Below are 111344 nucleotides of genomic sequence, written 5' to 3' on the forward strand. Positions count from 1 at the left end.
CGCTGCTGGCGCTGGTCGACGGCGCGCCTGCGCCATCGCAGCAATTGCCAACCGAGCTGATCGTACGCGCCTCGGGCCGCTGAAGCGCGTCTTGCCTCTGATTGCAAACGATTGCAATAAATTCCAATTTATCCGTATATTTTCATGCTGCGCCGCAGCATGAAAATTGTCGTATTCGCCTCATATCCCGCATGTTTAGCTCTGTGTCACCCGTAAAATTCTCTTGAAAACAACATAAAATCCATGTTGCAGCGCTCTATTGCAATCGATTGCAATAAATTCTTATTCGTTGAATAATGGCGTACCGGCTCAGCCAGCGCGCCACGGCATGCGGCGGCCAGGACTCATAACAAGCGGATACCTCGATGTATCGGCATACAACACTGGAGACAAGATGAAGACACGTACTGCTCAACGCGGCTGCATGGCCGCCGCCGTCGCCCTGGCCATGCTGCAATGGGGCGCCGCCCAGGCGCAATCGGTCGCCGATACCACCAGCGCCGCCCCCGCCGATGGCCTGAACCTGGAACGCATCGTCGTCACGGGCACCACCGGCGGCACATCCAAAATGAAGTCGAGCAATTCCGTCAGCAGCATGGAGCTCGACACCATCCTGCATAACGCACCGACCAGCGCCGCCGAAGTCCTGCGCTCGGTGCCGGGCTTGCGCGCCGAATCCTCGGGCGGCGAAGGCAATGCCAACATCACCGTGCGCGGCCTGCCCATTTCCGCCGGCGGCGCGCGTTATGTGCAGATCCAGGAAGACGGCTTGCCGGTGCTGCAGTTCGGCGACTTCAACTTCACCACGCCCGACAGCTTCGTCAAAATCGATTCCACGCTCGACCATCTGGAAGTGGTGCGCGGCGGTTCGGCCTCGACCCTGGCCACCAATTCGCCGGGCGGCATCATCAATTTCATCAGCAAGAATGGCAAGGAGAAGGGCGGCAGCGTGGCGCTCAGTCGTGGCCTGGGCTACGACCAGACGCGCGTGGATTTCGATTACGGCGCGCCGGTTTCCGAGCGCACGCGCTTCTTCATCGGCGGCTCCTGGCGCACGGGCGAAGGCATCCGCCACAGTGGCGTCAACAGCGAAAAGGGCGGCCAGATCCGCGGCAATGTCACGCATGAATTCGACAGCGGCTTCGTGCGCCTGTCGTTCAAGCACCTCGACGACCAGTCGCCCACGGCCTTGCCCGTGCCGGTCAGCGTGCGCAATGGCCGCATCACGGAAATCGCCGGCATCGACCCGCGCAAGGCCAGTTTTTATTCGCCCTACTGGGTGCCCGACATGGTGCTGAACAAGGATAACCAGCGCGTGGCCACCCGCGTCAACGACGGCTTGCACGTCAAGAGTGACACCGTGGGCCTGGAAGCGTCGTTCAAGCTGGGGCAGGGCTGGAGCGTGAGCGAAAACTTCCGCTACGCCGACAATTCGGGCCGCTTCACGGGCGTGTTCCCGTCGAATAACGGCAGCGACGGCAGCTACGTGTTTGCCAGCGGCCCGAATCAGGGCCAGCCCTACACGGGCCGCGCGTTTTCCGCCGTGGTGTTCAACACCTCGATCGACGACGCCAGCAATACCCTGAGCGACACCAAGCTGGCCAAGACGTTTGTGCTCGACAGCGGCAAGCTGACCACCACGGCCGGCCTGTATTTGTCGCAGCAAAAGCTGGGCCTGACCTGGAACTTCAATGAATACCTGATGCAGGCCACGGGCGACCAGCCGGCGCTGCTGCAAACGGCCAGCAGCACGCCCGGCTACATCGGACCGGCCTTCGGCGCCTGCTGCTCGCGCGCCGTCGACATGGAGTACCGCACGACCTCGCCGTATCTGAACCTCGCCTGGGAAAGCGGCGCGCTGAATCTCGACGGCGGCCTGCGGCGCGACCGCCAGCACGCGAGCGGCACGGCCAACCAGGCGACTGGTGCGCAAGCCTACCGGCCATCGACGGTACAGCAGGTCGACTACACCCTGGGCCACACCTCGTACTCGCTGGGCGCGAACTACAAGTTGCAAGCGAATCTGGCCGTGTTTGCCCGCGTCAGCGAAGGCGTGGCCTTCAATGCGGACCGCATCCTGTTCGGCACGCCGTTGGATGGCAGCGTGCCCGTGGCGATCAACACCGTGCGCCAGCTTGAAGGCGGCGTGAAATGGCGGCGCGGTCCCCTGAGCACTTTTGTGACCGTGTTCCAGGCCAAGACCAAGGAAAGCAATTACGAAGCGACCACCCAGCTGCGCACGGCCAACAGCTATGAAGCAAAGGGCGTGGAACTGGAAGCGGCCTGGAGCGCCGGCGACTTCCGCATCAATGGCGGCCTGACGTTCACGGATGCCGAGATCACGGGCACGGCGGCGGCCGACGTGGCGCTGATCGGCAATACGCCGCGGCGCCAGGCGCGTGTCGTGTACCAGATCGCACCGACCTATGAGTGGGGGCAGGCTACCCTGGGCGCGAGTCTGGTCGGCACGGGCAAGTCGTGGGGCGACGATGCGCACACGATCACCTTGCCCGCCTACCAGGTACTCAATGCCTTCGTCAATTACCAGCTCACGCCGCAGATGCAGGTGGCGCTGACGGCAAACAATCTGTTCAACAAGATCGGCTACACGGAAGTCGAGGGCGATGGCCATGCGGCCCGCTCGATCACGGGGCGCGCCGTCAAGGTCAGTCTGAAATACGCATTTTAAGCAAGGATAGATTCATGATGTCGATACGCAGCCCCCTGGCGCGCCTGCTGGCGCCGCTCCCCACGCACTTGCGCGACGATGCGGCGCGCCGCTATGCGCGCCAGGAGGCGGTCTTGCTCGACCGCCTGGGCAGCCTGTATGGCCAGCGGCCGGACTTCCTGCCCTGGCTGGGCGACCTGATGGAAAGCGTGGGGCGGCTGTACGCGGCGCGCGCCCCCGAGCTGCTGCGCCAGGATGCGCAGCGCGCAGCGCAGCCGGACTGGTTGGCCAGCCAGTCCATGCTCGGTTACAGCGCCTATGTGCAGCGCTTCGGCGGCAACCTGCAGGGCGTGGCGGCGCGCATTGCCCACCTGCGCGAACTGGGCGTGACGTATCTGCATTTGCTGCCGTTTTTGCGTGCGCGCGCCGGCGAAAGCGATGGCGGCTTTGCCGTCGCCAGCTTCGAGGAAGTCGATCCCGCGCTGGGCAGCAATGCCGACTTGCTGGCATTGACGGCGCAGCTGCGCGCGGCCGGTATCAGCCTGTGCTCGGACCTGATCCTCAACCACGTGGCCGACGACCATGCGTGGGCGCTGGGCGCCAAGGCGGGCGATCCGCTGCTGCGCGATTTTTTCCATACCTATCCCGACCGCGTGCAGCCGGACCGCTACGAGCAAACGGTAGGCCAGGTTTTTCCGCAGGCGGCACCGGGCAATTTCACCTTCGTGCCGGAGCTTGATCGCTGGGTCTGGACCACGTTTTACCCGTACCAGTGGGATTTGAATTACGCCAATCCGGCCGTCTTCGCGGCCATGGCCGGCGCCATGCTGGGCCTGGCCAACAAGGGCATCGAGGTGTTCCGCCTCGATTCGACGGCCTTCCTGTGGAAGCGCGAAGGCACGGATTGCATGAACCAGCCCGAAGCCCACAGCCTGCTGCAAGCGTTGCGCGCGATTGCCGCCATCGTCGCGCCGGGCGTGCTGCTCAAGGCCGAAGCCATCGTGCCCACGCCCAAGCTGCCCGCCTACTTTGGCAGCGATGCGGCGCCCGAATGCCATATCGCCTATCACAGCAGCCTGATGGCCGCCGGCTGGGGTGCGCTGGCCGAGGAAAGTACGGACTTGCTGCAGCAGGTGATCGCCGCCACGCCGCCGTTGCCGCCGGCCGCCAGCTGGCTCAGTTATGTGCGCTGCCACGACGACATCGGCTGGAACGTGCTGCTCAATGAAGCGGGTGAGGACGGGCCGGCGCGCCTGGCGCGTATCGCGCGGTTCTTTGCGGGGGCACCGGGCAGCTATGCGCGCGGCGCCGCCTTCCAGAGCAGCAGCGCCGACAAGGCGCATGGCAGCAACGGCATGGCCGCCTCGCTGGCCGGCCTGCAAAGCGCCGCCACGGTGCAGGAGCAGGAATACGCGTTGCGGCGCCTGCTGCTGCTGCATGGCCTGGCCTTGAGCTTTGGCGCCTTGCCGGTGCTGTACATGGGCGATGAACTGGGCATGACCAACGATGACAGCTACACTCAGCACGCCGACCGGGCCATGGACAGCCGCTGGCTGCAGCGTCCCGTGTTCGACGACAGCCTGCTGGCATGGCGCCACGATGGCGTGAGCGCCAGCGGCCGGCTGTACCTGGCGCTGCGCCAGCTGGTCGATGTGCGCAGGTGCTTGCCGGCCCTGGCCGCCGCCGCGCCGCGCAGCGTGCTGCCCGCCGGCACGCCGGCCGTGCTGGCGCTGCTGCGCGGCGACGCGTTTCTCAACCTGAGCAACTTCAGCGGCGCCAGCCAGCGTTTCACCTTGCCTGCGGGCGAATGGCGCAACAGCCTCGATGGCAGCGTGCTGGCCGGCACGGTGGGCTTGCAGCCATGGCATATGCTGTGGCTGGAAAGGGAACAGTCATGAGCGACGCCACTGCGCAGCGTCCGCATTTGTCGTTCTGGCAGATCGTCAACATGAATGTCGGCTTTTTCGGCATCCAGTTCAGCTTTGGCCTGCAGCAAAGCAGCATGAGCCCCATCTACACATACCTGGGCGCCGACGAGGCGAGCCTGCCGTACCTGTGGCTGGCCGGTCCCATGACGGGGCTGCTCGTGCAACCGCTGATCGGCGCCATGAGCGACCGCACGGTGACGCGCTGGGGCCGCCGCACGCCATATTTTCTGATCGGCGCCATCCTGTGCAGCCTGGGCCTGCTGGCCATGCCGTTCAGTCCGACTTTATGGATGGCGGCCAGCCTGCTGTGGATACTCGACGCGGCCAACAATGTGACGATGGAACCGTACCGCGCCTTTGTCAGCGACAAGCTCGACAAGAAGCAGCATTCGCTGGGTTTTCTCACGCAAAGCGCGTTTACGGGGCTGGGGCAAACGCTGGCCTACCTGACGCCGTCATTGTTGGTCATGCTGGGCATGAACAAGGATGCCGTCAACGGCAGCCATATCCCGCACATCGTCATCGCCGCCTTCCTGATCGGCGCCGTGTTCTCGCTGGCCTCGGTGCTGTGGACCCTGAAGACGACGCCGGAAAACCCGCTCACGGCGGCCGAGCTGGCGGCCATCCGCAGCCGTCCGCCCGGCTGGCGCCACACGCTGGCCGACATCGGCGCGGCCCTGCGCGACATGCCGCCGACGATGAAGCAGCTGGCCCTCGTCAACCTGTTCCAGTGGTATGCCCTGTTCTGCTACTGGCAGTACATCGCGCTGTCGCTGGCGGCCACGCTGTTTCACACGACGGACCCCGCGTCGCAAGGCTTTCGCGACGCGGGCCTCTTGAACGGGCAGGTGGGCGCCTTCTACAATTTCGTCGCCTTTGTCGCCGCCTTCGCGCTGGTGCCGTTCACGCGCCGCTTCGGCCCCAAGCGCATGCACAGTGTGTGCCTGTGCGCGGCAGGTGTCGGCATGCTGAGCATCCCGCTGATCCACAGCCCGGCGCTGCTGTTGCTGCCCATGCTGGGTATCGGCCTGGCCTGGGCCAGCATCATGGGCAATCCCTATATCATGCTGGCCGGCTGCATCCCGCCCGAGCGCACGGGTGTCTACATGGGCATTTTCAACATGTTCATCGTCATCCCGATGATCATCCAGATATTTACTCTGCCGCTGTATTACCGCAGCTGGCTGGGCGGCAATCCGGAGAACGTCATCCGGCTGGCCGGCGCTCTGCTGCTGTGCGCGGCGGTGGCGGTGCTGTTCGTCAAGCTGCGCCCATCGCAGACCGGCAAGGCTTGACGACAGGCGTAAAAAAAACCGGCTCTGCCGGTTTTTTTACGATGCTGCGAAAGATTACTCTTCAATCGCCATCTGGCTTTGCAGGTAGTTCTGGATGCCGACTTTGGCGATCAGGTCGATCTGCGTTTCCAGCCAGTCGATATGCTCTTCCGTGTCTTCCAGGATCATCAGGAACAGGTCGCGCGAGACGTAGTCGCCGGCTTTTTCGCTGATGGCGATGCCTTCCTTGACGGTGGCGTGCGCGGCGCGTTCCAGCTTCAAGTCGCATTCCAGCATTTCCGGCGTGTTCTCGCCGATCAGCAGCTTGTGCAGCGCTTGCAGGTTAGGCAGGCCGTCGAGCATCAGGATGCGGTCGATCAGCTTGTCGGCGTGTTTCATTTCGCCGATCGATTCTTCGTATTCCTTCTTGCCCAGCTTTTCCAGGCCCCAGTGCTTGTACATGCGCGCATGCAGGAAGTACTGGTTGATGGCCGACAGTTCGTTGGTGAGCTGTGCGTTGAGCATGCGGATGACTTCTTTATCGCCCTTCATGGGATTTCCTTTGTTCTGTGTCGCGTTCGATGATGAAACCGCAGGCTGCTGGCGTTCACTGCCGGGTGGCGTTGGCTGCCTGGTGGCGCGCAGGTTGCCGGTTTCGCTATGCCCGCATGATAGCGCAAAATGTCGGCGATTTCCGGTGCTAAACGGCATTTTTCCGTCTTTTTAACGTAAATATCGTGCGAATAAAACCCATTCTCAAGTGGATTGCCCACTTGCGCCGTTTTTTATTTGTTAAGGAAAATGAAGGCCATTCTCATTCGCGTTTCCGCTGCTGTTTGGCCGCCGCTGGCGCGACTGCATGGCCGCGCTGAAAAGGCGGGAAATGTTGGTTCGTTCTTGCTTTTGTGTCTTCTTGGCCGCTGCCGGCGATGCGATAATCAGGCAGCGATATTTACTGAAAAAAGGATAGCAAGATGATGCTGCATATACCCGGTGTGCTGACGCCGGAACAGGTGACGCAGTTTCGCCAGCGCCTGGCGCAGACGGACTGGGTCGACGGACGCGCCAGCGTCGGGGCGCAAGGCGCGCAAGTCAAGCGCAACCGCCAGCTGGCCGAAGGTTCGCCGCTGGCGCTGGAACTGGGCGAGATCGTCAGCCGCGCGCTGATGGCCAATCCGCTGTTCTTTGCCGCCGTGCTGCCGCTGCGCATCCTGCCGCCCTTCTTCAACAGCTATGCGGGCGGCGAACACTATGGCCTGCATATCGACGGCGCCATCCGCACGCCGAAAAACGGCATGCAATCGATGCGCGCCGACGTCTCGTCGACGGTCTTCCTGAGCGAGCCGGATGAATACGAAGGCGGCGAGCTGGTGGTGGTCGATTCTTACGGCACGCATGAAGTGAAACTGCCGGCCGGCGACGTGATCGTGTATCCGTCGAGCAGCGTGCACCAGGTGCTGCCCGTCACCAGCGGCGAGCGTATCTGCTCCTTCCTGTGGACGCAAAGCATGGTGCGCGAAGACTGGAAACGCAGCATGCTGTTCGAGCTCGATCAGAACATCCAGAGCGTGCGCGCGGAGCATGGCGATTCACCGGCGACGGTGGGGCTGACGGGGCATTATCACAACCTGCTGCGGATGTGGGCGGAGATGTAAGGCTGGGGTCAGACCCCCGGCGACGTTGGCGCTGAACTGGGCGTTGGCGGTGTTGAGGGTCTGACCCCATAGCAGGAAAAAAAAAGTCTGCCTGGCCCGGGGATGTAGGCTGGCAGACTGAAACAAGCAAATCGCTTGACGAAAACAGGCGCAAAAAAGCAAGCAGGGCACAGGGTGCGGTGCTTGCGGGCTGGCAGCGGCGCCGTGGCCGCCGGAAGGCTAGCTCAGTTGGAAGGTCAGTGGTACTAAAACGTACACGGGAACAGGCTTGCCGTTTTCGATCATCGGCTTGAACAGCGCGCGCTGGGCGGCCTGGCGGCCCGCTTCATCGAGGTTGTTGTAGCCGGTCGATTTCTGGATCAGGATTTGCTCGGGCAAGCCTTTTTCGTTGATCAGGATGCGCAACACCACGGTGCCGCTTTCGCCCAGGCGGCGCGACAAATTCGGGTAGATCAGTTGCGGCGCCTTGATGTATTCGACGCTGCTGACGGTGCGCGGCATCGATGGTGCCGGCGGCGTCGGCGATGGTGCCGATGGCGCCGTCGGCGCGGCGGTGGCAACAGCCGGTGCCGCTTCGGCGCGCGTCGGTTGCGGCGGCGTGATCGTCGGTTCGCTTGGCGCCACGGCGATCAGCGGCAGCGGCGGGATCACGGCGCGCGGCACGGGGGCGCTCAATTCCACGGTTTTCGGTACGGACGGTGCCGGCGGTTTCGGCGGCGCCGGCGGGGCGATGATGCTGATGGTGGTGATGGTCGGCATGGCCGCCGTGACGACGCGGCTCAGCAGGCCGCTCTGGATGGCGTAAAAGCCGGCGATATGCAGGACAACGATGGCCATTAGCGGCGCGAATTTGTTGCGCTTCTTGTCGAAGTCGGCAAATTGCTGCACGGCCTGCACCGTTACGGGCGGGGGCATCATCGTCATGGCGTTCATCGCTTTCTTTAGTTTGTCAGTACAGCTCGCATCAATACGGTTTCTTGCAGCGCCACGGTGGCGTTCAGGTGATCGTTCAGCACTTCCCGCGCGCAGGTGTGGCATTTGCCGCAGCAGGTGGCCACGCCCAGGTCACGGCGCAGTTCGGCCATGCTGGACAGGCCAAGATCGACGGCTTGACGGATTTCACGATCAGATATGTTGTTGCAGACACATACAATCATTGATACACCTTCTGGCTGGAGGATGAACAGACACTAGTGCTGGAAAGCATTGTTGCTAGTGTTTTAATGAGAATCATTATCATTACGTTTCATTGTCGCGCAAAGTGCGGGACAATGCAAGCGATTTTGATCAAGTGTGCGGCAGTTGGCGGCCTGGCGCGGCGCATCGATATGCCATTTTTTCGGATGGTGCAGCCCTTGGTGGGGGCGGCTCTCCGGGCTAAATAAAAACTATTCGCATTCATGTTTATAATGCTGGTATTGTCTCGGACGGTTGCCGTCTGGACAGATGGAATGGCCGCTTGTCGGTAATGCGCAACAGTTGCGTTTTACCTCACAAACCTGGAACCGGCGCAAGGCGCCCGCGCCGCAGCCGGTATCAGGTGTTCTTAATTTGAACGGAATTTGCTCATGACTCTAGTTCCACCCATGATGACGCTCGATGCGCTGGCAGTCGGCCAGAGCGGCACGGTGTTGCATATCACGCCCCACACGGCAGGACAGACGGAGGACGGCGTCGACCTGGCCCGCCGCCTGATGGAGCTGGGATTCGTTCCCGGTGAACGCATCCGCATGCTCAAGCGCGGCATTCCCGGCGGCGATCCGCTGGCCATCAAGGTGGGCAATGCCACATTCGCACTGCGCCGCTTCGAAGCGGCGCTGATCACGATTCAACCGCTGCTTCAACCGGAATGACCATGGGTGCTGTCGAAACGATCGTCGATGCGGGCGTGCACAAGCCGCCGCATCAGCCACAAATTGCCTTGCTGGGCAATCCCAACTGCGGCAAGACCGCCCTGTTCAACCGTTTGACGGGCGCGCGCCAGAAAGTGGCGAACTACGCCGGCGTGACCATCGAGCGCAAGGAAGGCCATTTCACCTCGCCCGCCGGCAAGCCCGTGCGCCTGCTCGACCTGCCGGGCGCCTACAGCCTGTCGGCCACCACGCCTGATGAAGCCATCACGCGCGACGTGGTGGGCGGGCTGCGCCGCGGCGACCCGCGTCCGGACGCCATCGTCTGCGTCGTCGACGCCACCAATCTGCGCCTGAATCTGCGCCTGGTGCTGGAAGTCAAGCGCCTGGGCCTGCCCATGCTGCTGGCGCTGAACATGACGGACGTGGCGCGCAAGCGCGGCATGCTGATCGACACGGCCAAGCTGTCGGCCGAACTGGGCATGCCCGTGGTGGAAACCGTGGCGGTGCAGCACGACGGCGAAAAAGCCTTGCTGAACGCCATCGACGCCATGCTGCCGCTGCCGGCCGTGGAAGCGAAACCGCTGGCGGCCATCGATGCCGTCAGTGTCGAGGAAACCCAGCGCGAAGTGCGCCGCATCCTGGCCGCCGTCAGCAATGACACGAGCGACAAGGGCAACCTGACGGAAAAGATCGACGACGTGGTGCTGCACCCCGTGTTCGGCCCCATCATCCTGGCCGTGCTGATGTTCCTGATCTTCCAGGCCGTGTTTGCCTGGGCCGCCACGCCGATGGAAATGATCACCGATGGCGTGGGCCACCTGGGTGCCGTGCTGACGGCGAACATGCCCGACGGTCACCTGAAAAGCTTGCTGGTGGAAGGCATCATCGGCGGCGTCGGCAGCGTGCTGGTGTTCCTGCCGCAGATCCTGATTTTGTTCTTCTTCATCCTGAGCCTGGAAGACTGCGGCTACCTGCCGCGCGCGGCCTTTTTGCTGGACCGCCTGATGGGCGGCGTGGGCCTGTCCGGCCGCGCCTTCATTCCGCTGCTGTCGAGCTTTGCCTGCGCCATTCCCGGCGTGATGGCGGCGCGCACGATCCAGAATCCGCGCGACCGCCTGGTCACCATCATGATCGCGCCGCTGATGACGTGTTCGGCGCGCCTGCCCGTGTACGCGCTGATCATCGCCGCCTTCATCCCGGAACGCCAGGTGTGGGGCTATCTGAGCCTGCAAGGCCTGGTGCTGTTCGTGCTGTACTTCGCCGGCATCATCTCGGCCATGGCCGTGGCCTGGGTCATGAAGCGCGGCATGGGCGTGCGCGGCAACCAGCCGCTGATGCTGGAACTGCCGGCGTATCACTGGCCGCACCTGCGCAACCTGGCCGTCAGCCTGTGGGAGCGCGCGAAGATCTTCCTCACGCGCGTCGGTACCATCATCCTGAGCCTGATGATCATCTTGTGGTTCCTCAGCACCTTCCCCGGCCCGCCGGACAACGCGATCCACCCGCCGATCTACTACAGCCTGGCCGGTATCCTGGGCCGCGGCCTGGAAGTGATCTTCGCGCCGATCGGTTTCAACTGGCAGATCTGCATCGCGCTGGTGCCGGGCATGGCGGCGCGCGAAGTGGCCGTCGGCGCCCTGGGCACCGTGTACGCGCTGTCGCAAACGGGCGACGCGCTGGCCACCACGCTGGAGCCGCTGATCGCCCATTCGTGGTCGATGGCCACCGCGCTGTCCCTGCTGGCCTGGTATGTATTCGCGCCGCAGTGCCTGTCGACCCTCTCCGTGGTGAAGCGCGAGACGGGCGGCTGGCGCTATCCGCTGCTGATGGCCGGCTATATGTTCGCCCTGGCCTATGCCGCCTCGTTCATCACGTACCGCATCGCCCTGATGCTGGGCGCTTAGGAGAAAAGCATGTGGCAAACCCTGATCGTCGCCCTGATCGTCGCAGCCGCGCTGCTGCATTTTTCGACCAAGTACCTGCCGGCGGGCGTGCGCCGCGCCATCGTGCGCGGCCTCGTGCGCTGCGGCCTCGATGAGGCGAAGCTGTCGACCTTCTTCAAGGTGGCGCCCGGTTGCGGCAGCGGCTGCGGTTCCTGCGGCTCCTGCGACAGCCCGCCGCCACCGTCCGCCACGCCGCCGGCCGACGGCAGCAGCAAGCGCGTGATCCTGATGCAGGTGCAGCGCCAGGATTGATGTACATGTAGCCACGGGCGCGCCCGTGGGCTACACTGGGTTTTCCGCATGGCAAGGAGTGGCAATGGCGATACTGTTGATCTTCATGTTTTTGTTTGCGGTCGCCACCTGGCTGCTGGCCAGCCGGCGCGGCCGCCACGGGGGACTCTGGTTCGGCATCGGCCTGTTCCTCGGGCCGTTTGCCCTGCTGGCGGTGGCGGCGCTGCCGCCCGTTGCGCCAACCTGAATGAAAAAAACCCGCGCATGCGGGTTTTTTTACGTCTGCAGTACGGCGCTTACGCTTTGCCGGCCAGTTTGTCGACCACCGGCACCAGCGCGGCCGGGCGGCAGCCGAAGGCGGCCAGGCGGCCTTGCGCGTGGGGCGCCAGGTCCAGGTCATACGGCAAGCGGCCCGCCACCAGCCACAGTTTATCCTGCGGCAGCGCCTCGACCAGACGGCGCTGGCCATCGACGAACATGGCGTTATACGTTTGCAGCACGATCTGCTGCGCGCTTTGCGCAAAGGCGATGGCCTCGTTAACTTCGTCGTCCAGCGCCTCGGCCGACAAGGCGTACTCGCGCACGTCCAGGCCCGCTTCGAGCAGCGCCGGCAGCATCGAGCTGCGCGCTTCCTTGTTGCGGCCCAGCGCCACTTCGTCGATTTCGCTGCGCGAGCGCACTTCCACCGTCAGCAGGGTCACGGGCAGGCTGGCGTCGAGCGGGCGGTAGTCGCCCTGCACGCGCAAGGCGGCTTTTTGCAGCAGCTGCGACAGGGCCATGGCGGCCGGTTGCATCAGCGCCGGCGGGGCGACGGGGCGGGCGCGCCAGTCGCGCACGGCGCGCTTGCGTTTGAGTTCAGCCACGCGCGCGCAAGCGGCGTCGATGCGGTCGATGGCGATGTCACCGCGCTCCACGGCCGCGATGACGGCCTCGATGGCGGCCGTCTGCTGCGCTTCGCGGTGCGAGATGAGGACGATGTCGGCGCCCGCCTGCAAGGTGGCGATGGCGCCCTGGGCGATGCCGATGCCGTCGGCAATCGCCGCCATTTCCAGGCAGTCGGTGATGACCACGCCCTGATATTTCAACTCGCCGCGCAGCAGGTCCGTCAGCACGCCTTTCGACAGGGTCGCCGGCACCTTGGTATCGGCCTCGAAAGCGGGGAAGACCACGTGCGCCGTCATGATGGCGTCGACGCCGCCGGCAATGGCCGCGCGGAACGGCGCCAGTTCCACGGCGTGCAGGCGATCCTTGTCGTGCGGGACCAGGGCCATGGCGTAATGCGTGTCGGTGGCCGTGTCGCCGTGGCCGGGGAAATGCTTGGCGGTGACGGCCATGCCGCTGGCGCGCTGGCCGCGCATGGCCGCCATGCCGTAGGCGATGACGGTGGCGGCATCCTCGCCATACGCGCGCACGCCGATGACGGGATTGTTGCGGTTGTTGTTCACATCGAGCACGGGCGCGAGCAGCAGGTTGATGCCCAGCTGGCGCATTTCATCGCCGCTGATCTGGTTCATGCGTTCGCAGTCGTCGATGGAGCCGGCAGCCTGGAAGGCCATCGCGGCGGGAATTGGCGTGACGCCCTGCTCGATGCGCATCACCATGCCGCCTTCCTGGTCGATGGAGATCAGCAGCGGAATGTCGGACACTTCCGCGTTGATCTCCTGCAGTTCGCGGCACAGGGCGGACACTTGCGCGGGCGTGTGCACGTTGCGGCGGAACAGGATCACGCCGCCCACCTTTTTTTCGCGTATCAAGGTCTTGATATGCTCGTCCGCCTGCAGGGCGTCGAAGCCCACCATGAATAGCTGTCCTACTTTCTCGCGCAAACCCTGCTCCATGCTGCAACTCCTCCGGTATGTATTTTGACGACGGCATACGTATTCTGGCACCGTGGTGGCGCATCGTGGCGGTCACCGGAAAGCTGCCTTGGTTTTGTACTCGTTTTGGTATTGTATTGGATTTGGGTTTTTGCGCAAGTGGTTATTAAGTGGTATTGCTCCACTTGCGTAGTGCCGGCATCAATCGAGGCGCTGGAACGAAGCCGCTTGCGCCTTGGGCCAGTACAGGCCGAACACGGGCGGCAGTTGCGGCAGCTGGCTCGGGTCGAGCAGCTGGCCCGCTTCCAGGAAGGGCAGCAGGGCCGACGCCAGTTTCACCTGATTCGGCGAGATGCGGCGCACCAGGTGATGCGGACGCAGTTCCTGCGGGTGCGCCAGGCCGGCGGCGGCGATCAGTTCGGCCAGCGCCTTCATGGTGTTTTGATGGAAGTGCGCCACGCGGGCGATCTTGTCGGATACCACCAGCGCGCGCTGGCGTTGCGGGTCTTGCGTGGCCACGCCCGTCGGGCAGCGGTCCGTGTGGCAGCTTTGCGACTGGATGCAGCCCAGCGCGAACATGAAGCCGCGCGCCGAATTGCACCAGTCGGCGCCCAGCGCCAGCAGGCGGGCGATGTCGAAGGCCGTGATGATCTTGCCCGAGCAGCCGATCTTGATCTTCGCGCGCAGGTTGGCGCCCACCAACGTGTTATGCACGAGCACCAGCGCTTCCTGCAGCGGCGTGCCCACGTGGTCCGTGAATTCCAGGGGCGCGGCGCCCGTGCCCCCTTCGCTGCCGTCGACGACGATGAAGTCGGGCGTGATGCCCGTTTCCAGCATGGCTTTCACGATGGCGAAAAATTCCCACGGGTGGCCGATGGCCAGCTTGAAGCCCGTCGGCTTGCCGCCGGAGAGCGTGCGCAGGCGGTCGATAAAGTGCAGCATTTCCAGTGGCGTGGAAAAGGCGCTGTGCGCGGCCGGCGAGACGCAATCCTCGCCCACCATCACGCCGCGCGTGGTGGCGATCTCGATCGTCACTTTCGGCCCGGGCAGCACGCCGCCGTGGCCCGGCTTGGCGCCCTGTGACATTTTCAGCTCGATCATTTTCACCTGTTCCGAGCTGGCGTTGGCGATGAAGCGCTCTTCCGAAAACGTGCCGTCCTGGTTGCGGCAGCCGAAGTAGCCGGAGCCGATTTCCCATACCAGGTCGCCACCGTTTTCGCGGTGATAAGGACTGATGCTGCCTTCGCCCGTATCGTGCATGAAGCCGCCGCTGCGCGCGCCGCCGTTCAGGGCCAGGATGGCGTTGGCCGACAGGGCGCCAAAGCTCATCGCCGAGATATTGAAGACGCTGGCCGAATACGGTTTGGCGCGCGGGCAGTCCGGGTGGTTGCCGATCTCGATGCGGAAATCGTGCCCGGTGACCTTGGCGGGAGCGATGGAGTGGTTGATCCATTCATAGCCCGCTTCATACACGTCGAGCTGGGTGCCGAACGGGCGCTTGTCCGTCTGCTCCTTGGCGCGCTGGTAGACGATGCTGCGCTGGCTGCGCGAGAACGGCGTCGCCTCGCTGTCGCTTTCCAGGAAATACTGGCGGATTTCGGGGCGGATGCTCTCGAAGAAAAAACGGAAATGCGCGAGGATGGGGTAGTTGCGGCGCAGGGCGCGCTTCGTTTGCAGCAGGTCGCTGATGCCGACCAGGGTCAACCCACCGGCCAGCACGGGCAGCCAGTAATGGTCATAGTAAAACAGGGACAGGACAAAGATGGCGGCCGTCGCAATGAAGGTCAGGTAGCGAAATGGTACTAGGTGCATGGGCACTCCGGTGAAGTCAGACTGGTAACTGTCGAGTCTACCTTCGATTCGCGGAACGTGCTGGAGGGAAAGAACGCGGCGCCCGGTGGACGCCGCGTGAAGACTTAGCGCTGTGCCGCGCGGATGCGGGCCACTCTTTCGGCGCTGGCAGGATGGCTCGACAAGTAGGGTGTGCCATGGTCCAGCTTGCCCAGGGCGACAAACACTTGCGCCAGGTGTTCCAGCGCGATGCCGTTCTGGCGCAGCATGGCGATCGCATAGTCGTCCGCGTCGCGTTCGACATCGCGCGAATACTTCAAGTCCAGCAGCAGCGGCGGCACGGTGGCCACCACGGTCGACACGTCGCCGAACAGCAGCGCCGCGCCGGCGCCCACGGCCGAGGTCTGGATCAGCCGGCGCGTCAGGTGGCGCTGCTGCAGATGCCCCAGCTCATGCGCCAGCACGCCCATGATGGCCTGGTCATCGGGCAGCAGCTCGATCATTTCATCGGTCAGCACGATGTCGCCCGACGGCAGGGCAAACGCGTTCGGACCGATCTTGCTCTTGCGGAAAACGATGCGGTGCTCGGGCGTGCCGTCGCCGGGCGTGGCCAGGCGGGCGAACTGATTGCGCAAGGCTTGCTGGCGCGCATCAGCGAGCTTGCTCGCCTCAAACACGTGCTGGTCGAGGAAATCGAGCACGCCCTGGCCCAGTTGCCGCTCGACGGACTGGGGAATCGCATACGCGACCCCCTTCGCCACCACGGGCAGCAGGTACTGATAGCTGAGCCACAGGACCAGCACGGTGGCGACCGTGGCCAGCAGGGCGCCGCGCCAGCTTTGCTGCAGCCGCACCACCCAGCCGTCGCGGTGGCCCGTGGCGTGCAGCAGGCTGTTGAAGGCCGCCTGGTCGGCGATCTCCAGGTAGGCGCCGTCGGGGAAGCTGACCTTGCGCACGGCGTGGCTGCTGCGTTCGGACACGTGCAGCTCGCCCAGCGGGCAGCTGCGCGCGATGTCGCCCGCCAGCACGGCCACGCCATCGCGCACGGACAGTGTCACGTGGTACAGGCGCGAACTCTGGCCGTCGAAATAGCGGGCGGCCAGCGCGGCGTGGTCTTCTTGCGTGTCGGCGTTCATTGCTTACATCGACAGGTCGAAGTCCAGCAGGTCGGCCATGCCTTCGCCGGTGGCCGACACTTGCTGGCCCGTGGCGGCGACAAACTCATCCAGGCTGCCGTGCACCAGCATCGACGTCGCTTCCAGGCGGTACTTCAGCCAGCGCACATGGGCGAATGGCGCGAACAGGCCCAGTGTGACGACGACGCCCAGCAGGTTGGTCAGCATGATGAAGGTGGTGCGGCCCCAGGTCAGCTGCGACTGGAACTGGTGCTGCTGCAAGCGCGTATGGTTCCAGATCAGGTTCTGGATCATGGTCATGAACAGCGGCAGCACGGTGAACGCCCACAGGTACAAGGCGCCGATGGCAAACAGCAGGCTGCCAACCTTGGCCTTGTCATTCATATTGGCCGCAAACGAGGCGAACACGCTGCCGAAGACGACGAAAATCAGGACCAGCAGGCCGCCCAGCAGCAGCGCGAAGAACAGCAGATAGGTCTTGTAGAAGCTGCCGACCGTGGCGTCAAAGCTGAAATGGGTGGCGCCGAAACGGCTTTGCGTGTGCTGAAAGCGCTTCAGGCGCTGGTGCAGGAATGGCGTCATCAAGCCCAGGGTGAAGGTATTGAGGATGGGCAGCCACAGGAAATACTTGTAGGCTTCCCGGGCGCTGCCGCCGAAACCGAAGCGGATGCCCCGGTAGCTGGTGTTGTACAGCTTGAATTGCAGGCTTTTCCATATCAGCCAGGGCAAAATGGCGGCCAGCAGCACGAACATCAGCAGGCCCACGATGGGCGAAACCTTCAGGGCGATGTTGTAGCCGCCGATCAGCACGACGGCCGCGATGCGGCCCTTCAGGATGGCCACGGCATTGCCATGGTATTCGAAGCTGCTGCCAGCCAGGTGGGTGCTCGAATAGAAATAGCGGTTGCGGCGCACCTTGGCCCAGGCGGAGTAAATGCCCAGGGTGACGATGCTCAGCAGCAGGTTGACGATCCAGATACGGAAGTATTCGCTGCCGGTGGCGCTGAAGGTGATGGCTTCTTGTCTGGGGGTAGTGTTGTTTGCGTCGAAATCCACAGGGGTTTCCTTACTGATGGGAAACAAAACAAGATAAGGGATTATTGAAAAGTTATCAATTGAAAATACTGTTTTTCGCAATTTTTTCGTCGATTCGCTTGCGCCGCCCCGATCCGGCCGTCCCCGGCTATACTGGAACTCAACCATCGTTACCGGGAAAACCATGATCGTCGTCCACCATCTGAACAACTCGCGCTCGCAGCGCGTGCTCTGGCTGCTCGAGGAACTGGGCCTCGACTACGAGGTCAAGCGCTACCAGCGCGACCCGAAAACCATGCTGGCGCCCGCTTCCTTGAAAGCCGTGCATCCGCTGGGCAAGTCGCCCGTGATCACCGATGGCGCCAACACCATCGCCGAATCGGGCGCCATCATCGAGTACTTGGTCGAGCGCTACGGCAATGGCCGTTTGATCCCGGCGGCCGGCACGCCGGACAAGCTGCGCTGGACTTACTGGCTGCATTTCGCGGAAGGCTCGGCCATGCCGCCGCTGCTGATGAAGCTGGTGTTCGACAAGGTCGAATCGTCGCCGATGCCGTTTTTCGTCAAGCCGATCGCGCGCGGCATTGCCAGCAAGGTCAAGAGCAGCTTCATCCTGCCCAATATTAATAGCCAGCTGGCCTACATGGAAGCGGAGCTGGAGAACAGCAAATGGTTTGCCGGCAATGAATTCACGGCGGCCGACATCCAGATGAGTTTTCCGCTGGAAGCGGCGGCCATGCGCGGCGGACTCGACGAACGCCTGCCGAAGCTGACGGCGTTCCTGCAGCGCATCCATGCGCGCCCGGCCTACCAGCGTGCGCTCGAACGTGGCGGACCCTACGATTTCGCCAAATAAGCGGCATTCAGGCCCGATGTGCGGGGAACCATACGGTAAAATGCCCGATTCAACCAGTATCCACTTACCGCATGGCCAGACTCCTCGCTATCGACGGCTTGAATATCGTACGCCGCGTCTACGAAGCCAGTCCTGAACCCGATTCCGACCTGAAGGCGGAAATCGCGCTGCGCCACGCGCTGTCGTCATTCCGCACCCTCATCAACGACCACGAGCCGACGCACATCCTGCCGGCCTTCGACTTTGGTGGCCCGACCTGGCGCCACGCCCTGTATGCCGGTTACCGCGAGGGGCGCCAGCCCATGCCGCAGGTGCTGCGCGACGCCTTGCCCGGCTTTTACGACACCCTGGCCAGCTTCGGCATGCATGTGGTCAGCATTCCCGAGGTCGAGGCCGACGACGTGATCGGCACGGCCGTCATGCGCTGGCTGCACGAGGGGCGCGGCGCGGCCGTCATCGCCACCACCGACAAGGACTTGCATGGCCTGATCGCGCACGGCGCGCTCGTCTGGGATCATTTCAAGGGCATCTGGCACGACCACGCCTGGGTCGAGAAAAAGTTCGGCGTGCCGCCGGAACTGCTGCCCGACCTGCTGGCGCTGATGGGCGACGTCACCGACAGCATCCCCGGCGTGTCGAAAATCGGCCTGAAGACGGGCGCAAAACTGTTGCGCGCCTACGGCAATATCGACGCCGTGATGGCCGGCGCGGGCATTTTGCCCGGTGCACTCGGTGAAAGCCTGCGAAAAGAGCGGGAAATACTGTATCTTTCAAGAAAGTTAGTGGAACTCAAGACCGACGTGACCTTGGGTGTCACCTGGAACAAGCTGGCGTGGGAAAAGTAGAGCGCCAGGCAAGAACAATCAAGCAAGGGAAGTAAATCATGATGTTAAAGACAGTCCTGATCGATAGCAGCGCCGTGGCGCGCGGCCTGCTGAACACGGTCCTGACCGATGGCGGCTACGATGTCTGCGGGCAGACGCATACGAGCGCGCTGGGGCTGGCGCTGCTGGTCAAGCACCACCCGCATTTCGTGTGCATCGCGCGCGAGCAGGTGGAAGATGGGACGAATGTGGTGCAAACCATCCGCGCCCAGTATCCGAAGACGCTCATTTTCATGGTCTCGGGCGGCATCGATGCCGCCTCGCTGCAGGCCGCCCACGCCATGGGCGTGTCGGGCTTCATCGTGAAACCGTTCATGGCAGACACGGTGCTGAAAACCGTGCGCAATACGGTGATTGCCATGGTGCGCAAGCAGCAGCAGGCCTTGGCTGCCGCCGCGCAAGGCAATAGTTAGACGCCTTCCAGGCCGCTCGCGCTGGCGATAATGCCGCCGCCGAGGCACACGTCGCCGTCGTACAGCACGGCCGACTGGCCTGGCGTGACGGCCCATTGCGCCTGGTCGAAGGCCAGGCTGAAGTGTTCATTCCCGTCCGGCAGCAGCTGGCAAGCCACGTCGGCCTGGCGGTAGCGCGTCTTGGCGCTCAATGCACCTGCTTGCGGCGCCACGCCGGCAACCCAGCTGGCCTGGTCGGCCGTCAAGGCCGGCGACAGCAGCCACGGATGGTCATGGCCCTGCACCACCCACAGGGTATTGTTGGCGATATCCTTGCGCGCCACATACCAGGCGTCGCTGCTGCCGTCCGCATTCTGGTACGACTTCACGCCGCCGATGCCGATGCCCTTGCGCTGGCCCAGGGTATAAAAACTCAGCCCCACGTGTTCGCCCACGGTCTTGCCGTCGGCCGTTTTCATTGGGCCCGGCTTGTACGACAGGTAGCGGTTCAAAAATTCGCGGAACGGGCGTTCGCCGATAAAACAGATGCCCGTCGAATCCTTCTTTTGTGCGTTCGGCAGCGCCAGTTTCTCGGCGATCTGGCGCACTTGCGTCTTCGGGATTTCACCGAGCGGGAACAAAGTCTTGGACAACTGCGCCTGGTTCAACCGGTGCAGGAAGTAGCTTTGGTCCTTGCTGGCGTCGACGGCTTTCAGCAGTTCATAGCGGCCCGCATCTAGAGGCGCCTGGCGCACACGCGCGTAGTGGCCGGTGGCGATCAGGTCGGCGCCCAGCGTCATGGCGTGGTCGAGGAAGGCCTTGAACTTGATTTCGGCGTTGCACAGCACGTCCGGGTTCGGCGTGCGGCCGGCCTGGTATTCGCGCAAAAAATCGGCGAACACGCGGTCCTTGTATTCGGAGGCGAAATTGACGGCTTCGATATCGACGCCGATGACGTCGGCCACGCTGGCCGCGTCGATCCAGTCCTGGCGCGTGGAGCAGTATTCCGAATCGTCGTCATCTTCCCAGTTTTTCATGAACAGGCCGATGACTTCATAGCCTTGTTCCTTCAGCATCCATGCCGCGACCGAGGAATCGACCCCGCCCGACATGCCGATAACGACTTTCTTCTTGCTCATCTTGCTTTCCAGTTACTTTAATAATATGGCAATGCGTATTGCTATGCGCTATTGAAAACGGACGCATGCGTGTGCAGCAGGGCCAGCGGCGCGCGCCGGCCAGCCAGGTATTCGTCCACGCACTGCAGCACCAGCGGGCTGCGGTGGCGTTCCTGGCAAGCGGCCAGCTCGTCGCGCGTCATCCACAGGGTGCGGATGATGCCTTCGTCCAGCGGGCGGTCATGCTCGGCGCCGGCCGTGCCGCAAAAAGTGAAGCGCAAATAGGTCACGTCCTCGCCCGTGCGCAGTGACTGATAGCGCGACATGTACATGCCGACCAGTGCCGTGGGGATGAAATCGTAGGCCGCTTCTTCCAGCGTTTCGCGGATCACCGCCTGCTCCAGCGACTCGAACGGGTCGAGGTGACCGGCCGGTTGATTGATCTTGATGCCTTCGCTGGTCTCTTCTTCAATCAGTAAAAACAGGCCGTCGCGCTCGACGATGGCGGCAACGGTGACAGAGGGTTTCCAGATTCTCGGCATGATTCCATCCTTGAAAGAGCCGACATTTTATCTTGTTCTGCGCGCGCGGTTTGAACCCGGCCTTCTGTTGCGCGGACATATTGATAAATGACAACGTTTTAGCAAATAGCGGTGGGAGGTACTTACGTCTTTCCCGGGGAGCGCACTAGCATGGGGGCTTAGGCGGCAAGATGGCAGGAAACGCCCGCTAATATAGGCTTTACCGGTGGTCAAAACAAGCGCGCACACGTGCTCGACTGTGGTGAGATTGACACACCTTTCCCACAATACGGGCGCCATACCGCATGGCGGAACAAGGATTGGTATTACGGGTAAATTAGTGTCGTACGACTAAAAGTTGCTGCTTCACAAACGTTTAACGCGCTGCTTTCCGTGTTAGATTCTAGTCAGTTTATCAATTAGCGGAGGCATCATGAGGATAGGCATACCGGCCGAAACACGGCCTGGTGAAACGCGGGTGGCGGCAACGCCCGAGACAGTCAAGAAGCTGGCAGCCAAGCATCAGATCGTCGTGCAGTCGGGAGCGGGCTTGCAAGCCTCGATTCCCGACGACGCGTATGCCGCCGCCGGCGCGCAGATCGGCACGGCCCAGGAAGCCTATGGCTGCGCCATCGTGCTCAAGGTGCGCGCGCCCGATGCCGAAGAACGGGCCCTGATGGCCAGCGGCACGGTGCTGATCGGCATGCTGAACCCGTTTGACGCGGACAATATCGCCGCCATGGCCACGGCCGGGCTGTCCGCCTTCGCGCTGGAAGCCGTGCCGCGCATCACGCGCGCGCAGTCGATGGACGTGCTGTCGTCGCAGGCGAACATCGCCGGCTACAAGGCCGTGCTGGTGGCTGCGAATACCTATCAGCGCTTCATGCCGATGCTGATGACGGCGGCTGGCACCGTCAAGGCGGCCCGCGTGCTGATCATGGGCGTGGGCGTGGCAGGGCTGCAGGCGATCGCCACGGCCAAGCGCCTGGGCGCCGTCATCGAGGCGTCCGACGTGCGCCCGCCCGTCAAGGAACAGGTGGAGTCCCTGGGCGCCAAGTTCCTCGACGTGCCTTTCCTCACGGATGAAGAAAAGGAAATCGCCAAGGGTTCGGGCGGCTATGCGCGCGCCATGCCGGCCGACTGGATGCGCCGCCAGGCCGAACTCGTGCACGAACGGGCGAAACTGGCCGACATCATCATCACCACCGCGCTGATTCCCGGCCGCGCCGCGCCCGTGCTCATTTCCGAGGAAACGGTGAAAGCCATGAAACCCGGTTCCGTCATCGTCGACCTGGCCGTCGAGCAGGGCGGCAATTGTCCGCTCTCGGAACTGGGCAAGACCGTGGTCAAGCACGGTGTCTATATCGTGGGCGAACCGAACCTGGCGACCCTGGTGGCGGCCGACGCCTCGGCCCTGTATGCGCGCAACGTGCTGGACTTCTTAAAGCTCATCATCGACAAGGACGATCAATTGCTGATCGACCGCGAGGATGAAATCATCAAGGCCAGCCTGGTTTGCGCGGGCAATGACATCCTCAGAAAATAACGCGGCGCCGGAGAGAACAACATCATGGAAATCAGTCACACCATCATTAACCTGATCATCTTCGTGCTGGCCATTTATGTCGGCTACCACGTCGTCTGGACCGTCACGCCGGCGCTGCATACGCCGCTGATGGCCGTCACCAATGCCATTTCCGCCATCATCATCGTCGGCGCCATGCTGGCGGCCGGCCTGACGCAAGGCCCGCTGGCGCAGGCGGCCGGCACCCTGGCCGTGGCGCTGGCCGCCGTCAACGTGTTCGGCGGCTTCCTCGTCACGCAGCGCATGCTCGAGATGTTCCGTAAAAAAGAACCGAAAGCCAAGCAAGGAGCAAAAGAATGAGTCACGCCATGAGCTTCGTCACCATGAACCTGGTGACGATGATGTACCTGATCGCCTCGGTGTGCTTCATCCAGGCCTTGAAAGGCCTGTCGTCGCCCTCGACGGCGCGCCGCGGCAATGCCTTCGGCATGAGCGGCATGGCCATTGCCGCCGTCACCACCGTGGCGCTGATCCTGAAACTGAAGGAACAGCAAACGGGCGGCATGGGCCTGACCCTCGTCATCATCGGCATCGTCACGGGCGGCGCCATCGGCGCCTACCTGGCGAAAACCGTGGAAATGACGAAGATGCCGGAACTGGTGGCGGCCATGCACTCGCTGATAGGCCTGGCGGCCGTGTGCATCGCCGTGGCGGCCGTGTCGGAACCGTGGGCCTTCAATATCGCCAAACACGGCGAGGCGCTGCCCATCGGTAACCGCTTCGAGCTGTTCATTGGCACCTTTGTCGGCGCCATCACGTTCTCCGGTTCCGTGATTGCCTTCGGCAAGCTGTCGGGCAAATACAAGTTCCGCCTGTTCCAGGGCGCGCCCGTCAGCTTCAAGGGCCAGCACATGCTCAACCTGGTGCTGGCGCTGGTGATGATCGCGCTGGGCCTGGTGTTCTGCTTCGCCGACGGGGTGGAGCCGGCCTGGACGCCGTTCATCGTCATGGCCGTCATCGCCTTTGCGCTGGGCGTGCTGATCATCATCCCCATCGGCGGCGCCGACATGCCGGTGGTGGTATCGATGCTCAACAGTTATTCGGGCTGGGCCGCGGCCGGCATCGGTTTTTCGCTGAATAACTCGATGCTGATCATCGCCGGTTCGCTCGTGGGATCCTCGGGCGCGATCCTGTCGTACATCATGTGCAAGGCCATGAACCGTTCGTTCTTCAACGTCATCCTCGGCGGCTTCGGCGGCGATGCGCCGGCCGCTGGCGCGGCGGGCGCGCAGGAACAGCGTCCCGTGAAATCGGGTTCGGCCGACGACGCCGCCTTCATCATGGGCAATGCGGAAACCGTCATCATCGTGCCCGGCTACGGCTTGGCCGTGGCGCGCGCGCAGCACTCGCTGAAGGAACTGGTGGAAAAACTCACGCACAAGGGCATCACCGTCAAGTACGCGATCCACCCCGTGGCGGGGCGCATGCCAGGCCACATGAACGTGCTGCTGGCCGAGGCGGAAGTGCCGTACGACCAGGTCTTCGAGATGGAAGACATCAATGGCGAATTCGGCCAGACGGATGTGGTGCTGGTGCTGGGCGCGAACGACGTCGTCAACCCGGCCGCGAAAGACCCGAAATCGCCGATCGCCGGCATGCCGATCCTGGAAGCCTATAAAGCCAAGAGCATCATCGTCAACAAGCGTTCGATGGCGTCCGGCTATGCGGGCCTGGACAACGATTTGTTCTATCAGCCGAACACGATGATGGTGTTTGGCGACGCCAAGAAGGTGATCGAGGATATGTTGAAAGCCATCGAATAACGCCGCTTGCGGCGACCGGACGGCCCGCCTTGCGCGGGCCGTTTTTATTGGCCGGCCGCTGCCGCGACGACCTGGTTGCGTCCCTGGTGCTTGGCGACATACAGGGCCTTGTCGGCATCCGACATGGCCGCGTCCAGGCTGGCGCCCTGCACCAGCGGCGCCACGCCGATGCTGATGGTGACGTGCAGCGCGCCGCCGTCGGGCAGTTCGGTGACGGCGGCCGCCACGGCCGCGCGGATGCGCTCGGCCACCTGGTGCGCCTGCTGCAGGCTGGCGTCGGGGAAGAGCAGGCCGAATTCCTCGCCACCGAGGCGCGCCGCCACGTCGGTGATGCGTCCCGTGTCGCGCAGCGCCTGCGACACCGTGCGCAGCACGGCGTCGCCCACGGCATGGCCATAGCGGTCGTTGATCTTCTTGAAATGGTCGAGGTCGGCCACGCCCACGCTCAGGGCGGCGCCGCTGCGCGCCGCGCGCGCCATCGCCTGCTCGGCCTGCGCTTCATAGGCGCGCCGGTTGGGCAGCGACGTCAGCGCATCGTGCAGCGCCTGCTGTTCCAGTTGGGCCAGCAGGCTGGCGTTCTTTGCCGCCAGTTCGCGCCGTTCGCGCACGTCGAGCAAAAAGGCGCCGAAATAGCGCATGCCGTCGACCACGCCCAGATCCATCGCCTTCATTTCGATGGGGATCATCTGCGTGTCGCGGTGGCGGATGGCGAATTCGCGTATCTTGCCCAGCACGCTGGAGGTGCGCGAGCTGCGGATGTAGTTGATCACGTGGTTGTCGTGCTGCGCGCCGACGGCGTCGGGCAGCAGGCCGTTCAGGGTCTGGCCCAGCAATTCTCCGCTGGCATAGCCGGACAATGCCTGCATGGCGCCATTGATATAGCGGATGCGGCACTGCTCGTCGATGATGATGACGGCGTCGAGGGCGTCTTCCAGCAGGCGGGAAAACAGCACTTCGGGAAGAGCGGCAGGCGGTGCTGCGGGCAATGCATCTGTCATGGAACGGTCGCCAGAAACCAGGTGACAGCCATTGTCGCATCCGCAGGCCGTTTACTCCATGCCGGATATGTTCCCTGTTTCTTTTTTGCCCCAGCTCTTTCTTTATTGCTAAGCCTTAGCGGCGGCCGTACATCATCAGCCCAGCCAATGCCTTGCGTGCAGGGGGAAATGCGTCCAGCAGGCCCAGCGACAGGCCCAGCAAGCCTTGCGTGGGCGCGCTGCCCGTGAAGATGCGCGCCATGGTGTCGGTCACGCGCACGGTCAGCCCCCGGTCGGCCTGGCGCAGGCTGGCGTAGCGTTCCAGCCCGGCCGGACTGCCGTCCTGCGCCAGCACGCGGGCCAGCACGGCGGCGTCGCGCAAGCCCAGGTTCAAGCCCTGTCCCGCCACCGGGTGCAGGGTTTGCGCCGCATTGCCGATGGCGACCGTGCGCGGCGTGCCGCCCCCCTGGGCGTTCAGGCCCAATGGATAGGCCAGGCGCGCCGTCGTATGCGTAAAGCGTCCCAGGCGGCTGCCGAAGGCGGCGCCCAGGCGCGCCAGGAAGGCCGCGTCGTCCAGGGCCAGCAATTGTTCGGCGCGCGTGGGCGGCACGCACCACACGAGCGCGTAGCCATCGTCCTGAGGCAGCAGGGCCAGCGGGCCTTCGTCGGTGAAGCGTTCATACGCGCGGTGGGCGATGGGGCTACTTGTGCGCACATGGGCGATGATGGCGCTCTGGCCATAATCGCGGCTGACGGCGCGTTCCGGCTGCTGGCCGAACAGGCCGCCCTCGGCTTGCACCAGCAGGCTGGCGCGCAAGCTCGAGGCGGCGCCCGCCTGCTCGATCTGCACGCTGACGCCGTCGGCGTCTTCCACGCTGCCCGTGACCAGGGCCGGGCGCAGGCTGGCCACGCCCAGGCGCTCGCACACGTCGGCCAGCGCGCTGACGACGGCGCCGTAACGGGCGACATAACCGAGCGCTTCGACGCCATGCTCGCCGCGGTCCATCAGGCTGCGCCCGAACTGGCCGCGGCGCGAGACGTGAATCTGGTGGATCTGTGTCGCCTCCACAGGCCAGGCGCCCGCTTCCTCGAGAATCTGGCGGCTGCCGTGCGACAGGGCGATGGTGCGCGGGTCGCGCCTCGCTTGTTCGATGGATTTGGCGTCGAGCAGGGCGATGCCGGCGGCGCGGCCGCCGCGCTGCACCAGCAGGGCGGCCAGCGCCATGCCGACGGGGCCGGCGCCGCAGATGGCGAGATCGAAAGTGGACGGTGTATGCATGCGGCGGCGTTAATCCTGTGACATCAGTTGTTCGATTTCAGCGACGCTCTTGGGCGCCGAACTGAAGACTTCATGGCCTTGCGGCGTGACCAGCACATCGTCTTCGATGCGGATGCCCGTATGCCAGAACTGCTCCGGCACGCCCGCGCCCGGGCGCACATAGATGCCCGGCTCCACCGTCAGCACCATGCCCGGTGCCAAAGCGCGCCACGGCTTGCCGGGGGTATCCGTGTCGCGGTAGGCGCCCACGTCGTGCACGTCCATGCCCAGCCAGTGGCTGGTGCCGTGCATGTAGAAGGGCATATACGCCTTGTCGGCGATGACGTCCTGCACGCCGCCGCTTTTCTGCCGGTCCAGCAAACCGAGGTCCAGCATGCCCTGCGCCAGCACCTGCACGGTCGCCTCGTGGATGGCGCTGTGCGGCAAGCCGGGACGCAGCATGTCCAGCGACGCCTGCTGCGCCGCCAGCACCAGTTCATACAGCGCCCGCTGCGGGCCGCTGAAACGGCCGTTGACGGGCCAGGTGCGCGTGATGTCGGAGGCATAGCCATCGAGTTCGCAGCCGGCGTCGATCAGTACCAGTTCGCCGTCTTGTAAGAGCGCGTTGTTGGCGCTGTAATGCAGGATGCAGGCGTTGCCGCCGCCGGCCACGATGGAGGAGTACGCGGGGAATTGCGCGCCGCTGCGGCGAAATTCGTACAGCAGCTCCGCTTCCAGCGCGTATTCGTGCATGCCGGGCCGCGTGGCGCGCATGGCGCGCACGTGGGCGGCGCTGGAAATGGCGGCCGCGCGGCGCATCAGGCCCTGTTCTTCCGTGTCTTTCAGCAGGCGCATGGCGTCGAGCATGTCATTGACGTCATGCGCGATGGCGGGCGCCGTGACGCCGCTGCGGGCCTTTTGCCGCACGTTGTGCCGCCAGACTTTTACTTGCGCATCGAGGCTGCCGCCCAGCGCATAGTAAATGGCGGGGCAGTCGGCCAGCAGGCGCGTCATTTCCACGTCGAGTTCCTCGATGGGGAAGGCGCTATCGAAACCAAATGTGGCGCGCGCCGCTTCGGGGCCGTGGCGGAAACCGTCCCAGATTTCGCGCTCCGTGTTCTTGGCGCGGCAAAACAGGATGGCGCGTGCGGGCGCCGTGGCGCTGGCGGCCACGAGGGCCACGGCGCTGTCGGGTTCCGTAAAGCCGCTCAGGTAATAGAAATAGCTGTCGTGGCGATACGGATAATCGCAATCGCTGTTGCGCGGCACCTCGGGCGCCGTGGCAATGACAGCCACGCTGCCCGGCAGCATCTGCGACAGCAGCGCCGCGCGCCGGGCCGCGTAGTTGGCCATCATGCGGCGGGCGCCTTGGCTGTCACGCCATTGAGCGCGTCGAGCTGTGCCGGCGTACCCACATTCGTCCACTCGCCGGGATAGACTTCACCGCCCACGCGGCCCTGGTCCGCATACCGGCGCAACAAATCGCCGAGCTTGGCGTGGCTGCCGGGCGCGATGCCGTCGAACATTTCAGGGCGGTACACGCCGATGTTGGCGAAGGTCCACTTGGTGTCGTCCGTATTGTTGATCGCGAACAAGGTCAGACCGAAGTCGCCCTGTGGGTGGAAGTCGGGATTGGGCACCAGGTAAGTCCAGGCGATGTCGCGCTGGTCGGCCGGATACGGCGTGCCCAGCACGTCCTTGTCGGCCAGCACGTCGAGTACCTGCTTGAAGTCGAAATACGGGCAATAGATGTCGCCGGAAATGGCGAGAAAGGGTTCATCGCCCAGCAGGTGGCGCGCCTGGGCGATGCCGCCTGCCGTTTCCAGCGGCGTGGTCTCGGGCGAATACGCGATGCGCGCGCCGTACGCGCTGCCGTCGCCCAGGGTTTCCTCGATCAGATGGCCTAGGTGCGAATGGTTGATGACGATGTCGGTGATGCCGGCGCGCACCAGGTTCAGCACATGCCAGACGATCAGCGGACGGCCGCGCACTTTCAGCAGCGGTTTGGGACAGGTATCGGTAAGCGGACGCATCCGTTCACCGCGGCCTGCGGCAAAGATCATGGCTTTCATGGAATACTCGTTTTCTGATTCATTGTAAATTGCTCTGACGTGATCAGAAGGTGTAACCGACCTGCGGCGTTTTGTTCTCGAGGGCATCGAGCAAACGCACCAGCGGCTTGAGTTCCGTGTAGCGGTTGGCGGTCTTGCGCACGTAGTCGAGCACGGTTGGCAGGTCGCCCATGTACAGATCCTTGCCGTCGCGGTAATTCAGGCGCGCGAACAGGCCGAGAATTTTCAAATGGCGTTGCAGGGCCGTGAATTCGAAATCGCGGTAGAAGGCGTCGATGTCGGGATTGACTGGCAAGCCCAGCTGCTTGGCGCGCTGCCAGTAGCGGATCACCCAGTCGAGTACCAGTTCCTCATCCCACTGGATATACGCGTCGCGCAGCAGCGAGGCGATGTCGTAGGTGACGGGGCCGAAGACGGCGTCCTGGAAGTCGAGGATGCCGGGATTGGGGATGGAACCATCGTTGATGTGCATCAAATTGCGCGAATGGTAGTCGCGGTGCATGAATACTTGTTGCTGCGACAAGATATTCGCCGTGATGGCCTCGAAAACCTTGTCCAGCTGGGTTTGTTGCACATCCGTCAAGGTGGCGCCCAGGTGCTTGCCGATAAACCATTCCGGGAACAGATTCATTTCGCGTAGGATGAAGGCGCGGTCGAATTCAGGCAAGACGTCGGGCTGGCTGGCCAGCTGGATTTTCATCAGCGATTCCAGCGCTTCGGCGTACAGCACGCTGGCATTGTCGTGGTTCAGGGCGTCGAGATAGGTGGTCGTGCCCAGGTCGGACAGCAGCAGGAAGCCCTGTTCCAGGTCTTGCGCGATGATCTCGGGCACGGACACGCCGGCGCCTTTCAGCAAGCCGGCCACCTTGATATAGGCGGGCACGTTTTCGCGCTCGGGCGGCGCATCCATGGCGATGAGTGTACTTCCTGGCAAGGTTGCATTGCCTGGCAGCACGTCGAGACGGTAGTAGCGGCGGAAGCTCGCATCGCTGGAAGCGGGGCGGGCGGATTCGGGCGCGACGAGGTTAAGCGAGGTCAACCAGGCTTTCAACAGGGTCAGGCGAGCGTCGGCGGAGGCCGGTGCGGTGGAGGAATTGGGGGAGAATGACATTAAGCGGCCTGTGGAATCGGGTTGATGGTGCGTATTCCCATATAATAAGGGATTCAAATCAAAAAATCGCCTGTCATGGTGCTTGCCCCTTCCAATTCATGAGCTGGTTTTCGGCCTCCCCCCCTTCGCAGCGCTGGGCTTTCGCCATCAGCGCGCTCGTCGCCGCCACGACGGTGCCTGTCCACGCCCAGAAAGCGCCGCGCCCGGTTCACGTGGAAGATCCCGACGCGCCCACCGTCATGACGGCGAACAGCATGAACGGACGCCCCGAAAGGGAGATCAATCTCGACAAAAATGTCGTGATTGAGCGCGGAAAAACCACAAAAATGACGGCCGATACAGCTTGTTACAAACAAGTTGAAGATCAGTTCGACGCCGAGGGCCATATCAAGATGTGGCGTTTCGGCGATTACTACACGGGTGACGTCCTGAAGCTGAACATGGAGACCGGCAAGGGTTTCCTGCTCAACCCGACGTACCGCTTCGAAGTGGGCGGCGGCCAGGGCAAGGCCGAGCGCGTCGACTTCATCAACCCCGACGAAGCCACTGTCATCGACGGCACCTACAGTACCTGCGAAGGGCCGAATCCGGACTGGTACCTGAAATCGAGCACCTTGAACCTCGATACGGGCCGCGACGTGGGCACCGGCAGCAAGACCATCATCTATTTCAAGGATGTGCCGATCCTGGGCACGCCGGGCATTTCGTTTTCGCTGTCCGGTGCGCGCCGCTCGGGCTGGCTGGCGCCCACGCCGGGCTTTGCCTCGAAGAACGGTTTCGAGCTGCTGATGCCGTATTACGTGAACATCGCGCCGAACCGCGACCTGACCCTGTTCCCGCGCTACATCCAGCGGCGCGGCATCCAGCTCGGCGCGACGGGCCGCTACATGGGCGAGACGGATGCCGGCCTGTACCAGGGCGAGACGTCGTTCGAGTTCTTGCCTAACGACAAGCAAACCAAGACCAACCGCTACATGATCAAGTCCAGGCACGAGCAGGCGCTGGCCAAGGGCTGGAGTTACAGCTGGGATCTGCGCGAGGCGTCCGACAATAATTACCCGAACGATTTTTCGAAAACCGTCGCCACCGCCACCGAGCGCCAGTTGCTGCGCGAATTGCGCACCGATTACCGCACCGAGGACTGGAGCCTGACGGCGCGCGTGCAGAATTACCAGGTGCTGCAGGATCCCGATCCCAACGTGACCGTGCCGCGCCCGTATGACCGCTTGCCGGCGGTGAACTTCCACGCTGGCAAATATGACGTCTGGGGCGGCTTCGACTGGACCTTTGACGCGGAAGCGACGCGCTTCGCCCACCCGACCCTGGTGCAAGGTTCGCGCCTCGTGGCCGTGCCGCAAGTGAGTTTCCCCATCATGCGCCCTGGCTACTTCATCACGCCCAAGCTGATGCTCAATGCCAGCGCGTATCAGCTCGACAATGACGCCAGGACCAAGGCGCTGTTTCCGGATACGTCGTTTACGCGTGCCGTGCCGACTTTCTCGGTCGACAGCGGCCTGGTGTTTGAACGCGACACGAATCTGTTTGGCGCCAAGGGCGGCACGCAAACCCTGGAGCCGCGCCTGTTCTACGTCTACACGCCGTACCGCGACCAGTCGCAGTTTCCGAATTTCGATACGGCCGACGGCACGTTCAACCTGACGCAGATCTTCACGGAAAACCGTTTTGTCGGTAGCGACCGCATCGGCGACGCCAACCAGGTCACGGCCGCCGTCGTCTCGCGCTTCCTGCAGTCGGACGGCACCGAGCGCATGCGCCTGACCTTCGGCCAGCGTTTCTATTTTGCCGACCAGCGCGTGCAGCTCAATTCGACCACGCCCGTCAACCAGTCGCGTTCCGATATCCTGCTGGCAGCAACGGGCCGGGTGTCCGAGACTTGGACCGCCGACAGCCTGGTGCAGTACAATCCCAGCGATCGCCGCCTGATGAGCTACAACTACAGCTTGCAATATCAGCCAGGTCCCAAGAAAGTATTGAATTTCAGCAATCGTTTCCAGCGTGACAGTTTGCGCAATGCGGAAATATCGACGCAATGGCCGTTGACGGACCGCCTGTATGGCGTGGGACGCATCAGTTACTCCATCAAGGATCGCAGCATGCTGGAAAGCCTGGTCGGTCTGGAATACAAGGGCGACTGCTGGGTGTTCCGCATGGGCGCGCAGCGTTTCGTGACGACGGCCAAGACTGTTTCGACGCCGATCTTCTTCCAGCTGGAATTGACGGGCTTGTCGAATGGCCTGGGTCTGGGCGCGAATGGCCTGGAAACTTTTACAAAAACCATCCCTGGTTACCAGACACTGAGCCAGCCACTCCGTTAAGATAGGCACCGTTGCCGCCGCCGGTGTCCCCGGCGCTGGCACAAACCGGTTTTTTTATTCACCTGAACTCATGAGCGCTCTACACATTATGCGTAATGCCAGTATGCACCAACTCAAAATTGCAACGGTTTTGTTGTGCGCCATTTCCGGCGCCGCGACCAGTAGTGTCTGGGCGCAACAGGCTGCGCCAGCGCCTGCGGCCAAGCCCGCTGCCGCTGCCCCAGCGCCGGTCAAGGGCTTCACGCCCCCCGCGTCGAGCAGTGGCCAGACCATCGACTCCATCGCCGTCGTCGTCAATGATGAAGTGATTACGCGCAATGAAGTAGTTGCCCGCATCAAGAGCGTGGAACAGCGCATGAAGGCGCAGAACGTGCCCTTGCCCGATCCTGCCGACCTGCGTCGTCAATTGCTGGAGCGCATGATTGTTGAGCGCGCACAAATGCAGCTGGCCAAGGAAATGGGCGTCCGCGTGGATGACCTGACCCTGGACCGTGCGATTGGCCGTATTGCTGAACAGCAAAAAATGACGGTGCAGGAATTGCGCAACCAGATGGAAAAAGAAGGCACGCCGTTTGCGACCTTCCGCGAAGAAATCCGCGATGAAATCATCATGCAGCGCCTGCGCGAACATGAAGTCGACGCCAAGATCCAGATTTCCGATTCCGAAGTGGATAACTTCCTGGAAGCGGAAAAAGCGGCCGCCAGCGAACAGGTGGAGCTGAACCTGGCGCAGATTCTCGTGCGCATTCCGGAAAACTCCAGCCCCGAACAGATCGCCGCGCGCCGCGCGCGTGCCGAAGAAGTCAGCCGCCAGCTGCGCACGGGCGCCGATTTCGCCAAGATGGCCGCCACCTATTCCGACGCCAGCGATGCGCTGAGCGGCGGCGATATCGGCTGGCGCCATAGCGACCGCGTGCCGCCCCTGTTCACGGAACAACTGCTGAAACTGAAACCGGGCCAGATCACGCCTATCATCAAGAGCAACACCGGTTTCCACATCCTCAAGCTGGTGGACCGCCGCAGCGCGGCCGAAGCGCAAGCCGTCGCTGCCGTGCAGCAGACGCATGCCCGCCATATCCTGCTGAAAGTAACACCGACCCTGTCGGCTGCCGAAGCCAAGCGCAAGCTGGCCGAATTGAAGGAGCGTCTCGACAACAAGGCCGCCAAGTTCGAAGACCTGGCCCGCTTGTTCTCGAATGACGGTTCGGCGGCCAAGGGCGGCGACCTGGGCTGGCTGTATCCAGGCGACACCGTGCCGGAATTCGAAACGGCGATGAATGCGCTGAAACCGGGCGAGGTGAGCGAGCCGATCGAATCGAGCTTCGGCTTCCACCTGATCGAAGTGCTGGAACGCAAGAGCGACGACGTCTCGAAAGAGAAACAGCGCGCCGCCGCACGCAATGCCTTGCGCGAACGCAAGCTGGAAGAAGCGACGGAAAACTGGGCGCGCGAAGTGCGCGACCGTGCCTACGTCGAATTCCGCGCGGACGACCAGTAATGCCGCTGATTCATTGCGCATGAGTAACTTGCCCCCTGCACGCCGCCCGGCCATCGCCATCACTTGTGGCGAACCTGCCGGTGTCGGCCCGGAAATCTCCATACGCGCGGCCTGGGCCATGCGCAATGAGGTCAACTGCATCCTGCTGGGCGACGCCGCCTTCCTGGCGCTGACGGCCAGCCTGATCGATCCGGACATCCGCCTGGCGGCGCTGTCGCTGCAAGCCGTGCGCAACAGCGGCTTGCCTCAGTTCGGACCGGGCCGCCTGGCCGTGATCGATATTCCCACCGTCAACAATGTCATTCCCGGCGTGCTGGACAAGGAAAACGGGCGTTCCGTGCTCGCGACCCTGGACGCGGCCGTGGAAGGCATAGCAGCCGGCTGGTTCGGCGCCATGGTCACGGCGCCCTTGCAAAAAAGCACGATCAACGACGCCGGCGTGGCCTTTTCCGGCCACACGGAATACCTGGCAGAAAAAACCAATACAGCGCAAGTGGTGATGATGCTGGCTGGCGAACCGGGACATGGCGAACCGACCCTGCGCGTGGCGCTGGCCACCACGCACCTGCCATTGAAGGACGTGTCCGCCGCCATCACCATGGACAGCCTGGCCGTCACCTTGGATATTCTCCAGACGGACCTGCAACGGAAATTCGGCATCGCCGCGCCGCGCATCCTCGTTACCGGCCTGAACCCGCACGCGGGCGAGGGCGGGTATCTGGGACGCGAGGAAATCGACGTCATCGCCCCGGCGATTGCCGCGGCGCAAGCGCGCGGCATCGATGCGCGCGGACCGTATCCGGCCGACACCCTGTTCCAGCAAAAATATCTGGCCGATGCCGACTGCGTGCTGGCCATGTACCACGACCAGGGCTTGCCCGTGCTGAAATACGCGACCTTCGGGCGCGGCATCAATATCACCCTGGGCTTGCCGCTGATACGCACCTCGGTCGACCACGGCACGGCGCTGGACCTGGCCGCGCAAGGGCTGGGGCTGGCCGATTGCCACAGCATGGAGCAGGCGCTGCAAACGGCGCTCGACATGCTGCGCGCCAGCACCCCGACCAGAGCGTAGGTCGGGTTAGCCGCAAGGCGTAACCCGACGCTGCCTGCTCAACGATCCCGCCGGCCTGTGCCGGCTTTACCGCATTGATAGAAAAAATTATGAAACACGTTGCCCGCAAACGCTTTGGCCAGAACTTCCTGCATGACCGCTTCGTCCTCGACGACATCACGGCCGCCATCGGGCCGCAGGCGGACGATGCCATGGTCGAGATCGGTCCCGGCCTGGGCGCCATGACGGAGCAGTTGCTGCGTCATTTGAAACAGATGCATGTGGTCGAGCTGGACCGCGACCTGATCGTGCGTCTGGAAAAAACGTTTAATCCGGCCAAGCTGACGATCCATTCGGGCGACGCGCTGAAGTTTGATTTCGCGCAAATCCCCGTGCCGGCCGGCCAGAAGCTGCGCATCGTGGGCAACTTGCCGTACAACATCTCCAGCCCGCTGCTGTTCCACCTGGCGGATTTCGCGCCGCTGGTGCAGGACCAGCATTTCATGCTGCAAAAGGAAGTCGTCGAACGCATGGTGGCCGAACCGGGCAGCAAGGCCTATGGCCGCCTGTCCGTGATGCTGCAATGGCGCTACAAGATGTCGCTGCTGTTCATCGTGCCGCCGACAGCGTTTGACCCGCCGCCGAAGGTGGAATCGGCCATCGTGCGCATGATCCCCGTGGCCGAGCGTCTGGCGTGCGACCAGGCGACGCTGGAAGCGGTGGTCATGAAGGCCTTCTCGCAGCGCCGCAAGGTGATCCGCAACTGCCTGGCCGGCATGTTTACGGAAGAGCAGATCAAGGCGGCCGGCATCGACCCGACCAAGCGTCCGGAGACTGTCGGGCTGGAGCAATACGTGGCGCTGGCGAATCTGCTCAAGGCACCCCAGTAATCGCAAGGACTGGGGTCAGACCCTCTCCACCACCGGCGTCTGAGCAGGCGCCGACGTGAGCGGGGGTCTGACCCCGGCAGTGCTGGCTTAACTTAAAACCACTGGTCGACCTGCTGCAAATCCTGCCGCAGCGCTGAAAAGCAGTCGTCCACATGGTGGTTGCGGCTGATTTCATTGCGCCGCATCAGGGCGATCTTGCGCTTGCAGGTGGGCTGGCGCAGCGGTGCCACGTGCAAGTCCTCGTCGTTGAGGAAGGTCGTGTACAGGCTGGGCATGATGCCCACGGCGATGCCGGCGCGCACCACGCCATACAGCGATTCGCTGTGTATCATCTGGTACAGGCTCGACGGGCTCAAGCCATGCTGGCGCAGCGCGCTCGAGGCGAATTCCCAGATGCTGCCCTTGGTGAACACGACGATTTCCTGGCCCGCCAGTTGCTCCCAGCGCACTTCCTTCAGTGGCGCCAGCGCATGGCGTCCCGCCGTCACCAGCACCAGCTCGTCTTCAAACAGGCCCACGCTTTCCAGCGACACGGAGCCGGGCACCTCGATGCCCACGCAAAAGTCCAGTTGGCCCGAATGCAGCGCGTGCAGCAAGCCGTCGTTGGGCATGTCCGACAGGACGATTTCCACTTCGTCGCCATGCTGCTCGCAGTAGCGTGCCACCACCACAGCCGTCATCGCCATGGCGGACGGTATCGCGCCGATGCGGATGCGGTGCCGGCCGCTGCCGATGGCGCGCTGGATATCGGCAAACGTGTTGCTCGCCGTATTCAATAAATGCGTGGCGTAATCGAGCGCCAGCTTGCCTTCGCGCGTCAGTTCCAGCTGGTGGGTTGTGCGGTTAAACAACTTTTTTCCCAGTTGATTTTCCAGCAGCTTGATCGACGCGCTGAGGGCTGGCTGGGTCACGCACAATTCCTGTGCAGCCTTGCTGAAGCTGTTTACCCGGGCTAGGGTGGCAAACGCTTGCAAATGTCGTAAGGAAATCTTCTTGCTCAACTCATGCATGGGTTTTGCTTATTAGAAAAAGTAATGGATTTATAAAAATAAACAAATTTTCTTATCCCGCAATTTACCATATTCTGGACTGGTCTTTACTTGTCTTGAAGGCAACAATCTTCAGGGAAGCGCTTGCCAGGCGGCGCCGGTACTCGCGGTGGCACGCCATGCAGGGGACGCATCAATACAATAATTCCAAAAAAACTCAGGGTTTATTCTTTTTAGGGTGGCGGCGATGAACAAATGGATGACGGGAACGATGGTAGTGGGTGGCTTGCTGGCGGCGCAGGGTGCGGCGCAGGCGCAAAGCAGCGTGCAAGTGTATGGCTTGCTGTCGGCCGGTATCGGCTATGTGTCGGATGAGGGTAACGGCAGCCGCACGCATGCGCTGAGCGGCACCAATCAGAATCCCCGCATCGGTTTCCGCGGCCAGGAAGACCTGGGCAACGGCACCAAGGCCATCTTCGTGCTGGAAAACGGTTTTAACGTGATGACGGGCGCGGCCTCGCAAAGCGGTCGCCTGTTCGGCCGCCAGTCGTATGTGGGTTTGTCGAGCAACGACAAGGGCACCCTGACTCTGGGGCGCCAGTACGAAGCCGTCAAGGATCTGCTGGGCCCGGTGGTCATCGCCAGTAACGGCGTGCATATCGGCGACAACGACAATGGCTACAACAACTTGCGCGTGCAAAACGCCGTCAAGTACGTCAGCCCGAACATCAGCAACGTGTCGTTCACGGGCTTGTATGGTGTCAGCGAAAATCCCCAGGATTCCAACCGCAACCGCGTCTACAGCATGGGCGCCGGCTACAAGGTCGATGCCTTCAGCTGGGCCGTCGCCTATACCAAGATGGATCATCCGAATGCCCCGGACGCGCCGAATGGCGCCATCGGCAATGATTATGGCAGCCCCTTGTTGATCTTCAACAAGAGCGCCGTCAGCGGCGCCGGCGTGAATGACCAGGCCATCGCCGGCACGGGAGGCTTTTATAATGTGGGCAAGACCAAGTTTGGCGCGCTGTACACCAACGTGCGCTACCACTACCTCGATCAAAGCAATCTGACCTTGCAAAACGTGGACTTGAACGTGAACCACAAGCTGACGGAAGCGCTGAACCTGGGCGCCTCGTATTTCTTTACCACCGGTAAATATGACGTGATCAACAAGACGCCGAAATGGCATCAGGTCAACTTCCAGGCAGATTACTTCCTGTCCAAGCGCACCGATGTGGCCATCACCTGGAGCTACCAGAAAGCGGCGGGCGACGCGACGTTCGCGCGCGTGTTCGGCTTTGGCGCCTCGGGCGGCAAGACGCAAAGCGTTCTGATCGTCGGCATGCGACATTATTTCTGAGTCTGATACATCTTTACAGGCGCTGTCCCGCAGCGCCGTCCCCTGAAAGGAAGCATCTTGAAAAAGCACCTCATGTTGGCGTTGAGCCTAGGCTTGCTGGCTAACGCCGCCCACGCGGAAAAACGCGAGCTGGTCATTTCGGCCTATCCGATTGCCCAGCCCTTGTTCATGAAGTATGTGTACGAGCCGTTCAAGGCCAAATGCGGTTGCGATATCAAGGTGGAAACGGGGAATAACGCGGACCGCATCGCCAAGCTGGTGGTGCACAGCAAAAATCCGGTGATCGACCTGGTGCTGCTGTCCGATTCCGGCATGCTCGAAGCGGCGCAAAAAGGCGTCATCCAGCCCATGGATTATGCCAAGCTGAGCAATTACAAAGCCCTGTACGACGTGGCGAAAAACCCCATCGGCGGCAACTTTGCCGTCGGCTATACCTTGTACTCGGTCGGCCTGGTGTACCGCAGCGACAAGATCGCCCCGCTGACGTCGTGGAAGGATCTGTGGCGCCCTGAACTGAAGGGCCGCGTGGCCTTCCCCGACGTGAGCACCACGCAGGGCCCCTTGATGCTGCGCATGGCTGATGCGGCCTGGGGCGGCAAGACGGACGACTACGCCACCGGCTTTGCGAAGATCGTCGGCATGAAGGGCAACGTCGTCACGTTCTCGAAAAATAGCGCGCAGCTGGCCGCGCTGTTCGCCCAGGATGAAATCTGGGCCGCGCCCGTGGCGCGCTTTACGTGGTCGCAAATGCTCAAGACGGGCCTGCCCCTGAAATGGAGCATCCCGGCCGAAGGCCAGGCGGCCGGCATGAATGTGATGGGCATCGTGGCCGGCTCGAAGAATGCGGACCTGGCGTACCAGCTGATGGATTTCTGGCTGTCCAAGGAAGTGCAGACGCAGCTGGCGACCAACCTGGTCGACTCGCCCGTCAACAAGGACGTGCGCCTGTCCGTGGCTGCCGCGCAATTCAATACCTACGGTGCCGATCAGATCAATTCGCTCAAATTCGTCAAGCCGGAAACCATCATCAAGCAGCGCAGCAACTGGATGACGCAGTGGAACAAGGCCATGAGCAAATAGTGGTGACGAGGAGAAAACACCATGTTTGCTGATCCAAAAAAGCGCCTGGGACTGCTGCTGGTCCTGCCGGCGCTGATCTTTATCGTCGTCTGCTTCCTGCTGCCCGTGCTGGCCTTGCTGGTCGACGCCTTCCGCGTCGGCGACGGCATGCAGTGGGGCGTTGACCGCTTCATTGACTTCTTCTCGCAGGAATTCAACCGCACCATCTTCTGGCGCACCCTGCGCATCGCCGCGCTGGTGACCCTGGCCTCGATCATCCTCGGCTATCCTGCCGCGCAAGCCGTGGCGCGCGTGTCGCCGAAGTGGCGCGGGCTGGTGGTGGGCATGATGATCCTGCCGCTGATGGTCTCGCCGATTGCGCGTACCTACGCCTGGATCGTGTTGCTGGGCCGTAACGGAGCCGTCAACGCGGCACTGGTCAACATGGGCTTGACGGAAGAGCCCCTGCGTTTGCTGTTCAGCGAATTTGCCGTGTTTGTCGGCCTGCTGCAATTGCTGCTGCCGCTGATGCTGATGTCCTTGGCGGGCGCGCTGGAAAACCTGCCGCGCGACGTCGAGCCGGCCGCCGCTACCCTGGGCGCCAATCCATGGCAAGTGTTCTGCAAGGTCACCCTGCCGCTGACGCAGGAAGGCCTGGTGGTCGGCGGCACGCTGGTGTTTACAGGCTGCGTGACGGCCTACGTGACGCCGGCCCTCCTGGGCGGCACCAAGGTGCTGATGCTGGAAACCCTGCTGTACCAGAAGGTCAGCGTGGAGAGTGATTTCGGCGCGGCGAATGTCATCGCCGTCATCCTCGTCTGCATGACCCTGCTGGTGAATGCCGGCCTTAAACGTATTTCCTCGAGCCGGAGCTCCGTATGAAAGAAAGCTTATTCTCGCGCGCCGTCCTGTGGCTGGTGTTTTTGTTCCTGCTGGGGCCTTTCGCCATTGTGGTGCTGGCCGGTTTTTCCGGCGGCGAGACGCTGGCCTTCCCGCCCGAGTCGTATTCGCTGCGCTGGATTCTGGAAGTATGGTCGGCGCCCGAGTTCCGCCGCGCTTTCCAGACCAGCCTGGAGATCGGCCTGATCGCCACCGTCATCGCGCTGCTGCTGGGCATACCCGTCGCGTATGCGTTTTCGCGCATGCCGCCACCCGGTATCGGTGCCATCCGCCAGATCCTGACGTCGCCGCTGATCATTCCCGCCATCCTCGTCGGCCTGGGCTTGCTGCACCACCTGGTGCTGACGATTAACGCGCCCGTCTACGTGGGCCTGCTGATCGGCCACATCGCGCTGCTGATTCCGTATTCGGTGCGCGTCGTGTACGCCAGCCTGGTCAACCTGCGCGTGGATATCGAAGATGCCGCCATCACCCTGGGCGCGTCGCGCCTGCGGGCCTTCTTCATGATCGTGCTGCCGAATATCCGCAACGCCGTGATCGCCGCCTTCTTCCTCGCCTTCGTCACCTCGTTCAACCAGGTGCCCGTGTCGCTGTTCCTCACGGGCCCCGGCATCAGCACCTTGCCGATCGAGATGCTGGGCCATATGGAAAACAGCTTCGACCCGTCGATCGCTGCCCTGTCGACCTTGCTGGTCTTGTTCACCATGGCCTTCGTGATGGTGACCGAGAAGGTGCTGGGCATTTCTAAATACATGTAAGAGGCTACACACCATGAGTTATCTGGAACTGCACAAGCTGAACCTCGGCTACGCGAAGAACACGACGTCCGTGAAAGACCTGGACCTGCACGTCGAGCAGGGCGAACTGATTTCCCTGCTGGGCCCCAGCGGCTGCGGCAAGACCACCACCATGCGCGCCATCGCCGGCCTGATGCCGCTGCAGTCGGGCCGCATCATTTTGGATGGCCGCGAAATCGGCAAGCTGGCGCCGAACAAGCGCAATATCGGCATGGTGTTCCAGTCGTACGCGCTGTTCCCGCACCTGAACGTGTACGACAACATCGCTTTTGGCCTGCGCCTGCGCAAGGTCGCGCCGGCCCTGCTGAAAACCAAGGTGGAAGCCGTGATCGCCGCCGTCGGCCTGACGGGGTTCGAGACGCGTTTACCGGCGCAGATGTCCGGCGGCCAGCAGCAGCGCGTGGCGCTGGCGCGCGCTATCGTCGTCGAACCTGCCTTGCTGCTGCTCGATGAACCGCTGTCGAACCTGGACGCCAAGCTGCGCGTGCAGATGCGCGCCGAACTGCGCCGCATCCAGCGCGAACTGGGCATCACCATGCTGTACGTGACGCACGACCAGGAAGAAGCGCTGGCCCTGTCCGACCGCATCGTCGTCATGAACGGCGGGCGCATCGAGCAGCTGGCCGCGCCGGAAGCCGTCTTCAATACGCCGTCGACGCGCTTTGTCGCCAACTTCATGGGCTTTGAAAACCTGTTCGACTACCGCGACGGCGCGCTGCACCACGCGGGCGCCAGCCTGCCGTACACGTCGCCCGTCGCCGCCGGCACCACGGTGCTGGGCTGGCGTCCGGACAAGGTGCGCGTGTGCGCGGCCGATGACGCGGCGGGCCAGTATCCGGGCACCGTGCTGGCGCGCGGCTTCCTCGGCGACACCGTCGAATACCTGCTGCAAACGCCGCTGGGCCAGGTCAAGGGCATTTGCGCGGCCGGTGGCGCCGCCTGGCGCGAAGGCACGGCCGTGTCGTTCGTGCTGCCTGCGGACAGCGCCCTGTGGCTGGGTGCCTAACTTCGACTGGAAACCATCATGGACAAACCCTTGAAAAAGATCTGGCTCGATACCGATCCCGGTTTCGACGACTGGCTAACGATGCTGCTCCTGGGCAGCAATCCCGCTATCGAGTGGCTGGGCGTGAGCGTGGTGGCGGGCAATGCGCCCGTCGCCATCACCTACGACAACGCCTTGCGCATCAAGGCCCATGACGGCTTGACGGTGCCGATCTACTGCGGCTGCGAAGAGCCGCTGGCGGGCGTCATCGAAACGGCGCAGCGCATCCTCGGCGACAGCGGCATGCCGACGACGGGAGAAATCCTGCCGCCGGGCGCGGCCACGGACGCTCCCGGCCACGCCGTCGACGCGCTGATCGCCGCCGTGCGCAAGTATCCTGGCCAGATCACCATCATGGCGATTGCGCCGATGACCAATATCGCAACCGCGCTGGCCAAGGCGCCCGATATCGCGGACAAAATCGTCGAAATCATTTTGATGGGCGGCTCGACCGACCAGGGCAACCATACGGCGGCGGCCGAATTCAATATCTATGCGGACCCGGAAGCGGCCGCGCAAGTTTTCCAGGCAGGCATCCCACTGCGCATGTTCGGCTTGAACCTGTGCCGCCAGCTCTTGGTGACGAATGCGGAAGTGCGGCAGCTGCGCGCCATCGGCACGCCGCGCGCGCAGTGCCTGGCCGGCTACCTGGAAGCGTATGTGCGCATCCGCAGCAGCGACGGTTCCGTGCCCATGCCCATGTACGACCCGGTGGTGGCCCTGTACCTGGAAGCGCCGCAGCTGTTCCAGTTCCAGAGCGCCCACGTGGCCATCGAGTTGACGGGCGAACTGACGCGCGGCATGACGGTGTGCGAGTTCCGCGTGCCGCGCCGCGCGCCCATCAATACGCAAGTGGCGATGCTGGCCGACGGCCCGGCCGCCATCGAGCGTTTGATGCGTCGCCTTACCGGCATCCTCGCCTGATCCACTCCATTACGAAACGAGCTTCATGTCTAATTCACCCCTGAGCATCGAACAGTTTTTACGCGCCATGCCGAAAGTGGAGCTGCATTGCCATTTGTTTGGCACGGTGCGCCAGGCTACTTTCCGCGCGCTGGCCGCCAAGACGGGCAATGTCGTGACCCCCGAGGAAATCGACTCTTTCTACACGCGCGGCGACAAGCCCGTCGGCGTGCTGCGCGTGCTGCGCGCGCTCGATGCGCACCTTATCGTCTCGCCGACGGACCTGTATTGCCTGGCCTACGAATACCTGGAAGACGTGCATGGCCACGGCGTGCGCTATGCGGAGTTCTTCTGGAACCCGACCGGCACCGTGCGCGTCTCGGGCATCCGCTATGACGCGGCGCAAGACGCCATCGTGGCCGCCATCCGCGACGCGCAGCGCGACTTTGGCGTGATCGGCCGTTTGATCCCCAGCATCGACCGCGAAGCGGCCCCTGCGGAAGCCGTGCAAATGGTGGAATGGATGAAGGCGCACCGCGCGCCGGAAGTCATCGGCATCGGCATCGACTACCGCGAAAACGACCGTCCGCCAGAGTTGTTCATCGAAGCTTACCGCGCCGCGCGCGCAGCCGGATTCAAATGCACGGCGCATGCGGGCGAATTCGGCATGCCGTGGATGAACGTGGCGACGGCCATCGAGCAACTGCAGGTGGACCGGGTCGACCATGGCTACACCATCGTCGACAACCCGGAGCTGGCGCAGCGCTGTGTGGAGCGCGGTCTCGTATTTACGGTCGTGCCGACCAATTCGTATTACTTGCGCACCCTGGCGCCCGAGCGCTGGGCGCTCGACCACCCGATCCGCGCCATGGCCAAGCTGGGCCTGAAACTGCATCCGAACACGGACGATCCGACCCTGCACCACGTGACGCCGACGGGCGCCTGGATGATGATGCGCGAATTCGGTTTCGGCCTCGATGACATGCGCGGCTTCATGTTGAATGGCCTCGACGCGGCCTGGATAGACGACAGCACGCGGCGCGACTGGCGCGCGGAATTTACGCGCGAGTTCGATACGCTGCGCGCAAGAGTCGTCGAATAAATCAGGCCGATGCCGGTGGTGGCGCCAGCAGCGACGGAAACGCCCGCTGCGGGCAGCTTTGGCGCTCGCACACCTTGCAGCCCGTGCCGATCGGCGTGGCGCTGCTCGGATCGTGCAAATCGAGTCCCTTTGAATAGATCAAGCGGTGCGCCTGCGAGATGTCGCAGCCCAGCGCCACGGCAAAGGTCTTGCCCGGCGCGCGGAAACCTGGCGACGCCGTGCTGACCTGGCGCGCGATCCACAGATAGGTGCAGCCGTCCGGCATGCTGGCCACTTGCGTGAGTACCTGGCCCGGATGGCTGAAGGCGTCATAGACGATCCACAGCGGGCACGTGCCACCCACCCTTGAAAAGTGGAAGTCCGTGGCCGACTGGCGCTTCGAGACATTGCCCGCGCGGTCGACGCGCACGAAGAAAAACGGCAGCCCCGCCGCCTCGGGGCGCTGCATGGTGCTCAGGCGGTGGCACACGGCTTCAAAACCCACGCCGAACTGGTGCGCCAGGCGCTCGATATCGTAGGCGCGCGTTTCTGCCGCCTGCAGGAAGCGCTGGTAGGGCATCAGCAGGGCGCCCGCGAAATAATTGGAAAACGCCAGGCGCGCGCCCGTTTGCGCGGCTGCGCCGGACAATCCCGCCGCCAGCACGAGAGCGTCGATCAGCTCGCTGTGTTCGAGCAGGCTGATTTGCGCCGCCATCTGGAAGGCGCGCTGGCCGCCCGTCAGGGTGTCGGGCAGCCACAATATCTGTTGCTGGGCGTCGTAGCGGTGCTTGCGCACCATGCCCGCGTCGCCATCGGACAAGCGCACTGCGATGCCGTGGCGCTCCAGCAAGCGGCCTTGCAGTGCGTCGAGCGCACGCAGCTGCGGATCGAGTTCACCGGCCACCAGTTCCGCCGCCCGGTCCAGCTCATCGATGTAGTTTTGCCGCCGGTTCAGGTATTCGCGCACTTCCTCGTCCGTGGACGGAGCCGCCGAGCTGGCGCCGCGGCTGCCGTCGTCGAGACGCGCGGCCAGCGTGTCGGCCCGTTCCGCCATCACCCGGTAGCGCCGCTGCAAGAGCAAAATCGAGCGCGCCAGTTCCGGCATGTTTTCCACCAGCATTTTCAATTCCGCCATCGAGGTGGGCGGCGCGTCCGGCAATTCGCCGAACACGTCGCGCACGTCGGCCACGAGGCTGGCGCTGTCGTGTTCGGAAAAGATTTGCGGATCGACCCCCAGCACGGTGCCGATGCGCAGCAAAATCGGCACCGTCAGCGGGCGCTGGTTGCGCTCCATCTGGTTCAGGTAGCTGGGTGAAATGCCCAGGGACTTGGCCAGCGCCACCTGCGTCATGCGCCGTTCCTCGCGCAGCCGCTGCAGGCGCACGCCCATGAAAACCTTTGCCATTGCGTTTCCTCTTCCCCGGTTTGTGGAATCTGCAAATTTACAACATTTGCAGATTAACAGATTCAGCTTTGCATTATCTCGCATTTTCACGCCTTGTTCGCGGCGGCGATTGTGCGAATAATGCAAACAGACTGATACCCACACAAGGAGACACCGAGTGACCACGCAAACTGCAATTCCGACCGTTCCACTGTTGATCAACGGCGAGTGGGTTGAATCCCAGACCACCGTTTGGCGCGACGTCGTCAACCCGGCCACGCAGGAAGTATTGGCCAAGGTGCCGTTCGCCACGCCGGACGAAGTCAATGCGGCCATCGCCTCGGCCCAGCGCGCCTTCAAAACCTGGCGCAAGACGCCGATTGGCGCGCGCGCCCGCATTTTCCTCAAATTGCAGCAGCTGATCCGTGAAAACATGGCCGACCTGGCCGCGACGCTCACCATGGAACAGGGCAAGACCCTGCTCGACGCGGAAGGCGACGTCTTCCGTGGCCTGGAAGTGGTCGAGCATGCGGCCAATATCGGCACCCTGCAAATGGGTGAATATGCGCAAAACGTGGCCGGCGGCGTCGATACCTACAGCGTGATGCAACCGCTGGGCGTGTGCGCCGGCATTACCCCGTTCAATTTCCCCGCCATGATCCCCCTGTGGATGTTCCCGATGGCGATTGCCTGCGGCAACACTTTCGTGCTGAAACCATCGGAGCAAGACCCGCTCGTGACGGAAAAACTCGTGCGCCTGGCCTTGCAGGCGGGTATTCCGGCCGGCGTGCTGAACGTGATACACGGCGGCGAAGACGTCGTCAATGCCCTGTGCGACCACCCGGACATCAAGGCGATTTCGTTCGTGGGATCGAGCAAGGTGGGCACGCATGTGTACCAGCGCGCCAGCCTGAACGGCAAACGCGCGCAATGCATGATGGGCGCCAAGAATCACGCCGTCGTCTTGCCGGATGCCAATAAAGAACAGACCCTGAACCAGCTGCTGGGCGCAGGCTTCGGCGCCGCCGGCCAGCGCTGCATGGCCGCATCCGTCGCCGTGCTGGTGGGCGAAGCGCGCGCATGGCTACCGGAACTGTCCGCCAAGGCGCAGACCTTGACGGTGGGCGCGGGCAAGGACAATCCGGACCTGGGTCCCGTGATTTCCTGCGCCGCAAAAGAGCGCGTGTTCAGCCTGGTCGCCAAGGGCATCGAACAGGGCGCCGTACTGACCCTCGATGGCCGCGACGTCAAGGTCGATGGCTACCCGAATGGCAACTTCGTCGGACCGACGATTCTGTCTGGCGTGAAACCTGGCATGGTCGTGTATGACCAGGAAATCTTTGGCCCCGTGCTGATCGTCGTCGAAGTCGACACGCTCGATGAAGCGATTGCCTTGGTCAACGCGAATCCGAACGGCAATGGCACGGCGCTGTTTACGCAAAGCGGCGCGGCCGCGCGTTATTTCCAGGAAGAAATCGACGTGGGACAAGTTGGCATCAACGTGCCCATCCCTGTGCCCGTTCCCCTGTTCAGCTTTACGGGTTCGCGCGGCTCCAAGCTGGGCGATTTGGGTCCGTTCGGCAAGCAAGTCGTGCTGTTCTACACGCAGACGCAAACGATTACCCAGCGCTGGTTCACGGACGCTGCCTCGGTGGGCAAGGTCAACACCACCATCAGCCTGAAATAAGGAGCTGGCATGGACTTTGAACTGAGCGACGAGCAGCGCGAGTTCCAGCAGGCGGCGCGCGCGTTTGCCGAAGGCGAACTGGCGCCGCACGCGGCCCATTGGGACGCGGAATCGATTTTTCCTGTGGAAACGATAGCCAAGGCGGGCGAGATGGGCTTTTGCGGCCTGTACACGCCGCAACGCTGGGGCGGCCTGGGCCTCTCCCGCCAGGATGCAGCCATCGTGTTTGAAGAGCTGGCTGGTGGTTGCACCTCGACCACGGCCTACATCACCATCCACAACATGGCCACCTGGATGCTGTCGCGCTGGGGCCAGGAAGCCCTGTGCGATGAGTGGGTGCCGGCCCTGGCCGCCGGCCAGAAGCTGGCCAGCTATTGCCTGACGGAACCGCAATCGGGTTCCGACGCGGCATCCTTGCGCACGAAAGCCGTCAGGGATGGCGACTTTTATGTACTCGACGGTACGAAAGCCTTCATTTCCGGCGCGGGCCAGACGGACATGCTGATCGTCATGGCACGCACGGGCGGCGAGGGCGCGGCCGGCATTTCCGCGTTTGCCGTGCCGGCGAATTTGCCCGGCATCGTGTATGGCAAGAAAGAAGAAAAGATGGGCTGGAACAGCCAGCCCACGCGCATCATCAGCTTCGACCAGGTGAAAGTTCCTGTCGGTAACTTGCTGGGCGCGGAAGGCGAAGGCTTTGCCATTGCCATGAAGGGCATCGATGGCGGGCGCATCAATATCGCCGTGTGCTCGGTGGGTACGGCGCAGGCGGCCCTCACGCGGGCGCAGGTGTACATGAAGGAGCGCACGCAGTTCGGCCGCGAACTGGCGCAATTCCAGGCTCTGCAATTCAAGCTGGCCGACATGCTGACGGAACTGGTGGCGGCGCGCCAGATGGTGCGCCTGGCGGCCTGGAAACTCGACCAGGAAAGCCCGGACGCGACAGCCTATTGCGCCATGGCAAAACGTTTCGCCACGGATGTCGGTTTTAATGTTGCCAACGATGCGCTGCAATTGCATGGCGGCTACGGCTACATCCGCGAGTATCCGCTCGAGCGCCACGTGCGCGACACGCGGGTGCATCAAATCCTGGAAGGGACGAATGAAATCATGCGCCTGATCGTCGCGCGAGCGATTTTGAAAGACGGCGCCACGGAGACCTTACGATGAGCAAAGTGTATACAAATTTACTGCTGGAACGCCGTGGCCATACGGCCCTGGTGACCCTCGACAACCCGCCAGCCCATACGTGGACCCTGGCCAGCCTGAACGCGCTGACGCAGCTGGTGGCCGACCTGAATGCGGATCCGGACGTGTATGCGCTGGTGATCACGGGTGGCGGCGCCAAGTTCTTCTCGGCCGGTGCGGATCTGAAAGTGTTTGCCGACGGCAATAAGGACACGGCGTTCGCCATGGCCGCCGCCTTTGGCGAGGCCTTCGAGGCGCTGTCCGCGTTTCGCGGCGTCAGCATCGCCGCCATCAATGGCTATGCCATGGGTGGCGGGCTCGAGTGCGCGCTCGCTTGCGACATCCGCATCGCCGAAGAACACGCGCAGATGGCCTTGCCGGAAGCATCGGTCGGTTTGCTGCCGTGCGCGGGCGGCACGCAGCATTTGCCGTGGCTGGTGGGCGAAGGCTGGGCCAAGCGCATGATTTTATGTGGCGAGAGAGTCGATGCGGCCAAGGCCCTGGCCATCGGCCTCGTCGAGGAAGTCGTGCCAACCGGCAAGGCTGCCGCCACGGCGCTGGCCCTGGCCGCCAAGGTGGCGCACCAGAGCCCCAGCAGCGTGACGGCCTGCAAGACCCTGATCCAGGGCGCGCGCAGCCATCCGCTGGTCAATTCCTTGCCCGACGAGCGCACCCTGTTCCTCGGTCTGTTCGATACGCAAGACCAGAAAGAGGGCGTGCAAGCGTTCCTGGAAAAACGTCCGGCGGAGTGGAAGAATGGTTGAGACCGTCAAGATAGAAGAACGCGACTGTCCCGGCGGCATGAAGCTGGGCGTCATCACCCTCGACGCGCCAAAGTCGCTGCACGCCCTGACCCTGGACATGATACGTGCCATCGATGGCGCCCTCGTGCGCTGGGCCAGTGACGCTGCCATTGCCTGCGTGGTGCTGCAATCGTCGACCGACAAGGCCTTCTGTGCCGGCGGCGACGTGCGCAGCCTGCGCACGGCCGTGGTCGAGCAGCCGGATGTCGTGCCGAACCCGCAGGCGCTGGCCTTCTTTGCCGAGGAATACCGGCTCGACCACCGCATCCATACGTACGTGAAACCGCTGCTGGTGTGGGGCGGCGGCATCGTCATGGGCGGCGGGCTGGGCCTGATGGCGGGCGCCAGCCATCGCGTGGTGACGGAAAGCACGCGCATCGCCATGCCGGAAATCACGATCGGCCTGTTCCCCGACGTGGGCGGCAGCTGGTTCCTGGGCCGTATGCCGGGGCGCAGCGGACTGTTCCTGGGGCTGACGGGGGCGCCGATGAACGCGGCCGACGCCCTGTTCACCGGTCTGGGCGACTATTTCCTGCGCCAGGAAGAGCGCGCCATGGTGCTCGACTCGCTGGCGCTGGCGCAATGGCAAGCCAGCCCGCAGGCGAACAGCGAGCAGCTGAACCGCTTGCTGCGCGGCTTCTCGGCGCCGGCGTCCATGCTGCCCGTCTCGGAAGTGCGCGCCAACTTCGACGCCATCGCCGTGCTGACGCAAGCGCCCACCTTGCCTGAAGTGGTGGCCGCCATTGCCGCGTATGACGGCGATTCGGCCTGGCTGCAAAAGGCGGCCCACTCGCTGGACAAGGGCGCGCCCAGTTCCGCCGCTTTGGTCTGGGCCATGCGCGACCGCACACGCCACATGAGTCTGGCGCAAGTGTTCCAGCTGGAACTGACCGTGGCCGTGCAGTGCTGCGCCCATGCGGATTTCCGCGAAGGCGTGCGCGCCTTGCTGATCGACAAGGACAACGCGCCGCAGTGGCAGCCGGCCAGCCTGGCCGAGGTCAGCGAGACGTATCTCAATGAATATTTCGCGGCACCATGGGATAGCCATCCTTTGCGCGACCTGCATTAAAAGAACAACAGGAGATTTTTACCATGCAACATATCGCTTTCATCGGCCTGGGCAACATGGGTGCACCGATGGCCCGCAACCTGGTGGCCGCCGGCTTCCACGTGTCCGTGTTCGACCTGGCGCCGGCGGTAGTGGCGTCCTTGGTCGAGGCGGGCGCCACGGCGGCTGCGTCCGCCAGCGCTGCCGTGCAGACGGCCGACGCCGTCATCACCATGTTGCCAGCCAATAAGCACGTGCAGGAACTGTACCTGGCGGCAGGCGGCGTGCTGGACTCGGCCAAGCCTGGCGCCTTGTTCATCGATTGCAGCACCATCGCCGCCGATGTGGCGCGGCAAGTGGCGCAGGCGGCCAGCGAGCGCGGCTTTGCCATGATCGATGCGCCCGTCTCGGGCGGCACGGCGGGCGCGGCGGCTGGCACCCTGACTTTTATCGTCGGCGGTAGTGTAGCGGCCTTGCAGCAGGCGCGGCCTTTGTTGGAAAAGATGGGCAAGAATATCTTCCATGCGGGCGAGGCGGGCGCGGGCCAGGTGGCGAAGATTTGCAACAACATGCTGCTGGGTATCTTGATGGCGGGGACGGCCGAGGCGCTGAACCTGGGCGTGGCGCATGGCCTGGACCCGAAAGTATTGTCCGATATCATGGCCAAGAGTTCGGGCCGCAACTGGACCCTGGAAGTGTACAACCCGTGGCCCGGTGTCATGGACGGCACGCCCGCGTCGCGCGATTACACGGGCGGCTTCGGCACGGCGCTGATGCTGAAAGACCTGGGCCTGGCGCAGCAGTCGGCCCTGTCGGCGAACGCGCCCACGCCCTTGGGCGGGCTGGTGCGGCAGTTGTACCAGATGCATGCGCAAGCCGGTTATGCGCAGCAGGATTTCTCCAGCATCGTGCAAATGTTGCAGCCGGGCTTGAATAAACCCGTTTGAGGAATTTTGGGCAAAAAAAAGCCCGCTGGTAAAAGCGGGCTAAATCCAATTCTTGGAAGAGTTGGAGGAGACAGATGCATTATGCTGCGTCGCCACATATAACTCCAATTTATCTTTGGAATATCAACTATAGATTTCCGTGATATCTCTTCCCGGTAGCCGCGCAGCGGCTACCGTTGCCGCCACTCAGGCCGGATTGCAAACGACCTGCACCGTCGTCACATTCGCTTCACCCATGGTGCCGCCGCCTGTACCTGGCTGTACCGTGCACTTCAGCCCCTTTGGCTGGGTTTCGGAGACGCTGATGCCATAGGTGTCGCCATAGGCGACCGAGCCGGACATGGTAAAGGTCGTGGCATCCTTGGCCACCGTTGTTGTCGTACTGCCGTTAATCAGCACCAGGCCGTCCACCGTCAGGCCGGAAACCGTGCCGCCCACGGTATATTTGTTTTGCGAGCAAGTAACCGCGGCGCTGATATTGATGTAATGGCCAGCCGAACCGGAACCACCGCTGATGCCGCAAGTCATGTGGGCTGGTTGTTTATTGACGGTGATGTTGTAGTCGGTGCCATAGTCGATGCGCTTGATAAAGGTAAACTCTGTTTTCCCCGCAGGAACCGGCAGGGTGTCGCTGCCATTGGCCAGGATCAGTCCTTCATTGTTCAAGCCTGTGATGGTGCCGCTGACGTCATACGAGGCCTTGCCGCCGCAAGCGGCCAGTCCCAGGGTCAGCAGCAGTGCGGCGAGTGGGCGCAAGCAGGATAACTTCATGTATTTCTCCAAAAAATAGGTGACGGATCGCAAGGATTACTGCGGCGTGCAGTCAAGTGTGGCCGCAGTCGTGGCGGCGGAGCCCATCGTGCCGACCGTATCGCTGCCGTCCGCACTGCTGGAACCCTGGAAGCGGCACTTCAGGCCCGTTGGCTGAGCCAGTATGGAAATACCGTACGCGGCGCCGTCATCAACGCTGAATTCGTAGGCGGTGGCGCCAGCCAGCAGGGTGGTGCCGTTGGAGCCCATCACCAGACGCAAGCCATCGGCGCTCAGGCCCGTGACCGTGCCGCGAAGCAGGTAGGTGTTGGTCTTGCAGTTCACCTGGGCCGTGCTCACGGAGTAGCTCGATGCCTTGCCGACGCCATTGATAATCGTGCAAACGGCGCCCTTGGGCTGTTGCGCGATGGTGATGTCGTAGCGGTCATCGTTCTTGACCAGCTTGGTGAAAACAGCGGTGGACAGGCCAGCAGTAACCGGCAAGCGTTCCCCGTCATTCTGGAGAATCAGGCCATCCTTGGCCAGGCCGAAGACTTGGACTTGCAGATACAGGTTGCCGCCGCTGCCGCCGCAGGCTGCCAGTGTGGCGGCGCAAGCCGCCGCCAGCATCGAGCGCAGGTACAAATTTTTCATACAGTCTCCAAAACGAATTAGGTTGGGTAGCGCAACGCGGACGCTGGCGCCGCATTGGAATGGCGCCTATTTTAGTCTATCTGGCAAGCTGAATGATCTTGCCTTGTATCACCCTGTAACAATTTTTCGCCGGGAAGCGCTGGCCCGGCCCCATTTCACGGGGGCGCAGCCATGCCGGCGGCGGCGATCGGTGCGACAATAGCTATACCCTGCGCACTGTGACGCAGCATCCCATTGTGAGTCCCATGTCCCTTGCTCCTGTAAAACCCGCCGTGCCGCCCAAGGCCATCCTCTTCGACCTCGACGATACCTTGTGGCCCATCGCGCCCGTGATTGCCGCCGCCGAAACCCTGCTGCACGACTGGCTGGCCACGCATGCACCCAAGGTGGCGCAGCAGTTTTCCATCGAGCTGCTGCGCCAGCACCGTCTGGCCATGCTCAATGAACAACCGCATTTCCATGGCAACCTGATCGAGTTGCGCCGCGCGGGCCTGCTGGCCGCCTTCGAGGCGGCCGGCGAGGATCCCGCCCTGGTCGACGGCGCCATCGCGCAGTTCCTTGCGGCCCGTCATCGCGTCCAGCCATATGACGACGTCTTGCCGGGCCTGGCCTGGATGGGTCAACGCATGCTGGTCGGCTCCATCTCGAATGGCAATGCGGACCTTGAAATTATCGGCCTGGCGCAGCATTTCAAGGTATCGATCGCCGCCAGCGACTTTGGCGTGGCCAAGCCCGACGCCAGCATCTTCCTGGCCGCTTGCGCCGCGCTGGACGTGTCGCCCCATGAAGCCGTGTATGTCGGCGACGATCTGTATTTCGATGTGACGGGAGCGCAGGGGGCGGGCATGCGTGCCGTGTGGATGAACCGCAAGGGCAGCGATGCCCACCTGGCCGCCGGCGTGCAGCCCGACGCCATCTGCGCCAACTTTGATGAATTGCTGTTGTGGCTGCAGGGGCAACTGGAAGATTGATCGCCGCGGGACGGGCGAACGTGCATAATAGGCGCTGTTGCTGCACGTTCGGCCGCTTTCGTTGCCGCTTTTCTAAAAAATACTTGCTAAGAAATACTTGCCTAAATAAAACACCATGCAACTCGATACACGTGCCCAAACACTGCTGAAAGCCCTGGTCGAGCGATATATCGCCGACGGCCTGCCGGTTGGTTCGCGCGCCTTGTCGAAAATTTCCGGCCTCGACCTGTCGCCAGCCACGATCCGCAACATCATGGCTGACCTGGAAGAGCTTGGTTATGTGTCCAGTCCGCACACCTCGGCCGGACGCATCCCCACGCCGCGCGGCTACCGCATTTTTGTCGACACCTTGCTGACCGTGCGGCACCTGGACGAGCACATGGTGGAGTCGCGCATGCGCCTGCAGACGCCGCAGCCGCAAAAAACCATCGCCAACGCGGCGCAGATGCTGTCGTCGCTGTCGCAGTTTGCCGGCGTCGTGCTCAGTCCGCGCCGCGAATCCGTGTTCCAGCAAATCGAATTCTTGCGCCTGTCCGAAAAGCGCATCCTGCTCGTCATCGTCGCTCCCGGCGGCGACGTGCAGAACCGTTTATTGCTGACGGAAGCCGACTATACGCCGGCGCAACTGGTGCAATCGGCCAACTATATCAATCAGAATTATGGCGGCCTGTCCTTCGACGCCGTGCGCGTGCGCCTGCAGGGCGAGCTGCGCCAGCTGCGCGACGATATGGGCAGCCTGATGCAGGCGGCCGTGGAAGCGGGCAGCGAAGCGATGGCCGACCATAGCGACGACATGGTGATTTCCGGCGAGCGCAACTTGCTCAGCGTGAGCGATCTGTCCTCGAATATGCATTCGCTGCGCCAGATGTTCGACATGTTCGAGCAAAAAACGGGTTTGATGCAGCTGCTCGACGTGTCGAGCAAGGCGACGGGCGTGCAGATTTTCATCGGCGGCGAATCGAACCTGGTGCCAATGGATGAGATGAGCGTGGTGACGGCGCCGTATGAAGTCAACGGCAAGATCGTGGGAACGCTGGGAGTGATCGGACCGACGCGCATGGCTTACGAGCGCGTCATCCCGATTGTCGATATCACGGCCAAGTTGCTGTCAAGCGCACTCAGCCATCATTGATCGTACTGCCTGACGCTTGCCGCTCCGGTGGGAGCGGCAAGCGTGGATCAGGCGGTTTTGTGCGGGCAAGCTGTCTTGGTGCAGTTGCCGTAGATGGCCAGGGCGTGTTCGGCGATCTTGAAGCCGCGCTCCTCGGCCACTTTTTGCTGGCGGATTTCGATTTCTTCGTCGAAGAATTCTTCGACCCGGCCACAGTCGAGGCACACCAGGTGGTCGTGGTGGGAGCCTTCGTTGAGTTCGAAAATCGCCTTGCCGGTTTCAAAATGGTTGCGGTTGAGCAAGCCAGCCTGTTCGAACTGCGTCAGGACGCGGTAGACAGTTGCCAAACCGACATCCATATTGTCGGCCAGCAGAATTTTATATACGTCTTCCGCGGTCAGGTGGCGTACCGGGCTACTCTGGAAGATATCGAGTATCTTCAGCCGTGGCAGGGTGGCTTTCAGGCCGCTTGCCTTGAGATCACTAGGATTGTTACTCATGTTTGTTGCTCGTATGTGGGTCAGGTGCTTTATCATATAGCGTTTTGTCGGGGAGTGCCAAAATATGCTTTTTTTTGGCGGGCCGGTCACTCCTGGCGTTTTGTTCATCCAATTGAGGTCATTTATGCGCGTAACACCGGCTGTATTGCCATCTCTCTGGCACCGTATTTCATTTCGAGCACCAGTCGTGGCAGGCATGGTCTGTGTCGCGCTGGCCATGTCCGGCTGCGCCAGCCGTGGCATTCTGGGCGAAAAGCCGGCAGCTGCTCAAAAAGAAGGCAAGGAACTGGTCCCCGAACAGGGCGCACAAACGACCACCATCACGCCGCTGCAAAAATTCATGTGGTTTTTCTCGCCCTACCGTCCTGACATTCAACAAGGCAACTTTGTCTCCGAAGAGATGCTGGCCCAGTTGAAAGTGGGCATGACGCGCGACCAGGTGCGTTTCGTCCTCGGCACCTCGTTGCTGACCGATATCTTCCATGCCGACCGCTGGGATTATCCGTTCCGCCTGGCCCGGGGCAGTGGCGAAACCACCAGCAGCCGCGTGGTCGTGTACTTCGGCAAGGATGGCAAAGTGGAACGTTTCGAAGGCGGCAACTTGCCGACAGAGAAAGAATACATCGACCGCATCGCCGGTCCGTCGCCATTCGCCAAGGTTGCCAAGGCCGACGCGCCTGCCGCCGCCGTGCCATCGCCCGTGGCGCCAAGCGCCGTGCCGGTGCCGGCCGACGCCGCCCCTGCCATTCCTGTGAGCAAGCCTGAAGTTGCACCCGCACCCGCACCCGCACCCGCAACGGCGCCTGCCGCCGAGCCTGCACCTGCACCTGCTGCCGAACCCACCAAATAAGTTGCTGTAAGAGAATAAAATGACTGAACTGAAAATTGCCATCGCTGGCGCCAGCGGCCGTATGGGCCATATCCTGATCGAAGCCGTCAGCAACGCGCCTGACGCTGTTCTCGCCGGCGCGCTCGACCGTGCTGGTTCACCATCCGTCGGCCAGGATGCCGCCGCCTTTCTCGGTAAACCTGCCGGCGTGCTGATCGAGTCAAGCCTGGCCACCGGCCTGGCCGGCGCCGATTACCTGATCGACTTCACGCGTCCCGAAGGCACTTTGCAGCACCTGGCGTATTGCGCCGAGCACGGCATCAAGATGATCATCGGCACCACCGGTTTCGATGACGCTGGCAAGGCCGCCATTGCCGCCGCCGCCGAAAAGACGGCCATCATGTTCGCGCCGAACATGAGCGTGGGCGTGAACGTCACCATGAAGCTGCTGGAACTGGCCGCGAAAAGCCTGTCCGAAGGCTACGACATCGAGATCATCGAAGCCCATCACCGCCACAAGGTCGATGCGCCGTCGGGCACGGCCCTGCAAATGGGTGAAGTGGTGGCCGGCGCCCTGGGCCGCGACCTGAAGGAATGCGCCGTGTACGGCCGCGAAGGCGTGACGGGCGAACGCGACCCGTCGACCATCGGCTTTGCCACCATCCGCGGCGGCGATATCGTCGGCGACCATACGGTGCTGTTTGCCGGCATCGGCGAGCGCATCGAGATCAGCCACAAGTCGAGCAGCCGCGTCACCTACGCCCACGGCGCCTTGCGCGCCGCGCGTTTCCTGGCCGACAAGCCGACCGGCCTGTTCGACATGCAGGACGTGCTGTCGCTGAAGAACTGAGGAAGATATGGCCACTGCCATCCTGAATGGAAAAGACATCACCGACGCAGCGAGCTTTCACGCGCAATGCGTGCCAGCCTTCGGTTTCCCCGCGTTCTACGGCAACAGCATGGATGCCTGGGTCGATTGCCTCAGCTATCTGCGCGACGACGAAAACATGACGCAGTTCCGTTTGAAACCAAACGAAGTGCTCGACATCGTTGTGCAGGATGCGGAAGCGATGAAGGCGCAAGTGCCGGACTTGCTGGAAGAAATCACGTTCTGTATCGCTGGCATCAATGAGCGCTATGAAGACTACGGTGAAAAGCCGGCGTTGAAGCTGGTGCTGCGCTAATCCTGTACCGAGCCGCGTTTTTCGCCTTGCTGCCTTGCCGGCAGTGTGATGCCATTACAACGCGTGCAGCGTTTTGCCTGTGACGCCAGGCGCTTTTGCACCCATCCATTTCCCCCTGCGCTCATTCGCGCCGCCGCCCGCCATGGCTGGTTGGCGCGGTGCCATGACGCATTGCCGCATGGCGCCCGCCGCGCAAGCGGCTCCCCGTTTTTCTTGACATCGCTTTCCTGATCGTATTAAATGTCCGGACATATTATATGTCCGGACAAATTTCAGCGTCGATACAAACCAGGGGAAAGAAATGTTTTTGAATAAACGATTTTCACCATTGCTGGTGGCCACACTGGCCATTCAGTCGCAAGTCCATGTGCATGCGCAAGAGCGAGTGGCAAGCACCACCGCCGAAGCGCCGTCAGCGCTGCAGGAAGTGATCGTCACGGCACGCAAGGTGGGCGAACGCCTGCAAGACGTGCCCTTGTCGATCCGCGCCATGACCGACAAGGACCTGACGGAGCGCGGCATCACCTCGCTCAGCGACCTGTCCTTGTTCACCCCTGGTTTGAGCTATTCGGCCGACTACGGCCGCACGTCCGAGCGTCCCGTGATCCGCGGCGTATCCGCCTTGCGCCCGGAAGCGCCGCAGCCAGTGTCCGTGTTCGTCAACGGCGTCTTCGTGCGCGATGCGGCGCTGGGCCTGCTGCTTGACGATGCCCGCCGCATCGAGGTCATCAAGGGTCCGCAGTCGGCCCTGTATGGCCGTTCGACGTATGCCGGCGCCATCAACTACATCACCGAGCAGCCGGGCCAGGAGAAGGCCGGGAAATTGAGCGTGACGATCGCCGGCGACGGCGAACGTTCCGTCTTCGGCGCCGTCACCGTGCCGATTTCCGAGACGCTGTCGGCGCGCATTCGCGCCAAGAGCTATGAATTCGGCGGCCAGTACACGAACCGCCAGACGGGCAACAAGCTGGGCAATGAGCGTACCCGTTCGATTGGTGCCGAAGTGCTGTACAAGCCATCGCCGCGCTTTGACGCGGTGGTCAGCCTGGACTACGCGAAAGACCGCGACGGCATGTTCGCCGCCGTGGCGCGCCCGATACCGAAGCAGGCAGGCGGCATCGTCACCAGCCAGAACGGATCGAGCAATGTCGCCAATGGCAGCACCTGCAATGGCCGCACCATCAACATCGTCGGCAACAATCCCGTGACCGGCTTGCCGGACGCGAACGTCAAGGCCTCGGCCGCGACTATCGCCAACGGCTGGCCATGCGGCCCCTCGACGCATAGCGGCACCACGCTGGTGCGCAACGAAGCGGACCTGCAGCACTACACCGACCCTGTCACCGGCATCAGCTATGGCGATATTGCAGGGCTGAACCGCAAGATGACACGCAGTTCGCTGACCATGAACTGGAACCTGGACAACGGCATGACCGTCACCTCGCAAACGGCCTATACCAGCCAGCATAGCAACCTGGGCGCTGACCAGTCGTATGACGGCACGCAATTTTCGCCTGGCTATGGCTATCCCGGCACCTCGTGGCTGACGTATGACCGCGACAAGCTCAGCTATGGTTCGCAGGAACTGCGCCTGGTTTCCAAGCAAGGCCAGCCTTTGACCTGGCTCGCTGGCGTGTTTTACTACAAGGAAGACACCAGCGGCGCCACCACCGGCGTGATCGCGCAGAATGCCAGGCTGGAAACCGTCGCCGATACGCTGCGTCCAAAAGCCGACAGCAAGGTCGAAGCCAAGGCGATCTTCGGCCGCGTGCAATATGCGTTTGGCGAAGGCTTTAAGGTCTCGGCCGAAGGCCGCTACAATGAAGAAAAAGTCGAAGTGGGCGGCACGCCGCTGGGTACCGCGCTGGTCAGCGCCGGCACCTGTAGCGCCGGCAAGGTTTGCTACGTCAACGGCAGCAAGACCTTCAAGGACTTCGCCCCGCGCCTGACGGCCGACTACAAGCTCAACAAAGACATCCTGTTGTACGGCCAGTGGGCCAAGGGCACCAAGAGCGGCGGCTTCAACAGCACGGCCGGCTTGCCGGTGGATACCTTCACCTTCGACGGCGAAACCATTACCGCGCTGGAGGTGGGCGTGAAGAGCGAATTCATGCAGCGTCGCCTGCGCGTCAACTTTGCCGTCTTCCAGAATGACATTTCGGACTTGCAACTGTCCAATCTGTCGCTGCTGACCAATCCGTTCACGGGCACCAGCACCACCACCACGGTGGTCAACAACGTGGGCGAGGCGCGTTCGCGCGGTTATGAAGTCGACGTGGTGATGCGCGCCACGCCATGGCTCACCTTGAGCGGCAACTACGCCTTCACCGATGCCCGCGCCTTGAAGGGGACGGAAGTGACCAACGGCACGGCCTTCGGCGGCAACATGTCGGTGGCCGGCGCCGAATTGCCGCGCAGCCCGCGTCATTCGGCGGCCGTATCGGCGGCCATCGATGTGCCGACGTCGTACGACGGCGTGAACTTCTTTGCCCGCACCGACGTGATGTACCAGTCGCGCCGCTATGCCGAGATCCAGAACCTGATCTGGGCCGACGCCTTCACCCACGTCAATGCCAGCATGGGCCTGACGAATGGTGACTGGCGCGTGACCTTCTTCGTCAAGAACGCCACGAATAACGACGCTTCATTGAATGGCTTCCGCTACCTTGATCCGCTCACGTTCCGCCGCACCGCCGTCGATTTCCTGCCACGGCTGCGCCAGTATGGCGTGACGGTGAACTACGGTTTCTGACGCATCCCGGCGCCGCTCCATGCGGCGCCCTGTTCAAGCGCACGCCGGACCCTTGTGTCCGGCGTGCGCATTTCCGGCGCCCGCATTGCCATGCGCGCCACCGACCCCGCAAGGAGCGCGAACCATGCCTGCCGATCTGACGGCGTTTGACTGGAGTGACCCCTTATTGCTGGAGCAGCAGTTGAGTCCTGGCGAGCACGCGTTGCGGCACAATGCGCGTGCCTTCGCCGAACATCACCTGGCGCCGCGCGTGGCGCAGCGCTTTCGCAGCGCGCGCGCAGACCCGGCCCTGTTTCGCGAAATGGGCCGGCAAGGCTTGCTGGGCGCCTGGCTGCCCGCCAGCGAGGGCGGCAGCGGGCTGGGCGCGGTAGCCGAGGGCTTGCTGGCACGCGAGATCGAGCGCGTCGATTCCGGCTACCGCTCGATGCTGTGCGTGCAGCCCTCGCTGGTCATGCAGGCGATCTGGCTGTGCGGCAGCGCCGCACAGCGCCAGCAGTATCTGCCGGGCCTCGCCAGCGGCGCCATGGTCGGCTGCTTTGGCCTCGTCGACGGCGAACGGCCGCTGCGCGCCCGCAGCGTGGCGGGTGGCTACCTGCTCGATGGTGTCAAGCGCCGCATCACCAACGGCCCGCTGGCCGATGTGCTGGTGGTGTGGGCCAGCGACGCCGATGGCGTGGCGCGTGGCTTCGTGCTGCGCAAGGGCATGCCGGGCTTGACGGTGCCGGTGCTGCACGGCAGCGCGGGCCTGCGTGCCGCCCTGTATGGCGACATTGTGATGGAACAGGTCTTCTGCCCGCGCGAGGCACTCTTGCCCGATGGCGGCGCGGTCGCCGTGGAAACCTGTCTGACGGCATCGCGCTACGGCGTGGCCTGGGGCGCGCTGGGCGCGGCCGAGGCTTGCTGGCATGCGGCGCGCCGGCATGCGCTCGAACGCAGCCAGTTCGGCCAGCCGCTGGCCTTCAGCGAAATGGTGCAGCAAAAGCTGGCCGACATGCAGGCTGGCATCGCCATGGCCCTGCAGGGCTGTCTGCGCCTGGGACGCCTGCGGGAAGCAGGGCTGGCGACGGCGGAAATGACGGCCATGGTCAAGCGCCACGCCTGCGCCACGGCGCTCGATGCGGCGCGCGGCGCGCGCGACTTGATCGGCGGCAATGGCATCGACGACAGCGCGGGCGTATTGCGCCACCTGTCGAACCTGGAGATGGTGCAGGCTTACGAAGGGCGGCGCCAGGCCGATGCGCTGGCCCTGGGCTGTCCGCGCACGGTGGCGCACATGCTGCGCCAGAAGGCGGGCTGACCGCGCGCGATGAAAAAAAGGGCCGCGCCGGTATCGCTGGCGCGGCCCTTTTCAGCTGGCGCGGTGGCGTCAGGCGTTGCTGCTCAATTCGACCAGTTCATAATAGGTCTGCATGTAGCCGCCCACGCAGCCCTTGAGGAATATGTAATTGCCATCGTCCGTGCACCACACGTCGTACGGCGGATGCTCCTGCGGCAACTCGCCGGCCGTGTCGATATAACGGAAATGCAGTGCCGGGAAGGTGCCGGCGGCCACGGTGACTTCTTCCCGGCCGATGAATTCCAGGCCAAAACCCAGCGCAAACAGCATCGGCCCGGTGGCGCCGCGATGATCGGGTGAGGTCAGCATCAGGTGCGGGAACGCTTGTTTTCCGGGACCCTGTGCCAGGTCGTAGATACGCAGGCACAGGGCGTCGCCGCAGATCGGGTGGGCGCCCAGCCAGCGCACGCGCTCCTGCAGCGCGATGGTTTGCGTGATGCGTCCGTCGCGCCGGTTGCTGGTCTCGCAATCGGCCTGGGTCGGCGAAAAGCGCATCAGGCCCGTGCCTTCATACTTGTCGCCCACCGTCAGCCTGACGGAGCAGTCGATCGGGTACCACTCGGGGTCGAGGCTCATGACGACATCACGGATGACGTTGGGCGCATCGTCGATCTCGCAGTGGGCGTGCATCACGCGCACGCCGTCGGCCTGGTCGGTCAGCATGAAGTACTCGCGCCCCCGTTCCTGGCCCAGGCGCTCGGGCTTGTTGCTGGTGTAGCGGATGGTGCCGCGGATGGTCTTGTGTTTCATGGTGTGTCCTTGCTCAGAATGGCTTGACGGCGGCCAGGAACGCCACGGTGCCGATGCCGATCCAGTACAGATAGGCCAGGCGGCGGCCCGTGCGGATCGAGCGTTCGAGAACCGCTTCGAGTCCGACGGTGTCTTTTTCCACCGCCAGACGGCGGAACATGACGGTCCACTCGCGCATGATGAAGCGCAGTTTCAGGCCGATCACCAGCATCAGCGAGTAAATCAGCACTTTCGCCGCGAACCACTTCTGGCTTTCGCCGGCCAGGAAGGGGCCATAGCCGAGCAGCGAGGCGACGGCGCAGATGAATAGCACGGGAATGACGAGGAAGCGGATTTTTTCATCGATCTGCGTCAGCTTCAAGCCGGTGTCGGACTCGCGGTACAGGAATGCCGCCCAGGCCAGGCCCAGCCAGCCGGCGAACAGCACCCACATCAGCGTCAGCCAGTTGCCGCCGAACGGCTGCACACCCCACAGGTGGCCCATGTGCAGGCCCAGCGGCAGCAGCATGATGATGCCGCTGCGCGCCAGAATGTCGATGCGGTACGCCGTTTCCATGTGGCGCTTGCGTTCTTCCATCGGCAGCTTGCGGTTGATGACGTTGTAGGAGGTCTGGAAGACGCCCCACTCGCCACCCAGCCAGTACACCATGCAGATGATGTGGATCCATCGCAGTATGCCCAGTTCATTGAAATACATTGTGCTTCTCCCTTGCGTTGTTGTGAATGATGTTCAGGCCTGTGCCGCGCCGTCGCCGGCCGCCAGTTCGGCCGCAATGGCTTCCATGCTGCTTTCGTCGGCGTCTTCGAGCGCCTCGCGGTCCTGCTGCAGCATGCGGAAGATGCGCGCCACGTATTCCTTTTGCCACTGCGAGCGCTCGACATGCGCCTGCGGGTCGCGGAAGTTCTCGATGTCGGCACGTACCAGGCTGCCGTTCTTTTCCAGCAGGCGCTCGATGGTGTCGACGCGCTCGCGCAGCACGGCGAGCTCGGTCGCCACTGCCACGGCGATCGACAGCACGCGTTCGACGGCGGGGTCGTCGAGAAATTGCGGGCGCTTGCCCTTGGCGCGCCGGTTGGCCAGCGTGATCGGATCAAATGCATTCATGTCGTGTTTTCCTGTGGCGTTATTTCCAGGCGCCGAAGGCGGTCCAGGCGGCCGTGCGGCCATAATCCTGCGCGCCTTCGCCGGCCTGCGGGAAGATGTTGCGGTCGACCAGCGCGGCCATCGAGGTCTCGAAATAGCGGGCGAGGTCGAAGCCGGCACTGGCGATGATGGTCTCCAGGTCCAGATCGTGCATGACGGTCCAGAATGGCTCGTTGTTGTTGTATGTGTCCCAGTCGCGGATGAACTGTTCGTACAGCGCCATGCCCTTGTACTGCGGCTGTTCCAGGTGCAGGGTCAGCCCGCCCGGCGCAAGCAGGCGGTGGATCTCGCCCAGGATGCGTGGTAGCGCGCGCGTCGATGTCTCGTGCCAGAACATCGAGGTGGTGATCAGGTCGAAGCTGGCATCGGCATAGTCGAGCGCTTCGCCGTTGGCCTGGCGGAACGTCAGCCTGGTCGCGCCCAGCGACTGCGCGCGCGCATGCGCATAACGCAGCATGGGCGCCGCCACGTCCACCGCGACGACTTCCGCGTCAGGGAAGGCCAGCGCCAGCGGCACGATGTTGTGGCCCGTGGTGCAGCCGATGTCGAGGATGCGGCGTGGCTGGAATTGCGGGTGGTTGGTCTTCAGCCATTGCACGATGGCCTGGCCGCCGCCGTCGCTATAGCTGCCCAGCATGCCGGCAGTGGTGCAGAAGATGCCGGCATCGTAATTGGCCGCTGCCGAGACATCGTCCTGCACGATCTCGGTGTGATAGCCGCCCGGCATGCAGTGGATGTCCACGGCCGTCGCATAACGCGGTGACTGCACCGTGGCGTCCAGCTGCAAGGTGGCCTTGCCTTCGTTGAGCGCGCGCGCGGCGTCGATCAGACGTGGCAGCTGGCGGTACACCAGGCTGCGGCCCGCCTGCTGGCGCTGTTCCATCGAGTTGCGCCGCAAGGCGCTCCACATCTGGTAGGCGCTGTCCTGCTGCATCGCGCGGCGCACTTCCTGGCGGCTCGCCGGTTCGCGCCCATGCTCGGCAACGAAGCGCGGTCGCGTGCGTTTTTCGTAGGAGGTTTTCACGCCAGGCAGCAATTGACCGGACAAGAAAGTATTTACTTGCGCCAGCAGATTGAAGCGGGCGATTTCATCGTGGGTCGCCTCGGGGAACACGGCATGCCGGCCCAGTTGCGACCAGCTAGGCAAGCTTGCCCGCTTGGTGGAGTTCGTCATCGCAATCCTTGTACAGAGTGAGAGGTTACTGAAATTGCCATCGCGTTCGCGCCGGTGGCGCTGAAGCGCCGGGCGTCGTCGTCCCCATCGGGCAGCCGTGCAACATTCGATTGCAGACTACCGTTTAATGATGTTAGGATTAACTTGTCCGGACAAATGTACACGACTTTCCGCAAACTTCAAAGGAAATTTTGAGTGCTGCGGCAAGGTGACAGGCACTTGCCGCAGGGGTGGCAAGGCAATGGACAGGTACGACATGCAAGCCGGAATGCCGGCTTGGTTCAGCGCAGGCGCGCCTTCTTTCTTACAACGAGGTATGGCAGATGACTCAGATAATACAACAACAAAAAACCCTCATCGAGCGGATTTATCCGTGGATTATCGCCGTGCTGGCGTTGCTGGTGCTGCTGGTGACGAATGGCCTGGCCACCACCGGCATCACGGCCTTCGACGAGTCCTTGCTCAAGGAGTTCGGCTGGAGCCGCGGCCAGCTCAAATTGCGCGACCTGATTACCCTCTTTACCGCCGGCATGCTGGCGCCGTTCGCCGGCGTGCTGATCGACCGCATCGGCGTGCGCCGCCTGCTGCTGACGGGCAGCGTGCTGTTCGCCGCCCTGTACTACGCGTATGGCCAGATCCACAGCCTGGCGCAGATGTATTTGATACATGCCGGCTTCGGTGTGGTGCTGGTATGCGCCGGCATCAACGTCTCGGTGATCATGGTGTCGCAATGGTTCGTGCGCCTGCGCGGCCGCGCCATCGGTATCGCGCTGGTGGGCAGCAGCCTGGGTGGCGTGGTATTTCCGCCACTTGCGCTGCGTCTGATCGAGGCGTATGGCTGGCGCGGCGGCTTCCAGCTGATGGCCGGCTTTGCCATCGTATTGCTGGTGCTGGTGCTGCTGCTGGCCCGTCGTCCGGAGGAAAAGGGTTTGCAGGCGCTGGGCGCCGGCAGTACCTCGAATGGCGCCACGGGCGCCTCGAAAGATGACGTGCCGTATGCGGTGGCGCTCAGGACTGGCAGTTTCTGGGCTCTGACCTTTGTCGCCATGACCACCTTCTATTCGATCCTGGCCATGGCTTCGCACCTGTTCCTGCATATGCGCGACATGGGTTTCGATCCGAAGACGGCCGGCTCGGCACTGGGCCTGCTGTTCGGCCTGGGCCTGTTCAGCAAATTCCTGTTCGGCTTTCTGGCCGACGTGCTCCGGCCCAAGCTGGTGTTTGTCGCCAACGTCGTCGTCATGCTGACAGGCTTGCTGCTGCTGTCGAGCTTTGATCGCAACCTGGTGTGGTATGGCATTGTCGTCACGGGTTTTGGCTGGGGCGGCCTGTACACCATGATTCAGCTGCAAGCCGTCAACAACTTTGGCGTCACCGATGCGGGCAAGATCCTCGGCACCATCACGGCGCTCGACGCGATCGGTGGCGGCCTGGGCATCTGGCTGACGGGCGTGATGTTCGACCGTTACGGCAACTACCACATGGCCTTCTACATCCTGTGCGGCCTGCTGTTCCTGGCGTTGCTGGCGTCGACCCAGGTGCGTCGTGAAATCGGCGTGGCGCGCGTACGGCGCGCAGCTCAGGCGGCCTGAGTTCCAGGCGCTGGCAAATGAAAAGGGCCGCGCATTTGCGCGGCCCTTTTCATATCCGCCGCGCTTACGGCGTTTCGATCAGCTCGATTAACTCGCCGCCCGCGCCGCGCAGCAGCACCATGCGGCGTGCGCCGTACGCGGGCGCGGCCAGCGTGCTGCCTGCGATGCCCAGTGCGGCCAGGCGGCCCGGTGCGATGGCCAGGCTGATCATGGCGATGCCGGCCGGCAGGCCGCACGCGTGCGGCAGCGCGGGCGTGGCGTCGTCGACCTGGTCGATTTCCAGCAGCGCCTGTCCCGCCAGTTGCAGCACGGCGATTGGATACTGGCGTTCGATCGGATGGCCAAAGGCGCGGTTGAGCACCGTCACGCGCGTATCGAGCACCAGGCCGCTCTTGCCGGCCAGGCGTTCATGCAAGGCCAGGCTGGCGGCCCGCTGCGCCGTCGACAGCACGGGTATGAACAGGCGGTCGACGGGATCGACGGGCGCGAGTGGCAAGTCGAACGGCGGCACCGGCGCGCGTACTTCGGTTAGGTACAGCACCTCGCCGGCCGGACCGGCCACCTGCATGGCGCGGATCTTGTCGCTGATTTCCAGAAAGGCCGGTTCCCCGATGATGGTGAAGGGGCTGCCGGGCTGGCGCAGGCGTTCGGCCAGCGCATCGACATCCTGCACATGGACTTCCAGCGCCATCCAGCCATGGTGGCGCAAGGGTTGTGGCGCGGCGCAGCCGGGCGCCTCGACGATGCGCAGCCATTCTGACGCTCCCGACGCGGTGGCCAGCAGCAGCATGCGTTGGCCAGCCAGGGCCGGCAGCTGCCAGGCGCCAGCGTGTTCGGCGCTGATGCGGCAGTCGGCCAGCAGCCGAAAGCCGAAGCAATCGATGTAGGCAGCGGCGACGGCGTCGGCATCGCCGGCCAGCAGGGTACCGTGCAGCACGGGGCCGCACAGGGGATCAGTGTTTGTCATAGGCGGCGCTCATTTCCAGCAGCTCGGAGGTGCCGAGCAGATTGTTCAAGCCTTGCAGGTCGAGCATGCGTGAACGGTAGCCGCTGGTGCTGCCGTCCTGCTGCAGGCGGGCCAGGAATTCCTGGGCCATGTAGGTGTGGGCGCGCACCAGCGCACCCGGGAAAATGGCGATGGAAAAGCCCAGCTCCTGCAGCTGGCTGGCCGATTGCAGCGGCGTCGAGCCGCCTTCGACCATGTTTGCCAATAGCGGCACGCGGCTGCCGAATTCGGCGACGATGCGTTGCATCTGCCCCAGGTCTTCCGGCGCCTCGATGAAGAGGGCGTCGGCGCCCGCTTCCAGGTAGGCCTCGGCGCGCCGCAGGGCCGCGTCAAAGCCTTCCACGGCGATGGCGTCCGTGCGGATCAGCAGCAGCGTATCGGCGTGCTGGCGCGCATCGCGGGCAGCGCGCACCTTGGCCACCATCTCGGCCTGCGCCACCAGGCTCTTGCCGGGCAGGTGACCGCAGCGCTTGGGCAGCTGCTGGTCTTCCAGCTGGATCGCCGAGGCGCCCATGCGCTCGAATTGGCGCACCGTGCGCCACACATTGAGCGCATTGCCATAGCCATTGTCGGCGTCGACAATCAGCGGCAGGCTGACGCGATCGCGTATCAGGGCGATGGTGTCGGCCACCTCGCTCATGCCGACCAGGCCCACGTCGGGCCGGCCGAAGCGGGTGTAAGCCAAGCTGGCGCCGGACAGGTACATGGCCTTGAAGCCGGCGCGCTCGATCAGCGCGGCCGACAGCGCATCGTAGCCGCCGGGAGCGAGCACGATCTCGCCGCTGGCTAGCAGCTGGCGCAATTGGGTTGCATGGGTCATCGTCGTCTTCCTAGTTGGGGTTCATGGGCAAGCCGGTATTGCAGGTGCGGCAGCAAGCCGCCGGCGTCGAGCATCTGCATCAGGAATGGCGGCAGCGGCTGGCAAGGCAGGATGCCGGCAGGGCCGGCGTCGATGCGTCCCTGGCGCGCGTCGATGCTGATGGCGCTGCCGTCGGCGATCTCGCCGGCCCGTTCGCATACCAGCACGAGCAGGCCCAGATTGAGCGCGTTGCGGTAAAACAGGCCGGCGAACGAGGGGGCGATCACGGCCGCCACCCCCAACTGACGCAGTGCCTGCGGCGCCTGTTCGCGCGAAGAGCCGATGCCGAAATTGCGCCCCGCCACGACGATGTCGCCGGGGCGCACGTCGGCCGCAAAGCGCGGCAGCACGTCTTCCAGACAGTGGCGTGCGATCTCGTCGATGTCGAATTTCATGTATTTGCCGGGTGCCAGCACGTCGGTGTCGACGTTGTCTCCCAGTTTCCAGACTGTGCCGCTCATGCTGCGCGCTCCAGGTAAAGGCGTGGATCGGTGATATGGCCCGTCAGCGCGGAGGCAGCCACCGTGTACGGTGAGGCGAGGAAGACCTGGGCCGAAGCGGCGCCCATGCGGCCCTTGAAATTGCGCGCCGTGCTGGAAATGACACGCACGTTCTCGCCGAAGCGGTGCGCGCCATAGCCGGCGCAGGCGCCACAGGCGTTTGGCAGCAGCTGCGCGCCGGCATCCAGCAAGATGTCCAGCGTGCCTTCTTTTTGCGCCTGCTGCTGGTCGTGCAGCGAGGCCGGCGCCAGCATCAGCGTCACCTGCGGCGCCACGCGGCGGCCCTTGAGGATGCGCGCCGCCATGCGCATGTCTTCCAGCTTGGCGCCGGTACAGGCGCCGATGTAGGCGATGTCGATTGCCTGCGCATGGAACTGCTCCACGTCGGCCGCGTTGGCCGGGCTGAAGGGCGCTGCGACCTGCGGCGCCAGCGCGGCGGCGTCGAACACATGCTCCGCCAGCAGTGGCGCGTCGGCGTCGCTGTGCCAGGGCGCGGCGTCGGCATCGTGCACGCCGGCGGCGGCCAAGTAGGCCAGGGTGGTGGCGTCGGGTGCGATCAATCCGGCCTGGCCGCCGAATTCGGCCGTCATGTTGGCCATCGTCATGCGCTCTTGCATGTTCAGGGCGCGCACCGCGTCGCCCGTGTATTCGACGGCCTGGTACTGGCCGCCGTCCATGCCCAGGCGGCCGCACAGGAACAGCATGGCATCCTTGGCGCTGACGCCGTCGGCGAAGCGGCCGCTCCATTCGATGCGGATGGTGTCGGGCACGCGCAACCAGATTTCACCGCTGACCAGTACGCCCAGCATCTCGGTGGCGCCGACGCCGAACATATACGTGCCGAAGGCGCCGCCGGACGGCGAATGGCTGTCGCCGCCGACCACCAGCATGCCCGGCTTCAAATGCCCTTTTTCCGGCAGCACCACGTGACAGATGCCGACGCCGTCGTGGAAATGGCGGATGCCTTCGCTTTTCACCCAGTCGCGCGTGAGCGTGAGGATGGCGCGGCTGTCGTCGTCGCTGGCGGGCAGGTAGTGGTCCGTGACGATCACGTATTTCTCCGGGTCCCACACCGACACGCCCAGCTTTTCCAGCATCGGCTTGACCCGGCGCGGGCCGGAGGAATCGTGCGACATGGCCAGGTCGACGCGGCAGGTGACGATGTCGCCCGGCGTGACGTGGCTGCGGCCGCTGGCGCGGGCGATCAGTTTCTGCGCCAGCGTCTGGCCTGGCAAGGTGATGCTCATGCGTTCTCCCGGGAGGTCAGATGGCGGCGTCGCCATCGGCGGTGCCGAGCGACATGGTGAGTTGGAAACGGTCAGGGCGGTATAGCGCGCGCAGGTGGTCGGCCAGTTGCCCATGTTGGTCGTAGCTGAGGCGCTCGATTGCCAGCAATGGCTGGCCGACGCTCACTTTCAGCGCTTCGGCCACGGCCGCATCGGCGCCGACGGCCGTGATGGTCTGTTCGAAGCGGCTGATGATGACGCCGCAGGCGCGCAACAGTTCCAGGCGCAGGTCGCGCTGCAGCGCGCGCCGGTTGTAGCGCGGGCCGGGCGGGCGGGTCCAGCTTTCCAGGTAGGCGAATGGCACGTCGCTGTCGTGGCGCACGCGCAGCACACGCACCAGCGCCGCCTTCGGTTCGGTGCCAAACAGCTGCGCCAGCGCCGCCGGCGGTGCGGCACGCTCGAACGACAGCAACTGCACCCGCGTTTCGCGGCCGAAGGCGATCAGGTTGTCCAGCGCCGCGCTAAGCGCACCCTGCAGAGGCCGCTGCGTCATGCGGTGGATCACATATGAGCCGCGGCCGCGACCCCGTTCGATCAAGTCTTCCGCCGCCAGTTCGGCCAGCGCGCGCCGGCTGGTAATGCGCGACACCTGGTGCAGCGCCATCAATTCCTGCTCGCCGGGCAGGCGCTCGCCATGCGCGATTTCGCCGGACAGGATCTGCTGCTTGAGCAGCAGGTAGAGCTGGTGGTACAGCGGCACGGGCGAAGCCGAGGCAAGGCTGCGGGCGCTGGATATTTTCTCTGACATGGCTTTCCGGTTTCATTTCAAATGTTATACTTCTATGACATTTAAGCAGAAGCCGGTAGCGACGTCAAGACAAAGTCCGGCCGCCGCCCGTTGCCTGCGACGGGAAAAACAAGGGAGAAAAGATGAGCGAAGCACAAATACAATTGGCTGTCGAGGGCCAGGTGGCGCACCTGACGATCGCGCGTCCGCACAAGCGCAATGCACTGACGCAGGCCATGTGGCAAGACCTGCTGCAGGCGCTGCAGGGCTTGCGTGCCGTGCCGCAATTGCGCCTGCTGGTGCTGCGCGGCGCCGGCGGCGTGTTCAGCGCCGGCGCCGACATCGACGAACTGACGCAGATCATCGGTGATGCGCAGCGCTTGCGCCACAACAATGAGACGGTGCGTCTGGCGCAACTGGCCCTGCAGGAGCTGCCCTTTGCCAGCATCGCCGTCGTCGAAGGCGCCTGCGTGGGCGGCGGCTGCGGCCTGGCGCTGGCCTGCGATTTCCGCCTGGCCGCGCCGAACGTGCAGATGGCCATCACGCCAGCCCGGCTGGGCCTGCTCTACAGCGTGGAGGACGTGCGTCGCGTGGTGAATCTGGCGGGGCCGGCGCGCGCGCGCCAGTTGCTGCTGACGGGGCAGAAGATCGACGCCGCCACGGCGCTCGACTGGGGCATGCTCAATGAGGTGGTCGCGGCCGATGCGCTGGCCGAGCGCCTGCAGCACTGGAGCGCCATGCTGACATCGGCTTCGCCTTTCTCGGTGCGCGGCATCAAGCGCAGCATCGCCATGCTCGATGGCTCGCTGGCCGCCGATTTTTCCGCCCAGCAGGCGCTGTTTGAGCAAGCCTTCTCGCACGCCGACTTTGCCGAGGGCGCGCGCGCCTTCCTGGAAAAGCGCGCGCCCCGCTTCTAGCTTTCCCTCCCTACCGGCGCGCTGTTGCGCGTGTCGCACACATCGCGATTCCATGTTTGTGCCTGGGCGCTTATCGTGTACACTTATTTGTCCGGACATATTTAAGGTGCCGGGCGCCATCTTCAACTTGCAGCGGAGTGATATCGGATGACTGAATTTATTGATGTGCGCAATCCGCGCAGCGGCGTCAACGACTACCGCATTCCCGTGCATGACGCCGAAGCCAGCGCCGCCGTGGTGGCGGGCTTGCGCCAGGCGCAGCCGGCATGGCGCGCACTCGGCGCGGCAGGCCGGGCCGAGGTGCTCCTGGCCTGGGGCCTCGCCCTCGATGGCGCGCGTGACGCCTTGCTGGCGGCCGTTTGCGCCGACACGGGCCGTTATCGCGAGTCGGCGCTGGAAGTCGATGCGGTGCTGAGTACTTTGCGCCGCTGGTGTGCGCAAGGGCCTGCGCTGTTGGCCGGCACGCCTGACCGCCCGAGTGCGATTCCGTCGATTTCCATCCGCGCCGGGCATACGCCGTTTGCGGTGGCCGGCGTCATCAGCCCCTGGAACTTTCCGCTGCTGCTGTCGCTGATCGACGCCATTCCCGCCCTGCTGGCCGGCTGCGCCGTGGTCATCAAGCCGTCCGAGATCACGCCGCGCTTCGTCGCACCGCTGCGCGCGACGATCGCGCAAGTACCGCAGCTCGAAGCGGTGCTGCAATTGATTACCGGCGCCGGCCACACCGGTGCCACCCTGATTGGTCAGGTCGACGTGGTGTGCTTCACGGGCAGCGTGGCCACTGGCCGCAAGGTGGGCGAGGCGGCCGCGCGCGCCTTCGTACCTGCCTTTCTGGAACTGGGCGGCAAGGACCCGGCCATTGTCCTCGATGACGCCGATATCAAGCGCGCCGCGCGCGCCATCGCCTGGGGCGGCATGGGTTCGGCTGGCCAGTCCTGCATGTCGATCGAGCGCGTCTATGTGGACCGGCGCATCGCCCCGGCCTTCCTCGACGCGCTGGTGCATGAAGTGTCGCGCTTGCGCCACTGCTATCCCGATATCCGCGACGGCGAGATCGGGCCCATCATCTCCGAGGCGCAGGCGGCCATCGCCGCGCGCCACTTGGCTGAGGCGCGGGAGCAGGGCGCCACGGTGCTGTGCGGCGGCCAGGTGCTGGACCTGGGCGGCGGCAAGTGGTGCCAGCCGACGGTGCTGGGTGGCGTGCGCCACGGCATGTCGGTGGTGGATGAGGAGTCGTTTGCCGCCATCTTGCCGGTGATGACCTTCGGTAGCGATGACGAAGCCGTGGCGCTGGCCAATGACACGCGTTTCGGCCTGTCGGCCGCCGTCTTCGGCGGCGACCAGGAACGCGCGCTGGCGCTGGCCTCGCGCCTGGAAGCTGGCGCCATTTCCATTAACGATGCGGCCCTGACGGCCGTCGTGCACGAGGGAGCGAAGCAGTCGTTCAAGCTTTCGGGCATGGGCGGCTCGCGCATGGGCTCGGCCAGCATCGCGCGCTTCTACCGCCAGCAATCCTATTTGATCAGCAATGGCGCCGATGACGCCTGGTGGTTCTGATTCAGGTCTTTCCATTTAGCCTACGAGGAGCAGTGCATGGAATTGTCGGACAAATCGGCGCGCGCCATCTACGAAGAAATCAAGGCCAACCCCACGCGGGCGCGCTTCGGTTTCGGCAAGAAAGCGGTGCTGGTGAATATCGATGTGCAGAACGCGTATACCCGTCCCGAGGAATTCAAGACGGCCTATGAAACCGATCCGCGCCAGATCGAATACATCAACGCCCTGGCGCGCAATTTCCGCGCGCGCGGCTGGCCGGTGGTGTGGACGCATGTGGCCTACATGGAGTCGGCCGAGGACGCGGGCGTGTGGGGCACGCGCACGAATACCCCCGATTCGCTGCAGAACATCAAGCAGGGCTCGCGCCGCGCCGCCTTTGACGAGCGTGCCGAGATCGATCATGTGCGCGACGTGATCTATTGTAAAAAGATGCCGTCGCCATTTTTTGAAACGCCGCTGCAGTCGCTGCTGGTGTGGCACCAGGCCGACACCGTCATCATCACGGGCGGCTCGACCTCGGGCTGCGTGCGGGCGATGGCCGTCGACAGCCTGTCGCGCGGTTACCGCACCATCGTGCCGGAAGAGTGCGTGGCCGACAAGCATGAAAGCTACCACTACGCCAACCTGACCGACATGCTGCTGAAGTACGCCGATGTGCTGCCGGTGGCCGATGTGCTGGCCTGGAGCGGCGCATCGGCGGAGGGCGCGCCATGAAAAGCGACACCGGCTACTACGATTACTGGGCCTACCACGAACGGCCGCGCATCGTCTGGCCGAACGGCGCGCGCCTGGCCTTCTGGGTGGCGCCGAACATCGAGTTCTACGAACTCGATCCACCTGTCAATCCGCAGCGCGCGGCCTGGCCGCATGCCTACCCGGCCGTGGCTGGCTATTCGATCCGCGACTACGGCAACCGTGTTGGCCACCTGCGCCAGATGGCGCTGCTCGACAAGTACGGCATCCGCGGCTCGATTTCGCTGTCCACCGCGCTGTGCGAACACCATCCCGAGATCATCGCCATGTGTCGCGAGCGCGATTGGGAGTTCTTCAGCCATGGCATCTACAACACGCGCTATACCTATGGCATGAGCGAAGAGCAGGAGCGCGGCATGATACGCGAGTCGATGGAGACCATCGCCCGCCATGCAGGGCGCATGCCGGCGGGCTACCTGGCGCCCGCGCTGTCGCATTCGGAAGTGACGCTGGACCTGTTCGCCGAACTGGGTGGCAAGTACACCTGCGACCTGTTCCACGACGACCAGCCCACACCCGTGCGGGTGCGCGGTGGCCAGAAGTTCGTCTCGGTCCCGTATTCGCTGGAGATGAACGACACCATCGCGTATGTCGTCAACAAGGTCACGCCGCGCGGCTACGGCCAGAATATCCGCGACTGCTTCGACCGCCTGTATGCCGAGGGCGCGCGATCAGGCACCGTCATGTGCGTGCCGACGCATAACTACCAGGTCAGCTGCCCGCACCGCCTGAAGGCGTTCGAGGAGGCGCTGGAATACATCACCGGCCACCCGGACGTGTGGCTGGCCACGGGCCGCGAGATCGCCGAGTACTACAACGCTTATTATCACGATGCCGCGCTGGCCGATATCGCCGCCAGGCAGAAAGGAGTCTCGCATGGCACTGGGCGCTGAACACCTGGCCTATCCGCAACGCCGACATGGCATGGATCATGAGCGCTATGACTGGTCGATGCTGGGCCAGCGCGCCCCCGTCGCCTGGCCGAACGGGAAAAAGCTGGCTCTGTGGGTGAACGTGGGGCTGCAGTTTTTTCCCATGAATCCGGGCAGTCCCGTGCGCCTGCCGGGCAGCATGAGCATGCCGTACCCGGATCTGCGCCACTTTACCTTGCGCGACTACGGCAACCGCGTCGGCATCTACCGCTTCCTGGACGCGTTCGACGCGCATGGCGTGAAGCCGACGCTGGCCGTCAACGCGGGCCTGGCCGAGCGCTACCCATACCTGTTCGAGCACCTGCTGGCGCGCGGCGATGAAATCATCGGTCACGGCTGGGACATGGACCATCCGCATGCGGGCACGCTGGCGCGGCAGGACGAGGCCGAGCTGGTGGCGCGTACCTTGCAGCGCTTGCGCACCTTGTCCGGACAGCCGGTGCGCGGCTGGCTCAGCCCGGGCAAGCTGGAAACGGCGCACACGCCAGAACTGCTGGCGGCGAACGGCATCGCGTATTTTTGCGACTGGGTCAATGACGACATGCCGTACGCCTTCCGCACCGGCAATGGTCCGTTGCTGGCCATGCCGCTGTCGACGGAACTGGAAGACCGCTTCATCCTGATGGACAACCTGCATCCGGCCGCGTCCTACCTGGAGCAGGTGAAGGATGCCTGCGATCTGCTGCTGGCCGAGGCGCGCCAGCAGGGCGGACGCATCCTGGCGCTGTCGGTCCACCCGTGGATGCTGGGCCAGCCGCACCGCATCGCCTATCTGGAGCAGGCACTGGCCTACATCATGGCGCAGCCGGACGTCTGGAGCGCCAGCGCCGGCGAGATCGCCGACGCCTTCCAGGCCGCCACGCCCTTTACGCCAGCCTGAACGACGCGCAGTATCAATCGCCGATTGACACTGCCTTCGATTGCTATCTATAATTTGTCCGGACAACATGATAATCCGGACCGCCAAGGAGATGAAGATGCAAACGTTGATCGTTTTATTCAACCTGAAGGACGGCGTCGACGCCGCCGCGTACGAGCGCTGGGCCCACGAGACCGACCTGCCGGTGGCCAGCGCGCTGGCGTCGGTGGACAGTTTCGAGGTGCTGCGTACCCTGGCCGTGATGGGCAGCGACCAGGCTCCGCCTTACCAGTACATCGAGCGCCTGCGCATCAACGACATGGCGCTGCTGGGCCAGGAAGCGGGTGGCGCGGCGATGCAAAAGGTAGCCGCCGAATTCCGTGCCTTTGCCGACAATCCCCTGTTCATCATCACCGAATCGATCTGAAAGATGGCCATGTATCCTGACCTGAAAGGCAAGACCGCCATCATCACCGGTGGCGGCAAGCGTGCCGGCCTGGGCTTCGCCATGGCCGTGCGCCTGGCGCAAGAGGGCGTCAACATCGTGCTGGCCGACCTGGGCGATGCACAAGCATCACCAGCGCCGACGCAGGAAATGCAGGCGCTGGCGGCTGAATTGCAGGGCGCGGGCGTGCAAGCCCTGCCGCTAGTGTGCGACATGCTCGATGCAGCCGCCGTGCAGGCGATGGTCGACACGGCCGTGGCGCACTTCGGCCGCATCGACATCCTGGTCAACAACGCCGGCGTGGGCTACCTGATGAAACCCATCGTCGAAATGACGGTGCAGGAATGGGATACGGTGCTGGGCGTGAACCTGCGTGGCGTGTTCCTGGCCACGCAAGCCGTGGCGCGCCACATGATCGCCCATGGCGGCGGTGGGCGTATCGTCAACATCGCCTCGCAGGCCGCCAAGTCCGGCTTTCCCAACGCCTCGGCCTACACCGCGTCCAAGCATGGCCTGGTGGGCCTGACGCGCGTGGCCGCCATCGAGCTTGGCAAGCACCGCATCAATGTCAACGCCATCTGCCCGAATCACGTGACGACGGGCCTGGGCGCCTGGCAGAACGCGTATTTTGCGGAGCAGGCCGGCGTCAGCCTGGACGACTACCTGGCCGCCATGCGCAGCCGCATCCCGCTGGGCCGTCCCGGCCTGCAGTCCGACACCGCCAACGCCTGCGCCTACCTGTGCTCGGAGCAGTCGCAGTACATGACGGGCGAAGCGATGAATGTCAGCGGCGGCGAAGAATATCACTGAGACGGGCATACCCGTACTCACACAGAGGAGATACCCGATGAATGCAGCACAGTGGCAGTGGCCGGACGGCGCGCGTATCGCCGTGTCGATCGTAGTGAACGTCGAAGAAGGCTCGGAATACACGCTGGCCGACGGCGATGGCATGACGGAACCGGTCGACGAACTGGCGGTGACCCTGAAAAAGCCGATCCGCAACTATGGCAATGAATCGAACTACCAGTACGGCATCAAGGAAGGCGGACCGCGCATCCTGGCGCTGCTGCGCAAGCACAGGATCACCGCCACCTGGACTGCCGCCGCGCTGGCGCTGGAACGCGCGCCCTACCTGGCGCAGGCGATCCGCGACGAGGGGCACGAAGCCTGCTCGCACGGCTGGCGCTGGGTGCACCAGTTCCGCCTGAACGAGACGGAAGAGCGCCAGTTCATCCGCCAGGCGGCCGACAGCATCGAACGCAGCACGGGCCAGCGCCCGGTGGGCTGGCTGTCGCGCTACCTGCACACGCAGCATACGCGCCGCCTGCTGCAGGAAGAAGGCTTCCTGTATCACATGGACGACTACAGTGCCGACACACCGTTCTGGGGCGCCGTCGAAGGCTCGGACAAGCCGATGGTGATCGTGCCGTACGCGCTCGATTCGAACGACATGAAGATGTGGGTGGCGCCGGCGCTGACGCCGGACCAGTGGCTCAAGTACGCGATCGACACCTTCGACGTGCTGTATCAGGAAGGCGCGGAAGGCGCCGCGCCGCGCATGATGTCGCTGGGCCTGCACCTGCGCATCGTCGGGCGTCCGGGCCGTATCTGGGCCGTCGAGCGTTTCTTCGAACATATTCGCAGCAAACCTGGCGTGTGGATCGCCACGCGGCGCGCCATCGCCGAGCATTTCCAGGCGCAGAACCCGGCCGGGACGGCGGCATGACCGCGGCTGCCTTGCGCTGCATGCTGTTCGTGCCGGGTAACCGGCCCGAGCGCTTCGCCAAGGGCATCGCCAGCGGCGTTGACGCCATCATCATCGATCTCGAAGACGCCGTTCCGCTGGCGGAAAAGGACGGTGCGCGCAGCACCGTCATGGCCTACCTGGCGGCGCCGCGCGAAGGCCGCGTCGCGCTCGGCGTGCGCATTAACGCCCTCGGTACGGCGGCTGGCCTGCGCGACTTGCTGGCGCTGGGCGACAGCGGCGCCGTGCCCGATTTCGTCATGCTGGCGAAGGTGGGCGATGCGGCCGAAGTACGCCAGGCCGCCGCGCTGACGGACGCGCGCACCGGCCTGGTGGCGCTGATCGAGTCGCCGGGCGGATTGGCTCGCGTCGAAAGCATCGCCACCGCCCACCCGCGCCTGCGCGCGCTGATGTTCGGCGGCGGTGATTTTGCCGCCGAATCGCGCGCCCAGTTCAGCTGGGAGCCTCTGCTGTATGGGCGCCAGCGCCTGGCGGCGGCGGCCGCCGCCGCTGGCATCGAAGCGATCGATGTGCCTTTCCTTGATTTGCAGGATGTGGCCGGGCTGGAAGCGGAAACGCGGCGCGTGCTGGCGCTGGGCTACACCTGCAAGGCGGCCATCCATCCGTCGCAGGTGGCGCCGGTGCAGCAGTGCTTTGCCGCCGACCAGGCCACGCTGGAGCGCGCACGGCGCATCGTCGCCGCCGCGCTCGAACATGGCGACGGCGCCTTTTCCTTCGAAGGCCGCATGGTCGACCGCCCCATCGTGCAGGCGATGCAGCGCATCGTCGCCTTTGGTGCGCTGGCCGGTGGCAGGCAGTGACAACGGACCACATCACTTTTGATTTAATAACCAAGGAATACAAGATGGTACAGAACGTCAAGCAAATCGGTCCGCAGCGTTTCCGCGAAACTTTCGGCCGCCATTATGAACAGTTTGAAATCGGCGACGTGTATGAACACCGCCCCGGCCGCACCATCACCGAGACCGACAATATCTGGTTTACGCTGCTGACGATGAATACGCACCCCATGCATTTCGACGAGCAGTATGCCAAGGCCAGCGAGTTCGGCAAGTGCATCGTCTGCAGCCCCTTCACGGTGGCCCTGATGGTCGGCATGAGCGTGACCGACGTGAGCCAGAAGGCGATTGCCAACCTGGGTTGGCAAGACATCAAAATGACGTATCCCCTGTTCGCCGGCGACACCCTGACGGCCGAATCGGAAGTGCTGGCCAAGCGCGAGTCGGCCAAGCGCCCAGGCGCCGGCATCGTCACGGTGAAGACCAAGGGCTTTAACCAGGATGGCACGCTGGTGTGCGAATTCACGCGCGTCATGCTGATTGCCAAAGACGGCCACAGCGTCGAAGAACGCGTCGGCTATTGAGACAGGAACCGCCATGACACAACAGAGCAACTGGAATGCCGAAGACGAAGCCGCGATCCTTGATGCGGTATCGACCTGGGTCGAGAAGGAAGTGCGGCCGGTGGCGCGCAAGTACGACCAGGCCGACGTGTATCCACACGAACTGGTCGAGCAGATGAAGGAACTGGGCCTGTTCGGCGCCACCATTGGTCAGGAGTATGGTGGCCTTGGCTTGTCCGCCGCAACCTACGCCAGGATTGTCATCAAGGTGGCGTCAGCCTGGATGGCGCCGTCGGGCATTTTCAATTCGCACCTGATCATGGCGGCAGCCATCGAACGCTGCGGCACGGAAGAGCAAAAACGCAAGTGGCTGCCGAAGATGGCCACGGGCGAATTCCGCGGCGGCATCGGCCTGACCGAGCCGAACGCGGGCACCGACTTGCAGGCCATCCGCACGGTAGCCCGGCGCGACGGCGACGGCTATGTGGTCAATGGCGCCAAGACCTGGATCACCAACAGCCTGCACGGCCACGGCATCCTGCTGCTGGTGAAGACCGATCCGCTGGCCGAGCCGCGCCACAAGGGCATGTCGATGCTGATCGCTGAAAAGGGCGAGGGCTTCGTCGTCGCCAACAAGATGAGCAAGCTCGGTTACCGCGCCATCGACACCTGCGAGCTGGTGTTCGACAACTACCGCGTCCCGGCCGACTGCCTGCTGGGCGGTGAGGAAGGCAAGGGCTTCCTGCAAGCCGTGGGCGGACTGGAACTGGGGCGCATCAATGTTGCCTCGCGCGGCTGCGGCATCGCCCTCGGTTCGCTGGAACTGGCGCTGCGCTATGCGCAGGAGCGCGAAGCGTTCGGCAAGCCCATCGCCCAGCATCAGGCGATCCAGCTCAAGTTGGCCGACATGGCCACCAGCGTCGAAGGAGCGCGCCTGCTGATCGAGCAGGCCGCGCGCAAGTATGATGCGCACGAGCGCTGCGATCTCGAAGCAAGCATGGCCAAGCTGGCCGGCTCGGAAGCGGGCGTGTTCTGTTCGCAGGAAGCCATGCGCATCTTTGGCGGCTACAGCTATTCGACCGAATACGAGATCGAGCGCTACTACCGCGATGCGATGCTGATGTGCATAGGCGAGGGCACGAATGAAGTGCTGCGTACCGTGATCGCCAGGCAGCTGATCGAGAGGAACAAGATATGAACCTGCCCCTGGCCGGTATCCGCATCGTCACGGTGGAACAGTATGGCGCCGGCCCGTTCGGCTCCATGTACCTGGCCGACCTGGGCGCGGAAGTGATCAAGATCGAAAATCCGCACACTGGCGGCGACGTGGCGCGCGGCAGCGGCCCGTTCTTCCTGGGCGAGGGCGACAGCCAGTTCTTCCAGACCTTCAATCGCAACAAGCAAAGCCTGTCGCTGGACCTGAAGCAGGCCGAGGGCCGCGCCGTGTTCGAACGCCTGGTGGGCAGCGCGCACGCGGTGCTGAACAACCTGCGCGGCGACCAGCCGGAAAAGCTGGGCCTGACGTATGCCGCGCTGCGCCATCTGAACCCGGCGCTGGTCTGCGCGCATTTGTCGGCCTATGGGCGCGACAATGAGCGCAGCACCTGGCCCGGCTACGATTACCTGATGCAGGCTGAAGCGGGCTACATGCACCTGACGGGCGAACCGGATGGGCCGCCCACGCGCATGGGACTGTCGATGGTCGATTACATGACGGGCGTGACGACGGCGCTGGCGCTGACGGCAGGCCTGGTGGGCGCGCTGCGCGACGGCCAGGGGCGCGACGTCGATGTCAGCCTGTTCGACGTGGCGCTGCATCAGCTGACCTATCCGGCCACCTGGTACCTGAACGGAGGCCACGAGACGCGGCGCATGCCTGCCTCGGCGCATCCGTCGACGGTGCCGTGCCAGACCTTTGCCAGCAGCGATGGCTGGATCTTCGTCATGTGCATGACGGAGAAATTCTGGCAGCTGCTGCTGGCCGAGATCGATTCACCGGCCTTGTCCGACGATGCGCGCTTTGCCTGCATCGCCGAGCGTTCGCGCCACCGCGAACCTTTGCTGGCGCTGCTGGGCGAGCAGTTCCGGCGCCGCAGCACGGCCGAATGGATGGCTGCGCTGGCCGGCAAGCTGCCGATCGCCCCCGTCTGCGCGCTGGGCGAGGCGCTCGACAATCCCTATCTGGAACGGGTGGGCATGCTGCAGCACACGCCGCATCCGCAAGCGCCGCGGATGCGCGTGCTGAGCAATCCGATCAAGCTCGATGGGCAGCGCCTGGCGGGCAAGGTGTGTCCGCCGCTGGGCGCCGACAGCGATACCCTGCTCGCTGGGCTGGGCTATGACCAGGCGGACATCGCCGGCCTGCGCGCGCGCGGCGTGCTCTAAATTCAGGTGAGGAGAGAGTGATGAAACTCGAAGGCATACGCGTACTGGACCTGTCGCAATTCCTGCCCGGTCCCCATCTGACCATGATGATGGCCGATCATGGGGCGGAAGTGATCAAGATCGAGCCGCCGGGCGGCGAACCGGTGCGCCAGGTGGGCTTGCGCCAGAACGGCCACAGTGTCTGGTTTCGCAATACGCACCGTAACAAGCGCTGCATGGCCCTGAACCTGAAGCGCCAGGAGGCGGTGCAGGTCGTGCTGCGCCTGGCGCGCGACGCCGATGTCTTCGTCGAGGCCTTCCGTCCCGGCGTGATGCAGCGCCTGGGCCTGGGCTACGAGGCGCTGCGCGCCGTCAATCCGCGCATCGTGTACTGCTCCATCTCGGCCTACGGCCAGACGGGGCCGAACAGCCAGAAGCCGGCGCACGACCTGTCGATCCAGGCCGAGAGCGGCCTGGTGAGCGTCAACCTGGGAGCCGATGGCGCGCCAGCCATGCCAGGCTTGCCGGCGGCCGACATGGCCGGCTCGCTGATGGCGCTGTCGGCGATTCTGATGGCGCTGCTGCGCCGCGCCAGCACCGGCAACGGCGACTATATCGATTTATCCATGCAGGACGCCTTGCTGGCCTGGACGCCGAACGTGATGGGTCCCGTCTTTGCCGAACAGCGCGCGCCGGTAGTGAAGGAAGAGCGTTCCTGGGGCGGCGCCGCGTTCTACGGCATTTATGCCACGGCCGACGGGCGCCACCTGACGCTGGGTGGGAGCGAAATCAAGTTTGCGGAAAACCTGCTGGCGGCGCTGGGCCGTTCCGACCTGCTCGACGACTGCCGCCAGCCGCCCGGCCCGGCGCAGGACGCCGTCAGGGAATTCCTGCGCACGGCCTTCGCCAGCCGAACCCTGATGCAGTGGCAAACCTTTTTGACGCCGCTCGACGTGTGCTGGGCACCCGTGAATACCCTGCACGAGGCGCTGCACACGGAACACGTGCGCGCGCGCGGCATGCGCCCTGAACTGCCGGCGGGCCAGCCGCACCTGGGCATTCCGATCCGTTTTGCGGACGAACCTGGACGCCTGGACGCGCGCCTGGAAGAGCTGGGCGAGTCGACCGACGCCGTGCTGGCCGAACTCGGTTATGACTTGCCGGCCATCGCCGCCTTGCGGGCTGCCGGCGCGCTATGACGCCGCCAGCGCGTCAGTCGCGCTGCAGCACCGTGGAGTAGCTGAACAGATTGCCCGGATGCCAGCTGGCGGCGTACAGGATGACGCCGCCTTTTTCATCGAAGTACACGCGGTCTGTGCGGAAGGCGGCCGCCCTGGCTTCGCAGCCGAGCGCCTCGGCGGCCTCGTCGTCCAGTTCGACGGCGGAAAATACCTGCTCGATGTGATGCACGTTCTTCAGGTTGATCAGCTTGAGCATGGTCAGCACGCTCTGTTCGGGATCGAGCAGGGCCTTGCGCACGGCGGCAGTCTTGCCGGCGATGTAAATGCGCGTAAACGAGAACGGCCGGTTGTCGTGGCGCTGGTGCCGTACGCCACACAGCAGGATGGCGGGCGCGCCGGCCGTGGTGCGCAGGAAGTGCGCCGGCTCCGGCGCCAGCCCAATTTCCCTGGAAAACAGGGGGCGCAGGCGGCTGGCATTGCCATACTGTAGCAAGTCCTCGATGTTCTGAATGTTGTGGTTGTAGCGCACGGGCGGCGTGCGCGAGACCACGATGGAACCCGAACCCTGACGCCGTTCGATCAGGCCCGCCATTTCCACCAGGTTCAGCGCCTCGCGCGCCGTGTAGCGGCTGATGCCGTAGTGCTCGCAGAGGATTTTTTCCGTCGGCAGAAAGGTATCGACCGGGTATTTGGCCGAGATGATGCCGGCGATCAGTTCATCGGCGACTTGCCGGTAGCGGTGCGGTGCCGCTTCCGGCGTGGCGGTTTTGCTGCTGGATGCTTTTGTGCTCATGTCCTTGTTCCTATAGTTGGCCGCATTGGTTGCGCCAGGCTGCTGCAAGTTGTTCGCGAAACGCGGGCGCGGCGATATCGATCAGTGCCCGGGCCCGGCCGGCCACTCCCAGGTGGCGCAGGTCGGCGCAGCCGTACTCCGTCACGATGCAATCGACATCGGTGCGTGGAACGCTGACAAGACCATGCAAAATTGGCACAATTCTGGAGAGTGTGCCATTCCTTGCAGTTGCCGGCAAGGCAAGTATTGATAAACCTTGATGCGATTCCCGCGCGCCCCGCACAAAATCGAGCATGCCACCAACGCCGCTGACCTGGCGCCCATTTAACGTCTCCCCATTTACCTGCCCCAGCAAGTCCACGTTCAGCGCGGAATTGATGCTGATGAAGCGCTCGATGCCGGCCAGCGTGGCCGCTGCATGCGTGTGGCTGACCGGCGCAAAGCGCACCAGTTGCGGATCGGCCACGCGCCGGTACAGTGCTTCGCTGCCCAGGGCCACGCCAGCCGTCACGGGCGGGCCTTGCGGGCCGGGCGCCGCCAGTGCGCCGCTGTCGGCCAGGCCGCACAGCGCCGTCGAGACCATGCCGGAATGGATGCGCAAGCCGCGATGGCCGCCCAGCATCTCCAGCACCGCTGCCTGCAGCTTGCCCAGGCCGAACTGCAAGGTGCTGCCGTCGCCGATGCGCGCCACCACCTGGCTGGCCAGCGCCTGCAGCACGGGATCGGGGGCTTCGTCTTCCAGTGTCAGCAGCGGGTGATCCGCTTCGACGGCGTAGGCGATGTCGCGCCAGGCGATATGGGGTCCCCTGGTGCGCGGCATGCGCGGATTGATGTGCGCCACGATGCGGGCGCCGCTGGCAAGTGCGGCTGGCGTGAAGTCGGCGGCGATGCCCAGGCTGCAGTTGCCATCGCTGTCCGGCGGCGCCACCTGCACCAGCGCCAGGTCGAAGTGTCCTGTCTGGCCCAGATAAGCGGGGAGCGCATTATAGTGCATCGGCAGATAATCGAAGCGCCCTGCCTCGTACGAGGCGCGCAGCTGCGGCGACATGAAAAAGCCTTCGGCGCGGCATGCATCGCCCAGTCCCGCGAAGTCGAACGTATTCACGCCAGGTATCCACACGCCGCTGAAGGTGACGCCGGCGGCCTGCGCCGGATGCGCTTGCAGCCAGGCTTGGAACAGCAATGAATGTCCGGCGCAGCCGGGCGCGTAGACGCGGCTGCCGGAACGCAGCAGCTGATGGAACAGGGTGGGTGTCAGAGTTGTAGGCATCGTGTTAATTTGATTGCGCAAGCAGCGCGAAAAATATAATATGTCCGGACAAATGACATTATCACAGAAATGCCAGAAGCGAGCAAAAGGGTAAGCAAGACAGTGAACAAAATATCTGCAACAGCGATTTTCCCCAGTTTGACCGGACAGCTGGCCGCCTTGCTGGCGCGTCCCGTGGCACCGGCTGCGCGCGCCCGGGCGCGTCTGCACCTGCTCGACTGGCTTGGCTGCGCCACACTCGGTGCGCAGCGTCCGGCCGGCCAGGCGATGGCGGGCCTTCTGCGCGAGCACGGCGCCGGCCCCTGCTGGACCCTGGGCCACGGCCCGCGTCCGCTGGACGCCGCGCTGCGCTACAACGCCAGCCTGGGCAACATCCTGGAGATGGACGACGTGCATCGCAGCTCCATCCTGCATCCGGGGCCCGTCATCATTCCGGCGGCGCTGGCCGTGGCGCAGCACCGCGGCATCGACGACGCGGACGCGCTGCTCGACGCCATCGTGCGCGGCTACGAGGCGACCATCCGCATTGGCCGCGCGATCGGCGTGAGCCATTACCGCTATTGGCACAACACGGCCAGTTGCGGCGGATTTGGCGCTGCCGCCGCCTGCGCCTCGCTGTATGGCCTGGACCAGGCGCAGCTGGTATCGGCGCTGGGCAACGCGGGCAGCCGCAGCGGCGGCTTGTGGCGCATGCGCCACGAAGATGTGATGAGCAAGCAGTGGCATACGGCCGATGCGGCTGCCAGTGGCGTGGCCGCAGCCCAGCTGGCGGCGCATGGTGTGAGCGGCCCGCAAGCCATCCTCGAAGGCGAGCAGGGCATGTTCGCCGCGATGTCCACCGACGCCGACCCGGCGCAAGTGACGCGCGCGGAAGCCGACTGGCTGATCTTCGATACCACCTTCAAGCCCTGGCCCGCCTGCCGCCACGCCCATCCGGCCATCGATGCCTTGCTGCAGCTGCTGCAGCGCTATGCGGTGCCTGCGGCGGCCGTGCACAGCGTGCGTGTCGATACCTATGCCGATGCGCTGCTGTTCTGCGACAGGCCGCTGCCGCGCACCGAGGCGCAGGCGCGCTTCAGCATCCAGCATGCGCTGGCGGCCATCCTCGCTTACGGCACGCCGCAATTGCCGCATTACGCGGTGGCCAGCCTGGACGATGCGAACATCACGCGCTGGCGTACATGTATCAGCGTACACGCCGACGACGACTATTCGGCGCGCTTTCCACAAGCCTATGGCGCGCGCGTCAGCGTGACCCTGGAGCAGGGCTGCGTGCTGACCCTGGCGCTGGACGACACGCGCGGTGATCCGGCCTGTCCCATGACGCCGCTCGACATCGAAGCCAAGGCGGCGATGCTGATGGAGGCTGCCGGCCTGGCGCCGACACAGGCGGCGCAGCTGCGCCAGGCCGTGCTGGCGCTTGGCACCGGCACGCAACTTGCGTCGCTGTGGCCTGCCTTGTCCTGTCTTGCTCAACCTTGAACGAAAACTACGAGACCACCTTGACCGCCATCGACTCTCTGCTGGACCACGTGCTCGCCACACGCCATGAAGACTTGCCGCCCGACGTAGTCGAGGCGGCGAAGACCTTCATCCTTGACAGCGTCGGCGTGGGCCTGTCTGGCGCGCGCCATCCGCGCACGGCGCAGGTGCTGCGCGCCGCCCGGCAGTGGGGCGAAGCACGCCAGGCCCGCGTCTGGTGCAGCGGCGAATACCTGCCGGCCGCCTCGGCCGCCATGCTCAATGCCTACCAGGTGCATAATCAGGAATACGATTGCGTGCATGAAGCGGCCGTGGTGCATCCCATGGCTACCGTGTTGCCAGCGCTGATGGCCTACGCGGAACGCGAAGGCGGCATCAGCGGCGAGCAGCTGGTGCTGGCCCTGACCCTGGGCGTCGATGTGGCTACCCTGATCGGCATGGCGCAAGGCGCGCCGATGCGCTTTTTCCGGCCCGCCATGTGTGGCGCGCTGGGCGCCACGGCGGCGCTGGCCAGGCTGGCAGGCTGCGACCGCGTCACCCTGCACAACGCGCTGGGCCTGGTCTACAGCCAGCTGTCGGGCACCATGCAGGCGCACCTGGAAGGATCGCCCGCGCTGGCCTTGCAGGTAGGCTTGAACGCGCGTGCCGCGCTGACCGCCCTGGACCTGGCGCTGCAGGGATTCGAAGGCCCGAAAGATATCCTCGACGGCCCGTTCGGTTACTTCGCCCTGTTCGACGGCCAGGCCGACTGGAGCCGCGCGAGCGCCGAACTGGGGCGGCGCTTCCAGATCGCGCAATTGAGCCATAAACCGTTTCCCACGGGCCGCGCCGCGCATGGCGCGCTCGATGGCTTGCTGACCTTGCGCCGCGAGCATGGCTTCGGCGCGGCCGATATCGCCGCCATCGAACTGGCCGCGCCGCCGCTGGTGCTGCGCCTGGTGGGGCGCCCGGCGCACGCCGGCATGGACGCCAACTACGCCAAGTTATGCCTGCCCTATCTGGTGGCACTGGTCCTGCGCGAAGGCGGCGTGGGCCTTGATGCCTTTACACCCGCGCGCCTGCTTGACACCAGCTGGCATGCGCTGGCGGCCAAGGTCAGCTGGCATCCCAACGAGGTGGCCGACGCGAATGCGCTGGCGCCGCAGAGCCTGGCCGTGACGCTTGCCGACGGGCGCCGCCTGCGGATCGATTTGCCGCACGTGCTGGGCCACCCCGGCCGCAAGTTCGATGTGGCCCGGCAGATGGCCAAGTTCGAGGCTTGCTGCCGTTCCGCCGATCCCCACTTCGATGCCCCGCGCATCGCCGCCCTGGCTGCCGCTCTGTGCAACATCGAGCAACTGGCCGATGTGCGCGAACTGGTCGACCTGATGGTCGTGCCGTCCTGAATTCACACTAGTTCCTTCCCGGAGAAAAAATGTATACCACGTATTTCGAGTCATTCGACATCAAGCAAGTATTGCAGGACTATCCGCTGGGGGAACCTTTCCTGGCCCACTTCCGCGAAATGAGCCGCACCAGCCTGCGCGAACTGCAGAACCGCCGTTTCATGTCCTGCGTGGCGCGCGCCTGGCAGATTCCGTTCTACCAGCGCGTCTGGGGTGCGGCAGGCGTGCAGCCGGGCGATATCCGCAGTCTCGACGACATCACCAGGCTGCCCATCATCTCGAAGACCGAGATCATGGAAAGCGTGCGCCTGCATCCGCCGTTCGGCGACTTCCATGGCCGCGAGATCGCCATCGACGGCCGCAAGCCGCCGATGATCCTGCACACCACGTCGGGCACCACGGGGCGTCCGCAGCCGCTGTTCTTCAGCCCCAAAAGCCGCGAGATCCAGAGCCTGCTGCTGGCGCGCATCTACCGCATGCAGGGTATGGCGCATGACGACATCGTGCATTCCGTGTATGGCCATGGCATGATCAACGGCGGCCACTATGTGCGCGAAGCCGTGCTGCATTACACGCAAAGCACCCTGATCACGCCAGGCACCGGCGTCGAGACGCCCTCGGTGCGCCAGGTCGAGTTGATGCGCGACTTCGGTGTGACGGCGGTGGTCGGCTTTGCCGACTACATCAAACGCCTGGCCGACGTGGCGCGCCAGCAGGGCATCGAGCCGGGCAAGGACATCAAGCTGCGCATGATCTCGGGCCACCTGGGCCGCGAATCGCGTGAAACCCTGGCGCAGGCCTGGGGCGGTGCGGTCGACATGTACGACTGGTATGGCGTGGGCGACACGGGCGCCATCGCCGGCGAAGGCCCTGACCATGATGGCTTGTACCTGATGGAAGACGCGCAGTATGTGGAAGTGACGGACGTCGACAGCGGCCTGCCGGTGCCCGACGGCGAAAATGGCGACATGGTCGTCACCTGCCTGTACAAGGACGACATCTATCCCATCATCCGCTTCAATACCCACGATGTGACGCAGGTCCTGACCACGCCATCGCCGCTGGGTCTGGTGTTCCGCCGCATCGCCGGCTTCCTGGGGCGCAGCGATAATATGGTCAAGCTGCGCGGCATCAATGTGTTTCCGCAGGCGCTGGGACCATTGCTGGAAGAGCGCGCCGACTTTGGCGGCGAATTCATATGCACGGCCGTGCGCGACGCCAGCGGACGCGATGAACTGATCGTCTCGATTGAAACGCGCGGCGCCATCGACGACGCCGAACGCCTCGCCTACGAAACCTTGCTCAAGCAGCGGCTGGGTGTGGAAATGCGCGTCGAGCTGGTGGCGCCGCGCGCGCTGGCGGCATTGACGGGCACCGAGACGCGCCAGAAACCGGTGCGCCTGATCGACCGGCGCTTCCAATGACGGCGGCCATGCTCGACGTGGTTGCTCAGGCGGCGGCGCTGGCCGACGGCGCGCTCACCAGCGTGGCGCTGACGCAGCAGCTACTGGCGCGCATAGAGCGCCATAACCCGCGCCTGAACTGCTATCTGCATGTCGATGCGCAGGGCGCGCTGGCGGCGGCGCGCCAGTCCGATGCGCGCCGTGCCGAGGGCCGCGCATTGGGCCCGCTGGACGGCATCGGCATCGCCGTGAAGGACAATATCGACGTGGCGGGCATGCCCACCACCGCCGGCATGGCGACACGGCGCGGTCGCCTTGCGCTGGCCGACGCCTTCGTGGTGCGCCAGTTGCGCGCGGCGGGCGCCGTCATGTTGGGCAAGCTGAACATGCATGAGGCGGCGCTGGGCGCGACCAACCAGAACCCGCATTTCGGCGACTGCCACAATCCGCACCGTCACGGTTACACGCCGGGCGGCTCCAGCGGCGGCTCGGCCTGCGCCGTGGCGGCCGGCCTGGCCTCGGCCGCGCTGGGCAGTGACACCATGGGTTCGGTGCGCATCCCCGCATCGTACTGCGGCGTGGCGGCGCTCAAGCCCAGTCGTGGCGTGGTCAGCACGGGCGGCAGCGTCGCCTGCGGCTACCGTCTGGACACCCTTGGGCCGATGGCTCGCTCGGCGCGCGACCTGCAACTGCTGCTGGAGGTGCTGGCGCAGTTCGATCCCGCCTGCGCCGAAGCGCGCCGAGTGGTGCTGTCGCCGCTGCCGGCCGGTCCCTTGCGTTTCCTGGCGCCATCGGATCTGCCTGCCCTGGGCGTGGCGCCCGACGTGGCGGCCCTGTTCGAGGCGCAACTGGCGTTGTTTGAAGCGCAGGGCCATGCGCTGCTGCGCGTCAGCTTTGCCGATTACGGCTTCGCCGCCGCGCGCCGCGCCGGCCTGCTGGTGTGCGAAGGCGATCTGCTGATCGAGCATGGCGCCGACCGCCTGGCGCAGCCGCAAAATTTTTCGCCGGCGCTGGCGGGCATGCTCGATTTTGCCGCTGCCAGGGACTTGTCCAGTCTGGCGCGCGCGCACCGCGTGATCGATGCGGCCGCACTGCGCGTGCATGACTGGTTCAGCCACGCCGACTTCGTGCTGCTGCCCAGCGCGCCGCAACGCGCGTTTGCGTTTGGCGGGGCGGTGCCGGCCAACCAGGCCGATTTGACCAGCATCGCCAACATGAGCGGAGTGCCGGCCGTCAGCGTGCCGATGCTCGTGGCGCAGGGCGAGCTGCCGGCTGGCCTGCAGATCATCGGGCCGCATGGCAGCGACAGTGCCTTGCTGGCGCTGGCCTGTGCTTACCAGCAGCAGGCAGGCCATGTGTTCAGCGCCCCGCCGCTGGAATAGCTGCCGTTGGTGGCGCCCGCGGGCGCCGTTTCTTACTGCGCCGCGTAGAATTCCAGCCAGGCGCCGTCCGGCGCGCGCAGGCCGATCAGCTCCACCTCGCCATACGGCGCCAGTTGCGCGAGGCGGCGCGTGAAGGCGGGCGCGACGCCGGCGTGGCGCAGGTGGCGCTCGAAAGCGGCCATGCCATGCACGGGGAAGCGCAGCACGGCCATGCCCGTATTGGGTGGGCGTGCATCGGCCGACAGATCCAGTCCCTGGGCACCTGGCAAGGTCACCAGCTCGATCGAGCCTTCCATTTTTCCTTGTGGATGCACGATGTTGATGTGCAGGCCAGCCTGGGCTGCCGCTTCGGCCGGCAGACCGAAGACATTCGCGCCGGCGGGAAAGGCCGCCGCCTGATACTGGTAGGTATTCTGGAAGCCCAGCACGCCGCAATAAAAGGCCAGCGCGCGTTCCATGTCGCAGACGATCTGGCTCGAATTGAAGACCTGGCTGAAGTCGCGCAGGTGCTCGAAGCCCTGCAACGGCGGCGCCACCCTTTCGATCACCGCCAGGCGCAGGTTGTCCGGCCCCTTGGCCAGCCACTCCTTGACGTTGACCACGCCAAAATCCCACTGAATCGGCGGCGAGGCGCCATGCCAGCCCTGGCGGCGCAGGGCGGCCGCCTTTTCATCGACGGCCAGCACGCGCACGTTCAGGTCGAAGATGCCGCCCGTATCCCAGCACTGGTCGTCGCTGCGTATCTGTGGCCTCTCGCCGGCATCGGCCAGCCTGACCAGGCGCACCAGCCCCGTGTCGCATTGCGGGTGCGCCACCAGCCACTCCTGCGCCTCGACACCGGGGCAGCCCCAGGCAGCGAGGATGGCCGCATCCACGGCGCCATGATGGCGCAGTTCCCATCCTCCCACCTCCAGCCACGCTGCCAGGTGCGGTTCGATCTGCGTGACGATGACCACCGCCTCCCTGAAGCCGCCTATCTCGAAAGTATCCATGCTGTCTCGCTCCTCATAGTCGCCGGCATCGGGCCGGCTGGTAATAATTTGTCCGGACATGTAGTTTCGCACAGTTTGTTGCATGCTTGGTATTTGTGGGCAAAATGCCGCATGTGGCGGACAAATAAGTTGTACTGGCTCTCTATCTGCGGCAGACTGCATGAGCCGCTTTTCCCGGGTTTGGAAAGGCACCGCGAAATGCGCGCAATCTGCTTGCGCCGCGCCGCCTGCGCTGTTATCCTGAATTGTAATTTGTACGGACAACTATCGTGTCGCCTGACCCGCGGTGCAGCTGTCCCGCATGCCCGCTTTCTTCTAACCTGGGAAATTGAATGATCAATCAAGTGCTTTTGACGGAACTGATGCGCCAGTTGGGCGCCGACGGCGTGCAGACGCAGGAACAGCAGCGGCAGCACTTCAACCACGATGTCTTCCAGCAGTCGCCGCACATGCCCGACGCCGTGCTGGTGCCGGCCACGGTGGCGCAACTGGCGGCGGCCGTCGGCAGCGTCACGGCGGCCGGCTGCGCCGTGGTGCCGCGTGGCGGTGGCATGTCGTACACGGGCGGCTACCTGCCTGAGCGGGCGGGCTTTGTCACGGTCGACATGCGGCGCCTGAACCGCGTGCTGGAAGTCAACCTGGAAGACATGTATGTGACGGTCGAAGCGGGCTGTACCTGGGCCGACCTGTACGCCGCGCTCGACGGCACCGGCTATGGCACGCCGTACTGGGGGCCGTTATCGGGCCTGCTGGCCACCGTCGGCGGCGCGCTGTCGCAAAACTCGATCTTCTTCGGCGCCGGCCAGCATGGCTCGGCAGCCGAATCGGTGATCGGCCTGGGCGTGGTGCTGGCTGACGGCAGTTTGCTGGCTACGGGCGCCGGCAGCCGCAAGAACGGCACACCGTTCTCGCGCTGGGGCGGCCCTGACCTTACCGGCATCTTTGTCGGCGATTGCGGCGCCCTGGGCATCAAGGCAACGGCCACTCTGCGCCTGATCCCGCGTGCCACCGACCTGGGTTACGCTTCGTTCGGGTTCGACACCATCGAGCAGATGACCGCCGCGCAAACGGACCTGACGCGGCGTGGCCTGCCGACCGAGTGCTTCGGCGTGGACGACTACAAGATCCGCAATTCTTCGCAGATGGGCAACAAGCTGGTGTCGGGCGCCAAGACCCTGCTCGACGTGGCCTCGTCCGGCAAGTCGCTGTTCGACGGCGTGCGCAATGCGGCCAAGGTGGCGTTGAGCGCCCGTTCGCTGGCCGATTATGCGTATTCGATTCACCTTACCGTCGAAGGCGACAACGCCGCCGTGGTGCAGGAGCGCATGGCGCAGATCACGGCCGTGGCCAAGCAGCACGGCGGCACCTTGATGGAAGGCGCGATACCGAAAGTACTGCGCGCGCGCCCGTTCGTGCCGCTGCGCTCGGTGCTCGGCTTTGACGGCCAGCGCTGGGTGCCCGTGCATGCGGTGCTGCCGCTGTCGAAGGCGATGGCGGCGGTGCAGGCGACGGAGCGCTTCTTTGCCGAGCGGCGCGAACTGATGGAACGCCACCAGATCGTGTATTCGCCGCTGACCTCGAATTTCTACAATGCCTTCCTGCTCGAACCATGTTTCTACTGGTACGACGAAATCCTGCCGCTGCACGTCGAAGTGCTGGGCGAGGAATTGACCCGTCCGTGGCGCGGGCGTCCGGCCAATCCGGAAGGGCGCGCCGCCGTCTACCAGATGCGCCGCGAACTGGCCGAGCTGTATGCGCAGATGGGCGGCATCAATTTCCAGATCGGCCGGACCTACGCCTATGTCGATAGCCTGAGCGCACCGGCTGGCGAGGCGGTGCAAGGACTCAAGCGCCTGTTTGATCCGCGTGGTCTGATGAATCCTGGCAGCCTGGGTCTGTAATCCTGTCTGCGTATAGTGTGCCGCGTCCTGTCGCGGCACTTTTTTTGGCGATGGTGAAGGAGTGAAGATGGGTGGCAAGATGAAAAAAATGTATATGGCGTTGGCCCTGCTGGGCGCTGCTGTGGCGGCGCCGCTGGCGGCCGTGGCCAGTGACCTGAGCACCTCGGAAGGACAGCTGGAAGCCTATGTGCGCATGCGCGGCGACCTGACGGGAAAGGAAGTGGTGGTGGACTGGCAGGCGACCATTTTCGCCGTGCTGCCCGGAGAAAAGGCGCGGCCCATCCTGAAGACCTATGGCTTCAATATCAGTCGCATGGAAAAGCAGCCCGATGGCGGCTATCACTGGATTTCGCGCGAAGTGTCGTACTACCAGGACGTCAAGACTGGCAAACTGATCGACAAGTGGACCAATCCCTACACCGGTGAAGTGGTCGACGTGGTGCAGGTGACGAATGATCCCGTCAACTTCAAGTTCCCTTCGCCGAAGACCTACAAACACCAGTTCCCGTGGTTGCAGCATGGCGCCGTGACGTCGATGCTGATGGACGTGCCGCTGATGTATCCCAACCCGCTGCAGCCGGAGGCCTTTCCGCAGCAGTCGACCGGCGCGACCTACCTGGCGTCCGAGCATTTCGGCTTCTTCGTCAATACGCGCGACCTGATGGACGACAAGCTCACGTCCGTGCCGACGCACTACAACTGGTTCCGCAGCGGCCCGTGGCTGCCTTGGATGAACATGGGCGGCAAGCCCGGTTACCTGATCTACAGCGGCGCGGGCAGCAAGCTCGATAAATGGGAAGACGTGCCGGCCGATGTGCGCGACTACACCATGCAGCACCATCCGCTGTACCGTCACGCTCCGGCCGAGTATGTGACGCCGAACATGACCAGCTGGCTGTTCTACAAGCAGCTCAAGCAGGCCGAGAAGAAGTAACACTGATGATGCGCGCCGCCGCCGGCGCCGCGCATCGATCACGATCATGGAGCAATGCAGATGACACAGTCCGAACCCGCCGCGCCGCGCCTGGAATCGTACCAGGCGCTGGCCCTGCAAACCGCCTGCTACGCCGTGAATGGCTGCCCCGACAAGGCCACGGCGCGCGCCAGCATGATGCGCAATATCGAGCGCGTCGAACGCCAGATCAGGGCCAGCAAGGCCTTCATCGGGCCCGATCTGAAACTGGTGGTGGCGCCCGAATATTTTTTGACCGGCTATCCGCTGGGCGACGCCATTCCCGCCTGGGCCGACAAGGTATGCCTGGCGCCAGATGGCGAGGAATATCAGAGGCTGGGCCAGATGTGCCGCGACACGGGCGTGTACTTTTGTGGCAACGCCTATGAAACGGACGTGCATTTCCCCGGCCTGTACTTCCAGGCCAGTTTCATCCTGAATGACCGGGGCGAGCTGATACTGCGCTACCGGCGCCTGATCTCGCTGTACGCGCCCACGCCGCACGACGTGTGGGACCGCTACCTGGCCTGCTACGGCTACGACGCGGTGTTCCCCGTGGCCGACACGCCGCTGGGGCGCTTGGCCTGCGTCGCCTCGGAAGAGATTCTGTATCCGGAAATCGTCCGCACGCTGGCCCTGCGCGGCGCCGAGGTGATCCTGCATTCGTCGAGCGAAGTGGCCAGCCCGCGCCTGACGCCCAAAGATATCGCCAAGCGCGCGCGCGCCTATGAAAACGCGCTCTACATCGTGTCGGCCAACACCGGACGCATCTTCGATGTCGACATGCCTTCCGGTTCCACCGACGGCCTGTCGAAGGTCGTCAACTACCATGGCGAAGTGCTGGCCGAAGCCGGCTCCGGCGAGTCGATGGCCGCCAATGCAAGCATCGACCTGCATGCCTTGCGGCGCCATCGCAACAAGCCCGGCATGGGCAACATGCTGTCGCGCCAGCGCCTGGAGCTGTTTGCCGCCACCTACAGCGGCTCGGTGTATCCGCCCAACACCATGCTCGACGCGTATGGTGCGCTGTGCATTCCGGAGCGCAGCCATTTCGGCCGCATCCAGGGCCAGACCATCGACGCGCTGCGCGAGCACGGCATCATCGGCGGCTGATTCTCTTCCGCATGGGGCCGCGGTGCGGCACCCATGCTGCCTGCGCGGCCTTCCCGCACTCCTTATTTTCGCGCATGAAAAAACCCGCCACGCGGGCGGGTTCGGCTGGCGCCTGCGCAAGGCCTACTCAGTTTTCGAGCGCGCAAACAGCACCATGAAGATCTTCGGATGCAGCACCAGGCGGATCAGCTGGCGCAATTCCTGCGGCGACAGGCGCGTCTCGCAAGGCATCATGCCGGCAACACCTTTGAGCACCAGTTCGCCGTCGGCCCTGGTGGCTTCATCGATACGCACATGCAGTTTCATGGCGGGGGTAATGACGCGCATGACTTAGCCCTTGCCCGCTTGCCAGTCGCTCAAGGCCACGGCGTTCTTGCCTGCCGCGCGCCCCGAGATCATGGCTTCGGTCAGGTAGGAACCGTTCTGGTACAGGTTCGAGAACATCGAACCCAGTTCGCCCGCTTCATACAGGCGCGGAATCGGCTTGTGCTGGTGGTCGAGTACTTCGGATTCGATGTTGCGGCGCGCGCCACCACCGGTGCAGACGATCGCCGGTACCAGTTCGATGGCGTAGAACGGGCCTTGCGCGATCGGCTGCAGCGTGGCCGCCGAGCGGCCATATTCCGGATCTTCGCCGGCCGCGCAGGCGGCGTTGTAGCCGTTCACGGTGGCGGCCAGTTCCTGCGGATCGCGGCCGATTTTGATGGCCAGCTCCTCGATGCTGTCGGCCTGCACGATCCAGCCCTGGTCGATTTCAGCCTTGTTGTCCTCGCTCCATGGATAAGCCTCGACGACGGCGTTCCAGGTCATGATGGTGGTGGCCAGGCGGTTGTAGGCGCGCGTGACGTCATCGAAAATCATGTGCATGCGGCCGACGCGGTGGTGTGCCGTATCGACCCACTCGCCACGGATCTTTTCCTTGTAGTGCGTCAGTTGCAGTTCCGATGTCTCGTTGACGAAACGGCGGTTGTCTTCGGCCACGTCGATCCAGCTGAAGGACTGGAAGAACAGCTGGCGCAGGAAGACCGTATCGTGGCCGGGGAAGCTGAAGCCTGGCCAGATGCCACCCGACTGGCCCTGGTTGCGCAAATGCCACATGTCGGCGCCGGCCTTTTGCAGGATCCTCAGACCGTCGCCCGTGTTGCCCGGCGTGCCCAGCGGATAGGCGCGCGACAGGCCAAAATAATTCTTTTGCATGTCGAGGTTATTCTCGAAGCCGCCCGTCGACATCACTACGCCGCGGCGCGCCTTGATGTTGCGGCGCTCCCCGTCCTTCTCGATCACCAGGCCGAATACCTCCAGTGTGTCCGGGTCCTGGATCAGGTCCACCACGCGGGCGTTGAAGGCCGAGCGGATGCGGCGCTTGTCGACGTTGGCCTTGAAGGTCAGCCACACGCCGCTGGGCAGCGGCAGGATGGTGGCCGTATGGTGCACCGCTTCGGCGGCGCCGAACTCGGGGAACTCCAGCACCACTGCGCGCGAAGTGAATCCGGTGCCGTGCAGGTAGGTGGCGCCCACTTCGGCGGCGCGCGCTTCGATCCACGGTTCCAGCTTGACCATGCGCTGGGCCCATTCTTGCAGCATGTCCTCGGGGATGGGATTGGAACGGCTCATGGCGCGCTGGTATTCGACCAGCGCTTCCGCATTTTGCGAAATCAGCAGCGACTGGCCTGCCACGCGTGAATTGCCGCCGACGAACTGCTCGGGCATTTTTTCCAGGATCAGGATATCGGCATCCGGATCGAGGTCGCGCGCCTCGATGGCGGCGCAGGAAGCGGCGAGGCCGAAGCCTGCAATAACGATGTCAGCCTCATCGGCCCAGGTGGTAACACTATGCAGACTTGCCATGTCAATTCTCCATTCGGTGGATACGTTTTCTAAAAGTTGACTATGCATGGCGGCGGCCGATCTGGCCAACAACCAAAGCGTGTAGGCAACAAGCGAAGCGCATATTGCCCCCACATATGGTGACGCCGCTGGCTTGCGCGCGGCTTTTGCCGTACCATCAAATTTTTGCCATCGGCAACTATGGAACTACGTCAACTCAGGTCTTTCCTGGCCGTCATCGAATGCGGCAGTTTTTCGCGCGCTGCCGAAAAAATCGGCGTCACCCAGCAAGCCATCAGCCGCAATATCCTCACGCTGGAGAGCGCCGTCGGCGCGCAGTTGGTCGAGCGCGACAAGCGCGTGGCTTGCCCTACGCCGCTGGGCAAGGTGCTGGTGATGTACGCCAACAATATCCTGGCCGAAGCCGATGGCTTCCAGCGCAAGGTGGAAGACATGCTGGCGGCCAGCGGCGGCAGGGTGCGGCTCGGTTCCAGTCCCACGGCGGCCATCGAGCTGGTGTCCGAAGCCGTGCTGTCGCTGAACCGCGACCGCGACGATATCCGCCTCGACGTGATCGCCGGCGCCTTGCCGGCGGCGGCCGACGCCTTGATGCATGGCGAAATGGATTTGTTTGTCGGCATCGACAATGGGGCTGGCGATTACGAGGGTCTGGAGCGCGAAGTGTTTGCCACGGAACTGTATTGCGTGGTAGCCGGCAAGCAGCATCCGCTGGCCCATGCGGCGCATGTCAGCGCGCAAGACCTGTGCGACAGCGAATGGATCATCGGCAAGCACCTGGGCCTGGTCGAAGCGGGCTGGCGCGCCGCCTTCACGTCGCGCGGGCTGGACTGCCCGACGCCGAAGATCACCACCACCTCGCTGGACTTTTGCAAGAATATCTTGATGTCCAGCCCGTTCTTGTCGGTTCTGCCGCGACAGTTGGTGGGCAGCGAGATCGAGAATGGCAACCTGTCGTGCCTGAACCTGGACGGTTTTTCCTGGGAGCGGCCTATCGCCCTGTTTTACCGGCGTAACACGACCTTCAACGATGCGATTTCCAGCACCATCGAGGCCTTGCGGCAGGCCGCCGGCAAGTACCGGCGCCTGCTTGCCTGCCAGCCCATTGGCTGAGCAGGCTAGACGACCTTGCGCTCGCGCAAGCCGTCAATCTCTCCACTGTCCAACCCCAGCCACTGCTGCAGCACTTCCTGCGTATGCTGCCCCAGTAATGGTGGCGGCAGCCGGTATTGCACTGGCGAGCTTGAGAGGTGCACGGGGTTGGCCACCAGCGCCACCGTGCCTGCCGTCGGATGCGGCATTTCCACTTTCAAGCCACGCGCCACCACTTGCGGGTCGGCAAACACCTGGTCGATGCGGTTGACGGGACCGCACGGCACGGCTTGCGCCTCGAAGGCGCTGATCCACTCGGCCGTCGTGCGCATGACCGTGGCCTGGCGCATCAGGGGGATCAGGATTGCCCGGTTTGCCACGCGCTGCGGATTGGTCATGAAACGTTCATCCAGCGCCCATTCCGGATGGCCGGCGACGGCGCAAAAGCGCGAGAATTGCCCGTCATTGCCGATCGCCAGAATCATGTCGCCATCGGCCGTAGGAAAATCCTGGTAGGGCACGATGTTCGGGTGCGCATTGCCCATGCGCTGCGGCACCTTGCCGCCGCACAGGTAATTGGCCGCCTGGTTGCCCAGCGCCGCCACTTGCACGTCGAGCAAGGCCAGGTCGATGTGCTGGCCCAGGCCCGAGCGTTCCCGTTCGGCCAGCGCCGCCTGCACGGCGATGGTGGCGTACAGGCCCGTCAGGATGTCCGTCTGCGCCACGCCCACTTTTTGCGGCCCGGCACCGGGCTGGCCATCGGGTATGCCCGTGATGCTCATCAAGCCGCCCATGCCCTGGATCAAAAAGTCATAGCCGGCGCGCGCCGCGTACGGCCCATCCTGGCCGAAGCCCGTGATGGAGCAGTAGACGAGGCGCGGGTTGAGTGCCAGCAAACTGGCTGCGTCCAAACCATATTGCTTCAAGCCATCGAGCTTGAAATTTTCCAGCAGCACGTCCGATTCGGCCGCCAGCTTGCGCACCAGCGCCTGGCCCTCAGGGGCGGCCAGGTCGATGCACAGCGAGCGCTTGTTGCGGTTGGCGCACTGGAAATAGGCGGCCTCGGCCGTGTCGCGGCCATCCTCGTCTTTCAGGTAGGGCGGACCCCAGGAGCGCGTGTCGTCGCCGCGGCCCGGCTGTTCAACCTTGACGACGTCGGCGCCGAGGTCGGCCAGCATTTGCCCGGCCCAGGGGCCGGCCAGCACGCGCGACAGGTCGAGCACGCGCAAGCCGACCAGCGGCGCGGGCCGCAGGGTGGAAGCCAAGGCGTCCATTAGTTGAAGGCGGCGATGCCGGTGATGGCGCGGCCGATGATCAGCGCGTGCACATCGTGCGTGCCTTCATAGGTGTTGACCACTTCCAGGTTGACCAGGTGGCGGATGACGCCGAACTCGTCGGAAATACCGTTGCCGCCCATCATGTCGCGCGCTACGCGGGCAATATCGAGGGCCTTGCCGCAGCTGTTGCGTTTCATGATCGAGGTGATTTCCACGGCGGGCGAACCTTCATCCTTCATGCGGCCCAGGCGCAAGCAGCCTTGCAAGCCCATGGTGATTTCCGTCAGCATGTCGGCCAGTTTCTTTTGCACCAGCTGGTTCGCGGCCAGCGGACGGCCGAATTGCTGGCGGTCCATCGTGTACTGACGCGCCTTCAGGTAGCAGTCTTCGGCCGCGCCCAGCGCGCCCCAGGCGATGCCGTAGCGGGCGCTGTTCAGGCAGGTGAACGGGCCCTTCAGGCCGCGCACATCGGGGAAAGCGTTTTCTTCCGGGCAAAACACTTCATCCATGACGATTTCACCGGTGATGCTGGTACGCAAGCCGACCTTGCCGTGGATTTCCGGCGCCGACAAACCCTTCCAGCCTTTTTCCAGCACGAAGCCGCGGATCGCGCCTTCATCGTCCTTGGCCCAGACGACGAACACGTCGGCGATGGGGCTGTTGGTGATCCACATCTTGGCGCCGGACAGGCTGTAGCCGCCCGGTACCTTGCGGGCGCGCGTGACCATGCTGCCAGGGTCGGAGCCGTGGTTCGGTTCCGTCAGGCCAAAGCAGCCGATGAATTCGCCCGTCGCCAGTTTCGGCAGGTATTTCTGTTTCGTTTCTTCGTTGCCGAAGGCGTTGATCGGCACCATCACCAACGATGATTGCACGCTCATCATCGAGCGGTAGCCCGAATCGACGCGCTCGACTTCGCGCGCGGCCAGGCCGTAGCAGACGTAGTTCAGGCCGGCGCCGCCGTATTCTTCAGGGATCGTTGTGCCCAGCAAGCCCAGCTCGCCCATTTCGCGGAAGATGGCCGCGTCCGTGCGGCCATGGCGGAACGATTCAAGTACGCGTGGCACCAGGCTGCCCTGGCAATAGTCGCGTGCCGCTTCCAGCACGGCGCGTTCGTCGCCCGTCAGTTGATCTTCCAGCAGCAGGGGGGAATTCCAGTCGAATACGGTTTTGCTCATCACAGGCCTCGCAGGTGAGCGCCGGTGATCGGCGCAAGATTGAATATGGCTCATGGTAGGTTTTTGCCTAGCCTTGCGCAAACGATTTTTTCGCACCCAGACATGCGTTTTGCGCATATCTTGCGGCATACTAGGGGTCTTTCACTGGCCGGATACCCCCCATGTCACGCAAAATCCCCATGCTGCAAGCCTTGAACTGCTTCGAGGCGGCTGCGCGGCACCAGAGCTACACGCATGCGGCGCGCGAACTGTCGCTGACGCAAAGCGCCGTGTCGCGCCAGATTTCATCCTTGGAAACTTTTCTTGGCGTGCAACTGTTCCAGCGCACGCGCCATGGCGTGCTGCTGACCAGCGCCGGCGCCGCGTATGCGCGGCAGATCGCGGCCCGCCTCGATGGCCTGGAGCGCGACACGCTTGACACCATGGCGCGCCAAGGCGGCGGCGGTGCCTTGCAGCTTGCTTCCGTCCCCACGTTTGCCACGCGCTGGCTGATGCCGCGTCTTGGCTCGTTGGCGGGGCTGCACCCGGACATCGTCGTGCATATCGACGCGTATACAAAACCGTTCATGTTTGCCGATACGGAATACGACGGCGCCCTGTATGCCGGCACGCCAGAGCAACTGGCGCGCTGGCCCGGCACGCGCGCCACCTTGCTCATGCATGAAGAAATCGTGCCCGTCGCCAGCCCGCGCCTGCTGGCGGCGCGCAGCGAGTGGCAGCCGCAGGATTTGCTGGAACTGACCTTGTTGCAGCAAAGTACGCGCCCGGGCGCCTGGCGCCAGTGGTTTGACGCGATGCAGGTCGAGGGAGAAGGACGCGATGGGGCGCACTATGGCGCCCGCTATGAACTGTTTTCCATGCTGGCCATGGCGGCCGTGCAAGGGCAGGGCGTGGTCTTGCTGCCGCGCATGCTGGTCGAAGCGGAACTGGCGCGTGGCGAATTGCGCATCGCATGCGAGCACCCACTGCGCGGTCAGCGCGCCTATTACCTGATCACGCCTGAAACGGCGCATGAAAAGACGGCCCTGCAGCAATTTCGCGCATGGCTGCAGGGCGAAGCGGCTTAGAGCCTATCCCAGTAGATGAATACATCCCCTGCTGGCGCCCCTCAGAAGCGGGGACTGCGTTGATCGTCGTCGCGTGGCTCGCCACGCGTCCTCCTCACGCCTTGTCCGCGCTCCTGATGAACTGCCAGCAGAAGACGCTCCCTACTGGGATAGGCTCTTAAACGACTTTGCCGGTGTCGAAATGGGGATTGTCGATCAGGCCGATCTGGTTGCCGTAGGGGTCGAGCAATTCCACCGTGCGGATGCCGTCGCCCACGTCCGTGATCGGATGGTGCAGGCTGCCGCCCAGCGCCACGATGCGCTCGACTTCCTGCTCGATGCCGTCCACGCCCCAGTACGTCACGCTGCCCTGCGCGCCAGGCTGGCCATCTGGCAGCAAGCCCAGCTCGAAGCCGCCGATGGCAAAGCCGACATAGAACGGCTGGTCGAAGTAGGGCGTGGTATTGAATACCTGGCTGTACCAAGCCTTGGCCTGGTCCAGGTCGGGGACGGGATAGGTGACGGTACGTAAACCCTTGATCATGTTCTGCTCCTGGTGAATGAAGAATCACACCATCATGCCACTGGCGCGCGGCGTGTGATTGTAAAAATGGAAGGTGTTCAAGTGCGCCTGCCCGCCAGCCACGCCTCGGGCGAGCTGCGGGCGAAATCCTGGAAGTCGTGGATCAGGTGTGACTGGTCGAAATAACCATACTGCAAGGCCACTTGCGCCCAGTCCTGTTGTCCCGCCAGGTTTTGCATGCCGGCGCTGGCCGCGCGAAAGCGGCAGATGCGGGCAAACAGCTTCGGACTGATGCCCACTTGCTGGCGAAATTGCAGCGCCAGGTGCTGGCGCGACACGCCCAGCTGCTGCGCCAGGCCGTCCACGCGCACTTGCCCCGCTGCCGCCTCGATGGCGGCGATGGCATGCTCGGCCGCGCCCGCCTGACGCCGTGGCGGCGCGGTGCGCAGGCGCAGCAGCAGATACTCTTGCAAAATAGAAACTCTTTGCGCATTCGACAAGGGCTCGCTCCACAGGGCGTCACCGAGGCGCGCGGCCAGCTCGCGGCCCCACAGCTGCTGCAAGCCCGTGCGGCCGTCGCTGAGCTCGCATAAGGGCAGCTGGAAGAAGCGGGCGGCCGCGCCCGGCTTGAACCGGGCCGCCACCGTTTGCACGAGGCCCTGACTGACGACGGCAATCGGCACCGTCATCATGCCGACGGCAAAGCTGGCGTCCTGCTGGTCCTGGCACAGGATGTCGATGCAATTGTCGGGCAAGACCTGGTGCGTGACGGGCGTGGCGCCCGTCTGCACGCGGCAGGTCCAGACGCAATCGAGCCAGGGCCGCAGGGCGGGGAGGGGCGGATATTCCTGGTAGACGATCATGGCCGGCTTTGATGCAAAGAACAAGATTGTGCATATATTACACAGCAGAATTGCGCGCCGGCCAAAATATGCGCGCCCGGGCCGCCAGCGCGCCGCGCTATCAGACGGCGACAACCAGTATAATGCTCGGTTCATATCCACTATTGGCCGGGCCACGCTGGTCGCACATCATCATGCAAGATAAATATAGTCCCGCCGACGTCGAACAAGCCGCCCAATCGCACTGGAAGGCGATCGACGCCTATAAAGCCGTCGAACACGACCCACGTTTCCCTAAAGGCAAGTATTTTGCCTGCTCGATGCTGCCTTACCCTTCGGGCAAGCTGCACATGGGTCACGTACGCAACTATACGATCAATGATGTGATGTACCGCTACCTGCGCATGAACGGCTACAACGTGCTCATGCCGATGGGCTGGGATGCGTTCGGCATGCCGGCGGAAAACGCGGCCATGGCCAACAACGTGCCGCCCGCGCAATGGACGTATTCGAACATCGCCCACATGAAGCAGCAGATGGAATCGATGGGCCTGGCCATCGACTGGTCGCGCGAAATGACCGCCTGCAAGCCCGAATACTACAAATGGAACCAGTGGATGTTCCTCAAGATGCTGGAAAAAGGCATCATCTACAAGAAGACCGGTACCGTGAACTGGGATCCGATCGACCAGACCGTGCTGGCCAACGAACAAGTGGTCGATGGCCGCGGCTGGCGTTCGGGCGCGCTGATCGAGAAGCGCGAAATCCCCATGTACTACGCGCGCATCACCGATTACGCAGAAGAATTGCTGGCGTATGTGGACGACAAGCTGCCGGGCTGGCCCGAGCGCGTGCGCACCATGCAGACCAACTGGATCGGCAAGTCGACCGGCGTGCGCTTCGCCTTCCCGCACCAGATCAAGGATGCCGAAGGCAGCCTGATCGGCGACGGCAAGCTGTATGTGTTTACCACCCGTCCGGACACGGTCATGGGCGTGACCTTCTGCGCCGTGGCCGCCGAGCACCCGCTGGCCATCCACGCCGCGCAAAGCAATCCTGCACTGGCCGCCTTCAACGCCGAATGCAAGCTCGGTTCCGTGATCGAAGCGGACATGGCGACGATGGAGAAGAAGGGCATGCCGACCGGCCTGTTCGTCACCCATCCGTTGACGGGCGCGCAAGTGGAAGTGTGGGTCGGCAACTACGTGCTGATCACCTACGGCGATGGCGCCGTGATGGGCGTGCCGGCGCACGACGAACGCGATTTCGGCTTCGCCAAGAAATACAATCTGCCGATCAAGCAAGTGATCGAAGTCAAGGGCCAGGAATTTTCGACGGACGCCTGGCAGGAATCGTATGGCAGCAAGGATGGCGTCTGCGTCGCCTCCGGCAACTACGACGGCCTGCATTTCGCGTCCGCCGTCGATGCGGTGGCCGCCGACCTGGCAGAACTGGGCCTGGGCGAAAAGAAAACCACGTTCCGCCTGCGCGACTGGGGCATTTCGCGTCAGCGCTACTGGGGCACGCCGATCCCGATGATCCATTGCGCGGACTGCGGCGTGGTGCCGGTGCCGGAAAAAGATTTGCCGGTGGTGCTGCCGGAAGACTGCGTGCCGGACGGCACGGGCAATCCGCTGAACAAATACGAAGCCTTTTTGCAGTGCGACTGCCCGCAGTGCGGCAAGCCGGCGCGCCGCGAGACGGACACCATGGATACCTTCGTCGATTCGTCGTGGTACTACATGCGCTATACCTCGCCAGGCTCGAACGACGCCATGGTCGACGCGCGCAACGATTACTGGATGCCGATGGACCAGTACATCGGCGGCATCGAACACGCCGTCATGCACTTGCTGTACGCGCGCTTCTGGACCAAGATCATGCGCGACTTCGGCCTGGTCAAGTTCGACGAGCCGTTCGTCAACCTGCTGACGCAAGGCATGGTGCTCAACGAAACGTATTTCCGCAAGGACGCGGTGGGCAAGACCACCTGGTTCAATCCGGACGACGTGCGCCTGTCGCTCGATGACAAGGGCCGTCCGCAAAGCGCCGTCCTGGTGGCCGATGGCCAGCCGGTGGAAATCGGCGGCACGGAAAAAATGTCGAAGTCGAAGAACAACGGCATCGACCCGCAAGCGCAGATCGAGCAGTACGGCGCCGACACGGCCCGTTTGTTCACCATGTTCGCCTCGCCACCGGAACAGACGCTGGAATGGTCGGGCAGCGGCGTCGAAGGCGCGAACCGTTTCCTGCGCCGCGTGTGGAACTTCGGCTACGCCCAGTCGGCCACGATCCAGGCCGCGCTGGCTGGCGGCGCCGCTCCTGCCACGGGCGACGCGCAGAAAAACCTGCGCCGCGAATTGCACAAGCTGCTGCAGCAAGCCGATTACGACTTGAAGCGCATCCAGTACAACACCGTCGTGTCGGCCTGCATGAAGATGCTCAACACGCTGGAATCGGCCAAGCTCGATGACAGCGCGCAGTCGAAGGCGCTGATCGCCGAAGGCTTCTCCATCTTCCTGCGCCTGTTGAACCCTGTCGCGCCGCACATCACCCACGTGCTGTGGCAGGAACTCGGCTACGCTGGCGTGCACGGCGACCTGCTCAACGTGGCCTGGCCGCAGGTCGACCCGGCCGCATTGGAACAGTCCGAGATCGAGATGATGATCCAGGTGAACGGCAAGCTGCGCGGCTCGATCACGGTGTCCAAAGATGCGGACAAGGCCAGCATCGAAGCGGCTGCGCTGGCGTGCGAAAGTGTGCAGAAGTACGTCGAGACCACGCCGAAGAAGATCATCGTCGTGCCAGGCAAGTTAATCAGCATCGTGGTGTAATCATGACGACTTCCTCTCAAGTATCGCTGTTGGGCCGCCGCGCCGTGCTGGCATTGGGCCTGACTGTTTTGCTGTCGGCCTGCGGCTTTCATTTGCGCGGTTCGAACGGCAGTTTCATGCTGCCGTTCGCGACGATGTACATCGGCTTGCCCGACACGTCGCCGCTGGCGATCGGCCTGAAGCGCTATATCCGCGCCATTGGCAGCACGGAGGTGGTGAGCACCAAGGATGGCGCCGACGCCGTCCTTGAAGTGCTCAACGACCCGGAGAGGAATCGTACCAAGACCATTTTGTCGCTGAACAAAAATGGCCGCGTGCAAGAGTACCAACTTGGCTATTCGATCAATTTCCGCGTGCTGGACAAGGAAGGCAACCAGTTGCTGGCGCCGACCACCATCAGCCTTGTGCGTCCGATCACCTTCGACGAATCGCAGGTACTGGCCAAGGAAACGGAAGAAGCGGCGCTGTACCGCGACATGCGCAACGACCTGGTGCAGCAGATCATGCGCCGCCTGGCCGCCATCAAGCCGGTGCTGCCGGCCATGTCGGTGGCGCCAGTGGCGCCCGTGACGCCGGTCGCGCCAGCCCCGCAGCAGTAACGGGGACGCCATGCAATTGCGGATAGACGCGCTCGATGGGCATGTGGCCAAGCCGCTGGCGCAGCTGTATGTGATCACCAGCGACGAACACTTGCTGGCGCTGGAAGCGGCCGACAAGATCCGCCGCGCGGCGCGCGCGCAGGGTTACTCCGAGCGCGACGTGCTGACGGTGGAGCGCAGCTTCAAGTGGGGCGAACTGCTGGCGGCGAACCAGGAGCTGTCGCTGTTCGGCGATAAAAAACTGATCGAGCTGCGCATCCCCACCGGCAAGCCGGGCAAGGATGGCGGCGCGGCGCTGCAAAGCTACGCGAAAAACCTCAGCCCCGACAATCTGACCCTGATCACCTTGCCCAAGCTGGACTGGGCCACGCAGAAGGCGGCGTGGGTTGCCAGCCTGCAGCAGGCGGCCGTGTATATCGACATTCCGAACGTGGAACGGGCGCAGTTGCCGGCCTGGATATCGCAGCGCCTGGCCGCGCAGGGACAAAGCGCCGAACGGGCCAGCATCGACTTCATCGCCGAGCGGGTGGAAGGCAATTTGCTGGCGGCGCACCAGGAAATCCAGAAACTGGGCTTGCTGCATGCCGCGGGCAAGCTGACGTACGAGCAAGTGCAGGACGCGGTGCTGAACGTGGCCCGCTATGATGTCTTCAAGCTGTCCGAAGCCATGCTGGCTGGCGACCCGGCGCGCCTGGTGCGCATGCTCGAAGGCTTGAAGGGCGAGGGCGAGGCGCTGCCGCTGGTCTTGTGGGCCGTCTCCGAGGAAATCCGCACGCTGTTAAAATTGAAGGCCGGCATGGCGCAAGGGCGTCCATTGGGCGCACTGCTGAAGGAATGCCGCATCTGGGGTCCGCGCGAGCGGATGATGGAGCCGGCCCTGCGGCGCATTTCGCTGCCGGTGCTGGAAGCGGCGCTGCAGCAGGCGGCGCAGGTGGACAAGATGATCAAGGGCTTGCGCGCCAAGGGCTACGCGGGCGACGCCTGGGACGCCATGCTGCAACTGGGCCTGAAGATCGCCAAGGGTTAACTTTTATGGATACGAGCATGGACATCACAGAATATATGCAGGACGTGGGCACGCGCGCGCGCGCCGCTTCGCGCGCCATGGCGCGTGCCGACAGCGCCACGCGCAACCGCGCCTTGAGCCTGATCGCCGCCGCCATCGTGCGCGATGCCGACCTGCTGCGCGCGGCCAACCAGCGCGATCTGGACGCGGCAGCCGCCGCCGGTCTGGCGCCGGCCATGCTCGATCGCCTGACCCTGTCCGACGCGGCCATCGCCACCATGGTCGAAGGCTTGACGCAGATCGTCTCGCTGGCCGATCCGATCGGCGAAATTTCGAACATGAAATTCCGCCCGACGGGCATCCAGGTGGGCCAGATGCGCGTGCCGCTGGGCGTCATCGGCATCATCTATGAAGCCCGTCCGAACGTGACGGTGGACGCGGCCGGCCTGTGCATCAAGAGCGGCAACGCGACGATTCTGCGCGGCGGCTCGGAAGCGATACACTGCAACCGCGCGCTGGCCAAGCTGGTGGCCGAGGGCTTGCTGGGAGCGGGCTTGCCGGCCGATGCCGTGCAAGTGATCGACACCACGGACCGCGCCGCCGTCGGCGCGCTGATCACCATGCCGCAATTCGTCGACGTCATCGTGCCGCGCGGCGGCAAGGGCTTGATCGCACGCCTGATGGCCGAGGCCACCGTGCCGATGATCAAGCACCTCGATGGCATCTGCCATGTGTATATCGACGCCAAGGCCGATATCAAAAAAGCGATCGATATCGGCTTCAACGCGAAGTGCCACCGCTACGGCACCTGCAACACCATGGAAACTTTGCTGGTGTCGCGCGCCGTCGCCGCCACCGTGCTGCCGCAGCTGGCCGAACTGTATTTGACCAAGCAGGTGGAACTGCGCGCCGATCCGGAAAGCCATGCGATCCTGGCCGCCGCTGCCTATCCGCACCTGGTGCCGGCCACCGAGGAAGACTGGTCCACCGAATACCTGGCGGCCATCCTGTCGGTGAAGGTGGTCGACGGCATCGACGAAGCGATGGATCACATCAACCAGTATTCATCGAAGCACACGGAATCGATCATCACGGAAGACTACAGCGACGCGCTGCGCTTCCTGCGCGAAGTCGATTCCGCCTCGGTGATGGTGAACGCGTCAACGCGTTTCGCCGACGGCTTCGAATATGGCTTGGGCGCCGAAATCGGCATCTCGAACGACAAGCTGCATGCGCGCGGTCCGGTGGGACTGGAAGGCCTGACCTCGCTCAAGTACGTGGTCTTTGGCCACGGCGAAATCCGCAAGTAGTCTCCTCGCGGGCGGCTCACAAGGCGGCCCGTGCTCTCGTTTTTCTCCACCTCCGACACTGGGAACCCCATGCTCTTTCTCTGGACCAAAGCCTTCCACATCATCTTCGTCATGTCCTGGTTCGCCGGCCTGTTTTACTTGCCGCGCATCTTCGTGAACCTGGCGATGGAGACGGAAACGGTCGCCACCGAGCGCCTGCTGCTGATGGCGCGCAAGCTGTACCGCTTCATGTCGCTGCTGGCGCTGCCGGCCATGGTGCTGGGGCTGGCGTTGATGTGGATGCTGTATGGCGGGGGCGAAGGCCGCATGAAGATGCCGGGCTGGATGCACGCCAAGCTGACGTTCGTGGTGCTGCTGCTCGGCTATCACCACGCTTGCGGTTCCATCCTGCGCAAGTTTGAAAAAGGTCTCAACAAGCGCAGCCACACCTGGTTCCGCTGGTTTAATGAAGTGCCGGTGGTGATGCTGCTGGCCGTCGTCGTGCTGGTCGTGGTCAAGCCTTTCTAAGGGAGTCGAGATGAGTGCAAGCCAGAGCAAAGTCGTGCAGTATTTCTTCGCGCCCCACTCGCCATGGACCTATCTGGGTCACGCGCGCCTGATGGCCATCGCCGCCAAGACGGGTGCGCAGATCGACGTGCGTCCCTTCGACCTGGGCAAGGTTTTCAGCGTGTCGGGCGGCCTGCCGCTGGCCAAGCGCGCGCCGCAGCGCCAGGCCTACCGCCTGGCCGAACTGGCGCGCTGGTCGGCCTTTCTGCAAGTGCCATTGACCTTGCAGCCGAAGTTCTTCCCCGTGTCGCCGGAAGCGTCGGCCAAGCTGATCATCGCCACGCGCCTGGCGCACGGCGTGGAAGCCTCGCTGAACCTGGCGCACGCCATCATGCGCGGCCTGTGGGCCGAAGAGCGCAACATCGGCGACGAGGAAACCTTGGTGCAGATCGCCATTGACGCGGGTTTCGATGGCCGCCAGTTGCTGAAAACGTCGGAAACGGCCAGCGTGCAGGCCGAATACGACGCCAACACGGAAGCGGCCACCGCCGCCAGCGTCTTCGGCTCGCCGTGGTACATCGTCGATGGCGAAGGGTACTGGGGCCAGGACCGTCTCGATTTTGTCGAGCGCGCGCTGTTAGTAAAGTAATTAGATGTAGGTCGGATTAGCGCCCCGCGCGTAATCCGACAAGCTCAGTCGGCAGCGCACGTCGGCTTACGCCCTGGCGGGCTAAGCCGACCTACGTAATATGCAGGATTTTTAGTTAATTGTTTTTCAACGGATAAAAGGTATCCTAATTATGGCTTCATATTTTTGCCCATGCCCGCGCGGCATGGAAGCGGCGCTGGCCGAGGAACTGGGCGAGATCGCCCAGGATAGTTCGACCATGAAGGTCCACAACCAGGTACCGGGCGGCGTACACTGCTCGGGCGACCTGCTGGACTCCTATCGCATCAATCTGCATTCGCGCATCGCTTCGCGCGTGCTGATGCGCATGGCCCATTCCGGCTACAAGACGGAAAACGATATTTATGACCTGACCCTGGCGCAATCGTGGGAAGACTGGTTCGGCGTGCACCACACGATCCGCGTCGACGTCACGGCCGTCAAATCGCCGCTGCGCAGCCTGGAATTCACGACCCTGAAAATCAAGGATGCGATCTGCGACCGCTTCCGCGACCAGTTCAACGAGCGTCCCTCGGTCAACACCAAGACGCCGGACATGCGCATCGTCGGCTTCCTCGACGCGCACACGTTCACCGTCTACCTCGATACCTCGGGCGAAGCCCTGTTCAAGCGCGGCTGGCGCGAAGAGACGGGCGACGCGCCGTTGCGCGAAAACCTGGCCGCCGGCCTGCTGCGCGTGTCGGGCTGGAAGCCTGGCATGGTGCTGTTCGACCCGATGTGCGGTTCCGGCACCATCCTGGCCGAAGCGGCGCAGATGCTGCAGGGGATTCCACCGGGCGCCTCGCGCCAGTTCGCGTTTGAAAACTTCCACGATTTCGATCCGGCGCCGTGGAATGCCATGAAAAACGCCATCAAGGTCAATCCGCTGCCGGCCGAACCGACCATTTTCGGCAGCGATATTTCGGGCGACATGGTCGCCATGACGCGCCATAACCTGCGCTGCGCCGGCGTGCGTTTCGACGTACCGCTGAAACAGATCGAGGCGCAGGAAGTCAAGCCGCCAAGCGAGGTGCCGGGCATCATGCTGACCAACCCGCCGTACGGCGAGCGTATCGGCGTGCGCGGCGACAGCACCATCCCGGAAGATGAACTGTCGACGTCCTTCTATTCGGCCATGGGCACGACCCTGAAGCAGCGTTTCGCCGGCTGGACCGTGTTCCTGTTTACGGCCGACCTGGGCTTGCCCAAGCTGCTGCGTTTGAAAGAAGCGCGCAAGACGCCATTTTTCAACGGCGCGCTGGAATGCCGTCTGTTCCGCTTCGATATGGTGGCGGGATACAACCGCCGTGAAGAGGCGAAGCCGAAACCACAGCAGTAAGCGTTCACCGCAAGACCCCCGCAGTAACCCCGCGCGCGGACCAATGTCGGTCCGCGCGCCACTTTGATCCGCCATGTTTCCCACCCCTCCGGCCGATGTGCCGCCCGACCCGGTCACCCCCGTTCCGCCTCCCACGCCGAGCCACATGGCGCCGCTGAGCCGCGGTGCGCTGGCGATGATGCTGGCCGGGCTGTCGATGCTGGGGCCCCTGTCGATCGACACCTATCTTCCCGCGTTTGGCGCGATCCAGGGTTCGCTGCAGGCGTCGCCGCTGGAAGTGCAGCAGTCGCTGACGTTCTACATGCTGGCCTTTGCCGGCATGGTGCTGTGGCATGGCGCCATCTCGGATACCTTCGGCCGGCGCAACGTCATTCTCGTGTCGCTGCTGATGTTTGCCATCGGCTCGCTCGGTTGCGCTTCGGCGCACACGGTGCACTACCTGTGGTTCTTCCGCATCATGCAGGGCGTGTCGGCCGGCGCCGGCGTGGTGATCAGCCGCGCCATCATCCGCGACTTGTATGCCGATGCGGCGGCGGCGCGGCTGCTG

Annotated in this window: 106 protein-coding genes (2 of these 106 cut by a window edge); 69 read left to right on the top strand and 37 right to left on the bottom strand. The window is 63.8% G+C overall.

The features are described 5' to 3' along the window. The 4 genes from ACPJXG_RS01440 to ACPJXG_RS01455 all read left to right on the top strand — a co-directional run. On the top strand, window positions 1-83 hold the final stretch of the coding sequence (locus ACPJXG_RS01440) for a LacI family DNA-binding transcriptional regulator (RefSeq protein ID WP_425253166.1). Its footprint begins 946 nt before the window's first position; the window shows 83 of its 1029 coding nt (coding positions 947-1029); its start codon lies beyond the left edge, outside the window; the stop codon is at window positions 81-83. 311 nt (window positions 84-394) lie between these two features. Then, window positions 395-2689 (top strand): TonB-dependent receptor, encoded by a 2295-nt coding sequence (locus ACPJXG_RS01445; protein WP_425253167.1) that lies wholly within the window; start codon window positions 395-397, stop codon window positions 2687-2689. A 14-nt stretch (window positions 2690-2703) separates the two neighbouring features. After that, window positions 2704-4566: an alpha-amylase family glycosyl hydrolase gene (locus ACPJXG_RS01450; RefSeq protein WP_425253168.1), complete on the top strand. Its 1863-nt coding sequence runs from the start codon at window positions 2704-2706 to the stop codon at window positions 4564-4566. Continuing rightward, window positions 4563-5891, top strand: coding sequence for an MFS transporter (locus tag ACPJXG_RS01455; RefSeq protein WP_425253169.1), 1329 nt, complete (start codon window positions 4563-4565; stop codon window positions 5889-5891). The genes ACPJXG_RS01450 and ACPJXG_RS01455 overlap by 4 nt, the downstream gene beginning before the upstream one ends. A gap of 54 nt (window positions 5892-5945) precedes the next feature. On the opposite strand, the gene bfr is transcribed toward ACPJXG_RS01455, so the two are convergent. Beyond that, complete coding sequence (gene bfr / locus ACPJXG_RS01460) at window positions 5946-6422, bottom strand: bacterioferritin (RefSeq protein WP_034745609.1); 477 nt, start codon at window positions 6420-6422, stop codon at window positions 5946-5948. Between the two features lie 422 nt (window positions 6423-6844). Here bfr and ACPJXG_RS01465 point away from each other — a divergent pair, with 422 nt between their 5' ends. Further along, the gene (locus ACPJXG_RS01465; protein WP_046684505.1) at window positions 6845-7525 is read left to right on the top strand and encodes a Fe2+-dependent dioxygenase; all 681 of its coding nucleotides are present in this window, start codon (window positions 6845-6847) and stop codon (window positions 7523-7525) included. A 219-nt stretch (window positions 7526-7744) separates the two neighbouring features. Here ACPJXG_RS01465 and ACPJXG_RS01470 read toward each other — a convergent pair whose 3' ends face one another. Beyond that, window positions 7745-8449 carry an energy transducer TonB gene (locus ACPJXG_RS01470; protein ID WP_425253170.1) on the bottom strand — a complete coding sequence of 235 codons (705 nt, stop codon included), beginning with the start codon at window positions 8447-8449 and terminating at the stop codon, window positions 7745-7747. 17 nt (window positions 8450-8466) lie between these two features. Continuing rightward, a complete protein-coding gene (locus tag ACPJXG_RS01475; protein WP_034745611.1) occupies window positions 8467-8682 on the bottom strand; it encodes a (2Fe-2S)-binding protein in 216 nt (71 codons plus the stop codon). A gap of 411 nt (window positions 8683-9093) precedes the next feature. Here ACPJXG_RS01475 and ACPJXG_RS01480 point away from each other — a divergent pair, with 411 nt between their 5' ends. The 4 genes from ACPJXG_RS01480 to ACPJXG_RS01495 all read left to right on the top strand — a co-directional run bounded on the left by ACPJXG_RS01480 (window position 9094) and on the right by ACPJXG_RS01495 (window position 11799). Beyond that, window positions 9094-9378 (top strand): FeoA family protein, encoded by a 285-nt coding sequence (locus tag ACPJXG_RS01480; RefSeq protein ID WP_077408814.1) that lies wholly within the window; start codon window positions 9094-9096, stop codon window positions 9376-9378. A gap of 2 nt (window positions 9379-9380) precedes the next feature. Further along, window positions 9381-11282, top strand: a complete 1902-nt coding sequence (feoB, locus tag ACPJXG_RS01485) for a ferrous iron transporter B (RefSeq protein WP_425253171.1) — start codon at window positions 9381-9383, stop codon at window positions 11280-11282. 9 nt (window positions 11283-11291) lie between these two features. Continuing rightward, on the top strand, window positions 11292-11573 hold the full coding sequence (locus tag ACPJXG_RS01490) for a hypothetical protein (RefSeq protein WP_425253172.1): 282 nt from the start codon (window positions 11292-11294) through the stop codon (window positions 11571-11573). Between the two features lie 64 nt (window positions 11574-11637). Further along, window positions 11638-11799, top strand: coding sequence for a hypothetical protein (locus ACPJXG_RS01495; protein ID WP_176390074.1), 162 nt, complete (start codon window positions 11638-11640; stop codon window positions 11797-11799). A 49-nt stretch (window positions 11800-11848) separates the two neighbouring features. Here ACPJXG_RS01495 and nagZ read toward each other — a convergent pair whose 3' ends face one another. The 4 genes from nagZ to ACPJXG_RS01515 form a co-directional block, all read right to left on the bottom strand. Then, window positions 11849-13390 carry a beta-N-acetylhexosaminidase gene (nagZ, locus tag ACPJXG_RS01500; RefSeq protein WP_425253173.1) on the bottom strand — a complete coding sequence of 514 codons (1542 nt, stop codon included), beginning with the start codon at window positions 13388-13390 and terminating at the stop codon, window positions 11849-11851. 180 nt (window positions 13391-13570) lie between these two features. Continuing rightward, the gene (locus ACPJXG_RS01505; RefSeq protein WP_425253174.1) at window positions 13571-15181 is read right to left on the bottom strand and encodes an FMN-binding glutamate synthase family protein; all 1611 of its coding nucleotides are present in this window, start codon (window positions 15179-15181) and stop codon (window positions 13571-13573) included. Window positions 15182-15285: 104 nt separating this feature from the next. Further along, window positions 15286-16296, bottom strand: coding sequence for a M48 family metallopeptidase (locus tag ACPJXG_RS01510; RefSeq protein ID WP_425253175.1), 1011 nt, complete (start codon window positions 16294-16296; stop codon window positions 15286-15288). 3 nt (window positions 16297-16299) lie between these two features. Then, complete coding sequence (locus ACPJXG_RS01515; RefSeq protein ID WP_425253176.1) at window positions 16300-17352, bottom strand: YjgN family protein; 1053 nt, start codon at window positions 17350-17352, stop codon at window positions 16300-16302. Between the two features lie 163 nt (window positions 17353-17515). Between ACPJXG_RS01515 and ACPJXG_RS01520 the strand changes: the two genes are divergently transcribed. From ACPJXG_RS01520 to ACPJXG_RS01530, 3 genes are all read left to right on the top strand, one after another. Beyond that, the gene (locus tag ACPJXG_RS01520) at window positions 17516-18187 is read left to right on the top strand and encodes a glutathione S-transferase (protein ID WP_425253177.1); all 672 of its coding nucleotides are present in this window, start codon (window positions 17516-17518) and stop codon (window positions 18185-18187) included. 71 nt (window positions 18188-18258) lie between these two features. Next, window positions 18259-19032, top strand: a complete 774-nt coding sequence (locus ACPJXG_RS01525) for a 5'-3' exonuclease (RefSeq protein ID WP_035822757.1) — start codon at window positions 18259-18261, stop codon at window positions 19030-19032. Between the two features lie 41 nt (window positions 19033-19073). Beyond that, entirely contained in the window at window positions 19074-19484 is a 411-nt protein-coding gene (locus ACPJXG_RS01530; protein ID WP_035828354.1) for a response regulator, read from the top strand. On the opposite strand, the gene mnmA is transcribed toward ACPJXG_RS01530, so the two are convergent. After that, window positions 19481-20602 carry a tRNA 2-thiouridine(34) synthase MnmA gene (gene mnmA / locus ACPJXG_RS01535; RefSeq protein ID WP_035822755.1) on the bottom strand — a complete coding sequence of 374 codons (1122 nt, stop codon included), beginning with the start codon at window positions 20600-20602 and terminating at the stop codon, window positions 19481-19483. The two genes, ACPJXG_RS01530 and mnmA, sit on opposite strands and share 4 nt — an antisense overlap. Window positions 20603-20643: 41 nt before the next feature. After that, complete coding sequence (locus ACPJXG_RS01540; RefSeq protein ID WP_034745637.1) at window positions 20644-21123, bottom strand: NUDIX hydrolase; 480 nt, start codon at window positions 21121-21123, stop codon at window positions 20644-20646. A gap of 412 nt (window positions 21124-21535) precedes the next feature. On the opposite strand from ACPJXG_RS01540, the gene ACPJXG_RS01545 reads away from it, so the two are divergent. Genes ACPJXG_RS01545 through ACPJXG_RS01555 form a run of 3 tightly spaced genes read left to right on the top strand, consistent with a single transcriptional unit; the run spans window position 21536 to window position 24450 of the window. Next, entirely contained in the window at window positions 21536-22648 is a 1113-nt protein-coding gene (locus ACPJXG_RS01545; protein WP_035822752.1) for a Re/Si-specific NAD(P)(+) transhydrogenase subunit alpha, read from the top strand. Window positions 22649-22672: 24 nt separating this feature from the next. Then, window positions 22673-22987 carry an NAD(P) transhydrogenase subunit alpha gene (locus tag ACPJXG_RS01550; RefSeq protein ID WP_034778841.1) on the top strand — a complete coding sequence of 105 codons (315 nt, stop codon included), beginning with the start codon at window positions 22673-22675 and terminating at the stop codon, window positions 22985-22987. A gap of 8 nt (window positions 22988-22995) precedes the next feature. After that, on the top strand, window positions 22996-24450 hold the full coding sequence (locus tag ACPJXG_RS01555) for an NAD(P)(+) transhydrogenase (Re/Si-specific) subunit beta (protein ID WP_425254695.1): 1455 nt from the start codon (window positions 22996-22998) through the stop codon (window positions 24448-24450). Between the two features lie 44 nt (window positions 24451-24494). Here ACPJXG_RS01555 and ACPJXG_RS01560 read toward each other — a convergent pair whose 3' ends face one another. The 5 genes from ACPJXG_RS01560 to ACPJXG_RS01580 all read right to left on the bottom strand — a co-directional run bounded on the left by ACPJXG_RS01560 (window position 24495) and on the right by ACPJXG_RS01580 (window position 29868). Beyond that, complete coding sequence (locus ACPJXG_RS01560) at window positions 24495-25448, bottom strand: GGDEF domain-containing protein (RefSeq protein WP_425253178.1); 954 nt, start codon at window positions 25446-25448, stop codon at window positions 24495-24497. A gap of 115 nt (window positions 25449-25563) precedes the next feature. Then, window positions 25564-26706 (bottom strand): UbiH/UbiF/VisC/COQ6 family ubiquinone biosynthesis hydroxylase, encoded by a 1143-nt coding sequence (locus tag ACPJXG_RS01565; protein WP_425253179.1) that lies wholly within the window; start codon window positions 26704-26706, stop codon window positions 25564-25566. Between the two features lie 9 nt (window positions 26707-26715). Then, window positions 26716-28038: a Xaa-Pro aminopeptidase gene (pepP, locus tag ACPJXG_RS01570; RefSeq protein WP_425254697.1), complete on the bottom strand. Its 1323-nt coding sequence runs from the start codon at window positions 28036-28038 to the stop codon at window positions 26716-26718. Continuing rightward, on the bottom strand, window positions 28038-28757 hold the full coding sequence (murU, locus tag ACPJXG_RS01575) for an N-acetylmuramate alpha-1-phosphate uridylyltransferase MurU (protein WP_035822740.1): 720 nt from the start codon (window positions 28755-28757) through the stop codon (window positions 28038-28040). The genes pepP and murU overlap by 1 nt, the downstream gene beginning before the upstream one ends. A gap of 43 nt (window positions 28758-28800) precedes the next feature. Beyond that, window positions 28801-29868: an aminoglycoside phosphotransferase family protein gene (locus ACPJXG_RS01580; RefSeq protein ID WP_425253180.1), complete on the bottom strand. Its 1068-nt coding sequence runs from the start codon at window positions 29866-29868 to the stop codon at window positions 28801-28803. Window positions 29869-29966: 98 nt separating this feature from the next. Here ACPJXG_RS01580 and ACPJXG_RS01585 point away from each other — a divergent pair, with 98 nt between their 5' ends. The 4 genes from ACPJXG_RS01585 to rsmA all read left to right on the top strand — a co-directional run bounded on the left by ACPJXG_RS01585 (window position 29967) and on the right by rsmA (window position 35646). Further along, window positions 29967-32204, top strand: coding sequence for an LPS-assembly protein LptD (locus ACPJXG_RS01585; protein WP_425253181.1), 2238 nt, complete (start codon window positions 29967-29969; stop codon window positions 32202-32204). Window positions 32205-32307: 103 nt separating this feature from the next. Next, window positions 32308-33702 (top strand): peptidylprolyl isomerase, encoded by a 1395-nt coding sequence (locus ACPJXG_RS01590; protein ID WP_425253182.1) that lies wholly within the window; start codon window positions 32308-32310, stop codon window positions 33700-33702. 19 nt (window positions 33703-33721) lie between these two features. Continuing rightward, window positions 33722-34777 (top strand): 4-hydroxythreonine-4-phosphate dehydrogenase PdxA, encoded by a 1056-nt coding sequence (gene pdxA, locus ACPJXG_RS01595; RefSeq protein ID WP_425253183.1) that lies wholly within the window; start codon window positions 33722-33724, stop codon window positions 34775-34777. An 89-nt stretch (window positions 34778-34866) separates the two neighbouring features. Continuing rightward, a complete protein-coding gene (gene rsmA, locus ACPJXG_RS01600) occupies window positions 34867-35646 on the top strand; it encodes a 16S rRNA (adenine(1518)-N(6)/adenine(1519)-N(6))-dimethyltransferase RsmA (protein ID WP_425253184.1) in 780 nt (259 codons plus the stop codon). Between the two features lie 92 nt (window positions 35647-35738). Here rsmA and ACPJXG_RS01605 read toward each other — a convergent pair whose 3' ends face one another. Then, the gene (locus ACPJXG_RS01605) at window positions 35739-36656 is read right to left on the bottom strand and encodes a LysR family transcriptional regulator (RefSeq protein WP_034778821.1); all 918 of its coding nucleotides are present in this window, start codon (window positions 36654-36656) and stop codon (window positions 35739-35741) included. Between the two features lie 238 nt (window positions 36657-36894). On the opposite strand from ACPJXG_RS01605, the gene ACPJXG_RS01610 reads away from it, so the two are divergent. From ACPJXG_RS01610 to ACPJXG_RS01640, 7 genes are read left to right on the top strand one after another with little or no spacing between them, the layout of a single operon-like run. After that, window positions 36895-37998: a porin gene (locus tag ACPJXG_RS01610; RefSeq protein WP_219308696.1), complete on the top strand. Its 1104-nt coding sequence runs from the start codon at window positions 36895-36897 to the stop codon at window positions 37996-37998. A gap of 57 nt (window positions 37999-38055) precedes the next feature. Further along, on the top strand, window positions 38056-39078 hold the full coding sequence (locus ACPJXG_RS01615; protein ID WP_425253185.1) for an ABC transporter substrate-binding protein: 1023 nt from the start codon (window positions 38056-38058) through the stop codon (window positions 39076-39078). Window positions 39079-39099: 21 nt separating this feature from the next. After that, complete coding sequence (locus ACPJXG_RS01620) at window positions 39100-39939, top strand: ABC transporter permease (protein ID WP_278317217.1); 840 nt, start codon at window positions 39100-39102, stop codon at window positions 39937-39939. After that, complete coding sequence (locus ACPJXG_RS01625) at window positions 39936-40715, top strand: ABC transporter permease (RefSeq protein ID WP_035822719.1); 780 nt, start codon at window positions 39936-39938, stop codon at window positions 40713-40715. The genes ACPJXG_RS01620 and ACPJXG_RS01625 overlap by 4 nt, the downstream gene beginning before the upstream one ends. Before the next feature lie 13 nt (window positions 40716-40728). Further along, window positions 40729-41760, top strand: coding sequence for an ABC transporter ATP-binding protein (locus ACPJXG_RS01630; RefSeq protein WP_425253186.1), 1032 nt, complete (start codon window positions 40729-40731; stop codon window positions 41758-41760). An 18-nt stretch (window positions 41761-41778) separates the two neighbouring features. Next, window positions 41779-42723, top strand: a complete 945-nt coding sequence (locus ACPJXG_RS01635; protein WP_425253187.1) for a nucleoside hydrolase — start codon at window positions 41779-41781, stop codon at window positions 42721-42723. A gap of 25 nt (window positions 42724-42748) precedes the next feature. Next, window positions 42749-43804 carry an adenosine deaminase family protein gene (locus ACPJXG_RS01640; RefSeq protein ID WP_425253188.1) on the top strand — a complete coding sequence of 352 codons (1056 nt, stop codon included), beginning with the start codon at window positions 42749-42751 and terminating at the stop codon, window positions 43802-43804. Between the two features lies 1 nt (window position 43805). Here the strand turns inward: ACPJXG_RS01640 and ACPJXG_RS01645 are convergent, their stop codons facing one another. Next, window positions 43806-45188, bottom strand: coding sequence for a short-chain fatty acyl-CoA regulator family protein (locus ACPJXG_RS01645; protein ID WP_425253189.1), 1383 nt, complete (start codon window positions 45186-45188; stop codon window positions 43806-43808). Between the two features lie 157 nt (window positions 45189-45345). Here ACPJXG_RS01645 and ACPJXG_RS01650 point away from each other — a divergent pair, with 157 nt between their 5' ends. Genes ACPJXG_RS01650 through mmsB form a run of 5 tightly spaced genes read left to right on the top strand, consistent with a single transcriptional unit; the run spans window position 45346 to window position 50840 of the window. Next, a complete protein-coding gene (locus tag ACPJXG_RS01650) occupies window positions 45346-46854 on the top strand; it encodes a CoA-acylating methylmalonate-semialdehyde dehydrogenase (protein ID WP_425253190.1) in 1509 nt (502 codons plus the stop codon). A gap of 9 nt (window positions 46855-46863) precedes the next feature. Beyond that, window positions 46864-48024 carry an acyl-CoA dehydrogenase family protein gene (locus tag ACPJXG_RS01655; protein WP_425253191.1) on the top strand — a complete coding sequence of 387 codons (1161 nt, stop codon included), beginning with the start codon at window positions 46864-46866 and terminating at the stop codon, window positions 48022-48024. Beyond that, entirely contained in the window at window positions 48021-48806 is a 786-nt protein-coding gene (locus ACPJXG_RS01660) for an enoyl-CoA hydratase (RefSeq protein WP_425253192.1), read from the top strand. Before ACPJXG_RS01655 ends, ACPJXG_RS01660 begins: the two co-directional genes overlap by 4 nt. After that, a complete protein-coding gene (locus tag ACPJXG_RS01665; RefSeq protein WP_425253193.1) occupies window positions 48799-49914 on the top strand; it encodes an enoyl-CoA hydratase/isomerase family protein in 1116 nt (371 codons plus the stop codon). Before ACPJXG_RS01660 ends, ACPJXG_RS01665 begins: the two co-directional genes overlap by 8 nt. Before the next feature lie 23 nt (window positions 49915-49937). Then, entirely contained in the window at window positions 49938-50840 is a 903-nt protein-coding gene (mmsB, locus tag ACPJXG_RS01670; RefSeq protein WP_425253194.1) for a 3-hydroxyisobutyrate dehydrogenase, read from the top strand. A gap of 186 nt (window positions 50841-51026) precedes the next feature. On the opposite strand, the gene ACPJXG_RS01675 is transcribed toward mmsB, so the two are convergent. After that, window positions 51027-51611, bottom strand: a complete 585-nt coding sequence (locus tag ACPJXG_RS01675; RefSeq protein ID WP_425253195.1) for a hypothetical protein — start codon at window positions 51609-51611, stop codon at window positions 51027-51029. A 36-nt stretch (window positions 51612-51647) separates the two neighbouring features. Next, a complete protein-coding gene (locus ACPJXG_RS01680) occupies window positions 51648-52244 on the bottom strand; it encodes a hypothetical protein (protein WP_099403947.1) in 597 nt (198 codons plus the stop codon). A 245-nt stretch (window positions 52245-52489) separates the two neighbouring features. On the opposite strand from ACPJXG_RS01680, the gene ACPJXG_RS01685 reads away from it, so the two are divergent. Continuing rightward, a complete protein-coding gene (locus ACPJXG_RS01685; protein ID WP_425253196.1) occupies window positions 52490-53215 on the top strand; it encodes an HAD family hydrolase in 726 nt (241 codons plus the stop codon). Window positions 53216-53330: 115 nt separating this feature from the next. Then, entirely contained in the window at window positions 53331-54347 is a 1017-nt protein-coding gene (gene hrcA / locus ACPJXG_RS01690) for a heat-inducible transcriptional repressor HrcA (protein ID WP_035822689.1), read from the top strand. A 47-nt stretch (window positions 54348-54394) separates the two neighbouring features. Here the strand turns inward: hrcA and fur are convergent, their stop codons facing one another. Beyond that, entirely contained in the window at window positions 54395-54826 is a 432-nt protein-coding gene (fur, locus tag ACPJXG_RS01695; RefSeq protein WP_034745717.1) for a ferric iron uptake transcriptional regulator, read from the bottom strand. 196 nt (window positions 54827-55022) lie between these two features. On the opposite strand from fur, the gene ACPJXG_RS01700 reads away from it, so the two are divergent. The 5 genes from ACPJXG_RS01700 (at window position 55023) to ACPJXG_RS01720 (ending at window position 60888) form a co-directional block, all read left to right on the top strand. Next, a complete protein-coding gene (locus ACPJXG_RS01700) occupies window positions 55023-55676 on the top strand; it encodes an outer membrane protein assembly factor BamE (RefSeq protein WP_425254698.1) in 654 nt (217 codons plus the stop codon). Between the two features lie 19 nt (window positions 55677-55695). Beyond that, window positions 55696-56505 (top strand): 4-hydroxy-tetrahydrodipicolinate reductase, encoded by an 810-nt coding sequence (dapB, locus tag ACPJXG_RS01705; protein ID WP_035822687.1) that lies wholly within the window; start codon window positions 55696-55698, stop codon window positions 56503-56505. A 7-nt stretch (window positions 56506-56512) separates the two neighbouring features. Beyond that, complete coding sequence (locus ACPJXG_RS01710) at window positions 56513-56839, top strand: barstar family protein (protein WP_425253197.1); 327 nt, start codon at window positions 56513-56515, stop codon at window positions 56837-56839. 301 nt (window positions 56840-57140) lie between these two features. Further along, window positions 57141-59591: a TonB-dependent receptor gene (locus tag ACPJXG_RS01715; RefSeq protein WP_425253198.1), complete on the top strand. Its 2451-nt coding sequence runs from the start codon at window positions 57141-57143 to the stop codon at window positions 59589-59591. 124 nt (window positions 59592-59715) lie between these two features. Continuing rightward, window positions 59716-60888 carry an acyl-CoA dehydrogenase family protein gene (locus ACPJXG_RS01720; RefSeq protein ID WP_425253199.1) on the top strand — a complete coding sequence of 391 codons (1173 nt, stop codon included), beginning with the start codon at window positions 59716-59718 and terminating at the stop codon, window positions 60886-60888. 69 nt (window positions 60889-60957) lie between these two features. On the opposite strand, the gene ACPJXG_RS01725 is transcribed toward ACPJXG_RS01720, so the two are convergent. The 4 genes from ACPJXG_RS01725 to ACPJXG_RS01740 are packed head-to-tail and all read right to left on the bottom strand — an operon-like array spanning window position 60958 to window position 63995. After that, window positions 60958-61677, bottom strand: a complete 720-nt coding sequence (locus ACPJXG_RS01725) for a hypothetical protein (RefSeq protein WP_425253200.1) — start codon at window positions 61675-61677, stop codon at window positions 60958-60960. A 13-nt stretch (window positions 61678-61690) separates the two neighbouring features. Continuing rightward, a complete protein-coding gene (locus ACPJXG_RS01730; protein ID WP_425253201.1) occupies window positions 61691-62374 on the bottom strand; it encodes a hypothetical protein in 684 nt (227 codons plus the stop codon). 33 nt (window positions 62375-62407) lie between these two features. Beyond that, the gene (locus tag ACPJXG_RS01735) at window positions 62408-62782 is read right to left on the bottom strand and encodes a hypothetical protein (RefSeq protein ID WP_425253202.1); all 375 of its coding nucleotides are present in this window, start codon (window positions 62780-62782) and stop codon (window positions 62408-62410) included. A gap of 19 nt (window positions 62783-62801) precedes the next feature. Continuing rightward, window positions 62802-63995 carry a class I SAM-dependent methyltransferase gene (locus tag ACPJXG_RS01740; protein WP_425253203.1) on the bottom strand — a complete coding sequence of 398 codons (1194 nt, stop codon included), beginning with the start codon at window positions 63993-63995 and terminating at the stop codon, window positions 62802-62804. Between the two features lie 323 nt (window positions 63996-64318). Here ACPJXG_RS01740 and ACPJXG_RS01745 point away from each other — a divergent pair, with 323 nt between their 5' ends. Next, complete coding sequence (locus ACPJXG_RS01745; RefSeq protein WP_425253204.1) at window positions 64319-65587, top strand: MFS transporter; 1269 nt, start codon at window positions 64319-64321, stop codon at window positions 65585-65587. Window positions 65588-65651: 64 nt separating this feature from the next. Here ACPJXG_RS01745 and ACPJXG_RS01750 read toward each other — a convergent pair whose 3' ends face one another. From ACPJXG_RS01750 to ACPJXG_RS01770, 5 genes are read right to left on the bottom strand one after another with little or no spacing between them, the layout of a single operon-like run. Beyond that, window positions 65652-66554, bottom strand: a complete 903-nt coding sequence (locus ACPJXG_RS01750; RefSeq protein ID WP_425253205.1) for a VOC family protein — start codon at window positions 66552-66554, stop codon at window positions 65652-65654. Next, on the bottom strand, window positions 66541-67413 hold the full coding sequence (locus ACPJXG_RS01755; RefSeq protein ID WP_425253206.1) for an isocitrate lyase/PEP mutase family protein: 873 nt from the start codon (window positions 67411-67413) through the stop codon (window positions 66541-66543). The genes ACPJXG_RS01750 and ACPJXG_RS01755 overlap by 14 nt, the downstream gene beginning before the upstream one ends. Next, entirely contained in the window at window positions 67410-67913 is a 504-nt protein-coding gene (locus tag ACPJXG_RS01760) for a 3-isopropylmalate dehydratase (RefSeq protein ID WP_425253207.1), read from the bottom strand. The genes ACPJXG_RS01755 and ACPJXG_RS01760 overlap by 4 nt, the downstream gene beginning before the upstream one ends. After that, window positions 67910-69199: a 3-isopropylmalate dehydratase large subunit gene (locus tag ACPJXG_RS01765; protein WP_425253208.1), complete on the bottom strand. Its 1290-nt coding sequence runs from the start codon at window positions 69197-69199 to the stop codon at window positions 67910-67912. Before ACPJXG_RS01765 ends, ACPJXG_RS01760 begins: the two co-directional genes overlap by 4 nt. A gap of 16 nt (window positions 69200-69215) precedes the next feature. Beyond that, window positions 69216-69986 (bottom strand): GntR family transcriptional regulator, encoded by a 771-nt coding sequence (locus ACPJXG_RS01770; protein ID WP_425253209.1) that lies wholly within the window; start codon window positions 69984-69986, stop codon window positions 69216-69218. 122 nt (window positions 69987-70108) lie between these two features. Here ACPJXG_RS01770 and ACPJXG_RS01775 point away from each other — a divergent pair, with 122 nt between their 5' ends. From ACPJXG_RS01775 to ACPJXG_RS01835, 13 genes are all read left to right on the top strand, one after another. Continuing rightward, on the top strand, window positions 70109-70882 hold the full coding sequence (locus ACPJXG_RS01775) for an enoyl-CoA hydratase/isomerase family protein (RefSeq protein WP_425253210.1): 774 nt from the start codon (window positions 70109-70111) through the stop codon (window positions 70880-70882). 147 nt (window positions 70883-71029) lie between these two features. After that, window positions 71030-72439 carry an aldehyde dehydrogenase family protein gene (locus ACPJXG_RS01780; RefSeq protein ID WP_425253211.1) on the top strand — a complete coding sequence of 470 codons (1410 nt, stop codon included), beginning with the start codon at window positions 71030-71032 and terminating at the stop codon, window positions 72437-72439. Window positions 72440-72475: 36 nt separating this feature from the next. After that, complete coding sequence (locus ACPJXG_RS01785; RefSeq protein ID WP_425253212.1) at window positions 72476-73153, top strand: isochorismatase family protein; 678 nt, start codon at window positions 72476-72478, stop codon at window positions 73151-73153. Next, window positions 73150-74085 carry a polysaccharide deacetylase family protein gene (locus tag ACPJXG_RS01790; RefSeq protein ID WP_425253213.1) on the top strand — a complete coding sequence of 312 codons (936 nt, stop codon included), beginning with the start codon at window positions 73150-73152 and terminating at the stop codon, window positions 74083-74085. The genes ACPJXG_RS01785 and ACPJXG_RS01790 overlap by 4 nt, the downstream gene beginning before the upstream one ends. Then, window positions 74069-75004 carry a polysaccharide deacetylase family protein gene (locus ACPJXG_RS01795; protein WP_425253214.1) on the top strand — a complete coding sequence of 312 codons (936 nt, stop codon included), beginning with the start codon at window positions 74069-74071 and terminating at the stop codon, window positions 75002-75004. Before ACPJXG_RS01790 ends, ACPJXG_RS01795 begins: the two co-directional genes overlap by 17 nt. Window positions 75005-75101: 97 nt before the next feature. Then, the gene (locus ACPJXG_RS01800) at window positions 75102-75410 is read left to right on the top strand and encodes a hypothetical protein (protein ID WP_425253215.1); all 309 of its coding nucleotides are present in this window, start codon (window positions 75102-75104) and stop codon (window positions 75408-75410) included. 3 nt (window positions 75411-75413) lie between these two features. Further along, on the top strand, window positions 75414-76238 hold the full coding sequence (locus ACPJXG_RS01805) for an SDR family NAD(P)-dependent oxidoreductase (RefSeq protein ID WP_425253216.1): 825 nt from the start codon (window positions 75414-75416) through the stop codon (window positions 76236-76238). 37 nt (window positions 76239-76275) lie between these two features. Next, on the top strand, window positions 76276-77157 hold the full coding sequence (locus tag ACPJXG_RS01810) for a polysaccharide deacetylase family protein (RefSeq protein WP_425253217.1): 882 nt from the start codon (window positions 76276-76278) through the stop codon (window positions 77155-77157). Then, window positions 77154-77996 (top strand): HpcH/HpaI aldolase/citrate lyase family protein, encoded by an 843-nt coding sequence (locus tag ACPJXG_RS01815; RefSeq protein ID WP_425253218.1) that lies wholly within the window; start codon window positions 77154-77156, stop codon window positions 77994-77996. The genes ACPJXG_RS01810 and ACPJXG_RS01815 overlap by 4 nt, the downstream gene beginning before the upstream one ends. 44 nt (window positions 77997-78040) lie before the next feature. Then, the gene (locus tag ACPJXG_RS01820; RefSeq protein ID WP_425253219.1) at window positions 78041-78559 is read left to right on the top strand and encodes a MaoC family dehydratase; all 519 of its coding nucleotides are present in this window, start codon (window positions 78041-78043) and stop codon (window positions 78557-78559) included. Window positions 78560-78572: 13 nt separating this feature from the next. Next, complete coding sequence (locus ACPJXG_RS01825) at window positions 78573-79736, top strand: acyl-CoA dehydrogenase family protein (RefSeq protein WP_425253220.1); 1164 nt, start codon at window positions 78573-78575, stop codon at window positions 79734-79736. Further along, entirely contained in the window at window positions 79733-80923 is a 1191-nt protein-coding gene (locus tag ACPJXG_RS01830; protein ID WP_425253221.1) for a CaiB/BaiF CoA transferase family protein, read from the top strand. The genes ACPJXG_RS01825 and ACPJXG_RS01830 overlap by 4 nt, the downstream gene beginning before the upstream one ends. Before the next feature lie 20 nt (window positions 80924-80943). Next, complete coding sequence (locus tag ACPJXG_RS01835; protein WP_425253222.1) at window positions 80944-82101, top strand: CaiB/BaiF CoA transferase family protein; 1158 nt, start codon at window positions 80944-80946, stop codon at window positions 82099-82101. Window positions 82102-82114: 13 nt separating this feature from the next. Here the strand turns inward: ACPJXG_RS01835 and ACPJXG_RS01840 are convergent, their stop codons facing one another. Together ACPJXG_RS01840 and ACPJXG_RS01845 are read right to left on the bottom strand one after the other, a co-directional pair. Further along, window positions 82115-82876 carry a GntR family transcriptional regulator gene (locus ACPJXG_RS01840; RefSeq protein WP_425253223.1) on the bottom strand — a complete coding sequence of 254 codons (762 nt, stop codon included), beginning with the start codon at window positions 82874-82876 and terminating at the stop codon, window positions 82115-82117. A 10-nt stretch (window positions 82877-82886) separates the two neighbouring features. Then, window positions 82887-84146 carry an acetyl-CoA hydrolase/transferase family protein gene (locus ACPJXG_RS01845; protein WP_425253224.1) on the bottom strand — a complete coding sequence of 420 codons (1260 nt, stop codon included), beginning with the start codon at window positions 84144-84146 and terminating at the stop codon, window positions 82887-82889. A 102-nt stretch (window positions 84147-84248) separates the two neighbouring features. On the opposite strand from ACPJXG_RS01845, the gene ACPJXG_RS01850 reads away from it, so the two are divergent. The 4 genes from ACPJXG_RS01850 to ACPJXG_RS01865 are packed head-to-tail and all read left to right on the top strand — an operon-like array spanning window position 84249 to window position 89798. Next, window positions 84249-85628, top strand: a complete 1380-nt coding sequence (locus tag ACPJXG_RS01850; protein ID WP_425253225.1) for an MmgE/PrpD family protein — start codon at window positions 84249-84251, stop codon at window positions 85626-85628. Between the two features lie 20 nt (window positions 85629-85648). Beyond that, a complete protein-coding gene (locus ACPJXG_RS01855) occupies window positions 85649-87013 on the top strand; it encodes an MmgE/PrpD family protein (RefSeq protein ID WP_425253226.1) in 1365 nt (454 codons plus the stop codon). A gap of 29 nt (window positions 87014-87042) precedes the next feature. Next, window positions 87043-88437, top strand: coding sequence for a phenylacetate--CoA ligase family protein (locus ACPJXG_RS01860; RefSeq protein WP_425253227.1), 1395 nt, complete (start codon window positions 87043-87045; stop codon window positions 88435-88437). Beyond that, window positions 88434-89798: an amidase gene (locus tag ACPJXG_RS01865; protein WP_425253228.1), complete on the top strand. Its 1365-nt coding sequence runs from the start codon at window positions 88434-88436 to the stop codon at window positions 89796-89798. Before ACPJXG_RS01860 ends, ACPJXG_RS01865 begins: the two co-directional genes overlap by 4 nt. A gap of 32 nt (window positions 89799-89830) precedes the next feature. Here ACPJXG_RS01865 and ACPJXG_RS01870 read toward each other — a convergent pair whose 3' ends face one another. After that, entirely contained in the window at window positions 89831-90850 is a 1020-nt protein-coding gene (locus ACPJXG_RS01870) for a VOC family protein (RefSeq protein WP_425253229.1), read from the bottom strand. A gap of 272 nt (window positions 90851-91122) precedes the next feature. On the opposite strand from ACPJXG_RS01870, the gene ACPJXG_RS01875 reads away from it, so the two are divergent. From ACPJXG_RS01875 to ACPJXG_RS01885, 3 genes are all read left to right on the top strand, one after another. After that, entirely contained in the window at window positions 91123-92691 is a 1569-nt protein-coding gene (locus tag ACPJXG_RS01875; protein WP_425253230.1) for an FAD-binding oxidoreductase, read from the top strand. Window positions 92692-92770: 79 nt separating this feature from the next. Then, window positions 92771-93625 carry a DUF1838 family protein gene (locus tag ACPJXG_RS01880; protein WP_425253231.1) on the top strand — a complete coding sequence of 285 codons (855 nt, stop codon included), beginning with the start codon at window positions 92771-92773 and terminating at the stop codon, window positions 93623-93625. Between the two features lie 60 nt (window positions 93626-93685). Next, the gene (locus tag ACPJXG_RS01885; RefSeq protein ID WP_425253232.1) at window positions 93686-94756 is read left to right on the top strand and encodes a nitrilase-related carbon-nitrogen hydrolase; all 1071 of its coding nucleotides are present in this window, start codon (window positions 93686-93688) and stop codon (window positions 94754-94756) included. Window positions 94757-94879: 123 nt separating this feature from the next. On the opposite strand, the gene ACPJXG_RS01890 is transcribed toward ACPJXG_RS01885, so the two are convergent. Then, on the bottom strand, window positions 94880-95083 hold the full coding sequence (locus ACPJXG_RS01890; RefSeq protein ID WP_425253233.1) for a hypothetical protein: 204 nt from the start codon (window positions 95081-95083) through the stop codon (window positions 94880-94882). A gap of 3 nt (window positions 95084-95086) precedes the next feature. Beyond that, window positions 95087-96604: an FAD-dependent oxidoreductase gene (locus tag ACPJXG_RS01895; protein WP_425253234.1), complete on the bottom strand. Its 1518-nt coding sequence runs from the start codon at window positions 96602-96604 to the stop codon at window positions 95087-95089. 180 nt (window positions 96605-96784) lie between these two features. On the opposite strand from ACPJXG_RS01895, the gene ACPJXG_RS01900 reads away from it, so the two are divergent. Then, on the top strand, window positions 96785-97714 hold the full coding sequence (locus ACPJXG_RS01900) for a LysR family transcriptional regulator (protein WP_425253235.1): 930 nt from the start codon (window positions 96785-96787) through the stop codon (window positions 97712-97714). Between the two features lie 5 nt (window positions 97715-97719). Here ACPJXG_RS01900 and ACPJXG_RS01905 read toward each other — a convergent pair whose 3' ends face one another. Together ACPJXG_RS01905 and ACPJXG_RS01910 are read right to left on the bottom strand one after the other, a co-directional pair. After that, window positions 97720-98967 carry a CaiB/BaiF CoA transferase family protein gene (locus tag ACPJXG_RS01905; protein ID WP_425253236.1) on the bottom strand — a complete coding sequence of 416 codons (1248 nt, stop codon included), beginning with the start codon at window positions 98965-98967 and terminating at the stop codon, window positions 97720-97722. Beyond that, window positions 98967-100145, bottom strand: coding sequence for an acyl-CoA dehydrogenase (locus tag ACPJXG_RS01910; RefSeq protein ID WP_219308371.1), 1179 nt, complete (start codon window positions 100143-100145; stop codon window positions 98967-98969). Before ACPJXG_RS01910 ends, ACPJXG_RS01905 begins: the two co-directional genes overlap by 1 nt. A 161-nt stretch (window positions 100146-100306) precedes the next feature. Here ACPJXG_RS01910 and ACPJXG_RS01915 point away from each other — a divergent pair, with 161 nt between their 5' ends. Further along, window positions 100307-101212, top strand: a complete 906-nt coding sequence (locus ACPJXG_RS01915; RefSeq protein WP_425253237.1) for a LysR substrate-binding domain-containing protein — start codon at window positions 100307-100309, stop codon at window positions 101210-101212. A gap of 157 nt (window positions 101213-101369) precedes the next feature. On the opposite strand, the gene ACPJXG_RS01920 is transcribed toward ACPJXG_RS01915, so the two are convergent. Then, window positions 101370-101735 carry a VOC family protein gene (locus tag ACPJXG_RS01920; protein ID WP_425253238.1) on the bottom strand — a complete coding sequence of 122 codons (366 nt, stop codon included), beginning with the start codon at window positions 101733-101735 and terminating at the stop codon, window positions 101370-101372. Window positions 101736-101812: 77 nt separating this feature from the next. Then, window positions 101813-102601: a DUF6597 domain-containing transcriptional factor gene (locus tag ACPJXG_RS01925; RefSeq protein ID WP_425253239.1), complete on the bottom strand. Its 789-nt coding sequence runs from the start codon at window positions 102599-102601 to the stop codon at window positions 101813-101815. 149 nt (window positions 102602-102750) lie between these two features. Between ACPJXG_RS01925 and leuS the strand changes: the two genes are divergently transcribed. The 8 genes from leuS to ACPJXG_RS01965 all read left to right on the top strand — a co-directional run. After that, the gene (leuS, locus tag ACPJXG_RS01930; RefSeq protein ID WP_425253240.1) at window positions 102751-105390 is read left to right on the top strand and encodes a leucine--tRNA ligase; all 2640 of its coding nucleotides are present in this window, start codon (window positions 102751-102753) and stop codon (window positions 105388-105390) included. A gap of 2 nt (window positions 105391-105392) precedes the next feature. Next, complete coding sequence (lptE, locus tag ACPJXG_RS01935) at window positions 105393-105989, top strand: LPS assembly lipoprotein LptE (RefSeq protein WP_035822677.1); 597 nt, start codon at window positions 105393-105395, stop codon at window positions 105987-105989. A 10-nt stretch (window positions 105990-105999) separates the two neighbouring features. Then, the gene (gene holA, locus ACPJXG_RS01940; protein WP_425253241.1) at window positions 106000-107016 is read left to right on the top strand and encodes a DNA polymerase III subunit delta; all 1017 of its coding nucleotides are present in this window, start codon (window positions 106000-106002) and stop codon (window positions 107014-107016) included. Window positions 107017-107033: 17 nt separating this feature from the next. Next, window positions 107034-108305, top strand: a complete 1272-nt coding sequence (locus ACPJXG_RS01945) for a glutamate-5-semialdehyde dehydrogenase (protein WP_425253242.1) — start codon at window positions 107034-107036, stop codon at window positions 108303-108305. Between the two features lie 69 nt (window positions 108306-108374). Beyond that, a complete protein-coding gene (locus tag ACPJXG_RS01950) occupies window positions 108375-108812 on the top strand; it encodes a CopD family protein (protein WP_034745744.1) in 438 nt (145 codons plus the stop codon). Window positions 108813-108822: 10 nt separating this feature from the next. Further along, window positions 108823-109440, top strand: a complete 618-nt coding sequence (locus ACPJXG_RS01955; RefSeq protein WP_425253243.1) for a 2-hydroxychromene-2-carboxylate isomerase — start codon at window positions 108823-108825, stop codon at window positions 109438-109440. Between the two features lie 151 nt (window positions 109441-109591). After that, window positions 109592-110797 (top strand): THUMP domain-containing class I SAM-dependent RNA methyltransferase, encoded by a 1206-nt coding sequence (locus tag ACPJXG_RS01960; RefSeq protein WP_371933489.1) that lies wholly within the window; start codon window positions 109592-109594, stop codon window positions 110795-110797. 73 nt (window positions 110798-110870) lie between these two features. After that, a protein-coding gene (locus ACPJXG_RS01965; protein ID WP_200880291.1) for a multidrug effflux MFS transporter crosses the window boundary here: on the top strand, window positions 110871-111344 show its 5' portion. 807 nt of this gene lie beyond the right edge of the window; 474 of the gene's 1281 nt are visible here — the first part of the coding sequence; it begins with the start codon at window positions 110871-110873; the stop codon falls past the right edge of the window.

It is taken from the genome of Janthinobacterium sp. NFX145 (assembly GCF_049810325.1).
GTDB lineage: Bacteria > Pseudomonadota > Gammaproteobacteria > Burkholderiales > Burkholderiaceae_D > Janthinobacterium > Janthinobacterium rivuli.

What these genes read in the sequence shown, in the direction of transcription:
- ACPJXG_RS01655 (WP_425253191.1), top strand. Translation starts at nt 46,864, where the DNA reads ATGGACTTTGAACTGAGCGACGAGCAGCGCGAGTTCCAGCAGGCGGCG.
- bfr (WP_034745609.1), bottom strand. Translation starts at nt 6,422, where the DNA reads ATGAAGGGCGATAAAGAAGTCATCCGCATGCTCAACGCACAGCTCACC.
- ACPJXG_RS01635 (WP_425253187.1), top strand. Translation starts at nt 41,779, where the DNA reads ATGGACAAACCCTTGAAAAAGATCTGGCTCGATACCGATCCCGGTTTC.
- ACPJXG_RS01810 (WP_425253217.1), top strand. Translation starts at nt 76,276, where the DNA reads ATGAATGCAGCACAGTGGCAGTGGCCGGACGGCGCGCGTATCGCCGTG.
- ACPJXG_RS01945 (WP_425253242.1), top strand. Translation starts at nt 107,034, where the DNA reads ATGGACATCACAGAATATATGCAGGACGTGGGCACGCGCGCGCGCGCC.
- ACPJXG_RS01545 (WP_035822752.1), top strand. Translation starts at nt 21,536, where the DNA reads ATGAGGATAGGCATACCGGCCGAAACACGGCCTGGTGAAACGCGGGTG.
- fur (WP_034745717.1), bottom strand. Translation starts at nt 54,826, where the DNA reads ATGAGTAACAATCCTAGTGATCTCAAGGCAAGCGGCCTGAAAGCCACC.
- ACPJXG_RS01665 (WP_425253193.1), top strand. Translation starts at nt 48,799, where the DNA reads ATGGTTGAGACCGTCAAGATAGAAGAACGCGACTGTCCCGGCGGCATG.
- ACPJXG_RS01715 (WP_425253198.1), top strand. Translation starts at nt 57,141, where the DNA reads ATGTTTTTGAATAAACGATTTTCACCATTGCTGGTGGCCACACTGGCC.
- ACPJXG_RS01625 (WP_035822719.1), top strand. Translation starts at nt 39,936, where the DNA reads ATGAAAGAAAGCTTATTCTCGCGCGCCGTCCTGTGGCTGGTGTTTTTG.
- ACPJXG_RS01740 (WP_425253203.1), bottom strand. Translation starts at nt 63,995, where the DNA reads ATGACGAACTCCACCAAGCGGGCAAGCTTGCCTAGCTGGTCGCAACTG.
- ACPJXG_RS01950 (WP_034745744.1), top strand. Translation starts at nt 108,375, where the DNA reads ATGCTCTTTCTCTGGACCAAAGCCTTCCACATCATCTTCGTCATGTCC.
- lptE (WP_035822677.1), top strand. Translation starts at nt 105,393, where the DNA reads ATGACGACTTCCTCTCAAGTATCGCTGTTGGGCCGCCGCGCCGTGCTG.
- ACPJXG_RS01870 (WP_425253229.1), bottom strand. Translation starts at nt 90,850, where the DNA reads ATGTCCGGACAAATTATTACCAGCCGGCCCGATGCCGGCGACTATGAG.
- ACPJXG_RS01475 (WP_034745611.1), bottom strand. Translation starts at nt 8,682, where the DNA reads ATGATTGTATGTGTCTGCAACAACATATCTGATCGTGAAATCCGTCAA.
- mmsB (WP_425253194.1), top strand. Translation starts at nt 49,938, where the DNA reads ATGCAACATATCGCTTTCATCGGCCTGGGCAACATGGGTGCACCGATG.
- ACPJXG_RS01605 (WP_034778821.1), bottom strand. Translation starts at nt 36,656, where the DNA reads ATGCATGAGTTGAGCAAGAAGATTTCCTTACGACATTTGCAAGCGTTT.
- ACPJXG_RS01735 (WP_425253202.1), bottom strand. Translation starts at nt 62,782, where the DNA reads ATGAATGCATTTGATCCGATCACGCTGGCCAACCGGCGCGCCAAGGGC.
- ACPJXG_RS01565 (WP_425253179.1), bottom strand. Translation starts at nt 26,706, where the DNA reads ATGCATACACCGTCCACTTTCGATCTCGCCATCTGCGGCGCCGGCCCC.
- ACPJXG_RS01555 (WP_425254695.1), top strand. Translation starts at nt 22,996, where the DNA reads ATGAGCTTCGTCACCATGAACCTGGTGACGATGATGTACCTGATCGCC.
- ACPJXG_RS01955 (WP_425253243.1), top strand. Translation starts at nt 108,823, where the DNA reads ATGAGTGCAAGCCAGAGCAAAGTCGTGCAGTATTTCTTCGCGCCCCAC.
- ACPJXG_RS01530 (WP_035828354.1), top strand. Translation starts at nt 19,074, where the DNA reads ATGTTAAAGACAGTCCTGATCGATAGCAGCGCCGTGGCGCGCGGCCTG.
- rsmA (WP_425253184.1), top strand. Translation starts at nt 34,867, where the DNA reads ATGAAACACGTTGCCCGCAAACGCTTTGGCCAGAACTTCCTGCATGAC.
- ACPJXG_RS01480 (WP_077408814.1), top strand. Translation starts at nt 9,094, where the DNA reads ATGACTCTAGTTCCACCCATGATGACGCTCGATGCGCTGGCAGTCGGC.
- pdxA (WP_425253183.1), top strand. Translation starts at nt 33,722, where the DNA reads ATGAGTAACTTGCCCCCTGCACGCCGCCCGGCCATCGCCATCACTTGT.
- nagZ (WP_425253173.1), bottom strand. Translation starts at nt 13,390, where the DNA reads ATGGAGCAGGGTTTGCGCGAGAAAGTAGGACAGCTATTCATGGTGGGC.
- holA (WP_425253241.1), top strand. Translation starts at nt 106,000, where the DNA reads ATGCAATTGCGGATAGACGCGCTCGATGGGCATGTGGCCAAGCCGCTG.
- ACPJXG_RS01640 (WP_425253188.1), top strand. Translation starts at nt 42,749, where the DNA reads ATGTCTAATTCACCCCTGAGCATCGAACAGTTTTTACGCGCCATGCCG.
- ACPJXG_RS01960 (WP_371933489.1), top strand. Translation starts at nt 109,592, where the DNA reads ATGGCTTCATATTTTTGCCCATGCCCGCGCGGCATGGAAGCGGCGCTG.
- ACPJXG_RS01915 (WP_425253237.1), top strand. Translation starts at nt 100,307, where the DNA reads ATGTCACGCAAAATCCCCATGCTGCAAGCCTTGAACTGCTTCGAGGCG.
- ACPJXG_RS01890 (WP_425253233.1), bottom strand. Translation starts at nt 95,083, where the DNA reads ATGCGCGTCATTACCCCCGCCATGAAACTGCATGTGCGTATCGATGAA.
- ACPJXG_RS01620 (WP_278317217.1), top strand. Translation starts at nt 39,100, where the DNA reads ATGTTTGCTGATCCAAAAAAGCGCCTGGGACTGCTGCTGGTCCTGCCG.
- ACPJXG_RS01885 (WP_425253232.1), top strand. Translation starts at nt 93,686, where the DNA reads ATGACACAGTCCGAACCCGCCGCGCCGCGCCTGGAATCGTACCAGGCG.
- mnmA (WP_035822755.1), bottom strand. Translation starts at nt 20,602, where the DNA reads ATGAGCAAGAAGAAAGTCGTTATCGGCATGTCGGGCGGGGTCGATTCC.
- ACPJXG_RS01825 (WP_425253220.1), top strand. Translation starts at nt 78,573, where the DNA reads ATGACACAACAGAGCAACTGGAATGCCGAAGACGAAGCCGCGATCCTT.
- ACPJXG_RS01525 (WP_035822757.1), top strand. Translation starts at nt 18,259, where the DNA reads ATGGCCAGACTCCTCGCTATCGACGGCTTGAATATCGTACGCCGCGTC.
- ACPJXG_RS01495 (WP_176390074.1), top strand. Translation starts at nt 11,638, where the DNA reads ATGGCGATACTGTTGATCTTCATGTTTTTGTTTGCGGTCGCCACCTGG.
- ACPJXG_RS01905 (WP_425253236.1), bottom strand. Translation starts at nt 98,967, where the DNA reads ATGGACGCCTTGGCTTCCACCCTGCGGCCCGCGCCGCTGGTCGGCTTG.
- ACPJXG_RS01765 (WP_425253208.1), bottom strand. Translation starts at nt 69,199, where the DNA reads ATGAGCATCACCTTGCCAGGCCAGACGCTGGCGCAGAAACTGATCGCC.
- pepP (WP_425254697.1), bottom strand. Translation starts at nt 28,038, where the DNA reads ATGGCCAACTACGCGGCCCGGCGCGCGGCGCTGCTGTCGCAGATGCTG.
- ACPJXG_RS01610 (WP_219308696.1), top strand. Translation starts at nt 36,895, where the DNA reads ATGACGGGAACGATGGTAGTGGGTGGCTTGCTGGCGGCGCAGGGTGCG.
- ACPJXG_RS01795 (WP_425253214.1), top strand. Translation starts at nt 74,069, where the DNA reads ATGGCACTGGGCGCTGAACACCTGGCCTATCCGCAACGCCGACATGGC.
- ACPJXG_RS01465 (WP_046684505.1), top strand. Translation starts at nt 6,845, where the DNA reads ATGATGCTGCATATACCCGGTGTGCTGACGCCGGAACAGGTGACGCAG.
- ACPJXG_RS01450 (WP_425253168.1), top strand. Translation starts at nt 2,704, where the DNA reads ATGATGTCGATACGCAGCCCCCTGGCGCGCCTGCTGGCGCCGCTCCCC.
- ACPJXG_RS01720 (WP_425253199.1), top strand. Translation starts at nt 59,716, where the DNA reads ATGCCTGCCGATCTGACGGCGTTTGACTGGAGTGACCCCTTATTGCTG.
- ACPJXG_RS01865 (WP_425253228.1), top strand. Translation starts at nt 88,434, where the DNA reads ATGACGGCGGCCATGCTCGACGTGGTTGCTCAGGCGGCGGCGCTGGCC.
- ACPJXG_RS01820 (WP_425253219.1), top strand. Translation starts at nt 78,041, where the DNA reads ATGGTACAGAACGTCAAGCAAATCGGTCCGCAGCGTTTCCGCGAAACT.
- leuS (WP_425253240.1), top strand. Translation starts at nt 102,751, where the DNA reads ATGCAAGATAAATATAGTCCCGCCGACGTCGAACAAGCCGCCCAATCG.
- ACPJXG_RS01835 (WP_425253222.1), top strand. Translation starts at nt 80,944, where the DNA reads ATGAAACTCGAAGGCATACGCGTACTGGACCTGTCGCAATTCCTGCCC.
- hrcA (WP_035822689.1), top strand. Translation starts at nt 53,331, where the DNA reads ATGCAACTCGATACACGTGCCCAAACACTGCTGAAAGCCCTGGTCGAG.
- ACPJXG_RS01505 (WP_425253174.1), bottom strand. Translation starts at nt 15,181, where the DNA reads ATGCACCTAGTACCATTTCGCTACCTGACCTTCATTGCGACGGCCGCC.
- ACPJXG_RS01730 (WP_425253201.1), bottom strand. Translation starts at nt 62,374, where the DNA reads ATGTATTTCAATGAACTGGGCATACTGCGATGGATCCACATCATCTGC.
- ACPJXG_RS01560 (WP_425253178.1), bottom strand. Translation starts at nt 25,448, where the DNA reads ATGACAGATGCATTGCCCGCAGCACCGCCTGCCGCTCTTCCCGAAGTG.
- ACPJXG_RS01805 (WP_425253216.1), top strand. Translation starts at nt 75,414, where the DNA reads ATGGCCATGTATCCTGACCTGAAAGGCAAGACCGCCATCATCACCGGT.
- ACPJXG_RS01520 (WP_425253177.1), top strand. Translation starts at nt 17,516, where the DNA reads ATGATCGTCGTCCACCATCTGAACAACTCGCGCTCGCAGCGCGTGCTC.
- ACPJXG_RS01775 (WP_425253210.1), top strand. Translation starts at nt 70,109, where the DNA reads ATGAGCGAAGCACAAATACAATTGGCTGTCGAGGGCCAGGTGGCGCAC.
- ACPJXG_RS01880 (WP_425253231.1), top strand. Translation starts at nt 92,771, where the DNA reads ATGAAAAAAATGTATATGGCGTTGGCCCTGCTGGGCGCTGCTGTGGCG.
- ACPJXG_RS01510 (WP_425253175.1), bottom strand. Translation starts at nt 16,296, where the DNA reads ATGAACGCCGACACGCAAGAAGACCACGCCGCGCTGGCCGCCCGCTAT.
- ACPJXG_RS01815 (WP_425253218.1), top strand. Translation starts at nt 77,154, where the DNA reads ATGACCGCGGCTGCCTTGCGCTGCATGCTGTTCGTGCCGGGTAACCGG.
- dapB (WP_035822687.1), top strand. Translation starts at nt 55,696, where the DNA reads ATGACTGAACTGAAAATTGCCATCGCTGGCGCCAGCGGCCGTATGGGC.
- ACPJXG_RS01910 (WP_219308371.1), bottom strand. Translation starts at nt 100,145, where the DNA reads ATGAGCAAAACCGTATTCGACTGGAATTCCCCCCTGCTGCTGGAAGAT.
- murU (WP_035822740.1), bottom strand. Translation starts at nt 28,757, where the DNA reads ATGAAAGCCATGATCTTTGCCGCAGGCCGCGGTGAACGGATGCGTCCG.
- ACPJXG_RS01760 (WP_425253207.1), bottom strand. Translation starts at nt 67,913, where the DNA reads ATGAGCGGCACAGTCTGGAAACTGGGAGACAACGTCGACACCGACGTG.
- ACPJXG_RS01860 (WP_425253227.1), top strand. Translation starts at nt 87,043, where the DNA reads ATGTATACCACGTATTTCGAGTCATTCGACATCAAGCAAGTATTGCAG.
- ACPJXG_RS01700 (WP_425254698.1), top strand. Translation starts at nt 55,023, where the DNA reads ATGGTCTGTGTCGCGCTGGCCATGTCCGGCTGCGCCAGCCGTGGCATT.
- ACPJXG_RS01830 (WP_425253221.1), top strand. Translation starts at nt 79,733, where the DNA reads ATGAACCTGCCCCTGGCCGGTATCCGCATCGTCACGGTGGAACAGTAT.
- ACPJXG_RS01845 (WP_425253224.1), bottom strand. Translation starts at nt 84,146, where the DNA reads ATGCCTACAACTCTGACACCCACCCTGTTCCATCAGCTGCTGCGTTCC.
- ACPJXG_RS01895 (WP_425253234.1), bottom strand. Translation starts at nt 96,604, where the DNA reads ATGGCAAGTCTGCATAGTGTTACCACCTGGGCCGATGAGGCTGACATC.
- ACPJXG_RS01785 (WP_425253212.1), top strand. Translation starts at nt 72,476, where the DNA reads ATGGAATTGTCGGACAAATCGGCGCGCGCCATCTACGAAGAAATCAAG.
- ACPJXG_RS01680 (WP_099403947.1), bottom strand. Translation starts at nt 52,244, where the DNA reads ATGAAAAATTTGTACCTGCGCTCGATGCTGGCGGCGGCTTGCGCCGCC.
- ACPJXG_RS01790 (WP_425253213.1), top strand. Translation starts at nt 73,150, where the DNA reads ATGAAAAGCGACACCGGCTACTACGATTACTGGGCCTACCACGAACGG.
- ACPJXG_RS01710 (WP_425253197.1), top strand. Translation starts at nt 56,513, where the DNA reads ATGGCCACTGCCATCCTGAATGGAAAAGACATCACCGACGCAGCGAGC.
- ACPJXG_RS01725 (WP_425253200.1), bottom strand. Translation starts at nt 61,677, where the DNA reads ATGAAACACAAGACCATCCGCGGCACCATCCGCTACACCAGCAACAAG.
- ACPJXG_RS01540 (WP_034745637.1), bottom strand. Translation starts at nt 21,123, where the DNA reads ATGCCGAGAATCTGGAAACCCTCTGTCACCGTTGCCGCCATCGTCGAG.
- ACPJXG_RS01675 (WP_425253195.1), bottom strand. Translation starts at nt 51,611, where the DNA reads ATGAAGTTATCCTGCTTGCGCCCACTCGCCGCACTGCTGCTGACCCTG.
- ACPJXG_RS01685 (WP_425253196.1), top strand. Translation starts at nt 52,490, where the DNA reads ATGTCCCTTGCTCCTGTAAAACCCGCCGTGCCGCCCAAGGCCATCCTC.
- ACPJXG_RS01780 (WP_425253211.1), top strand. Translation starts at nt 71,030, where the DNA reads ATGACTGAATTTATTGATGTGCGCAATCCGCGCAGCGGCGTCAACGAC.
- ACPJXG_RS01755 (WP_425253206.1), bottom strand. Translation starts at nt 67,413, where the DNA reads ATGACCCATGCAACCCAATTGCGCCAGCTGCTAGCCAGCGGCGAGATC.
- ACPJXG_RS01470 (WP_425253170.1), bottom strand. Translation starts at nt 8,449, where the DNA reads ATGACGATGATGCCCCCGCCCGTAACGGTGCAGGCCGTGCAGCAATTT.
- ACPJXG_RS01900 (WP_425253235.1), top strand. Translation starts at nt 96,785, where the DNA reads ATGGAACTACGTCAACTCAGGTCTTTCCTGGCCGTCATCGAATGCGGC.
- ACPJXG_RS01840 (WP_425253223.1), bottom strand. Translation starts at nt 82,876, where the DNA reads ATGAGCACAAAAGCATCCAGCAGCAAAACCGCCACGCCGGAAGCGGCA.
- ACPJXG_RS01580 (WP_425253180.1), bottom strand. Translation starts at nt 29,868, where the DNA reads ATGTCATTCTCCCCCAATTCCTCCACCGCACCGGCCTCCGCCGACGCT.
- ACPJXG_RS01455 (WP_425253169.1), top strand. Translation starts at nt 4,563, where the DNA reads ATGAGCGACGCCACTGCGCAGCGTCCGCATTTGTCGTTCTGGCAGATC.
- ACPJXG_RS01645 (WP_425253189.1), bottom strand. Translation starts at nt 45,188, where the DNA reads ATGGCAAAGGTTTTCATGGGCGTGCGCCTGCAGCGGCTGCGCGAGGAA.
- ACPJXG_RS01800 (WP_425253215.1), top strand. Translation starts at nt 75,102, where the DNA reads ATGCAAACGTTGATCGTTTTATTCAACCTGAAGGACGGCGTCGACGCC.
- ACPJXG_RS01770 (WP_425253209.1), bottom strand. Translation starts at nt 69,986, where the DNA reads ATGTCAGAGAAAATATCCAGCGCCCGCAGCCTTGCCTCGGCTTCGCCC.
- ACPJXG_RS01490 (WP_425253172.1), top strand. Translation starts at nt 11,292, where the DNA reads ATGTGGCAAACCCTGATCGTCGCCCTGATCGTCGCAGCCGCGCTGCTG.
- ACPJXG_RS01550 (WP_034778841.1), top strand. Translation starts at nt 22,673, where the DNA reads ATGGAAATCAGTCACACCATCATTAACCTGATCATCTTCGTGCTGGCC.
- ACPJXG_RS01875 (WP_425253230.1), top strand. Translation starts at nt 91,123, where the DNA reads ATGATCAATCAAGTGCTTTTGACGGAACTGATGCGCCAGTTGGGCGCC.
- ACPJXG_RS01660 (WP_425253192.1), top strand. Translation starts at nt 48,021, where the DNA reads ATGAGCAAAGTGTATACAAATTTACTGCTGGAACGCCGTGGCCATACG.
- ACPJXG_RS01590 (WP_425253182.1), top strand. Translation starts at nt 32,308, where the DNA reads ATGCACCAACTCAAAATTGCAACGGTTTTGTTGTGCGCCATTTCCGGC.
- ACPJXG_RS01445 (WP_425253167.1), top strand. Translation starts at nt 395, where the DNA reads ATGAAGACACGTACTGCTCAACGCGGCTGCATGGCCGCCGCCGTCGCC.
- ACPJXG_RS01920 (WP_425253238.1), bottom strand. Translation starts at nt 101,735, where the DNA reads ATGATCAAGGGTTTACGTACCGTCACCTATCCCGTCCCCGACCTGGAC.
- ACPJXG_RS01750 (WP_425253205.1), bottom strand. Translation starts at nt 66,554, where the DNA reads ATGACAAACACTGATCCCCTGTGCGGCCCCGTGCTGCACGGTACCCTG.
- feoB (WP_425253171.1), top strand. Translation starts at nt 9,381, where the DNA reads ATGGGTGCTGTCGAAACGATCGTCGATGCGGGCGTGCACAAGCCGCCG.
- ACPJXG_RS01585 (WP_425253181.1), top strand. Translation starts at nt 29,967, where the DNA reads ATGAGCTGGTTTTCGGCCTCCCCCCCTTCGCAGCGCTGGGCTTTCGCC.
- ACPJXG_RS01745 (WP_425253204.1), top strand. Translation starts at nt 64,319, where the DNA reads ATGACTCAGATAATACAACAACAAAAAACCCTCATCGAGCGGATTTAT.
- ACPJXG_RS01630 (WP_425253186.1), top strand. Translation starts at nt 40,729, where the DNA reads ATGAGTTATCTGGAACTGCACAAGCTGAACCTCGGCTACGCGAAGAAC.